The organism is Mycobacterium sp. (genome assembly GCF_965229105.1).
GTDB lineage: Bacteria > Actinomycetota > Actinomycetes > Mycobacteriales > Mycobacteriaceae > Mycobacterium.
The window spans coordinates 1,531,522-1,644,113 of the sequence record NZ_OZ245858.1; the positions used below are offsets into that span (position 1 = coordinate 1,531,522).

110 protein-coding genes, 4 tRNA genes and 1 riboswitch (2 of these 115 only partly in view) are annotated in these 112,592 nt (G+C 65.1%); of the genes, 73 read left to right on the forward strand and 41 right to left on the reverse strand.

Annotated features, from left to right (window positions below; genetic code table 11):
* From pstC to ADBZ9O_RS07420, 4 genes are all read left to right on the forward strand, one after another.
* Positions 1-988, forward strand: partial view of a phosphate ABC transporter permease subunit PstC gene (pstC, locus tag ADBZ9O_RS07405; RefSeq protein ID WP_526529827.1) — the 3' portion only. 62 nt of this gene lie to the left of the window's left edge; only the last 988 of its 1,050 coding nucleotides appear in the window; its start codon lies beyond the left edge, outside the window; its stop codon occupies positions 986-988.
* A gap of 3 nt (positions 989-991) precedes the next feature.
* Entirely contained in the window at positions 992-1,906 is a 915-nt protein-coding gene (pstA, locus tag ADBZ9O_RS07410; protein ID WP_526532935.1) for a phosphate ABC transporter permease PstA, read from the forward strand.
* A gap of 9 nt (positions 1,907-1,915) precedes the next feature.
* Entirely contained in the window at positions 1,916-2,692 is a 777-nt protein-coding gene (gene pstB, locus ADBZ9O_RS07415) for a phosphate ABC transporter ATP-binding protein PstB (protein ID WP_526529829.1), read from the forward strand.
* Positions 2,693-2,817: 125 nt separating this feature from the next.
* On the forward strand, positions 2,818-4,263 hold the full coding sequence (locus ADBZ9O_RS07420) for an amino acid permease (RefSeq protein WP_526529831.1): 1,446 nt from the start codon (positions 2,818-2,820) through the stop codon (positions 4,261-4,263).
* Positions 4,264-4,331: 68 nt separating this feature from the next.
* Here ADBZ9O_RS07420 and phoU read toward each other — a convergent pair whose 3' ends face one another.
* The 4 genes from phoU to ADBZ9O_RS07440 all read right to left on the reverse strand — a co-directional run bounded on the left by phoU (position 4,332) and on the right by ADBZ9O_RS07440 (position 9,605).
* Positions 4,332-5,003 carry a phosphate signaling complex protein PhoU gene (gene phoU / locus ADBZ9O_RS07425; protein WP_526529833.1) on the reverse strand — a complete coding sequence of 224 codons (672 nt, stop codon included), beginning with the start codon at positions 5,001-5,003 and terminating at the stop codon, positions 4,332-4,334.
* Positions 5,004-5,076: 73 nt separating this feature from the next.
* Positions 5,077-7,194, reverse strand: coding sequence for an LCP family protein (locus tag ADBZ9O_RS07430; protein WP_526529835.1), 2,118 nt, complete (start codon positions 7,192-7,194; stop codon positions 5,077-5,079).
* 225 nt (positions 7,195-7,419) lie between these two features.
* Entirely contained in the window at positions 7,420-8,553 is a 1,134-nt protein-coding gene (dusB, locus tag ADBZ9O_RS07435; RefSeq protein ID WP_526532937.1) for a tRNA dihydrouridine synthase DusB, read from the reverse strand.
* A 44-nt stretch (positions 8,554-8,597) separates the two neighbouring features.
* Positions 8,598-9,605 (reverse strand): acyl-ACP desaturase, encoded by a 1,008-nt coding sequence (locus ADBZ9O_RS07440; protein ID WP_526529837.1) that lies wholly within the window; start codon positions 9,603-9,605, stop codon positions 8,598-8,600.
* Positions 9,606-9,801: 196 nt separating this feature from the next.
* Here ADBZ9O_RS07440 and ADBZ9O_RS07445 point away from each other — a divergent pair, with 196 nt between their 5' ends.
* Entirely contained in the window at positions 9,802-10,266 is a 465-nt protein-coding gene (locus tag ADBZ9O_RS07445; protein ID WP_526529839.1) for a hypothetical protein, read from the forward strand.
* A gap of 28 nt (positions 10,267-10,294) precedes the next feature.
* Here ADBZ9O_RS07445 and ADBZ9O_RS07450 read toward each other — a convergent pair whose 3' ends face one another.
* Entirely contained in the window at positions 10,295-10,888 is a 594-nt protein-coding gene (locus ADBZ9O_RS07450; RefSeq protein ID WP_526529841.1) for a TetR/AcrR family transcriptional regulator, read from the reverse strand.
* 69 nt (positions 10,889-10,957) lie between these two features.
* Between ADBZ9O_RS07450 and ADBZ9O_RS07455 the strand changes: the two genes are divergently transcribed.
* The 3 genes from ADBZ9O_RS07455 (at position 10,958) to ADBZ9O_RS07465 (ending at position 13,280) form a co-directional block, all read left to right on the forward strand.
* A complete protein-coding gene (locus ADBZ9O_RS07455) occupies positions 10,958-11,974 on the forward strand; it encodes an oxygenase MpaB family protein (protein WP_526529843.1) in 1,017 nt (338 codons plus the stop codon).
* Between the two features lie 82 nt (positions 11,975-12,056).
* Positions 12,057-12,179 carry a hypothetical protein gene (locus tag ADBZ9O_RS07460; RefSeq protein ID WP_526529845.1) on the forward strand — a complete coding sequence of 41 codons (123 nt, stop codon included), beginning with the start codon at positions 12,057-12,059 and terminating at the stop codon, positions 12,177-12,179.
* 36 nt (positions 12,180-12,215) lie between these two features.
* A complete protein-coding gene (locus tag ADBZ9O_RS07465) occupies positions 12,216-13,280 on the forward strand; it encodes a serine/threonine-protein kinase (protein WP_526529847.1) in 1,065 nt (354 codons plus the stop codon).
* Here ADBZ9O_RS07465 and ADBZ9O_RS07470 read toward each other — a convergent pair.
* Together ADBZ9O_RS07470 and ADBZ9O_RS07475 are read right to left on the reverse strand one after the other, a co-directional pair.
* Positions 13,277-13,996 carry an alpha/beta fold hydrolase gene (locus ADBZ9O_RS07470; RefSeq protein ID WP_526529849.1) on the reverse strand — a complete coding sequence of 240 codons (720 nt, stop codon included), beginning with the start codon at positions 13,994-13,996 and terminating at the stop codon, positions 13,277-13,279. The two genes, ADBZ9O_RS07465 and ADBZ9O_RS07470, sit on opposite strands and share 4 nt — an antisense overlap.
* A gap of 19 nt (positions 13,997-14,015) precedes the next feature.
* A complete protein-coding gene (locus ADBZ9O_RS07475; RefSeq protein ID WP_526529851.1) occupies positions 14,016-14,243 on the reverse strand; it encodes a hypothetical protein in 228 nt (75 codons plus the stop codon).
* A gap of 328 nt (positions 14,244-14,571) precedes the next feature.
* Between ADBZ9O_RS07475 and ADBZ9O_RS07480 the strand changes: the two genes are divergently transcribed.
* On the forward strand, positions 14,572-16,920 hold the full coding sequence (locus tag ADBZ9O_RS07480) for a putative bifunctional diguanylate cyclase/phosphodiesterase (protein WP_526529853.1): 2,349 nt from the start codon (positions 14,572-14,574) through the stop codon (positions 16,918-16,920).
* A gap of 14 nt (positions 16,921-16,934) precedes the next feature.
* On the opposite strand, the gene ADBZ9O_RS07485 is transcribed toward ADBZ9O_RS07480, so the two are convergent.
* A tRNA-Lys gene (locus ADBZ9O_RS07485) sits at positions 16,935-17,010 on the reverse strand.
* A 144-nt stretch (positions 17,011-17,154) separates the two neighbouring features.
* On the opposite strand from ADBZ9O_RS07485, the gene ADBZ9O_RS07490 reads away from it, so the two are divergent.
* The 4 genes from ADBZ9O_RS07490 (at position 17,155) to ADBZ9O_RS07505 (ending at position 18,917) form a co-directional block, all read left to right on the forward strand.
* Positions 17,155-17,227 (forward strand) — tRNA-Glu (locus tag ADBZ9O_RS07490).
* 60 nt (positions 17,228-17,287) lie between these two features.
* Positions 17,288-17,364: transfer RNA gene (locus tag ADBZ9O_RS07495), tRNA-Asp, on the forward strand.
* 45 nt (positions 17,365-17,409) lie between these two features.
* Positions 17,410-17,483: transfer RNA gene (locus ADBZ9O_RS07500), tRNA-Phe, on the forward strand.
* 93 nt (positions 17,484-17,576) lie between these two features.
* On the forward strand, positions 17,577-18,917 hold the full coding sequence (locus ADBZ9O_RS07505) for a threonine/serine exporter family protein (protein WP_526529855.1): 1,341 nt from the start codon (positions 17,577-17,579) through the stop codon (positions 18,915-18,917).
* Positions 18,918-18,931: 14 nt separating this feature from the next.
* Here ADBZ9O_RS07505 and ADBZ9O_RS07510 read toward each other — a convergent pair whose 3' ends face one another.
* Complete coding sequence (locus tag ADBZ9O_RS07510; RefSeq protein WP_526529857.1) at positions 18,932-19,405, reverse strand: hypothetical protein; 474 nt, start codon at positions 19,403-19,405, stop codon at positions 18,932-18,934.
* Between the two features lie 208 nt (positions 19,406-19,613).
* Between ADBZ9O_RS07510 and ADBZ9O_RS07515 the strand changes: the two genes are divergently transcribed.
* Entirely contained in the window at positions 19,614-21,062 is a 1,449-nt protein-coding gene (locus tag ADBZ9O_RS07515; protein WP_526529859.1) for an alpha/beta hydrolase, read from the forward strand.
* 141 nt (positions 21,063-21,203) lie between these two features.
* Positions 21,204-21,842: a DUF305 domain-containing protein gene (locus ADBZ9O_RS07520; protein WP_526532939.1), complete on the forward strand. Its 639-nt coding sequence runs from the start codon at positions 21,204-21,206 to the stop codon at positions 21,840-21,842.
* On the opposite strand, the gene ADBZ9O_RS07525 is transcribed toward ADBZ9O_RS07520, so the two are convergent.
* From ADBZ9O_RS07525 to ADBZ9O_RS07540, 4 genes are read right to left on the reverse strand one after another with little or no spacing between them, the layout of a single operon-like run.
* Positions 21,839-22,984, reverse strand: coding sequence for a sensor histidine kinase (locus ADBZ9O_RS07525; RefSeq protein WP_526529861.1), 1,146 nt, complete (start codon positions 22,982-22,984; stop codon positions 21,839-21,841). The two genes, ADBZ9O_RS07520 and ADBZ9O_RS07525, sit on opposite strands and share 4 nt — an antisense overlap.
* Entirely contained in the window at positions 22,981-23,712 is a 732-nt protein-coding gene (locus ADBZ9O_RS07530; RefSeq protein WP_526529863.1) for a response regulator, read from the reverse strand. The genes ADBZ9O_RS07525 and ADBZ9O_RS07530 overlap by 4 nt, the downstream gene beginning before the upstream one ends.
* A 52-nt stretch (positions 23,713-23,764) precedes the next feature.
* Positions 23,765-24,895 carry an ABC transporter ATP-binding protein gene (locus ADBZ9O_RS07535; protein WP_526529865.1) on the reverse strand — a complete coding sequence of 377 codons (1,131 nt, stop codon included), beginning with the start codon at positions 24,893-24,895 and terminating at the stop codon, positions 23,765-23,767.
* 10 nt (positions 24,896-24,905) lie between these two features.
* Positions 24,906-26,609: an ABC transporter permease subunit gene (locus ADBZ9O_RS07540; RefSeq protein ID WP_526529867.1), complete on the reverse strand. Its 1,704-nt coding sequence runs from the start codon at positions 26,607-26,609 to the stop codon at positions 24,906-24,908.
* A gap of 180 nt (positions 26,610-26,789) precedes the next feature.
* On the opposite strand from ADBZ9O_RS07540, the gene ADBZ9O_RS07545 reads away from it, so the two are divergent.
* From ADBZ9O_RS07545 to ADBZ9O_RS07575, 7 genes are all read left to right on the forward strand, one after another.
* On the forward strand, positions 26,790-27,917 hold the full coding sequence (locus ADBZ9O_RS07545) for an extracellular solute-binding protein (protein WP_526529869.1): 1,128 nt from the start codon (positions 26,790-26,792) through the stop codon (positions 27,915-27,917).
* A gap of 24 nt (positions 27,918-27,941) precedes the next feature.
* Positions 27,942-29,291, forward strand: a complete 1,350-nt coding sequence (locus ADBZ9O_RS07550) for a flavin monoamine oxidase family protein (protein ID WP_526529871.1) — start codon at positions 27,942-27,944, stop codon at positions 29,289-29,291.
* Positions 29,292-29,339: 48 nt separating this feature from the next.
* Positions 29,340-30,098 carry a FadR/GntR family transcriptional regulator gene (locus ADBZ9O_RS07555; RefSeq protein ID WP_526529873.1) on the forward strand — a complete coding sequence of 253 codons (759 nt, stop codon included), beginning with the start codon at positions 29,340-29,342 and terminating at the stop codon, positions 30,096-30,098.
* Positions 30,095-30,814, forward strand: a complete 720-nt coding sequence (locus tag ADBZ9O_RS07560) for a cache domain-containing protein (protein WP_526529875.1) — start codon at positions 30,095-30,097, stop codon at positions 30,812-30,814. The genes ADBZ9O_RS07555 and ADBZ9O_RS07560 overlap by 4 nt, the downstream gene beginning before the upstream one ends.
* A gap of 228 nt (positions 30,815-31,042) precedes the next feature.
* A complete protein-coding gene (locus tag ADBZ9O_RS07565; RefSeq protein ID WP_526529877.1) occupies positions 31,043-32,221 on the forward strand; it encodes an NAD(P)/FAD-dependent oxidoreductase in 1,179 nt (392 codons plus the stop codon).
* A gap of 16 nt (positions 32,222-32,237) precedes the next feature.
* Complete coding sequence (locus tag ADBZ9O_RS07570) at positions 32,238-33,809, forward strand: aldehyde dehydrogenase family protein (protein WP_526529879.1); 1,572 nt, start codon at positions 32,238-32,240, stop codon at positions 33,807-33,809.
* Positions 33,796-34,956: an aspartate aminotransferase family protein gene (locus tag ADBZ9O_RS07575; RefSeq protein WP_526529881.1), complete on the forward strand. Its 1,161-nt coding sequence runs from the start codon at positions 33,796-33,798 to the stop codon at positions 34,954-34,956. The genes ADBZ9O_RS07570 and ADBZ9O_RS07575 overlap by 14 nt, the downstream gene beginning before the upstream one ends.
* Before the next feature lie 13 nt (positions 34,957-34,969).
* Here the strand turns inward: ADBZ9O_RS07575 and ADBZ9O_RS07580 are convergent, their stop codons facing one another.
* Both ADBZ9O_RS07580 and ADBZ9O_RS07585 read right to left on the reverse strand, forming a co-directional pair.
* A complete protein-coding gene (locus ADBZ9O_RS07580; RefSeq protein ID WP_526529883.1) occupies positions 34,970-35,536 on the reverse strand; it encodes a hypothetical protein in 567 nt (188 codons plus the stop codon).
* A 28-nt stretch (positions 35,537-35,564) separates the two neighbouring features.
* Complete coding sequence (locus ADBZ9O_RS07585; RefSeq protein WP_526529885.1) at positions 35,565-37,358, reverse strand: DUF7159 family protein; 1,794 nt, start codon at positions 37,356-37,358, stop codon at positions 35,565-35,567.
* 195 nt (positions 37,359-37,553) lie between these two features.
* Between ADBZ9O_RS07585 and ADBZ9O_RS07590 the strand changes: the two genes are divergently transcribed.
* Together ADBZ9O_RS07590 and ADBZ9O_RS07595 are read left to right on the forward strand one after the other, a co-directional pair.
* The gene (locus ADBZ9O_RS07590; RefSeq protein WP_526529887.1) at positions 37,554-39,263 is read left to right on the forward strand and encodes a DUF7937 domain-containing protein; all 1,710 of its coding nucleotides are present in this window, start codon (positions 37,554-37,556) and stop codon (positions 39,261-39,263) included.
* Positions 39,264-39,281: 18 nt separating this feature from the next.
* A complete protein-coding gene (locus ADBZ9O_RS07595; protein ID WP_526529889.1) occupies positions 39,282-40,076 on the forward strand; it encodes a bestrophin-like domain in 795 nt (264 codons plus the stop codon).
* 19 nt (positions 40,077-40,095) lie between these two features.
* Here the strand turns inward: ADBZ9O_RS07595 and ADBZ9O_RS07600 are convergent, their stop codons facing one another.
* The gene (locus tag ADBZ9O_RS07600) at positions 40,096-41,004 is read right to left on the reverse strand and encodes a cation diffusion facilitator family transporter (protein WP_526529891.1); all 909 of its coding nucleotides are present in this window, start codon (positions 41,002-41,004) and stop codon (positions 40,096-40,098) included.
* A gap of 214 nt (positions 41,005-41,218) precedes the next feature.
* Between ADBZ9O_RS07600 and ADBZ9O_RS07605 the strand changes: the two genes are divergently transcribed.
* Positions 41,219-41,611: a nuclear transport factor 2 family protein gene (locus tag ADBZ9O_RS07605; RefSeq protein WP_526529893.1), complete on the forward strand. Its 393-nt coding sequence runs from the start codon at positions 41,219-41,221 to the stop codon at positions 41,609-41,611.
* A gap of 53 nt (positions 41,612-41,664) precedes the next feature.
* Positions 41,665-41,964, forward strand: a complete 300-nt coding sequence (locus tag ADBZ9O_RS07610; RefSeq protein ID WP_526529895.1) for a hypothetical protein — start codon at positions 41,665-41,667, stop codon at positions 41,962-41,964.
* Here the strand turns inward: ADBZ9O_RS07610 and ADBZ9O_RS07615 are convergent.
* A complete protein-coding gene (locus ADBZ9O_RS07615) occupies positions 41,961-42,314 on the reverse strand; it encodes a UBP-type zinc finger domain-containing protein (RefSeq protein ID WP_526529897.1) in 354 nt (117 codons plus the stop codon). The genes ADBZ9O_RS07610 and ADBZ9O_RS07615 overlap by 4 nt on opposite strands.
* Positions 42,315-42,383: 69 nt before the next feature.
* Here ADBZ9O_RS07615 and ADBZ9O_RS07620 point away from each other — a divergent pair, with 69 nt between their 5' ends.
* The 4 genes from ADBZ9O_RS07620 to ADBZ9O_RS07635 all read left to right on the forward strand — a co-directional run bounded on the left by ADBZ9O_RS07620 (position 42,384) and on the right by ADBZ9O_RS07635 (position 46,681).
* Positions 42,384-42,824, forward strand: a complete 441-nt coding sequence (locus ADBZ9O_RS07620) for an SRPBCC family protein (RefSeq protein ID WP_526529899.1) — start codon at positions 42,384-42,386, stop codon at positions 42,822-42,824.
* Between the two features lie 14 nt (positions 42,825-42,838).
* Positions 42,839-43,918, forward strand: a complete 1,080-nt coding sequence (locus tag ADBZ9O_RS07625) for a CaiB/BaiF CoA transferase family protein (RefSeq protein WP_526529901.1) — start codon at positions 42,839-42,841, stop codon at positions 43,916-43,918.
* A gap of 3 nt (positions 43,919-43,921) precedes the next feature.
* Entirely contained in the window at positions 43,922-45,640 is a 1,719-nt protein-coding gene (locus ADBZ9O_RS07630) for a DUF3556 domain-containing protein (RefSeq protein ID WP_526529903.1), read from the forward strand.
* A 126-nt stretch (positions 45,641-45,766) separates the two neighbouring features.
* Positions 45,767-46,681 carry a TIGR03564 family F420-dependent LLM class oxidoreductase gene (locus ADBZ9O_RS07635; protein WP_526529905.1) on the forward strand — a complete coding sequence of 305 codons (915 nt, stop codon included), beginning with the start codon at positions 45,767-45,769 and terminating at the stop codon, positions 46,679-46,681.
* Between the two features lie 17 nt (positions 46,682-46,698).
* Here the strand turns inward: ADBZ9O_RS07635 and ADBZ9O_RS07640 are convergent, their stop codons facing one another.
* On the reverse strand, positions 46,699-47,868 hold the full coding sequence (locus ADBZ9O_RS07640; protein WP_526529907.1) for a pyridoxal phosphate-dependent aminotransferase: 1,170 nt from the start codon (positions 47,866-47,868) through the stop codon (positions 46,699-46,701).
* Positions 47,869-47,927: 59 nt separating this feature from the next.
* On the opposite strand from ADBZ9O_RS07640, the gene ADBZ9O_RS07645 reads away from it, so the two are divergent.
* From ADBZ9O_RS07645 to ADBZ9O_RS07655, 3 genes are all read left to right on the forward strand, one after another.
* Positions 47,928-49,034 carry an alkene reductase gene (locus tag ADBZ9O_RS07645; protein WP_526529909.1) on the forward strand — a complete coding sequence of 369 codons (1,107 nt, stop codon included), beginning with the start codon at positions 47,928-47,930 and terminating at the stop codon, positions 49,032-49,034.
* 128 nt (positions 49,035-49,162) lie between these two features.
* Complete coding sequence (locus tag ADBZ9O_RS07650) at positions 49,163-50,374, forward strand: acetyl-CoA C-acetyltransferase (protein WP_526529911.1); 1,212 nt, start codon at positions 49,163-49,165, stop codon at positions 50,372-50,374.
* 4 nt (positions 50,375-50,378) lie between these two features.
* The gene (locus tag ADBZ9O_RS07655; RefSeq protein ID WP_526529913.1) at positions 50,379-52,526 is read left to right on the forward strand and encodes a 3-hydroxyacyl-CoA dehydrogenase NAD-binding domain-containing protein; all 2,148 of its coding nucleotides are present in this window, start codon (positions 50,379-50,381) and stop codon (positions 52,524-52,526) included.
* 46 nt (positions 52,527-52,572) lie between these two features.
* On the opposite strand, the gene ADBZ9O_RS07660 is transcribed toward ADBZ9O_RS07655, so the two are convergent.
* Positions 52,573-53,790, reverse strand: coding sequence for an FAD-dependent oxidoreductase (locus ADBZ9O_RS07660; RefSeq protein ID WP_526529915.1), 1,218 nt, complete (start codon positions 53,788-53,790; stop codon positions 52,573-52,575).
* A 71-nt stretch (positions 53,791-53,861) separates the two neighbouring features.
* Here ADBZ9O_RS07660 and ADBZ9O_RS07665 point away from each other — a divergent pair, with 71 nt between their 5' ends.
* Both ADBZ9O_RS07665 and ADBZ9O_RS07670 read left to right on the forward strand, forming a co-directional pair.
* Complete coding sequence (locus tag ADBZ9O_RS07665) at positions 53,862-54,413, forward strand: TetR/AcrR family transcriptional regulator (RefSeq protein WP_526529917.1); 552 nt, start codon at positions 53,862-53,864, stop codon at positions 54,411-54,413.
* Entirely contained in the window at positions 54,410-55,936 is a 1,527-nt protein-coding gene (locus ADBZ9O_RS07670; protein WP_526529919.1) for a class I adenylate-forming enzyme family protein, read from the forward strand. The genes ADBZ9O_RS07665 and ADBZ9O_RS07670 overlap by 4 nt, the downstream gene beginning before the upstream one ends.
* Here the strand turns inward: ADBZ9O_RS07670 and ADBZ9O_RS07675 are convergent.
* The gene (locus tag ADBZ9O_RS07675) at positions 55,900-56,325 is read right to left on the reverse strand and encodes a pyridoxamine 5'-phosphate oxidase family protein (protein ID WP_526529922.1); all 426 of its coding nucleotides are present in this window, start codon (positions 56,323-56,325) and stop codon (positions 55,900-55,902) included. The two genes, ADBZ9O_RS07670 and ADBZ9O_RS07675, sit on opposite strands and share 37 nt — an antisense overlap.
* A gap of 39 nt (positions 56,326-56,364) precedes the next feature.
* Here ADBZ9O_RS07675 and ADBZ9O_RS07680 point away from each other — a divergent pair, with 39 nt between their 5' ends.
* Complete coding sequence (locus ADBZ9O_RS07680; RefSeq protein WP_526529924.1) at positions 56,365-57,360, forward strand: LLM class F420-dependent oxidoreductase; 996 nt, start codon at positions 56,365-56,367, stop codon at positions 57,358-57,360.
* Here ADBZ9O_RS07680 and ADBZ9O_RS07685 read toward each other — a convergent pair.
* Positions 57,349-58,062, reverse strand: coding sequence for an SDR family NAD(P)-dependent oxidoreductase (locus tag ADBZ9O_RS07685; RefSeq protein ID WP_526529926.1), 714 nt, complete (start codon positions 58,060-58,062; stop codon positions 57,349-57,351). The two genes, ADBZ9O_RS07680 and ADBZ9O_RS07685, sit on opposite strands and share 12 nt — an antisense overlap.
* An 81-nt stretch (positions 58,063-58,143) precedes the next feature.
* Here ADBZ9O_RS07685 and ADBZ9O_RS07690 point away from each other — a divergent pair, with 81 nt between their 5' ends.
* From ADBZ9O_RS07690 to ADBZ9O_RS07705, 4 genes are all read left to right on the forward strand, one after another.
* The gene (locus ADBZ9O_RS07690; protein ID WP_526529928.1) at positions 58,144-59,097 is read left to right on the forward strand and encodes an RNA polymerase subunit sigma-70; all 954 of its coding nucleotides are present in this window, start codon (positions 58,144-58,146) and stop codon (positions 59,095-59,097) included.
* 78 nt (positions 59,098-59,175) lie between these two features.
* On the forward strand, positions 59,176-59,613 hold the full coding sequence (locus ADBZ9O_RS07695; RefSeq protein WP_526529930.1) for a Zn-ribbon domain-containing OB-fold protein: 438 nt from the start codon (positions 59,176-59,178) through the stop codon (positions 59,611-59,613).
* Between the two features lie 11 nt (positions 59,614-59,624).
* Positions 59,625-60,770: a thiolase family protein gene (locus ADBZ9O_RS07700; protein WP_526529932.1), complete on the forward strand. Its 1,146-nt coding sequence runs from the start codon at positions 59,625-59,627 to the stop codon at positions 60,768-60,770.
* Positions 60,771-60,807: 37 nt separating this feature from the next.
* Positions 60,808-61,278 carry a VOC family protein gene (locus ADBZ9O_RS07705; protein WP_526529934.1) on the forward strand — a complete coding sequence of 157 codons (471 nt, stop codon included), beginning with the start codon at positions 60,808-60,810 and terminating at the stop codon, positions 61,276-61,278.
* A 9-nt stretch (positions 61,279-61,287) separates the two neighbouring features.
* Here ADBZ9O_RS07705 and ADBZ9O_RS07710 read toward each other — a convergent pair whose 3' ends face one another.
* The 3 genes from ADBZ9O_RS07710 to ADBZ9O_RS07720 form a co-directional block, all read right to left on the reverse strand.
* Positions 61,288-63,027: a PE-PPE domain-containing protein gene (locus tag ADBZ9O_RS07710; RefSeq protein WP_526529936.1), complete on the reverse strand. Its 1,740-nt coding sequence runs from the start codon at positions 63,025-63,027 to the stop codon at positions 61,288-61,290.
* Positions 63,028-63,109: 82 nt separating this feature from the next.
* Positions 63,110-64,759, reverse strand: a complete 1,650-nt coding sequence (locus tag ADBZ9O_RS07715; protein ID WP_526529938.1) for a DNA repair helicase XPB — start codon at positions 64,757-64,759, stop codon at positions 63,110-63,112.
* A gap of 119 nt (positions 64,760-64,878) precedes the next feature.
* Entirely contained in the window at positions 64,879-67,167 is a 2,289-nt protein-coding gene (locus tag ADBZ9O_RS07720; RefSeq protein ID WP_526529940.1) for a helicase-associated domain-containing protein, read from the reverse strand.
* A 56-nt stretch (positions 67,168-67,223) separates the two neighbouring features.
* Here ADBZ9O_RS07720 and ADBZ9O_RS07725 point away from each other — a divergent pair, with 56 nt between their 5' ends.
* The 4 genes from ADBZ9O_RS07725 (at position 67,224) to ADBZ9O_RS07740 (ending at position 68,822) form a co-directional block, all read left to right on the forward strand.
* Entirely contained in the window at positions 67,224-67,436 is a 213-nt protein-coding gene (locus ADBZ9O_RS07725; protein WP_526529942.1) for a hypothetical protein, read from the forward strand.
* A 62-nt stretch (positions 67,437-67,498) separates the two neighbouring features.
* Complete coding sequence (moaC, locus tag ADBZ9O_RS07730; protein ID WP_526529944.1) at positions 67,499-67,924, forward strand: cyclic pyranopterin monophosphate synthase MoaC; 426 nt, start codon at positions 67,499-67,501, stop codon at positions 67,922-67,924.
* Positions 67,921-68,400: a MogA/MoaB family molybdenum cofactor biosynthesis protein gene (locus ADBZ9O_RS07735; RefSeq protein ID WP_526529946.1), complete on the forward strand. Its 480-nt coding sequence runs from the start codon at positions 67,921-67,923 to the stop codon at positions 68,398-68,400. Before moaC ends, ADBZ9O_RS07735 begins: the two co-directional genes overlap by 4 nt.
* On the forward strand, positions 68,397-68,822 hold the full coding sequence (locus ADBZ9O_RS07740; RefSeq protein WP_526529948.1) for a molybdenum cofactor biosynthesis protein MoaE: 426 nt from the start codon (positions 68,397-68,399) through the stop codon (positions 68,820-68,822). Before ADBZ9O_RS07735 ends, ADBZ9O_RS07740 begins: the two co-directional genes overlap by 4 nt.
* An 89-nt stretch (positions 68,823-68,911) precedes the next feature.
* On the opposite strand, the gene ADBZ9O_RS07745 is transcribed toward ADBZ9O_RS07740, so the two are convergent.
* From ADBZ9O_RS07745 to ADBZ9O_RS07760, 4 genes are all read right to left on the reverse strand, one after another.
* Positions 68,912-70,285 (reverse strand): transglycosylase family protein, encoded by a 1,374-nt coding sequence (locus ADBZ9O_RS07745; RefSeq protein WP_526529950.1) that lies wholly within the window; start codon positions 70,283-70,285, stop codon positions 68,912-68,914.
* Between the two features lie 10 nt (positions 70,286-70,295).
* Positions 70,296-70,518: riboswitch (cyclic di-AMP (ydaO/yuaA leader) on the reverse strand.
* A gap of 222 nt (positions 70,519-70,740) precedes the next feature.
* Entirely contained in the window at positions 70,741-71,016 is a 276-nt protein-coding gene (locus tag ADBZ9O_RS07750) for a MoaD/ThiS family protein (RefSeq protein ID WP_526529952.1), read from the reverse strand.
* Position 71,017: 1 nt separating this feature from the next.
* Positions 71,018-72,082, reverse strand: a complete 1,065-nt coding sequence (gene moaA, locus ADBZ9O_RS07755) for a GTP 3',8-cyclase MoaA (protein ID WP_526529954.1) — start codon at positions 72,080-72,082, stop codon at positions 71,018-71,020.
* Positions 72,079-72,450, reverse strand: coding sequence for a YccF domain-containing protein (locus tag ADBZ9O_RS07760; protein ID WP_526529956.1), 372 nt, complete (start codon positions 72,448-72,450; stop codon positions 72,079-72,081). Before ADBZ9O_RS07760 ends, moaA begins: the two co-directional genes overlap by 4 nt.
* A gap of 166 nt (positions 72,451-72,616) precedes the next feature.
* On the opposite strand from ADBZ9O_RS07760, the gene ADBZ9O_RS07765 reads away from it, so the two are divergent.
* Genes ADBZ9O_RS07765 through ADBZ9O_RS07780 form a run of 4 tightly spaced genes read left to right on the forward strand, consistent with a single transcriptional unit; the run spans position 72,617 to position 75,913 of the window.
* Complete coding sequence (locus ADBZ9O_RS07765) at positions 72,617-73,033, forward strand: cold-shock protein (RefSeq protein ID WP_526529958.1); 417 nt, start codon at positions 72,617-72,619, stop codon at positions 73,031-73,033.
* Between the two features lie 8 nt (positions 73,034-73,041).
* Positions 73,042-74,091 (forward strand): LLM class flavin-dependent oxidoreductase, encoded by a 1,050-nt coding sequence (locus ADBZ9O_RS07770; protein WP_526529960.1) that lies wholly within the window; start codon positions 73,042-73,044, stop codon positions 74,089-74,091.
* Between the two features lie 35 nt (positions 74,092-74,126).
* A complete protein-coding gene (locus ADBZ9O_RS07775; protein ID WP_526529962.1) occupies positions 74,127-75,137 on the forward strand; it encodes a glutathione S-transferase family protein in 1,011 nt (336 codons plus the stop codon).
* 5 nt (positions 75,138-75,142) lie between these two features.
* The gene (locus tag ADBZ9O_RS07780; protein WP_526529964.1) at positions 75,143-75,913 is read left to right on the forward strand and encodes a deoxyribonuclease IV; all 771 of its coding nucleotides are present in this window, start codon (positions 75,143-75,145) and stop codon (positions 75,911-75,913) included.
* 14 nt (positions 75,914-75,927) lie between these two features.
* On the opposite strand, the gene ADBZ9O_RS07785 is transcribed toward ADBZ9O_RS07780, so the two are convergent.
* Together ADBZ9O_RS07785 and ADBZ9O_RS07790 are read right to left on the reverse strand one after the other, a co-directional pair.
* A complete protein-coding gene (locus tag ADBZ9O_RS07785; RefSeq protein WP_526529966.1) occupies positions 75,928-76,422 on the reverse strand; it encodes a DUF2771 family protein in 495 nt (164 codons plus the stop codon).
* On the reverse strand, positions 76,419-77,948 hold the full coding sequence (locus ADBZ9O_RS07790) for an MFS transporter (protein ID WP_526532941.1): 1,530 nt from the start codon (positions 77,946-77,948) through the stop codon (positions 76,419-76,421). The genes ADBZ9O_RS07785 and ADBZ9O_RS07790 overlap by 4 nt, the downstream gene beginning before the upstream one ends.
* A 133-nt stretch (positions 77,949-78,081) precedes the next feature.
* Between ADBZ9O_RS07790 and ADBZ9O_RS07795 the strand changes: the two genes are divergently transcribed.
* Positions 78,082-78,894: a DUF3027 domain-containing protein gene (locus ADBZ9O_RS07795; protein ID WP_526529968.1), complete on the forward strand. Its 813-nt coding sequence runs from the start codon at positions 78,082-78,084 to the stop codon at positions 78,892-78,894.
* 4 nt (positions 78,895-78,898) lie between these two features.
* Here ADBZ9O_RS07795 and ADBZ9O_RS07800 read toward each other — a convergent pair whose 3' ends face one another.
* Positions 78,899-79,159: a DUF2530 domain-containing protein gene (locus tag ADBZ9O_RS07800; RefSeq protein WP_526529970.1), complete on the reverse strand. Its 261-nt coding sequence runs from the start codon at positions 79,157-79,159 to the stop codon at positions 78,899-78,901.
* A 61-nt stretch (positions 79,160-79,220) separates the two neighbouring features.
* Between ADBZ9O_RS07800 and ADBZ9O_RS07805 the strand changes: the two genes are divergently transcribed.
* Genes ADBZ9O_RS07805 through ADBZ9O_RS07815 form a run of 3 tightly spaced genes read left to right on the forward strand, consistent with a single transcriptional unit; the run spans position 79,221 to position 80,751 of the window.
* The gene (locus ADBZ9O_RS07805) at positions 79,221-79,652 is read left to right on the forward strand and encodes an Rv0880 family HTH-type transcriptional regulator (RefSeq protein ID WP_526529972.1); all 432 of its coding nucleotides are present in this window, start codon (positions 79,221-79,223) and stop codon (positions 79,650-79,652) included.
* An 11-nt stretch (positions 79,653-79,663) separates the two neighbouring features.
* Positions 79,664-80,476, forward strand: coding sequence for a TrmH family RNA methyltransferase (locus ADBZ9O_RS07810; RefSeq protein ID WP_526532943.1), 813 nt, complete (start codon positions 79,664-79,666; stop codon positions 80,474-80,476).
* Positions 80,473-80,751: a DUF2537 domain-containing protein gene (locus ADBZ9O_RS07815; protein ID WP_526529974.1), complete on the forward strand. Its 279-nt coding sequence runs from the start codon at positions 80,473-80,475 to the stop codon at positions 80,749-80,751. Before ADBZ9O_RS07810 ends, ADBZ9O_RS07815 begins: the two co-directional genes overlap by 4 nt.
* A 35-nt stretch (positions 80,752-80,786) precedes the next feature.
* Here ADBZ9O_RS07815 and ADBZ9O_RS07820 read toward each other — a convergent pair whose 3' ends face one another.
* The 4 genes from ADBZ9O_RS07820 to map form a co-directional block, all read right to left on the reverse strand.
* On the reverse strand, positions 80,787-81,647 hold the full coding sequence (locus ADBZ9O_RS07820; protein ID WP_526529976.1) for a hypothetical protein: 861 nt from the start codon (positions 81,645-81,647) through the stop codon (positions 80,787-80,789).
* A gap of 126 nt (positions 81,648-81,773) precedes the next feature.
* Positions 81,774-82,565, reverse strand: a complete 792-nt coding sequence (sepH, locus tag ADBZ9O_RS07825; RefSeq protein WP_526529978.1) for a septation protein SepH — start codon at positions 82,563-82,565, stop codon at positions 81,774-81,776.
* A 65-nt stretch (positions 82,566-82,630) separates the two neighbouring features.
* Complete coding sequence (gene serC, locus ADBZ9O_RS07830; protein ID WP_526529980.1) at positions 82,631-83,749, reverse strand: phosphoserine transaminase; 1,119 nt, start codon at positions 83,747-83,749, stop codon at positions 82,631-82,633.
* Between the two features lie 9 nt (positions 83,750-83,758).
* Positions 83,759-84,523: a type I methionyl aminopeptidase gene (gene map, locus ADBZ9O_RS07835; RefSeq protein WP_526529982.1), complete on the reverse strand. Its 765-nt coding sequence runs from the start codon at positions 84,521-84,523 to the stop codon at positions 83,759-83,761.
* A gap of 114 nt (positions 84,524-84,637) precedes the next feature.
* Between map and ADBZ9O_RS07840 the strand changes: the two genes are divergently transcribed.
* Positions 84,638-85,654, forward strand: a complete 1,017-nt coding sequence (locus tag ADBZ9O_RS07840) for a diiron oxygenase (protein WP_526529984.1) — start codon at positions 84,638-84,640, stop codon at positions 85,652-85,654.
* Positions 85,655-85,661: 7 nt separating this feature from the next.
* Positions 85,662-87,329: an FAD-dependent oxidoreductase gene (locus tag ADBZ9O_RS07845; RefSeq protein WP_526529986.1), complete on the forward strand. Its 1,668-nt coding sequence runs from the start codon at positions 85,662-85,664 to the stop codon at positions 87,327-87,329.
* On the opposite strand, the gene ADBZ9O_RS07850 is transcribed toward ADBZ9O_RS07845, so the two are convergent.
* Positions 87,299-88,099 (reverse strand): ABC transporter ATP-binding protein, encoded by an 801-nt coding sequence (locus ADBZ9O_RS07850; protein WP_526529988.1) that lies wholly within the window; start codon positions 88,097-88,099, stop codon positions 87,299-87,301. The two genes, ADBZ9O_RS07845 and ADBZ9O_RS07850, sit on opposite strands and share 31 nt — an antisense overlap.
* Positions 88,096-88,548: a VOC family protein gene (locus ADBZ9O_RS07855; protein WP_526532945.1), complete on the reverse strand. Its 453-nt coding sequence runs from the start codon at positions 88,546-88,548 to the stop codon at positions 88,096-88,098. The genes ADBZ9O_RS07850 and ADBZ9O_RS07855 overlap by 4 nt, the downstream gene beginning before the upstream one ends.
* Before the next feature lie 193 nt (positions 88,549-88,741).
* Between ADBZ9O_RS07855 and ADBZ9O_RS07860 the strand changes: the two genes are divergently transcribed.
* Both ADBZ9O_RS07860 and ADBZ9O_RS07865 read left to right on the forward strand, forming a co-directional pair.
* Positions 88,742-89,188 (forward strand): MmpS family transport accessory protein, encoded by a 447-nt coding sequence (locus ADBZ9O_RS07860; RefSeq protein WP_526529990.1) that lies wholly within the window; start codon positions 88,742-88,744, stop codon positions 89,186-89,188.
* Positions 89,185-92,058 (forward strand): MMPL/RND family transporter, encoded by a 2,874-nt coding sequence (locus tag ADBZ9O_RS07865; RefSeq protein WP_526529992.1) that lies wholly within the window; start codon positions 89,185-89,187, stop codon positions 92,056-92,058. Before ADBZ9O_RS07860 ends, ADBZ9O_RS07865 begins: the two co-directional genes overlap by 4 nt.
* Here ADBZ9O_RS07865 and ADBZ9O_RS07870 read toward each other — a convergent pair.
* Both ADBZ9O_RS07870 and ADBZ9O_RS07875 read right to left on the reverse strand, forming a co-directional pair.
* Positions 92,010-92,510: a hypothetical protein gene (locus ADBZ9O_RS07870; protein WP_526529994.1), complete on the reverse strand. Its 501-nt coding sequence runs from the start codon at positions 92,508-92,510 to the stop codon at positions 92,010-92,012. The genes ADBZ9O_RS07865 and ADBZ9O_RS07870 overlap by 49 nt on opposite strands.
* 39 nt (positions 92,511-92,549) lie before the next feature.
* A complete protein-coding gene (locus ADBZ9O_RS07875) occupies positions 92,550-93,671 on the reverse strand; it encodes a citrate synthase (protein ID WP_526529995.1) in 1,122 nt (373 codons plus the stop codon).
* 87 nt (positions 93,672-93,758) lie between these two features.
* Between ADBZ9O_RS07875 and pdxH the strand changes: the two genes are divergently transcribed.
* The 7 genes from pdxH to ADBZ9O_RS07910 all read left to right on the forward strand — a co-directional run bounded on the left by pdxH (position 93,759) and on the right by ADBZ9O_RS07910 (position 100,355).
* On the forward strand, positions 93,759-94,385 hold the full coding sequence (gene pdxH, locus ADBZ9O_RS07880) for a pyridoxamine 5'-phosphate oxidase (protein ID WP_526532947.1): 627 nt from the start codon (positions 93,759-93,761) through the stop codon (positions 94,383-94,385).
* Positions 94,382-95,686, forward strand: a complete 1,305-nt coding sequence (locus tag ADBZ9O_RS07885) for an MFS transporter (RefSeq protein ID WP_526529996.1) — start codon at positions 94,382-94,384, stop codon at positions 95,684-95,686. The genes pdxH and ADBZ9O_RS07885 overlap by 4 nt, the downstream gene beginning before the upstream one ends.
* A 65-nt stretch (positions 95,687-95,751) precedes the next feature.
* Positions 95,752-96,393 carry a TetR/AcrR family transcriptional regulator gene (locus ADBZ9O_RS07890; RefSeq protein ID WP_526529997.1) on the forward strand — a complete coding sequence of 214 codons (642 nt, stop codon included), beginning with the start codon at positions 95,752-95,754 and terminating at the stop codon, positions 96,391-96,393.
* A 3-nt stretch (positions 96,394-96,396) separates the two neighbouring features.
* Positions 96,397-97,059 (forward strand): TetR/AcrR family transcriptional regulator, encoded by a 663-nt coding sequence (locus ADBZ9O_RS07895; RefSeq protein ID WP_526529998.1) that lies wholly within the window; start codon positions 96,397-96,399, stop codon positions 97,057-97,059.
* Positions 97,060-97,102: 43 nt separating this feature from the next.
* Complete coding sequence (locus ADBZ9O_RS07900) at positions 97,103-98,437, forward strand: citrate synthase (protein ID WP_526529999.1); 1,335 nt, start codon at positions 97,103-97,105, stop codon at positions 98,435-98,437.
* 36 nt (positions 98,438-98,473) lie between these two features.
* Positions 98,474-99,943 carry an MFS transporter gene (locus ADBZ9O_RS07905; RefSeq protein ID WP_526530000.1) on the forward strand — a complete coding sequence of 490 codons (1,470 nt, stop codon included), beginning with the start codon at positions 98,474-98,476 and terminating at the stop codon, positions 99,941-99,943.
* Positions 99,921-100,355, forward strand: a complete 435-nt coding sequence (locus ADBZ9O_RS07910; protein ID WP_526530002.1) for a MarR family winged helix-turn-helix transcriptional regulator — start codon at positions 99,921-99,923, stop codon at positions 100,353-100,355. Before ADBZ9O_RS07905 ends, ADBZ9O_RS07910 begins: the two co-directional genes overlap by 23 nt.
* 12 nt (positions 100,356-100,367) lie before the next feature.
* On the opposite strand, the gene ADBZ9O_RS07915 is transcribed toward ADBZ9O_RS07910, so the two are convergent.
* Positions 100,368-100,619, reverse strand: a complete 252-nt coding sequence (locus tag ADBZ9O_RS07915) for a DUF2630 family protein (protein WP_526530004.1) — start codon at positions 100,617-100,619, stop codon at positions 100,368-100,370.
* A 28-nt stretch (positions 100,620-100,647) separates the two neighbouring features.
* Here ADBZ9O_RS07915 and ADBZ9O_RS07920 point away from each other — a divergent pair, with 28 nt between their 5' ends.
* On the forward strand, positions 100,648-101,391 hold the full coding sequence (locus ADBZ9O_RS07920; protein WP_526530006.1) for an SDR family oxidoreductase: 744 nt from the start codon (positions 100,648-100,650) through the stop codon (positions 101,389-101,391).
* A gap of 25 nt (positions 101,392-101,416) precedes the next feature.
* On the forward strand, positions 101,417-101,779 hold the full coding sequence (locus tag ADBZ9O_RS07925; protein WP_526530008.1) for an FKBP-type peptidyl-prolyl cis-trans isomerase: 363 nt from the start codon (positions 101,417-101,419) through the stop codon (positions 101,777-101,779).
* 39 nt (positions 101,780-101,818) lie between these two features.
* Here the strand turns inward: ADBZ9O_RS07925 and prrA are convergent, their stop codons facing one another.
* Complete coding sequence (prrA, locus tag ADBZ9O_RS07930) at positions 101,819-102,520, reverse strand: two-component system response regulator PrrA (protein ID WP_526530010.1); 702 nt, start codon at positions 102,518-102,520, stop codon at positions 101,819-101,821.
* A gap of 101 nt (positions 102,521-102,621) precedes the next feature.
* On the opposite strand from prrA, the gene ADBZ9O_RS07935 reads away from it, so the two are divergent.
* The 8 genes from ADBZ9O_RS07935 to ADBZ9O_RS07970 all read left to right on the forward strand — a co-directional run.
* Positions 102,622-103,611 (forward strand): phospholipase D-like domain-containing protein, encoded by a 990-nt coding sequence (locus ADBZ9O_RS07935; RefSeq protein ID WP_526530012.1) that lies wholly within the window; start codon positions 102,622-102,624, stop codon positions 103,609-103,611.
* Positions 103,604-104,173 (forward strand): chromate transporter, encoded by a 570-nt coding sequence (locus tag ADBZ9O_RS07940; RefSeq protein ID WP_526530014.1) that lies wholly within the window; start codon positions 103,604-103,606, stop codon positions 104,171-104,173. The genes ADBZ9O_RS07935 and ADBZ9O_RS07940 overlap by 8 nt, the downstream gene beginning before the upstream one ends.
* Complete coding sequence (locus tag ADBZ9O_RS07945) at positions 104,170-104,715, forward strand: chromate transporter (protein WP_526530016.1); 546 nt, start codon at positions 104,170-104,172, stop codon at positions 104,713-104,715. Before ADBZ9O_RS07940 ends, ADBZ9O_RS07945 begins: the two co-directional genes overlap by 4 nt.
* A gap of 141 nt (positions 104,716-104,856) precedes the next feature.
* Positions 104,857-106,344 (forward strand): amino acid adenylation domain-containing protein, encoded by a 1,488-nt coding sequence (locus ADBZ9O_RS07950; RefSeq protein ID WP_526530018.1) that lies wholly within the window; start codon positions 104,857-104,859, stop codon positions 106,342-106,344.
* On the forward strand, positions 106,338-107,228 hold the full coding sequence (locus ADBZ9O_RS07955; protein WP_526530020.1) for an EamA family transporter: 891 nt from the start codon (positions 106,338-106,340) through the stop codon (positions 107,226-107,228). The genes ADBZ9O_RS07950 and ADBZ9O_RS07955 overlap by 7 nt, the downstream gene beginning before the upstream one ends.
* 59 nt (positions 107,229-107,287) lie before the next feature.
* Positions 107,288-109,174 (forward strand): ABC transporter ATP-binding protein, encoded by a 1,887-nt coding sequence (locus tag ADBZ9O_RS07960; protein WP_526530022.1) that lies wholly within the window; start codon positions 107,288-107,290, stop codon positions 109,172-109,174.
* Between the two features lie 67 nt (positions 109,175-109,241).
* The gene (locus ADBZ9O_RS07965) at positions 109,242-111,188 is read left to right on the forward strand and encodes an ABC transporter ATP-binding protein (RefSeq protein ID WP_526530024.1); all 1,947 of its coding nucleotides are present in this window, start codon (positions 109,242-109,244) and stop codon (positions 111,186-111,188) included.
* Positions 111,185-112,592, forward strand: partial view of an ABC transporter ATP-binding protein gene (locus ADBZ9O_RS07970; protein ID WP_526530026.1) — the 5' portion only. Its footprint extends 416 nt past the window's final position; the window shows 1,408 of its 1,824 coding nt (coding positions 1-1,408); its start codon is at positions 111,185-111,187; its stop codon lies beyond the right edge, outside the window. Before ADBZ9O_RS07965 ends, ADBZ9O_RS07970 begins: the two co-directional genes overlap by 4 nt.

A 112,592-nucleotide genomic window follows, 5' to 3' on the forward strand; every position in this document is an offset into this window, starting at 1 on the left:
GGGAGAAGCCTTGGCTCAACCGATCGGGGAACCGCCGCCCGTTTCCACCAATCCCAGTAGGAACACCAAAGTTCGTCTGGGGGACCGGGTTTTCCGCGGTTTGGCCGAAGGTTCGGGCATCCTCATCATCGCCCTGATCGCCGCCATCGGATTGTTCCTGCTGTGGCGGGCGGTGCCTGCACTGTCCCGCAACACCGAGAACTTCTTCCTGTACGGCGGGAACTGGGTCACCACCGACACCTCGGCGATGAAGTTCGGCATCTTCGACCTGCTTCAAGTCACGGTGTTCGTCTCACTGTTCGCTTTGGTATTGGCGATGCCGGTAGCGCTGGGTATCGCGATATTCCTCACGCAGTACGCACCGCGGCGGGTGGCAGGTCCACTCAGTTACATGGTGGACCTGCTAGCCGCGGTGCCGTCGATCATCTACGGCGTCTGGGGTATCTACGTGCTGGCGCCGGTGATCAAACCGCTGGCGGTGTGGCTCAACGAGAACATGAGTTGGTTCTTCCTGTTCGCCACGGGTAACGCGTCGGTGACCGGCGGCGGCACGATCTTCACTGCGGGAATCGTGCTGGCCGTGATGATCCTGCCGATCATCACCGCGGTCAGTCGTGAGGTGTTCATCCAGACACCACGCGGGCAGATCGAGGCCGCTCTGGCACTCGGCGCCACCCGATGGGAGGTGGTGAAGACCACCGTGCTGCCCTTCGGTCTGTCGGGCTACATCAGCGGCGCCATGCTCGGCCTCGGTCGTGCGCTCGGTGAGACCATCGCGCTTCTGATCATCCTGCGCGGCACCCAGAAGGCGTTCGGGTGGTCACTTTTCGACGCCGGCTACACATTCGCCAGCAAGATCGCTGCGGCGGCATCGGAGTTCAACGACGAGTACAAGGCGGGCGCCTATATCGCGGCCGGCCTGGTCCTGTTCATCCTGACGTTCGTGGTGAACTCGCTGGCCCGCGCCGCGGTCAGCCGGAAAGGCTAAATGATGACCTCGACGCTCGACAAGCCGGTCAAGTCGCTCACCTTCCAGGGCGTCAGCACCCGGCGCAAGATCACCAATAACCTTGCCACCGTTCTAGTTACGCTGTCGGTACTGGTCGCGCTGGTGCCGTTGATCTGGGTGTTGTACTCGGTGATCAGCAAGGGCATCGGTGTCGTCCTTGACTCCACCTGGTGGATGAATTCGCAGGCCGGGATGACCGCGTTCGCCCCCGGCGGCGGTGTCTACCACGCACTTGTCGGCACCCTGATGCAGGGTTTGGTGTGCGCCGTCATCTCGATCCCGATCGGTGTCTTCGTCGGCATCTACCTCGTGGAGTACGGCGGCGGCACCAGGATGGGCAAGATAACCACCTTCATGGTGGACATCCTGACCGGTGTGCCCTCCATCGTCGCAGCGCTTTTCATCTACGCGCTGTGGGTTGCCACCCTGGGCTTCCCGAGGTCCGGCTTCGCGGTATCACTGGCGTTGGTCTTGCTGATGATCCCGGTGATCGTGCGATCTACCGAGGAGATGCTGCGCATCGTCCCGATGGATCTACGGGAGGCCAGCTACGCACTCGGTGTGCCGAAGTGGAAAACCATTGCCCGCATTGTCATTCCGACGGCGCTGTCGGGCATCGTCACCGGCATCATGCTGGCGCTGGCCAGGGTGATGGGTGAGACTGCGCCGCTGCTGATCCTCGTCGGTTACGCCCAGGCGATGAACTTTGACATGTTCGGCGGATTCATGGGCTCGCTGCCCGGCATGATGTACGACCAGACATCGGCAGGCGCAGGCGCCAACCCGGTGCCGACCGATCGGCTGTGGGGTGCGGCGCTGACCCTGATCGTGCTGATCGCGGTCCTCAACATCGGCGCGCGGTTCGTCGCGAAATTCTTTGCCCCGAAAAAGATCTAGGAGCAACTCATGGCTAAACGGCTGGACCTCAAAGACGTCAACATCTACTACGGCTCCTTTCATGCGGTGGCGGACGTGTCGCTGGCGGTGCCGCCGCGCAGCGTGACAGCGTTCATCGGACCGTCGGGTTGCGGCAAGTCGACAGTCCTGCGGACGTTGAACCGCATGCACGAGGTCATCCCCGGTGCACGGGTCGAAGGCTCGGTGCTGCTCGACGGCGACGATATCTACGCCTCCGGAGTGGACCCGGTGGGGGTGCGCAAGACCATCGGGATGGTGTTCCAGCGGCCAAACCCGTTCCCCACCATGTCGATTCGCGACAACGTGGTGGCCGGACTGAAATTGCAGGGCGTGCGCAACCGTAAATCGCTCGACGAGACCGCGGAGCGCTCACTCAAGGGTGCCAACCTGTGGAACGAGGTAAAGGACCGGCTCGACAAGCCCGGTGGCGGCCTTTCCGGCGGCCAGCAGCAGCGGCTCTGTATCGCCAGGGCGATCGCCGTGCAGCCTGACGTGCTGTTGATGGATGAGCCGTGCTCGGCGCTTGACCCCATCTCCACCCTCGCGATCGAAGACCTGATCTCCGAACTCAAGCAGGACTTCACCATCGTGATCGTCACGCACAATATGCAACAGGCCGCCCGGGTCAGTGACCAGACCGCGTTCTTCAACCTGGAGGCCACCGGCAAGCCCGGCAAGCTGATCGAGGTGGACAACACCGAGACCATCTTCTCGAATCCAACCCAGAAGGCCACCGAGGACTACATTTCCGGCCGCTTCGGCTAAGGCGCTGCTTGCGGGTTCAGCGCCAACCCTTTTCCGCCACAATCAGCACGTAGCGATGCTCAGCACCATGGCACCGTTGCTGAATTGTGAAAGCCCGCACCTGGCGGGCCAGGAGAGGGTCAGCCATGACGGCGGAGAATCTGGCGGATCCCGCCAGCGCAGACAAAGAGTGTCTCGATTGTGGCTATGAACCGGAGCTGAAACGAACCCTTGGCGGGTTCGAAGTCTTCGCAATCTCTTTCGCGTTCATCTCGGTGGCGGTCGGCATCTTCGCCACCTACGGCGCTGTCTTGAGCAGCGCCGGACCCGCAGGCATCTGGCTGTGGATCGTGGCATCGGTCGGGCAGACGCTGGTGGCGCTGGTGGTCGCACAGTTCGCGGCGCGGATCGCGCTCAGCGGATCGTCCTATCAATGGGCGTCGCGATTGGCCAGTCCCAAGATCGGCTGGTTGTTCGGCTGGCTGACCTTCTGGTACCTGGCAATCGCCGTCGTGGCCATGGACAACGCATTGGCCAGCCAGGCGTTCATGCCGCTTGTCGGTATGGAGGAAAGCGAAGACACCGCGCGGATGATCACCGTGGCCATACTGGTCATCCAGGCCGTGCTGGTGATCGCCTCGACGCGCCTGCTCGGTTTGATCACCTCGGGCGCGGTGGGTATCGAATTGGGCATCGTGGTCGTGCTGGTGGTCGCACTGGCCGTGGTCATGGTATTCACCGGCAGCGGCGACGCCGCCAACCTGACCTCACGCGGGATCACCGTCACCGACCCCAACTACTTCGCCATCGGCGGCGGATTGACGGCAGGCATGATCATGGGGCTGACCACTCTGGTGGGCTTCGACTCCGCGGCGAACCTTGCCGAAGAAGCCAAGGATCCGTTCCGCAGCGTTCCGCGCGCGATCATCGCCTCGGTCGTTGCGGCAGCGCTGTTGGGGCTGATTTTCCTGATCGCACTCACCCTCGCCATCAAGGACATCCCCGCGGTGAGCAACAGCGCCTCGCCGGTAGCCGCCATCATCCGCAGTCAACTCGGGCCGGTCACCGAGCGAATTCTGTTGGCGGGCCTTGCTTTTGCGATGTTCGGTGCCGGAATGGTGGTGATGGCCGCGTGCTCGAGGCAGGTCTTCGCCATGGCCCGCGACCAGCGATTTCCAGCGCACGCTTTGATGCGACGAGTCCATCCCAAGACGCAGACGCCGGTTGCGGCGACGCTGCTGATTCTGGCTGTCGGTGTCGTCTTGATGCTCGCGCTACCCGGTGAAGCGCTGCTGCAGCTCATCATCGGCTCGACGATTCTGCCGGCACTGATCTACGGCGCCACAGTGATCCTCTATCTGGGGGTACGGAAGAACCTCGACCACAAGGAAGGCGGGTTCAGTCTGGGACGGTTCGAGGTGCCGGTCGCCGTTTCTGCCCTGATCTGGGTGGCCATCGCGTTGTTCGCGCTCGTCACTCCCGGTGACGCCTCCATCCCGGTCCTCATCGTCATCGGTCTCATCGTCGCCGGTGGCATCTATTTTGCGTACCTGATGATCGTCCATCGCGAGGTCCTCGACTCCGAACCGTAGGCACAGGACGACAAAAACCCCGCACGCCGAGCGTGCGGGGCTTTTTCTGGCCGACTGGTGTGTGGGTGTTACGTGCCGCTGTAGACGTCTTCGTCGTTCGTGGGGAACGCACCGGTGGTCTGGAAGATGACCCGTCGGGCGATCTCGACAGCGTGGTCGGCGAAACGCTCGTAGAACCGGCCCAGCAGCGTGACGTCGACCGCGGCGGCAACCCCGTGCTTCCATTCGCGGTCCATCAGGACGGTGAACAGATGCTGGTGCAGATCGTCCATCGCATCGTCTTCTTCACGGATGCGGGCCGCCTTCTCCGGATCACCGGACAGCAGCACCTCCTGCGCGCTATTGCCCAGTTCGACTGCCACCCGACCCATTTCGGCGAAGTAGCCGTTGACTTCCTCGGGTAGCGCGTGCTGCGGGTGCCGGCGGCGGGCGATCTTGGCGACGTGCAGCGCCAGCGCACCCATCCGGTCGATATCCGCAACGATCTGAATCGAGCTGACGATCGAGCGCAGGTCACCGGCAACCGGTGCCTGAAGCGCGAGCAGGACGAAGGCGTTCTCTTCCGCTTGCAGGCTCATCGCGTTGAGTTGTTCGTGATCGGTGATGACCTGTTCGGCCAGCACCAGATCTGCTTGCAGCAGAGCCTGGGTGGCACGCTCCATCGCCACCCCTGCTATGCCGCACATCTCGCCAAGCTTGGCCGACAATGCCGATAACTGCTCGTGGTAGGCGGTACGCATGGGCCCAAGACTACTTTGGCCACCCCGCGATCGTCACGGCGTACCGGGTGAACGAACGGTGAATGCCCGCCAGCTATTCGCAGGTGGTGTCCGCGCCGTTGGTGACGGTCAGGTCTTCGGGTAGGGCGGTCGGCTCGCTGCTACCACCGTGGGTGACGTGCACACTGACCGAGGAACCGCTGGGTGGGGCAGCGCTGACCGTATTGAAGTCGGGGCCGAGCACGACCTTCACCACATCACCCATCCCGCTGACCCGTTCGATCTGCGGGCTGCCGAACGCGGCGGCAACGGTGGCGGCGGCCTGCTCGTTACCGGCCGAGAACATCACCGTGGTCGAGGTGACTTCCTTCGGATAGTCATCGGGGGTGTCGACCTTGAAGCCTTGTTCCTCCAGCCCGCTGGCGGCGGTGGTGCCCAACCCGTCCTCACCCGTCGAATTCGACACGTGCACTGAGACATCGGCGGGCGTTGTGGTGACCGCGTTGACGAGCTCGCTGGTCACCGGACCCGGCGGCGGTGGCGAGACCTTCGTCGTCTCGGTGGCCGAGGCATCTGAGGATTTGTCGGTGGCCGGCAACATGGTGGCGTTCATATCGTTCTCGCCCGGCAGCGGATCGTCGTTGATGATGGCGTCGAACAACGCACGGATTCCGTCGGTGCGCGGTTCCTCGTTACCGTAACTGTCGGTGATTCCGGTGGTCGGAACCGTCACGAAGGTGATGCGACCCGCCGATATTCCTTGGAGGGACTGGCCAAGATCGACGAGGTCTTTCGTCCCGATGTTGTCGACAAAACTGTCGTTGATGAACATGTTGACCACGTTGTTCAGCTTCGACAGCGAGAAGAAGGTCTCCTTGGAGATCAGCGAACGCAGCAGCGAGGACAGGAACAACTGCTGACGTTTGATTCGGCCGTAGTCGCCGTTGAACTCGGTGGTGACCTGGCGGGCGCGCACGTAGTTCAGCGCGGTGTGCCCGTCGACCATCTGCCGTCCGGCATTGGCCAGGACAGTGCCGAGTTCGTAGTCCTCCAACGGCGTGGTGCTGCACACCTCGACACCGCCGAGGGCGTCGACCATCGTGGCGAATCCGGCGAAGTCCACCGCCATGAATCGGTTGATGGATAGGCCTGAAATTTTCTGGATGACTTTGACCAGGCATTTCGGCCCGCCGAACGCGTAGGCGGAGTTGAGTTTGGTTTCGGTGTAGACCTCGTCGGGACCGTAGGACTCGGTGTCCTCGTCGTAGAGCGGCCCGTATTTGCCGGTCTCGGGATCCCACGCTTCGCACTTCATCGGGGTGATGGCCAGATCGCGCGGGAAGGATACGGCCACCACCCGTTTGCGATCGGCGGGGATATTCACCAGCATCACGGTGTCGGAGCGGGCGCCGCCGGCGTCCTCGGTGTCACCGGCGCCCATATCGCTGTTCGCGCCGATCCGGCTGTCGACGCCGACGATCAGGAAGTTCTCATCACCGAACTGGGCGTTGGGGTCGACGATGTCACGCGAGTTGAGATCCAACGCGGCAACGGTGTTGAGGCTCTGGTTCTTCGACGACGTCCACCGCCAGGCTCCGCCGGTCAGGACAAGCGCCACGATGGCGACCAAGGCCACCAGTGAGCGCCCGGCAACCATCAGCGAACGACGCCGCCGCGGGTGGGACTTGCGTGGGGGTTCGCCGTCGCCACCGCCGGAGCCATCGTCACCGCCGGAGCCGTCGATTCGGGCCGGCAGCGCACGGTCGGAGATCGCGGGGAGCAGCGTGGTGTCGGCGATGGCACGACGACGTGCGAGTGCGGCCAGGTCGGGGATCTCGGAGGCATAGGCCGAGGGGGTGGGGACGGTCGGCGGGTCGCCCAGCTCCAGAGCGTCCGAGATTTCGGCATCGTCCTCTGGCCACTCGCGGGCCGGCTCCTGCTCTGGTTCCGGCGTTCGCGACGCGGGCCGCAGATTCGCCGGGACGTCGCCGGTGATCTTCGCGATCAGGTCGGCGACGGTGATGCCACCGGTGTGCTGGCCCTCGCTGGGGGCTGGCTCAGTCGGGGTGGGCGCAGGCGGGCGATCGGAAACATTCTGCCGCTCCCACGGCGCGGCGGCTGGTTCGGGCCGAGCAGGTTTGGTAAGCCACTGGTTGACACCGTCGGATCTTGGCGCGCGGGGGCCAGGAGTGGCGTTATCGCCGTCACTCATGTCCTAATCCGGCCTCCGGCTCTAGCGGGGTCTAACGCGCCTCGTTGCGCGAGCGTCGTTCTCTGGGTATGGCGTTGCGCTTACATCGCAGTCCGTCAGCGGACAGCGCAAGTGTTCCTATGTCTTTAGCAGGAGTGACCGCTGCTCCGCCACCGGGAGCGATACGACTCAGGTCCACAGGGTACTGAGACAACCTGAGAGATCTGGTGACGAGACCGTCTCGATTCAGCCACCGGAGTGCATAGCGTCAGCACCCGCAGGCACCGTGCAGTCGTCTGGATCGGCGAGCCAACCCTCCGGCAGGGACACCGACGACGGGGAACCCTGTCGCCCGCGCGGTCCGTTGGCTGCGGGCGGAAAGGGGACGTCGGGGTCGAGTCTGCTGAGCAACTGGTCGAGCTCGTCGAGCGTCTTGACCAGGGCAAGGGCCCGGCGCAGATCAGAGCCGACCGGGAAGCCGTGCAGGTACCACGCGACGTGCTTGCGGATATCGCGCATCCCTTTGTCTTCGCCGAAATGCGCGGCGAGCAGCTCGCCGTGCCGACGGATGATGTCGGCGACTTCACCCAGAGTCGGCGGGACAGGCGCGGGGCTGCCGTTGAAGGCCGCGGAAAGTTCGGCGAACAGCCAGGGCCGCCCCAGGCAGCCACGCCCGATGACGACTCCGTCACAGCCGGTGGTGGCCATCATTTCCCACGCGTCGCCGGCTTCGAAAATATCGCCGTTGCCGAGCACTGGAATGGTGCGAACATGGGCCTTGAGCTGGGCGATCTGGTCCCAGTCGGCGGCTCCCGAATAGCGTTGCGCCGCGGTTCTGGCGTGCAGCGCGACCGCCGCGGCGCCTTCCTGTTCGGCGATTCGGCCGGCGTCGAGATGGGTGTGATGCGTGTCGTCGATGCCCACGCGGAACTTGACCGTGACCGGAATATCGGTGCCTTCGGTCGCCTTGACCGCGGCGGCCACGATCTGGCCGAACAGCCGCCGCTTATAGGGCAGGGCGGCGCCGCCACCGCGGCGGGTGACCTTGGGCACGGGGCAGCCGAAGTTCATGTCGATGTGGTCGGCCAGGCCCTCGTCAGCGATCATTTTGGCCGCGGCAAACGTGGTATCCGGGTCGACGGTGTAGAGCTGCAAGGACCGTGGCGACTCCTGCGGAGCGAACGTGGTCATGTGCAGCGTGGATTCATGGCGCTCGACGAGCGCGCGGGCGGTGACCATTTCGCAGACGTAGAGGCCGCTGACGGTTCCGACCCGTTCCTGTTCCAATTCCCGGCACAGCACCCGGAATGCGACATTTGTCACACCGGCCATCGGCGCCAGCACCACGGGACTGGGCAGTGCGAACGGCCCGATCTGCAGAGCAGATCGGGCCGACTCGCGTCCTGGCCGTTCGGTGGTGTGGATCAGGAAGCCGCCGACGACGTCGTCACGAGAAGGTTCTTCATGGCCTTCTTCTCTGCCATCTTCTTCTCCCGTTCGAGACGACGCACCTTGGCGATCTCGAACTTCTGGCAGGTTTCCTCGAGCTCCTCGACCAACTTGCCGAGATCGTCGCGCAGCGCAGCGGCCTCGCCGGTGAAGTCTTCCCGCTCGAAGATGCGCCACTTCTTCAGAACCGGCATCACCACGTCGTCGAGGTGAATCCTGGGATCGTAGACACCGCCGACAGCGATGATCACTGCCTTACGGCGGAAATCGGGGACGGTGTATCCGGGCATCTTGAAGTTGCGCAGCACCCGGTGCAGCGACTTCATCGCCTGGTTGGGCGCAATGTCCAGGCCCGCTGCCGAGGTGTCCCGGTAGAAGATCATGTGCAGGTTCTCGTCGGCAGAGACCCTGGCCAGCAGTTGGTCGGCAACGGGTTCGTTGCACGCCTTGCCGGTGTTGCGGTGCGAAACGCGGGTCGCCAGCTCCTGGAACGTGACATAGATGACCGAGTCGAACAGGCTCTCGGCAAACATGTCGCCCTGCTGATTCTGGCCCGGGCTGAAGCCGCGGGTGACCTGCTCAAGCCGCAACACCTCGAGCTCGACGGGGTCGATGGCCCTGGTGACAATCAGGTAGTCACGCAGCGCGATGCCATGCCGGTTCTCCTCGGCGGTCCAGCGGTTGACCCACCATCCCCACGGATCGTCCATGGAGAAGTTCATGGCGATTTCGCGGTGATAGGACGGCAGGTTGTCCTCGGTGAGGAGGTTCTGCACCATCGCCGTCTGGGCGACCTCGGACAATTTCGACTGCGAGGGATCCCACTCCTGGCCACCGAGGGCATAGAAGTTCTTGCCATCCGACCAGGGGATGTAATCGTGCGGATTCCAGTCCTTGCGCATCTGCATATGTCGATTGATGTTCTGCTCGACAACCGGCGACAGTTCGCGCAAAAGCTGCACATCGGACAAGTCTTTCGACATGGTCCCTCCAGTTATCTGTATCCGTTGGTTGCACTCAATATATCTGTGTACCCCGGTACCATTCAAGTTGCCCCTCCGGCATGTCCGTGAGTAGTGCGGGGTCTGGCCAAGGCAGGTAATATCCGTCCGTCGGGTCGTCCTCTTATACCCGTTTAATATGTGTGGTCACTGAACTTTTACTGGAGGTCGGTCAGACGTGAAGAAGCTCTTCGTGCTCGGCGCAAGCGCGGTTGGTGCCGCCGGCGCGTCAATGGCCCTGTTCGGTACCGGTATCGCCTCTGCAGATAGCTACGCGGGCCAGTCGTACGCCGATGCGTCGTCGGCCGCCAGCGATGCGGGTCAAACCGTGACCATCGCCTCGCGGGTCGGATCGCTGCCGGATGACGAGTGCTCGGTGAGCCGCTCGCAGACCGCGCCCTTCCTCGGTTCCGATTTCGTGTCTCACGTATCGGGCGCGGTGCAGTTCTATCTGAACTGCACCGGCGCCTACGCCCAGGCCGGTGTCGCTGGCGCCTCGCTGGCCAGCCCGGAAGGGCGGGCCGCCAAGGCCGCCGCCGACGAGGCTGAGGCCGAGGCCGCTGCGCAGCAGAACGAGTCCGATGAGCTCCTGGCCGCCGGTAATGAGCCCGGTGCGACCACTCCCGACGTCGCAGGCGGCTAGTCAGAACTCGTGCAATTGAGCCGGATCGTCATGGGATGGCGGTCCGGCTCAATAGCATGCTGACGCAGTAGTCGATGAACTCTTCACGGCTGGCGTTCAATCGTCCGTCGAGATATGCGGTGAAGAGTGCTGTCAGCGCACCCAGCAGGCTGGTCGCGGCCATCCGTTGAGTGACCGGATCTGTCATCTCCGTGATCGCGGTCAGCGTGCGCTGGATCAGATCGATGAAATTCGGCATCCACTCCGCGCCTGAGCGGGTCAGTACCGGTTCCACCTGAGGGGCCAGCAGCAGCACCCGGCCGCGGACGGGGTCGTCGACCACGAGGGCGACAAAACCTTCTACCGCTTCACGCGCGGTCGTCGCCGACATCAGTGCATCCATCGCCCGTTGGCATACATCGTCATATACAGCCCTGACGTATTCGTCACGGTCAGTGAAGCTTTCGTAGAAATAGCGTTCGGTGAGATTCGCCTGGCGGCACACCGCCCTGACGGTGACAGCGGATCCCGTTGCGCTACCGAGAAGCTGGACTCCGGCATCGAGCAGGTCGCCCCGGCGCCGCGCTTGACGGTCCTCAAGCGGGACGCCTGACCAGCGACCGCGGCGTTGACCGGACGTCACATCACTCCTAGACTCAAGATCTGACAACGTGTGTAGTCAGTAAAGGTTTACCGATAGGACAATGTTCCAGTGACTCAAGATACGTCTGACGCAGCGCCGCTGACCAGTGGGGATTCCGTCGCGCCGGCTCAGGGCTGTCCGATGTCAGCGGCGGGTTACGAGGCGCCGCCGCAGCCGCTCGGGCCGGAATCGTTGACCTGGAAGTACTTCGGTGACTGGCGCGGGATGCTGCAGGGACCATGGGCGGGGTCGATGCAGAATATGCATCCGCAGCTCGGTGCGGCGGTCGAGGAGCATTCGATCTTCTTCACCGAACGCTGGCCCCGGCTGTTGCGGTCGCTGTATCCGATCGGCGGTGTGGTGTTCGACGGTGACCGGGCGCCGGCCACCGGGGCTGAGGTGCGCGACTATCACATCGATATCAAAGGTGTTGACGCCCAAGGCCGTCGGTATCACGCACTGAATCCCGATGTCTTCTACTGGGCGCATTCCACCTTCTTCGTCGGAACGCTGATCGTGGCCGACCGGCTGTGCCTCGGCGGCATCAGCGAAGCCGATAAGCGCCAACTGTTCGAAGAACATGTCGCCTGGTACCGGATGTACGGCATGAGCATGCGACCGGTCCCCGAGTCGTGGGAGGCGTTCCAGGCTTATTGGGAGCACATGTGCACCGAGGTGTTGGAGAACAACTGGGCCGCCCGCGAGGTCCTCAACCTCGATGAGCTACCGAAGCCGCCGTTCACCCCATGGATGCCCGACAGTCTCTGGGCGCTGCAGCGCCGGCTGATCGTCAAACCGTTATTCGTCTGGTTCACCGTCGGCCTCTACCACCCGGCGATCCGCAAGCTGATGGGTTACTCGTGGTCGGCGCGCGACGAATGGCTGCACCGACGCCTGGGCAACGTCGTGGGCCTGGTCTTCAGCCTGCTGCCGAAACGGGCCAGGATGCACCCCAGGGGCCGGACCGGCTGGGACCGGGCCACGGGACGGCTGCCCGCGGACGCGCCGCTGGTGCACACCCCGGCCCGCAACCTACCGCCGGTCGAACACCGCGATAACGGGATGCACTACAGCCCAACGGTTTGAGTGGGCCGTCCCGGCGAGTTGAACCAGCCAGTGAGCCACCGCGTGTTCTGATGGGGAGACCGTCGGACTGCGGGGTGAGGCAATGGCAATCGCATGGCTTATCGGTCCACCGCTTGCTGTCGCATACGCGATATTGATGTTGCGTGGCGCGACCATGCTGGCCCGGTCCTGGGAGCGCCGCCATCCCTACCGTGACGGCAGTTGACATTCATAACCTGACCGCACCGCTACGGTAGACATCATGTTCGTCACCGAACTGCTCGGCGGCCGCTATGAGTTGCGGGGCATCATCGGCCGTGGCGGCATGGCAGAAGTTCACGAAGGCTGGGATACCCATACCGGTCAGATCGTGGCAATCAAGTTGCTCTATCCCGGTTTTGACACCCATCCCGACTATTTGCGCCGCTTCTGGTCGGAGGCACAGTCGGCATCGGTGTTGCACCATCCCAACATCGTCACCGTCTACGGCAGCGGCGAACATCGCGGCGCGCCGTTCATCGTCATGGAGCGTCTTCCGGGCCGCAGCCTGGCCGACCTGATCATGCAGGGGCCGGTCGCGCCCGATTACGTCCGCAAGATGCTGTCTGACGTGCTGGCCGCCCTTTCCACTGCCCACGCCGCGGGCATCCTGCACCGCGATATCAAACCCGCCAATATTCTGTTCACCGCCGCCGGTGACGCCCAGGTCGCCGACTTCGGGCTGGCCAAGGGGCCGGACACGCACCGCACCGATACCGGTCAGATCATGGGCACGATGGCCTATATGAGTCCAGAGCGGCTCGCAGGCAGGCTCGCCACCGTCGAGGACGATCTGTATGCCGTCGGCGTTTGCGGCTACGAAGCGTTGACCGGGCGGCGGGCCTTTCCGGAGGAGAACCTGATGGCGCTGGCCAACGCCATCACCTCGAACCCGCCCGTTCCGGTCTCGATTCTGCGGCCCGATATCGATCCGCAGCTGTCGGCGATCGTCGACCGGGCGATGACTCATGAGGCACCTGCGAGGTTTCCCAGCGCCCAGGTGATGTGGGCTGAGTTGGCCAACGTCGGCGGTGACCCCGTGACGGGGCCGATCCCGGTGTATCGGCCGCGGCTGCCCCCGACCCCCGAGCGACCGGTGCTGCTGATGCCGCCGCCGGAGTTCCGGCAGCGTCGCACCGGGCGCCTGGTGCTGTTGGTCGGGCTGCTCGTCGCGCTGGTGGTCGGGGCGGTCGCGTTCGTCCTCGGCGCCGCCAGTCAACGGACCCCGCCGGATCCGGCGCCCGCCGTCATCAGTATCGCGCCGGCCGCGGTGACCGGCGGTAGCTAGCCTGCGAGCCCGTGCAGGAGGTCGGCGAGTTGGGCTGGGCGGGACAGAAACGGCGAGTGGTCGCCGGGCAGCTCGACGAGCGTGGCGTCGAGTCGGTCCCGGGCGACGGTCCGGGACCAGTCCGGGCTGACCATCTGGTCCTGCGCGCACACCACGTAGGTGCGATCGGTCGGCGGGAACCGCTCGAGTGCAAACGGTACCGAATACGGGTACAGCGCTTGCGGGCGTAGCCGTGCGAAGGCCTGTGCGGCGGTGTCGGCCTCGGCGTCACCGAAGAGCAGCTGCACGGTCAAGTCCTCATCGATCCAGGCATTGCGGCGCTGCTCGTCGGGTTTACTCAAGGCCTGCAACGACATCGGGTTGAGCATGTCGGTGGTCTCGCGCATCTGGTCGCGCAGGGCGCGGCCGATTTCGGGCACCAGAGCGCAGAGGTAAACCAGGTGTCGGACCGGCCGGCGGGCGGCGACCAGCGGGATGGTGTTCCCGCCCAAAGAGTGGCCCACGACGACCAGGTCGTCGTCATCGTCGGGTGCATGGGCAGCGTCAGCGAGTGCCGCGCAGACGACGTCGGCGTAATCGGAGAAGCTGGCCGACGGGTCATCACAAGGCAGATCGGGGGCGATCACGCGATGGCCGCGTTGCTCGAGCAGGGGGGTCAGCTTCTCCCAACACCATCCGCCGTGCCAGGCGCCGTGGACTAACGCGAAGGTGGTCACCTGATGAGCCTTGCATGGCTTAGCCGCGGTTCCACTGGTGGTGGTGATGAATCGAGGTGCCCGGCTGGGGCACGTTGCTCTGGTGCGGGAAGGCGGGGTGCTGGACTGGGCGGCTGATGGAGCTGCTGGGGCCGGTATTGGTGATGACGGTGTCGGCGTGGCCCACGGCGGCGGTGCCAAGGGCGATCATGATGGGGGCGGCGAGCAGGGCGGCGCCGGCGGCGATGCGGGCGTTGATGGCGTTCATGTGAATCTCCTTGTGCAAGTGGACTTTTAAGTTCCTTGGCCGCTGTGTTCCGGCGATGACTCAACTATGTCCCACTCATCTGCGTCGATCTGTCGGCCGACCGGCCCCTTCGTCGGATGAACCTCCTGTCCACTGATCGGAGGACAGGTTTTCGAGTTGAGCCCGATATCGATGCGGCGTCCGCGGACTGGCAGCACAGCAGCCGCCGACAACACCAACCCCGGCAACCCGCAGATTTGCTGAACTCGGCTCACGTCGTGCCCTATGGTGATCTAGGTCACTTTCGACCCTGCCGCCTCAGGTCAGGACCGATGTACCTGGGGGGTCGATGTCGTCAGCGAAGATCATGATCGCGTTGGGTGCCGCCGCGGCGGGCTTCTGTGTTTTCGCTGTCTGGATGGTCTCGGGCTGGGGTGGCGCAGGTATCGTCCGGGTCGTCAGCGACGTGGGTTTCCTCCTGGTTGAACTGTTCGCGATCACCTGCGCGGTACTGGCGGCGCGCTCGGCTCGTGGCCGACAACGGATGGCCTGGATTGCCTTGGCGGCCGGCCTCGTGGGGTATGCCGCAGGCGACGCAGTCTGGGCTTACTACGAGTTGTGGCGCGGGCTTGAGGCTGCGCCGTATCCGTCGATTGGCGATATCGGATATTTGCTGTACCCGGTGGGGGTCTGCGCGGCACTGCTGCTTTTTCCGATCGGCGCCCCGGGCCAGTCACAGGCTCGGCTGGTGCTAGACGGGGTCATCGTCGCGGGATCGCTTTTCGTGATCAGCTGGGTGTCCGGTCTCGATGAGGTTTTCGTCAGCGGAGACGAGACCGTGGTGGCCTTCGCTGTTTCGCTGGCCTATCCGATAGCCGATGTGGTGATGCTTTCGGTCGCGCTACTGGTGTTGACCAGAGCGCGGGCTGATCAGCGCGTATGGATGTCGCTGCTGACCCTCGGCATCACTCTGGCCGCAGTGGCCGATACCGCGTTCGTGTTTCTCAACGCCGATGACGGTTACGCCAGCGGCAATCTCATCGACGTGCCCTGGTTTGCTGGTCTCCTGCTGATTGCGATGGCCGCGTTGCTTGCGCCGCGGTCATCGGACGTCGATCTGCCGCCCTCGCGGGCCGCCGCACAATGGCCGCTCTGGCTGATCTACCCGCCAGTTGTGCTTGCCACCACCGCCACCGTGCTGTCCCTGGCGGCGGAGACCGGATCGGTCACCTTGTTGGTCGGAGCGTTCATCGTGATCAATGCCGTGCTGGGGCGGCAGTACCTGGTGATCGCCGACAACCGCCGACTGCTGGCCAAGGTGGCAGATCAGGCGTTTCGCGACCCGCTCACCGGGCTGGCGAATCGTGCGCTGTTTCAGGACCGGTTGACACACGCTGTGGCGTTGCAGATGCGGGATGCGCGGGAGGTGGCGGTGCTGTCACTGGACCTCGACGATTTCAAACTGGTCAACGACGCCCTCGGACATCCGGCCGGCGATGAGCTCCTGACCGCGATTGCCCAGCGGCTCCTTGCCAGTACCCAGACCGGTGACACGGTGGCCCGTCTCGGCGGCGACGAGTTCGCCATCCTCATCGAGGATGGTGCCGATGCGTCGGTGGTTCTCGCCCAGCGGGTGCTCGAGGCGTTCGACGAGCCGTTCGTCATCGACGGTCAGCCGTTGTTCATGCTCCCCAGCATCGGGCTGGCGTCCGGAGCGAATGCGGAGAGCCCGGAGGAGGCGGCCGTCGCCTTGCTCAAACAGGCTGATATTGCGATGTATTCGGCGAAACGAGAGCGCGCCGGTGTTGTGCGGATCTTCAGCGCGGACATGATTTTGATCGATATCGACGAACTTGATCTTCCGCGGGAGCCGCGCAGTGCTCAGCGCGGCGGAAGGTCGGCGGGGATGCAGCTACTCGCGCAGTTGCGCCGGGCGATCGCCGACGATGAGTTGACCCTCGTCTACCAACCGAAGTTCGCCGTGTCGACCGGGCAGATCGTCGGCGTCGAGGCGTTGGTTCGCTGGCCTCATCCCGAGCGGGGGCTGCTGATGCCGGACCAGTTCCTGCCTCTGGTCCGCCAACACGGACTCATGGGCGCGGTGACCGATCTGGTTCTACGTCGCGGGGTTGCGGACGCGGCCAGTTGGTACGCCGGGGGCTTCGGAGTCCAACTCGCGGTGAATCTGTTCCCGCCATCGCTGGCCGACGCCGCGCTGCCGCGTCAGATCGCCGGGATCCTCGCCGATTGGAAGCTGCCGCCCGAGTACTTCATGGTCGAGATCACCGAGGAGATTCTGGTCGGCAATGCGGACCGGGCGCGCGTCGTCCTCAACAGGCTGCGGGACTCTGGTGTCCGCATTGCACTCGACGACTTCGGGATCGGCTACTCGGCGCTGAGTTATCTGCGCGAGCTGCCGATCGACCAGCTCAAGCTCGACCGGCAGTTCATCGCGCCGATCCTGGTCGACGAGCGGGCGGCAGCGATCGTGCGGATGATCATCGAACTGGCCCACACCCTTGGCATGACTGTCGTGGCGGAGGGAATCGAAAATGCTGCGGCAGCTGCCAGAGTCGCAGAATACGGCTGCGACATCATCCAGGCCCATCTCTACAGCCCACCGGTGTCTGTCGAAGCGGTGGTGAAACTGCTGTCGGCCAAGAGTCTGGCGGGCGGGCCGCGCCAGCCGACAACCTGACGTGGACGTCTGCGTGGTGCCCCCACTAGGACTCGAACCTAGGACCTGCGGATTAAAAGTCCGTAGCTCTACCAACTGAGCTATAGGGGCAATGGAACTGGACCCGGACGAGGATACAGTGCCGCTCCCGCGACACCGGAACGGTGCTCGTTTGAGGATTCGGCATGCTGTGCCCTAAGCTATCCAAGCTCCCGGCGCGAAGCGTTGTGAGTACCCCGGAGTGATTCGGATTAGGCCCCCATCGTCTAGTGGCCTAGGACGCCGCCCTTTCACGGCGGTAGCACGGGTTCGAATCCCGTTGGGGGTACGCAACGCGGAAACGCGGAGCTGTAGTACAGATAGGCAAGCAGTACACGCAGGAAAGCAAGGCCCTGTGGCGCAGTTGGTTAGCGCGCCGCCCTGTCACGGCGGAGGTCGCGGGTTCGAGTCCCGTCAGGGTCGCCATTTTCGGCGAGGCACGTCTTCGGTTCTGTTCTGCCGGTGCCTTCCGGCCAGGTAGCTCAGTTGGTACGAGCGTCCGCCTGAAAAGCGGAAGGTCGCCGGTTCGATCCCGGCCCTGGCCACTCAGTATCACTGCAGCAGAGCTCAGCCGCATTCCGGCTCGCCTGGCCAAGCTCACAGCTGATGCCCAACTTGCGGACCCACAATCGGCGAGCATGTCCAATGAACGGCTATCGCGGGCAAGGCAGTTGGCCGAGGCGATGTGCAAGGAACCGCCGCGCGCACTTGCCGACGGTCACGTCCACACCGCCACTGAGGTGGCCGCCATGCTCCGTGCCCTCGGTATCGCTCTGGTGGAGGTCGAGCAGCCGACGCAGATGATCGCGGCGAGGCTGATGGCCGTCGCGCGGCGTTACACCGCGGAGGACGTGCGGGTGGTCGTGCTTCCGAGGGTGCTGTTCATTCAGGTGGGCACGGTGGGCTACGAGGTAGACGTGGCGACTCGTTCCACGACGCAACTGGACGTGGCCGGCCGTGTCGACGACATCGCCGAACTCGCGGCCGCGGGGGCGATTACCCCCGTCGACGCCATTGCCGAGTTGCAGGCTGCTCGATCGATGCGGCCTCGGTTCGGGCCGATGGTCGTCGTCATCGGCTACGCCATCACCACCGTCGGGTTCGGCATGCTGACCGATCCCAGCTGGCGGCTCCTGGCGGCGTATGCACTGCTGGGTGCGGTCGTCGGCATCGTCGAATTGCTCGGCCGACCGTTCCCCCGACTGGCTCCGGTACTCCCGACCGCCGCCGCCACGGTCGTCACCGCCCTGGCCACAGTCATTGGGCCTGCCGGGGGAGATAGCGGGCTCCTGCGACTCATCGGGCCCGCACTCATTGCCATCCTGCCGGGCATGGCGTTGACGCTCGGGGCCATGGAGCTGGCCGGCTCGTCAATCGTTGCCGGAGCGAGCCGACTGGTCTACGGCGTCGTTCAGTTGATGCTGATCGTGTTCGGGGTGTCGCTCGGACTGCACGTCCTGCCGCCCGGGCAGCCACACCCGACGGGAAGCCCCATCGGCGCCTGGTCGGCGGACGTCGCGATCATCGTCATCGCCATCGGTTTGTACATCCACCTCTCTGCACCGCGCGGTTCGTTGGCCTGGCTCATCGCTGCTGTCGGCTTGGCGCTCCTCGGGCAGAAGGTCGGCGGCCTGTTCCTGTCGCCGACGCATGCCGGAGCGGTCGCGGCGTTTCTGGTGGTCCCCTTCGCCGCGATGGCGGCGCGCATCAAGACCTCACCGCCGGCCTTGGTGATGATGCTCGCCGCCTTCTGGGCGCTCGCACCCAGCGCGGTGAGCTTTGAGTCCCTTGGCGAGGCCGTCAGCCTGGGAAGTGACGCGCTGCCCATTGTCAGCCGGTGCATCGCGGCCATCTTCTCGATCGCTCTGGGAACGCTCATCGGGTGGAGTGTGTTCAATCCGGCGTCCCGTGCCACGTCGACGACCATCGAGGAGATCGCCTTCACAGGCGGGCTGAGGCGGCAGACGTTCTTGTCGTGACGGTGGGTCGTGGATCAGATCGGGCCGGCCGCCGTGTCCGGAAGACCGCAGGCGCGGTTGAGCCCGGCGCGCGTCAGCGTGACGCGCGAGGCCACGGTGTCGTCAAACGTCCGGGCGGCCAGCGCAATGAGCTCGACACGCTTCGCGGTGATGTAGGAGTGGGCTGCTCGTGTCACCGGAGCGGGATCAGTCGCGGCGACGTGCGAAGCGAATAGGTCAAGAGCGTGGCTCACCACCGCGCCGTGATCACGAGCGTTCGTCCCGCCGGAGGGCGTATCCCAGTACCACCCTGGGGGCAGCGCGGACGCCGTGTCGATGCTGCGCTTGGCGGCAGGCCACGCCGCGCAGGTGGTGTTCGCCGAACCGAGGGAGGAGAAGAACAGTGGTGACGTCGACTCTCGGTGGGCCCCGCTGCACATGATCGTGTTTGTGCTGACTGCGGTGAAGGCCACCACTGCGGCGGCCGCCGCCAGTGTCGCCACGTTCATCGCGATACGCCTACGGCGCATGGGGCGGACCGGAGGGCGGCTATCGGGTCTCCTGGTCGACGGGCTTTCCCATCCCATGCGGCCCAAGTCTTCTGGATGGACCAGGCAGGCACATGTACCAGCGATGTGAATCGCCTGGCGATGCCGGCAGTTTCTGACGACGGTATGCCACAGCAACTTCGAAGGATCGGTTGATCAGGATGTGAGTATGACGCCGTCGATAACGGATGTCGCTACCTCCGTATGGGCGGACGGCACCTTCCGACACCATGTAGGTGGCCTGTCGTTGATTCACGGGTGGCTCCCGGCGATCACGCAGCTGGTGGCGGCGCTCCTGGTGGTCGGGTCAATGCGCCGTCGCTCGCCACGCTGGCGCGCCCGATGGCTGCCGTTGTCGGTAACGGCGGGAATCGGACTTTCGGTGTGGGCGCACTGGTACATCGCGTCAGTGGGGGTGGCCGGCGACCCGGCGCCGCGGAGACTGTGGATCTGGATTGGGCTGTCTGGTTTCACATTCGGTGCGCTGGTACTGGGCTGGAGCACTTCACAGTGGCCCCTCCGATTGGTGTCCATGGTGTCGGTGTTGGGTTGCGTGTCGAGCTCAGTGTTGGCGATCAACTCCTGGGTCGGATACTTCCCCTCAGTGCACAGCGCCTGGAATCAGCTGACCGCGGGCTCACTGCCGGACGAGGTCGACCGTGTCACGGTGACCGCGATGCAGCTGACCGGCACTCAGCCGAGCAAGGGTGTCGTCGTACCTGTGAGCATCAGCGCTGAGGCATCGCAGTTCACGCACCGCCAAGAACTGGTCTACCTCCCACCTGCCTGGTTCGCGAGCAACCCGCCCCCTCGGTTGCCTACGGTGATGATGATCGGTGCTGAACTGAACACCCCCGCGGACTGGCTGCGAGCCGGCAATGCGGTGACCACGGTCGATGACTTCGCCTCCGCGCACAGCGGTTTCGCCCCGGTGCTGGTGTTCGTCGATCCGACCGGGTCGTTTGACAACGACACCGAGTGCGTGAATGGCGGCCGCGGTAACGCTTCCGCCCATCTAACCAAAGATGTTGTTCCCTATATGATTTCGAACTTTGGTGTGAGTTCGAATCGGGTCAACTGGGGGATCCTGGGATGGTCGATGGGCGGTACCTGTGCGATCACCCTAACTGCCAGGCATCCAGAGGACTTCAGTGCTTTCGTGGACATCTCGGGGGACCTCGGCCCGAATTCGGGCACGAAGGCAGAGACCATCGACCGGTTGTTCGGCGGCGATGCCAACGCGTGGGCGGCATTCGATCCGACCACCGTCCTCGCTCGACACGGTCGCTATGCCGGGGTGTCGGGATGGTTCGATGTCGCCGGCGGCTCGGGGAACGCCAACGCGATGGCACCAGACCCGGCCGGCAATCCCGAAGGTCAGGACCTCGCCGCACATACGTTGTGCGCACTCGGCCGCGCAGAGGGCATTCGGTGCGTGGTCGTGACGCAACCGGGCAGGCACGACTGGCCCTTTGCCGCCACCGCCTTCGCCGATGCTCTGCCCTGGCTGGCGGGGCGTCTCGGTACCCCAGAAGTGCCTCGAGTGCCGTTGCCGGGGCTGGCGCCGGATTCCGCTGCCGCGATATCCGGAGGACACATCGAAGCAGCCGGACGGTAGCGCGAAAGTCCGCGAGGACGGTCGTCGTTCTTTATCGAATCTTCACAGAATGACCAATCGAGCCATACCCGCGATGCGCACGCTCGAAGTCAGGCCGCGTCATACATCGTCGGCCGTGATTCGAGGAAAGGGCTTGTTGTGATCAGTAGGAAGTCTCTGGCAGTCGCTGCGGCCAGCCTGGCGGTGCTGCTGACCGTCGGCGCCTGTAGCAGTACCGGCACTACCCAAGGGGCTCAGTCGTCGGCACCGGCGTCGTCTTCGGTGTCGTCCACCGAAGCCCACAATCAGGCCGACGCCATGTTTGCTCAGCACATGATCCCTCATCACCAGCAGGCCATCGAAATGAGTGACATGGTGCTGGGCAAACAGGGGATCGATCCGCGAGTGTTGGATCTGGCCAACCAGATCAAAGCGGCTCAGGCTCCTGAGATCGAGGAGATGCAGACCTGGCTGACGCAGTGGGGGATGCCGAAAATGCCGATGATGTCCGGGACCGGCGGGATGCCTGGCATGAACGGAATGCCTGGAATGGACGGAATGCCCGGGATGAGCGGAATGATGTCCGAGGAAGATATGACGGCACTGCAGAATGCTCAGGGAGTCGCCGCCACCAAGATGTACCTGACCCAGATGATCGAGCATCACCAGGGCGCAATCACCATGGCGCAGAACGAGATCGACGACGGTCAGTACCCCGCCACCATCACGTTGGCGCGCTCGATCGTCACCAGCCAGCAGCGGGAGATCGACACCATGAACAAGATCCTGGGGTCGCTTTAACCACCTGTGGCGTCAGAACGAACAGGCAACGTGATCGTGAAACTGCTACCCAGACCAGTACCGCGGCTGGATGCCGTGATGTGGCCGCCGTGGCCTTCAATGAGGGCTCTGGCGATAGCCAGCCCGATTCCGGCACCGCCGTGGCTGCGGTCTCGCGCCGCATCGACGCGGTAGAAGCGGTCGAACACGTGTGGCAGGTGCTCGGCGGCGATGCCATCACCGCTGTCGGTCACCGTGATCGTCAATTCGCTGACGCCGACCGCCGCGATCACGTCGACGCGGCCCCCCGGCGGAGTGTGCCTAAGGGCGTTGTCGAGAAGGTTGTCGATCACCTGGGCAAGGCGCAACGGGTCTGCCCACACCTGCGGCAACCGGTTCGCGACATCGAGGATCAGCTCGACGTCCTTGGCGGCGTATCGATCGGCGGCGGTGGACGCGGTGGCGGCGATCACGGCGTTGGGGTCGATCCACTTCGGTGCTATCGCGCCGGGACTTTCTTCGGCCGCAGCGAGCGCAGCGAAGTCCTCGGAGAAGCGCACCAACCGGCTGGCTTGATCGTTGAGCACGGCAATCGTCTCAGGGTCGAGCGCCTTGACCCCATCCTCGACGGCTTCGAGGTAGGCCATCAGTACCGAAACCGGTGTCCGGATCTCATGGGCGAGGTCACCGAAGAGTTGGCGCCGGGTGCTGTCGACCGATTCGAGCCGCTGCGCCATCCGATTGAACGCGCGAGATAAGTTCGCGAAATCTTCGCCCAGGCTCAGCGGTGACACGCGAATGTCGTAGCGGCCGTCAGCGACTGCGGTGGCAGCGGCGGCGACCTCGGTGATGGAACGCTGCAGCCGTCGGCTGAGATACCAGGTAACGAGCAGCGCGGTCAGCGCGGCGACCCCGACAGCGACGGCGATGGAGATGGCCGTGGCGTACCGGTAGGCCTGCTCGGCATGGAACTGTTCATTGGAGGAGTGGGCGAGCCCGGCACGGTGCAGATGTTCACGAAATAGTGGTGGGCCGACGATGGCAGCGACAATCGCTGTGGTCGCGCCGCTGGCGCAAAGCACCAGGGCTTGTGTCAGCAGTAGCCGCGCCCCGACGCCAGGACTGCGCCGCGACCCTCGGCGGGTGTGTGCCTCTTTCGTCATTGGCCGCTTCCCATTCGGTAGCCGACGCCGCGAACGGTGATCACATAGCGTGGATCAGCGGGGTCATCTGACAATTTGCGACGCAGGTGTCCGATATGAACGTCGACGAGATGCTCATTGCCTCCCCAGGAGTCTCCCCAGACTGCCTCGAGGAGTTGGGGTCGGCTCAACACCACCGCCGGCCGCGACGATAATGCGGCCAGGATGTCGAATTCGGTGCGGGTCAACAGGACTGGCGTGCCGTCGATGAAAACCTGTCGGCTCGCGACGTCGATGGACAACGGCCCGAACGTTCGCGGTGGTGGTTCTGTGGCAGCTGTCATCGGTGTTGCGACGGTGCGCGGCCGGCGCAGCATGGCCCGGATCCGCGCGACCAACTCGCGCGGGCTGAACGGTTTGGTGACGTAGTCGTCGGCTCCGACCGACAGGCCCACGACGGTGTCCAGCTCGCTATCTCGTGCCGTCAGCATCACCACATAGGCATCGGAGAAACCGCGAAGTTGGCGGCACACCTCAAGACCGTCGATGCCCGGCAGGGCGAGATCCAGGATGACCACATCCGGATCGATCTCACGGGCTTGCGACAATGCATCGGCGCCGTTGTGGGCAACGCTGACATCGAACTGCTCACGTCTGAGGTAGCTCGCCACGACTTCGGCAAGCGCCGCCTCATCGTCGACGACCAACGCTCGATAACCCGCGGGACGGGAGGCCGCTGAGGTATCCATGCCTCTATCGTGCCGCCCCGACGACGTGCGGGAACCCCCGCCGCGGAAACGGCTACCTGGGAATGACGAGCCCGTGCCTGCTCTCCCAGCCGAACTCCACGCTCTCTCCTTCATCACGAGGCTCTTCGCCGTCGTACAACAGTGCCGAGACCCGGCCGAACTCTGCGGACGAGATGACCACGCTGCGGCTGTTACCGAGGAACATCGATTCGGTGATGGTGCCGCTGCCCACGCGCTGAATACCTGGCCGCGGCGGCGTCGCACCAGGCGCCCAGACCCAGACGCGTTCGGGGCGAACGGCCACCATCGGCGCCTCGATCGATCCGTGTGCCGGCCCGCTGTATTCGGCGGCGAATCGGGCGCCGTCGGTGGCGACCTGCGCGGACCCCTCCGAGTGACTCTCGACGGTGACAGGCCACAGATTGACCTCGCCGACGAAGTTGGCGACAAAGGAGTCGCTGGGCCTGGTGTAGACCTCCTCGGGCGTGCCGACCTGCCGGATCTCCCCGTGGTTCATCACCACGACGCGATCCGACATCGTGAACGCCTCCTCCTGATCGTGGGTGACGTAGATCGTGGTGATCCCGGTTTCCTTCTGCACCCGCCGAATCTCGTGACCCAACTGCTGACGCAGCCGGCGGTCGAGCGCACCCAGCGGCTCATCGAGGAGAAGCACCTTGGGGACCGAAGAGATGGCGCGCCCGACGGCGACCCGCTGCTGCTGACCGCCGCTGAGTTGGTCGGGACGCCGTTTGGCCAGCGCCGTGAGTTCGACGAGCTCAAGAACTTCAGCGACGCGTGCTGAGGCCTGTTGTTGGGAAGTCTTGCGGACGTTGAGGGGAAAGCGGATGTTCTCCTCGGCAGTCAGATGGGGGAACAGCGCGTAATTCTGGAACACCAGCCCGATCTCCCGATTCTGGGGAGCGAGGTCGGTGACGTCGCGACCAGCGATGGTGATCGTGCCGGAGGTCGGCTCGATCAAACCGGCCAGGATGTGCAGAAGGGAACTCTTGCCCGAACCGCTGGGACCCAGCAGGGTGACGAATTCACCGGGACGCACGTCGAGGGAAACAGAGTCCAGGGCGGCGATGCCGGCGTACTCATGGTGCAGCTGACGAATCTCGATGTAGGCCGGTTCAGCCGTGGTGGTGATGGCGGGCGCGGTTTCGCTGTCGGTGGGCATAGGAACCTTTTCAGACGGAAGCGGATGTGGGCTGAGATCTGTTGCGCCGGCGCCCGCGGATCACCCGGACGATGCCGAAGGCCGCGCCCATGGCCAGGACGAGGAGCATGAGCAAGGCGCCGATGGCGGCGATGGCCGGACTCGAACCGCTCTTCAGTGACGAATAAAACAGGACCGGAAGGGTTTTGGTGAAACTCGTCTGAAACAACGCGACGACGGCTTCGTCCCAGGAGCTGATGAACGCCAGCAGTGCGGCGCCGGTGAGTGCAGGAACGATGGTCGGCAGGATGACTTTTCGAATCGCGTAGAGCCGGCTGGCGCCCATGGTCCACGCGGCCTTCTCCAGGCTGGGGTCGACATTGTTGAGCGCCGCCGCGACGACCAGGTAGGTAAAGGGAAGCGCGAGAACGGTTTCTGCCAGGACCAGGCCCCACCACGTGCCTAACAGGCCGATCCGGTTCTGTACGTCGAAGGTACCGATGGCCAGGAGAATGACGGGAACGATCACGGGTAGGTAGATGATGCTGACCAGCGTCGACTGCAGCCGTGGGCGGCTGTCGAGCGTGCGGATCCACCGCGCCACCATGACCGCGATCACCAGGCACAGCACCGCCACCGCAAGTCCCACCGTCACGCTCTTCTGCAGTGCGGCGGTCCAGGTCCGGTCGGTGAGCACCAGGTGGTACCAGTCCAGGGTGAAGCCCTTCGGCGGCCAGGTGATCGTGGCGTCGACCCCCCACGACAGCGGAAACACGAAGATGATGGGAGCGAACAGGAAAACCAGGACCGCGATGGTCACCGCCCAGAGCCCGACCTTGGTGGGGCCGAAGGGCATTGCTGCCTCCCGCGATACGCCCTTGGATCCGCTCAGTACCACGCCCGATCCGGCGGTCAGCCCGGTCATCCTGCCGGCGACCGCGAAGCCGATGAACGTCATGAGGAGCAGGAGCACTCCGAACGCGCTGGCCGGCCCCCATCGATAGTTCTGCACCTGTTGGGCGATATAGGTGGAGATGGTGACGTCCTGCGGGCCGCCGAGAATGGCGGGCGTCAGGAAGAACCCGGTGGCAATGATGAAGTTGAGCAGCAGCGCGCCAACGATGGACCCGCGGATCAGCGGTAGGTACACGGAGGTGAAGGCCTGCCAGCTCGAACAGCCGAGGGTTTTGGCGGCTCGGGTGAGGTTCGGATCGACCCCGCTCATCGCCGCGAAGAGGACCAGAATCATATACGGCAGTAGGTAATTGACCATGCCGATGATCGTCGCGGTGGAGTTGAAGAGCAGTTCTTGGCGGCCTATGCCGACCGCCGCAAGCACGCCGTTGACCGGTCCGTTGGAAGACAGAAGCTCCACGAAGGCGAATAGGCGTACGACGATCGATACCCAGAACGGCAACAGGATCATCATGAACAGCGCCGTGGACATCGACCTGCGCAGACGCGACATCAAATACGCGGTAGGGAAGGCCAGCGCGAAGGTGATGGCGGTGGAGAGGGCGGCGGTGAAGATGGTGTTGCCGATGACCTGGCGAAGCAGTTTGTCGGTGAACAGACTCGCGTAGTTGGACAGCGAGAAGTTGTCGAGACCGTATGACAGGGAGCCGTCGGCGCTGAGGCTGCGCAGCGCGATGCTAAGCAACGGCCAGCCGAAAAATGCCCCGTAGAGCACCGCCAGAGCGGTCAGCGACAGGACCGTGCCCAAGGACTTAGGCACGCGAAAACCCTTGTGCACCTGAGTAGGACGCGATTCTGCGGGACTACCCACACCTGGCGACGAGCCCGGTTCCGACACTTGGTCCGGGTGCGTAACGGTTCTCACAAACTTCCCCTTGACGACGCCGGAATAAAAGATACAGTTCAATCGTATTAAGTAACTTCGCCCAAAGGAGCAGCCGTGTCAAGTGGGAAATTCAGGCGGGTGACGGCCCTGTTCGCCGTCGCGACGTGTGGCGTGCTGGTTGCTGCTTGCGGCAATTCCGCAGCGCCCACCCAGGACGCGACCAAGTTTGACCCGGCAGTATTTCCCAAATCCACTTTCGGTGACCTATCTGGCTCCTTGACCTGGTATGACTCCTCGGGCGGTCTGACCACAGAGGCCAAGAACGACACTATCTGGAAGAACTTCACCTCCCTGACCGGCCTTCCGGTGCAGGCTGAGTACACCGATGGCACATCGACGAAGTTCCGCGCTGCCGCGGAGGCGGGCAACGTCCCGTGGAACCTCATCGAGTTCGGTACCGGTGGTGAGTACTTCCAGGCCGCTGATGCCGGTCTGCTCGCCGACCTCGACACCTCCGTGGTCCCCGTCGACAAACTCGACGGCGTCAGCGTGGACAAGCATGGGATCCGCGTCGAAGACAACGGTTCGGTGCTGGTCTGGAATACCAAGGCCCTCGGCGGCAAGACGCCGACGTCAAGCGCAGACCTGTTCAACACCAAGGACTTTCCGGGTAAGCGCTGTCTCTACAAATACCCGGTGAGCGCCGGAACCCTCGAGGTCGCTCTGCTGGCCGACGGTGTTCCCGCGGACAAGATGTACCCGCTGGATGTCGATCGTGCGTTGCGCAAGCTGGGCACCATCAAAAACGACACCGTGTGGTGGGACTCCGGTTCCACGGTGATCCAACTATTGAACAACGGCGAATGCGCCATGGGAATGGTGTGGACGGGCCGTGTCTATGACGCCATCACCCAGCAGCACCTACCGCTGGACTTCACGTGGAACGGTGGGCTCACAACCTCGGCGTACTTCGCGGTGCCCAAGGGCGCGCCGAATGCGAAGATCGGCCAGGCGGCTATCGCCATGTGGCTGCTGGATCGTCAGGGTCAGATCGACTTCGTCAACCGCACCACCTACACGACCGCGATCAAGGATCTCAGCGCGGCCGATTACCTCGAAGCGGTGCGGCCCTACGTCGTGTCCAAAGAGAACACCGCCAACACGGTGAGTGAAGACGCCAGGTTCTACGCCGAAAATCTCGACCCGGTGTCGAACGCCCTGGCCGCCTTTCAAGCTCAGTGACAACGAATTTCAGGTAGGAAAGTCATGTATCAGGTGGTGGAGTCGCCCAAAGGGCATTATGACGCGGTCATTCTGGGTGGTGGATTCGCCGGTGCGGCTGCGTCGCGTCGACTCACCCAGAACGGACTGCGGGTGCTGATCATCGAGGCGCGCGATCGACTATCCGGTCGGATGTGGTCGGAGCCGGACTTTTTCGACGGGCACATCGTGGAGTGGGGTGGGGCGTTCATGCTCGACCGCGACACCTATCCCTTGACGTGGGCCGAGATCGACAAGTTCGGGCTGGAATTGGAGTGGGGATCGCTGGAGCCCACCCAGTTGATCTGGGTGTCGGCGGGCGAACGCCGCACTGGCCCACTGCCGGTGCCGGTGGATGAGTTGGCCTCGTTCGAGCGGCTGGTGACCCGGATTTCTACGTTGGTGTCCCACATCGACCTGAATCGCCCGATCGAGGACCAGGACGTCACCGCCATCGACGTGCCCTGGCCCGAGCTACTCGCGGATCTGGAGTTGGGCCCGCACACGCTGGAGTTGATTCGCACCCATATCGTCACCCTGGCCGGTGACCCTTGGGAGGTACCTTCGGCCCTGCCGCTGCTGCACGCCATCGCCAAGAGCGGATCGATTTCTGCCGCAACATTTTTCGCCGCTCCGTACGACACCCCGATGGCTCGGACCCTGGGTCCGCAGCTCGCCGGTGGCACCGGTGCCCTCTATGAAGCGGTGGTGTCGGGCTCGGATGCCGATGTCCTGCTCGGTGCGACAGTCAGTGCGGTCAGCGATCACGGTGACGTGGTCTCGGTGATGACCAGTGCTGGCGAGGCGCGGGCGCGGGCAGCGGTGTGCGCCCTGCCGATCGGTGTGTTGAGTGAGGTGACGTTCAGCCCGGCGCTATCGCCGGAGCTGGCGTTGCTGGCCCGGCAAGGGGTGACTGGCCAGGCCGAGAAAGCCACCGTATTCGTCAGCAACTGCCCCGAACCCTTCTACGCGCATGGCATCCCGCCCGGTGGCGGCTTCGCCACCGCGTCGACCACCGTCCACGCCGGGGACCGCGCAATCGTCGTCGCATTCACGTCCGCCCCGGGGGTACTGGATCTCGATGACGTTGCCGCCGTGCAGGAATCGCTCCGGCACTATGTACCTGGCATCGTCGTGGAGTCGGTCGCCTGGCACGACTGGGCCCAGGATCCATTCGCTCGTGGAACCTGGTCCTATCTGCGCCCAGGCCAGACGACGATACGGCCGGCGGCGCGGCGGGCTCAGGGGCAACTCGCCTTCGCGGGCTCGGATTTCGACTCGCGACTGGGAGTGGAGGGCGCGCTGTACACCGGCGGATTGGCTGCCGATGAGGTCCTTGCGATGCTCGGCCGCTGACCGGGCAGTATGGACAGCTCAGGAACCGCGAGAGTTGGGTAGACACAGATGGCTGTACCGCAGACGTCCGACATCTTGCGGGAGGTGATATTCGCCCCCTTTGAATACGGTGGTCGGACGAAGGCGGTATTCGACCGACTGCGCAACGCGGTAGCGCTCGATGTTTTCAAAGATGGCGAGCAGCTACCGCCGGAGCCTGAGCTGGCCGCGCAGCTGGGTGTCTCGCCGGTGACGCTGCGTGAGGCGCTCGGATTGCTCCGGGAGGCCGGCCTGTTGGTGACGAAGCGGGGCCGCTCCGGCGGCAGTTTCGTACGGCGCTCCGCCTACGAACCGGTCAGCCATGGCCGCTCCCGGTTGTTGGAGATGTCGCTGGTGGATCTGCGTGATCTTTCCGACTGGCGGACGTCCGTCGGCGAGGCGTCTGCCGCGTTGGCTGCCGAGCGCGCTTCCGATGAGGAGGTCGAGGGGATGAGCCAACATGTCGAGAGCTTCGCGCAATCCCACGACGGACCGTCAGCTCGCCGAGCCGAGGGCCGACTCATGATCGCACTGGCGACCGCGTCCCAGTCGGTCCGACATACCAAGGCCGCTGTTGCCTGCGTCATCGATTACGGACCGCTGCTCTCCACGGCGTACCAGGTCGAGGAGTTGCGTAAATCGGTTGCCCAACAACACTCGTCGCTGTTGGAGGCGGTTCGGGACGGTCGACGTGACGACGCCGCGCGATCAATTCGCGAGGCCGGGATTACGGTGGCTCACGAATTAGCCAGGCAAGCGGTGGGCTCAAGTGGTGGGATGAAGCGATGAGCAACCGTGGCGCAGCCTTGGAGAAGGAAATTGCTCGGTTCGCTGCCATCGTGGCCAGCCACATCGACGAGGTGGTGGGTGTGCTCAGCGACGTCGCCGACAAGTCGCTGACCGATGGCGCTTCGACGTCAGCTGATGTCGACTACTTCCGCGAGGCAACACGTCATGTGTTGGTGCAGCGGGGAAGTGGCGATGTGTTGGCCGGGGCCGGCTACGCGGTGGCTTATCCAGACAATGACTGCGCTCCGGCGATGGTCTGGTGGGTCCATCGCGGCGGTCAGGTGGCCGAACGCTCGCACAGCGTGGATCCGGAGTCGGAGAGTTTCTATGACTACGCGTCGTTGCGCTGGTTTCGGCTGGCAGTCGAGAGCCGAAGTTCCACATTGTCAGGACCATTCATCGATACCTGGGGTTCCGACGACTACACGGTGACAGTATCGGTGCCCGTCCTTCGTTCACACGGCGCGTTGGGGGTTCTTGCGGCCGACGTCGACGTCCGGCGTTTCATCGACACCCTGACATCTGACCTACAAGGGATCGCCAGTCCGGTGGCGCTGCTCAACGAGTCCGACCGTGTCGTCGTGTCGACGGTGCCGCTGCTGAGCACCGGTCTGCCGGTGCGGGTGCGGGGACAACGTCACTCTGCAGCCGACCAGGTGCGGTTGCGGTTGCCGGTCCCGGGCTACAGCTGGTCGGTGGTGGCTTTCGCGGAATAAGCCGCGCGCCGATTGTTGGCGTGCGACTTTCCGCGAAAGATGCTTTTTAAGAGCCTCTTTCGTGCTGCGTAGGAGTGCGGCGGGCTGTTATTCGCATGTCTGCAGTCGCCCTTGTCTTTAAAACAACTCAACTATATGATTTGTGAGATGCCGGGATTCGGCGTTGCAGGTGGGCCTTTAGATGATGGCCCGCTGCCGGTCTTGATGCTGCATCTCCTTGGAGGCCTAATGGCGACGATTGCCTACGACGTCATCGTGATCGGGGGTGGTGTCCTCGGGTTGTCCACCGCCTTGGAGCTACTGAACCTCGGGGTCGGCCGGGTCGCTGTGATCGAGCGCAATCACCCCGGTGACGGTTCGTCGGGCCGGTCGGTGGGCATGGTCGAAAGCCAGTACTTCACACCGGCAGATATCGAAGCTCGCGTCTACGGTCGACGCTTCTACGATCTGATGGCTGCCGAACACGGTCTACGTTTCGTCGCGTGCGGCTATCTTCGGCTGGGCTCGTCCGAGGCCGACATCCGGGCGTTTGAGCAGAGTGTCGCCATCCAGGGTGAACTCGGTGTCACCGACCCCGAGGTCCTGACTGCGGCCGATATCGCCGACCGCTGGCCGCAGATTGTCACCTCCGACCGGATCGGCGGCCTTTTCGGTCCATCCGACGGACATATCGACGGTTACGAATACTGCACGATTGCCGCCCGACTGATCGCGCAGCGGGGCGGCACTGTCATCTCCAACTGCGAACTACTCGGCGGTGATCTCGACGCCGGTGGTGGGTGGCGCCTGGATACCTCCAAGGGCGCCATGCGGGCCGACACCGTGGTCAATGCCGCGGGGCCATGGGCCGGGCGCGTCGGAGATCTGCTCGGGGCGCCGGTGCCGCTGCACCCGCAGCTGCACGGCGCGGTCACCGTCGATCTGTCCACGCCGATGGATCCGCTGCTGCCGTTCGTCATGGACTACGTCCCCGACTCCGGCACCGACGGGGTCTACTTCCGATCGGAGCGCCCCGATCAGTTGATCGCCGGCTTGCACACCGATGAGGGTGTCCACGAACCGGTTTCGCCGGATCAGCCGCTTCGGCGAGTTGGCCAGGACGATATCGAACGGCTATCGGCGCTGATGGCCGAGCGCCTGCATATCGTGGATGACCTGTCCGTGAGTGGAAGCTGGCAGGGCATCTATCCCATGAGTCCCGACCACCGGCCCATCGTCGGTAGGCACCCGGACCAGCCTTCGGTGGTCTGCGCACTGGGCGCGGGCGGATCCGGAATCCAGTTGGCCCCGGCGATCGGGCGGGTGTCCGCCGAAGCCGCGGTCGACGCCGAGCCGACGTTCTCGTGGTCGCACTCCTGGGGGCCCGGTCGGGTGGTCCCCGGTTCCGCCGTCACCCCTGCCGTCTAGAAAAGGAAGGACAGTCATGACCTCGACTCTCAATTACGGAAGCACCTCGGTCGGAACCGAACTCGATCGAGAGTTCGAGTCTGCACTGCAGCAGGTGCGTGACCAGGTGCCCGGGCCGTTACCGCATGTGGTGGCGGGCGCGGTGTTTCCCACCGGGCCGGTGTTCGAACGGCGCGATCCGGCCGATCCGAGCCGGATCGTGTCTCGGGCCTACACCGCCACCGACACCGTCGTGGAGGATGCCGTCGCCGCAGCGCGTCGGGCGGCGCGCGCATGGCGCGCCCGGCCGTTCGGCGAACGGGTCGAGCTCCTGCGAAAAGCCAAGGCGCGCTTCGCCGCTAATATCGTTGTGCTCGCAGCGCTGATCGCTGCCGAGACCGGAAAGAACCGCGTCGAAGGCCTGGCCGAGGCGCAAGAGGCGATCGACCTCATCGAGCACTACTGCGCGCAGATGGAAGACAATGGCGGCTTCGTCACACCGATGCGGCCTACCGTCACCGACACCACGACGGATGTCCTGCGGCCCTACGGCACCTTCGCGATACTCGCGCCCTTCAACTTCCCGGTTGCCTTGGCCGTCAATATGACCGTCGCCGCGCTGGTGACCGGCAACACCGCTGTGCTCAAACCGTCGGATAAGACGCCACGCTCGACGGCGTTGGCCGCCCGTCTGCTCGACGCCGACCTACCCGACGGTGTGCTCAACGTGATCCATGGCGGCGCCGAGGCCGGACAACTCTTGGTTCGCTCTGGAATCGACGGCGTGGCCTTCACCGGTTCCGCACAGGTGGGCTGGGATATCGTGCGCTCGTTGACCAGTGGCCCATACGGGAAGCCGGTGCTGGCCGAAATGGGTGGCAACAATCCCGCGATTGTGATGGCCACCGCCGACCTCGATGACGCGGTGGAAGGCATCGTGCGGTCCGCATTCGGATTCTCTGGCCAGAAGTGCAGTGCGACAAGACGAGTCATCGTCGACCACCGGGTGCACGATGCGCTCGTCGCCAAGCTCAGCGATCGGATCAAACGCCTTGTCATCGGCGACCCGTCGACCGCCGATGCGTTCATCGGCCCGGTGATCGACGAAGCGATGGCGAATCGGGTGCAGTCGGCGCTCGACACCGCGCGCGCGGCCGGTGGCACGGTCATCAGTGCGGACTTACCCGACCTGCCGGGGCATTTCGTTGCACCGACTCTGCTCACGGGTCTGGCTCTGGGACATCGCCTTACGCGTGAGGAGTTGTTCGCGCCGGTGGTCACCATCACCGCGGTGGACGGCATTTCCGAGGCGATGACCGAAGCGAACGCTGTCGAGTACGGCCTGTCGGCGGGCATCTTCAGTGCGCTCGACGAGGAAACCGAAACCTTTCTCGACGAGATCCAGGCCGGCGTCGTGTACGTCAACCGGCGTGAGGGTGCCACCACGGGAGCCTGGCCGGGTCTGCAGTCGTTCTGCGGCTGGAAGGCGAGCGGATCGTCGGGCAAGGGCGGGTTGGGCCCTTGGTATCTGCAGGGTTTCATGCGGGAGCAGAGTCGCACCGTGAGCGTCGGTTCGGCGGCAGGTTCGCGGGGCGATGTCGAGCGCTGAGGACCTGTTCGGCCGTGCAGTGCAGGCCCTGCCGGGGGGCAACACCCGCTCGACGCTGTACGTCGCACCGCATCCGCCGTATGCCGTCTCAGGTGAGGGTGCGGTGGTGGTCGACTCGGCGGGGCACCGAACGATCGACTGCAACAACAACTACACGGCGTTGATTCACGGTCACGCCGATCGCGAAATTCTCTCCGCCGCAATCGAAGTGGCGGGGAAGGGAACAGCGTTCGGTCTGCCGACCGCCTACGAAGTCGAGATGGCTGAATGCTTGCAGGCCCGCACCGGATTGGCCAGATGGCGCTTCTGCAATTCGGGCACCGAGGCAGTCATGATGCTCATTCGTGGCGCCCGCGCCCATACCGGTCGCGATGTCATCGTGCGCTTCGATGGCAGCTATCACGGCACCTACGACGGGGTTGTTGCCCCGGACGCTCCCGGGGTGCCCGCGCAGATCATCGATGCCTCATTAGTACTGCCGCAGAACGATATTGACACCCTAGAGGCGACGATGGACCGTCACGGTCACCGCGTGGCGGCCGTGTTGCTGGACCTGATGCCCAACCGGGCCGGACTGCGACCTGTCTCCGACGAATTCGCCAGCGCAGCACAGCGGGTAACCGCCGAAACGGGGGCACTACTGGCCATCGACGAGGTGATCACGTTCCGCCTGGGGCTGGGAGGTTTGCACCGCTCGTATGGCCTTACGCCCGATATCATCTCGCTCGGCAAGATCATCGGTGGTGGCTTCCCCGTCGGTGCCGTCGGCGGTCGTGCTGACGTGCTCGACGCATTCAGCCCGCTGGGCGACGGACCGGTGTCGTGGGGCGGGACCTTCAGCGCCAATCCGGTCACGATGGCGGCCGGTCTGACGGCGATGCGTAAGTTCCCCGCCTCCGAGATCAGCTCGCTCAACGCCAAGGGCGATGCGCTGCGGGCGACGCTGCGCGCGGCGGGTCTCAATGTCAATGGCAGCGGCTCCTTGCTGAGGCTCGTCACCGACGACCCCACCGACACGTGGTGGCGGCTTTACCAAGCCGGGGTGCTCGCAGGGACAAATGGTCTACTGGCGCTGTCGACGGTCATGACCGACGAGCAGGTCGAGGACATCGCTGATCGCGTCATCGGGTCGTTGCCACGGCGGTGACGGCGGTGTGCTTTTAGAAGCTGAACGCCATGAAGTGGTACTGCCGGGAGTCGACCTCGAACACCGCCAGGGATTGCGCGCCGAGTTTGGCGGTAGTGGTGTGCACCGACCGGGGATTGTCGGCAGCGACAAACAGCACGCCGAGGTCGAAACGCTCCCGGTACGCCGCCTGGGTGGCCGCATTGAACGCGGAATAGACCCCGCGCCCTCGGGCGACCTCGTCTATGCAGACCGGTCCACGCAACGCGAAGCGCTGCTGCGCAATTGGCTTTCCGTTGAATTCCAGTGACTCGGCGAGCTCGAGCATCGCCTGGATGATCGGCGACGTGGCCACCTGCGATCGGCCGGGCGGATCGGTAACGGCAATGAACCCGACGACAGAATCGTCACCGCTCACCGCGACATGTAAACCCGAGGAGTCCACCGCCGCCGTAAACCACTCCTGCGACTGGAGATTGGAGATGAAGCCTTTGGTGCGTTCGTCCGGCGAGAGGTTACCCACGTAGTAGCGCTCTTCCAGTGCCATCATGGCGGGAATGTCGTGGCGATTGGCCAACCGGATCGCGACGTCAGATGTCATCGACATGTTCTTAGTCCTATCCGGCCGGTTACGGGCTGACCGGCACCGTCGTCATCGGCGCTTCGACGGAACCCCCACCACTGCTTGAGCTTCCACCGCCAGATCCTTCGCCGCCCGACGAACGGCTGCCACTGGAAGACTCGCCGCCACTGGAGGGCGATTGTGGTACCGCGGGAACCTCGGAGACGGGTGCCTGTTGGACCGGCGGTACCGACGCCGGCGCCTGCTCGACTGGCGGTATTGAGGCAGGCTCTGACGCCGGTGTCGACGGTGGCGGCTCAGGGGTGACCGTCGAAGGCGGCACGGTGGTCGTGGTGGGCGGTGCCGTTGTCGTGGTGGGCGGCGCTGACGTCGTCGTCGGGGGAGCGGTGGTGGTTGTCGGAGGCGTGGTGGTCGTCGGTGGTGTCGTCGTGGTCGTGGGTGGCGTGGTGGTGGTCGTCGGTGGTGTCGTCGTGGTGGTGGTGGGTGGCGTGGTGGTCGTGGTGGTGACGGGCGGTTGTGTAGTCGGGGTGGTCGGCCAGGTCGGCGGCGTCCACGGGTTGAGCGGCGGCAGGATGATGATCGGCGGAATCGAGATCCCCGGCACTTCGACCGGCGCCGGCGCCGGAGCTGGAACCACCGCGGGAAGTGGCGCAGGCGGTGCGGCGGGAACCTCGACCGGCCTGCTGTCGGTGTTGGGGCGGATGCTCGGTGCCGACGGAGCGGCCGGTGCGGGTGTCAACACTGCAACGGGTAGCGCTACAGGATCGGGTTCGTGCGGCACCGGCGGCAGATAGCGCCCCGGCACCGTGTCCGACTGCACGGCCGGGACCGGTTGGGCGCTCACATCGGCAGCGGGCCGCACGTGCACGGCCGCTGTGACGGCAAGTGTGGCGAAGCTGATCAGCAGGAATGCGGCCGCGCTGCCCATCAGGATCATCCGCGGTGGTGGCGGTGCTATCGCGGTGGTGTAGTCGCCGAACTCGTCCTGGTCGTACTCCTCGGGGACGAATTCGCTCAGCGGATCCATCGGCATCTCGGCGTATTCGGGCTCCATCGGCAACGGGCCGTCATCGGGTGCCTGTGAGTACGCCAATTCCGGACCCACCGCTGCGCCGGCCGCCGTTGCGGGCGCACTGGCGGGTGCCATCTGGGTGGCGTCGGCCCCACCGGGGAGCGCGGGTGCCATCTGGGTGGCTGCAGCAGCCGGTGCGAAGCCTGATCCGTCGACGGTCTGTGCCGCGCCCCGCGCGATCGCGTAGCCCGCGTCCGGCGGCACCTGCACCGGGGTCGTCGAACTGAGCTCGGCCGCAACCGAATCGAGGTCCAGGCGCTGACCGACCAGCAACACCCGCTGCGGAGCAGTTGCCGCGGGCACGCTCATCAGCGCTGTCGCACATGCGCCTGCCGCGCCGGAAGCGCCGATCGGCACCGATGCGAGCACCGAGGTGGACTCCGCGTCCTCGCCCACCACCGTCAGTGACACGGTGTTATCGGCGCCGAGCAGCAGGGCGGCGTCCGCTCCGGCGCTGCGGGCCAGTGCCCCGGCCGCTTCGGCCTCGGAGACCACCTCGACGTTCTCAACTCCGGCGCCAAGCACCTGCAGGCGCAGGGCGTCGCCGGCAACGGCGTCGGGCAGGCAGAGTCGCGTGGCCGCCACTCGACTTCCGGACTCCGTCACCGCGCGGTAGGTGCCGACAATGGTGTCGGCCAGGTCGGTGGTTGCGTCATCGGGAAGGTCCAGCGCGTACTCGTCCAGCACCTCGCCGCCGCTGGCCGGCGCTCCGATCAACGCCAGTCGAGCCACCCGTCCGGTGACCGACACCCCCAGGACTACATCCATTCGCCTGCCACCCATCCGCTTTCTTGCTTGAGCCTCCCCGACGTCCAGGCCTGCAATAATCGACGCCCCCAAGCTACTCCACAGGGTGGACAGCTCCGGGTTGTCGATCCCGCCTGCTTGTGCGTCGCAGCAAAAGTGACCACGCTGGGTCCGCACGACCTCGCGACGAGTTCACCCACAGAAAGGAATCGGCACGTGAGCGACCAGCGTTACGACGCGTCCGCCACCGTCGGGGTGCCGACGACCGCAGCCCCTGTCGCTGCCCGGTCCGCTCGCGTCGGTTTTGTGCCCGTCCGCGCCAATAAGGTGCGTGACGGTCTGGCGGTCGTGCTGCTCGTGGCGGCCGTGCTGCTGCCGTGGAACATCGTGTTCGGGCTCGGCATCCCCGGCAGCAACGCGCGGGTGTTCGGGGTCCTTGCCGTCGTGACGCTGTTGGCCATCGCCGCCGCGCTGGTCCCGCACGTCGGCCCGTTCCGGTTGAGCGCCCCGCAGGCCGATATCCGGCGGACCAGCCGCATCCGGCTGCTGCTCACGCTCGCCTACCTCATCGTCGTGCTCGGATTCGCCGGTTATCACCTCGCGCACACCGTCGGAAACGGCGGCACCGGAGCTGTCCCACCCGGTGCCGGACCGGGGATGTTCTTAGGTGTCGCCGGCGCGTTGCTGGCAGCGCAGCCACCGATCACCTCGATCACCATTGAGGACAACGGTTTTCGCCGCTGGTATGCCGTGGTGCGGGTCATCGGCGTGGTATCGATTGCGCTCGCGACGCTGTCGGTGGCCTTCAACATCTACTGGCGACTGCGGTACCTGTTCGTCACCCAGGCCGGTTTCGGCGGCCACGATATCGCCGTCATCGTCACCACGCTGCTCTACGGCGCGGAGGCGATGATCGCGCTGGTCATCGGCTCGCGGTGGCTGACCGAGAAAACCGCCGCCGCCCGCCTGGCCACCACCGCACTCGGCGCCTCGGGGGCCATCGCATGCACGCTGGTCTGGATCGCCGGAATCGGCAGGGATATCGACGCATTCCACGGCATCGCCCAGAACACCTCCACCGCCGCCGTCGGCTACGAGGGCTATCTGGCCTGGGCCGCCGCGGCCGCGATCGTCGCTCCGACGACGCTCTACGCCGTCTTCCTGATCAAGCCGCCGACCATCGGCGCCTACCGTGTCGCCGCGCAGAAGTGTTTGACGCTCATCGCTTTCTGGTCGTTCGCCGCCGCCGGACTGCGCGTGGTCGACTACCTGATCGCGCTGTCGCTTGACCTGCCCCGTGCGCTCTATGACAGCGCCGCGATGACCGGATTCAGCCTCGTCACCGGTGCCATCGCGCTGTGGCTGCATCGTCAACTTGCCAAAGGGGTGGCCTCGGCAACGGTCGCCGCCGCGTTCAGCGCGGTGCTGTTCGTGTTCACCGTCGCCGACCTGGCCATCGGTGTCGCGCTCGCGCCTCGCTACGCCGCAGCCCCGCCCGACGCGATCTACGGCAACAACCTGGCGCAGCAGATCACCAGCACATTCGACGTCGTCGTGTGCGTGCTGAGCCTGACGGTGCTGGCTGCCCTGCTGTTCACCGGTCCGCTGGCCGGCTATCTGCTGCGCCGGGCCGCCAAGCCGGCCGCGCCGCCTGTCGTACCGTCCGCCGTCACATCGTCTGCTGTTACCGCAGTAGTGCCGTCGTCTGACTCGGCACCGCCGACCATCGTCCGCCAACCCAGGCCAGCGGCGGCACCGAAAATTGTTCGCCTCAAAGACGATTCGACGACGGTGCTGCCCGCGCCGGCGACCACCGAATTTCAGACGCCGACGGCCGCGCTGCGGATCCAGCGTCGCTCCGAGTGGGCGGCGCCCGACGCCACCACCAGGACTCCGGCGCCCGGTACCGAAGACCACGGACGCTGACACGGTAGGGGCGGGGAGATGTCTCGTTGGTTGGTGAGCGATCTGCCGTCGTGGCTGCTGTTCGTCGGACTCATCGTCGTCGTGGTGGGTGCAGCATTGCTCATCGTGATGGTTGTCCGGCGGCGGTTTCCCGGGCTGCGGGGGGACGAGCGCAGCGAGGTGACGCAGTTCGCCTTCATGTTCATCGGCTTCGTGTATGCGTTTTTCGTAGGTTTCGTCGTCAGCGCGATGTGGGGCCAGATCAATGCCGCCGACGACGAGATGCGCACCGAGGGAGCGACTGCGGTGCAGATGGCCAGGGACCTCACCGTGTTCGACCAGGCCGACGGTGAGCGGGTCCGGCAGTCTCTGCTGGAGTATCAAAGAGCCGCGCTGCAAGAGTGGCCGCAAGCCGCGAACGGCCATTCCCTGCCTGCGGCCGATAGCGCACTGCAGCGGGTGTACCTCGCATATGGTCAGGTCCAAGCCGGCACCGATACCCAAAAGACTTTCCTGGCAACCTCTTTCGATTCTCTACGCCAAATCAGTCAGCTGCGCACCGAACGGATTCTCCGAGCCGGGATCGATGTCGGCCCGTCACTATCGCTGTGGACCGTCTTCCTGCTGACCAGCGCGTTGGTGATCAGCTGCGTCGTCATCTACGGGGTGAAGAAACCCGGCATTCACTACGCGTTGGTCGCGACCGTGGGCGTACTGGTGGCCGCGAACATCTTCCTGGTGCTGGAACTCACCCACCCGTACGTCGGCGAAGCCGCCACATCGCCGGAGCCGCTGCGCGCGGCCGTTTCGGCCCTGTCACAACCCTCGGCGTAGCCGCGCGACCGCTGGGCGGTTATTTGTCCTCGAAATCCGGGTCCGACACCGTCAGCAGGGCGTCCATCACGTAGGGATTCGTCTCCAATTCCCGTTCCAGCGTCCGCAATCGACGCGCCACATGGGACTCGGCGTCATCGCCGACCAGATCGACGCTGGCGACCAGAAAGATCTGCTTGGGACCGATGTACTCCAAGCGCAGGAACCGCACCGAGGCGACATCGTCGAGCTGTTGCAGCCGGGCGACCGCGGCGTCGTGCAGCGCGGGTGAGCCGGGTTCACCGGTGAGGTATCGCCGGTTGCGGTCGATCAGGATGACCGCGACAACAGCGAGCAGCACACCGACCAGGATTGAGCCGATCGCATCCCAGGCCGCATTACCGGTCAGCTGATGTAGCCCGATGCCGGCCAAGGCGACGACGAGACCGATCAGCGCGGCACTGTCTTCGGCGAAGACCGCCCTGGTGGTCGGATCCGAGGTGTCCAGCGCGTACTCCAGCAGGTCACGATCGAACTGATCGGCCTCGCCGCGGAGTTGACGGACCGCTTGCAGCAGAGACGAGCCCTCCAGCACGAAAGCGATCCCCAACACCACGTACGCGACCAGATAGTTTTCGTGCCCGCCCGGCTCGTGCAGCAGTTCAGAGATGCCGTGCCAGATCGATACCGCGGCGCCGACGACGAATAACCCGACAGCTGCCAACAACGACCAGACATAAGCTTCGCGCCCGTAGCCCATCGGGCGGTTGGCGTCGGCCGGGCGGGAACTCCTGCGATTGGCAATGAGCAGGAAAATCTGGTTGCCGGTATCGGCCCACGAATGGGAGGCCTCCGCGACCATCGAGGCCGAGCCGGAGATCATGGCGGCCACCGTCTTGGCGATCGCAACGCACAGGTTGGCGGCGAAGGCGATGACGACGGTGCGCACACTTTCGCCACCGGGCTTAGGAGGCGTCGGACTCTCCTGCTGGCCCCTCCGGGGTGGCGCCGCCCTCGTCGGACCAGTCGGACCCTTCGTCGGCACCTTTGGCCGGGTCACTGTCTACATCGTTTGGTGTGTCGGTGTTGTCTTTTTTCACCGCGCACGACTACCCCGAAACTGTCACTCTCACTCAGTTCGGCCTCCGATACCGTGTGACGCTATGACTACCTTTCGTGCCGCCGTCGAAGCCGGTGACTTTGACGCCCTGCCCGCCCTGTGCTCCGAGAACGTCGTCTTCCGCAGTCCCATCGCGCATAAGCCCTATGTCGGCAGGGACCAGCTCGGGGTGATTCTGCGCGCGGTGTCGCGGGTTTTCGAAGACCTGCACTATGTGCGTGAGATCGGTGGCACCGACGCGCCGGATCACGCCCTGGTTTTCGTGGCGAAGGTGGGCGAGCTGGAGATCAACGGCTGCGATTTCCTGCATTACGGACCGGACGGTTTGATCGACGAGTTCACCGTGATGCTGCGCCCCCTCAAAGCGGTCAAGGCGTTTGAAGAGAAGATGGGCGCCGAGTTCGCGCGTGCGATGGCCGAAGCTGGTACGCCGTAGACGGGTAGTCGACTACGCGTGAACGCGCCGGCCGCCGGACCCACGATCGGGTCATGGCCAAGATCGGTAACGACTTGATGATCGTTCACGTAGAGCAGCGCCCGGACACCACCTGGCTGTTCACCATCTGCTACACCGCGCACTTCTCCGACAGCGATATCGGCAAGCGGTTCGACGATTCGGTGCGCGTCGGCGCCGCCAACAGCGGTGGCTACATCGAGCCGGTGACGTTCACTGCCAGCAGCGCCAGGGTGTTCCGCAAAAAGCGAATCGTGGTGCGCGACGGTGCATTTGGTAAGGACACCCGGACCAGTGCACTCTGTGTGTCGGTCCGGCTGCACGGACCTGACTAGCCAGCGCCCTGCTGAAGTTGCTCGTACCAGTCGGCGGGCACCCGGCCCCTCGGGCCCGGCACGGTCTCGTCAACGGGCCGGCAGTCTGGTGGGGCAAGCTCGGGTCCCTCGTAGTAATCGTTGGCCTCGAAATCCCAAAACCAGTCCTCGCCAGGTTCGAAGGACTGGATGATCGGGTGGCCGGTGGCCTTCCAGTGCGCGGTGGCGTGCTTCATCAACGAGTCGTCGCAGCAGCCGATATGCCCGCACGCCGCGCAGCGGCGCAGGTGCACCCACCAGCCGCCGCTCGCGTCGCATTCCACACATCCTGTGCCACTGGGGACCGCAGTCGGGTCGACATTCGCGCTCATGACTGCTGAGACTACTTGCGTCTCTCAAAGTCGTCCCAGCCTCAGATCGGACTCGTTAAGGTTCCGGCCATGGCAACCAGTGATTCCCGCGACGTGGTCATCGAAGCAACCCCGGCCGAGATCCTCGATGTGATCGCCGATGTCGAGTCGACCCCGAGGTGGTCCCCGCAGTATCAGAAAGCCGAGATCCTGGAGAGCTACCCCGATGGTCGGCCAAAGCAGGTCAAGATGACGGTCAAGGCCGCGGGCCTGACCGATGTGCAGGTCATCGAGTACACCTGGGCCGATAACAGTGTGTCGTGGACCTTGGTGTCCTCGGGCCAGCTCAAGGCGCAGGATGCGGGCTACACGCTGACGCCGGACGGCGAAAAGACGCGAGTGAAGTTCGATATGACGATCGACCTGTCGATTCCGATGCCCGGGTTCCTGCTCAAGCGCACGCTCAAGGGCGGAATGGAAACCGCCACCGACGGTTTGCGCAAACAGGTGCTGAAGATAAAGAAGGGCTGACTACTGTTCCGCCCGTGACTAATTCGGGCCCCTTGGCCGGTGTGAAGGTGATCGAGCTCGGCGGTATCGGTCCGGGCCCGCATGCCGCGATGATTCTTGCCGACCTGGGTGCCGACGTCGTGCGTGTCCGCAGGCCGGGCGGGTGGGTGATGCCCGCCGAGGACGTCGACCTGTCGCACCGCGGCAAGCGGATCGTTGAACTCGATGTCAAGAATTCCCCGCAGCTGCTGCTGGACCTGGTGGCCAAAGCCGATGTACTGCTCGACTGCTTCCGGCCGGGCACCTGTGAGCGGCTCGGCATCGGACCTGAGCAGTGCGCGGCGGCCAACCCGCGGCTGATCTTCGCGCGAATCACCGGCTGGGGTCAGGACGGGCCGCTGGCCATGACGGCGGGCCACGACATCAATTACCTGTCGCAGACCGGCGCGCTGAATGCGATCGGGTACCGGGACCGCCCGCCGATCGCGCCGTTGAACCTCGTCGCCGATTACGGCGGCGGATCGATGTTGGTGGTGCTCGGCATCGTGGCTGCGCTCTACGAGCGAGCGCAGTCCGGTCAGGGGCAGGTGATCGATGCCGCCATGGTCGACGGTGTCAGCATCCTGGCGCAGATGATGTGGACGATGAAGGCCACCGGCTCGTTGCGCGACGACCGTGAGTCGTTCCTGCTCGACGGCGGCGCGCCCTACTACCGGACCTACGAGACCGCCGACGGTGGGTATATGGCCGTCGGAGCCATAGAACCGCAGTTCTTCGCCCTGCTGCTGAGCGGACTGGGCCTGACGGTCGAGGATGTACCGGGCCAGTACGAGCGGGATCGCTACGACGAGATGCGCGCGATCTTCACGCAGCGATTCGCCGGGCAGACCCGGGCGCACTGGACCGCCGTCTTCGCCGGTACCGACGCCTGCGTGACGCCGGTGCTGACCTGGAGCGAGGCTGCGCACGATGAGCACCTGCGAGCGCGCGCGACCCTGATCGACGCTGGCGGGGTGACCCAGGCTGCACCGGCCCCGCGGTTCTCCCGCACCCCGGCAGGACCCGTCGGGACACCACCGCGTCAGACCACGTCGCTCGACGATATCGATTGGTAGATAATGGGATTCACTACGCCGAACCTGCCTGCCGTCGACCCGGCGACCTTCGTCACGCAGCCACTGATGGACCGGATCAAAATCCTGGTGCTCAAATGGGTCGATTACGGCTACGGGGTACCGCGCATGGTGCACCTGATCTACCTGGTCAAGCTTGTCGTGTTCTACGCCATCGGCGGTGTCTCGATCGCCAATGCGACCTCGGGTCTGCCTGCCTTCTGGCATGTTTCGCTGTGGTGGGATCAGCCGATCGTCTACCAGAAGCTCATCCTGTGGACGGTACTGCTGGAACTGCTCGGACTCGGTGGTTCATGGGGGCCGCTGGCCGGCAAGACCAAACCGATGACCGGTGGTTTCCGATTCTGGGCCAGGCCCAACACTATTCGGCTCCGGCCGTGGCGACGGGTACCGCTGACCGCGGGAAATCGCCGGACCTGGTTCGATATCGCGCTCTATGGGGTGCTGGCCGCCGTGGTGGTGGCGGCCATGGTGTCACCACCTGACGGCAGCGGGCTGGTCATCCCGGTGCTGCTCATCGCCCCCATGGTGCTGTTGGTGCTGCTTGGGCTCCGCGATAAGACTGTTTTCCTGGCGGCCCGCGGCGAGCAGTACCTACCTGCACTGTTCTTCTTTGCGGTACTGCCGCTGCCCGATATGGTCATCGCGCTGAAGATCCTGATCGTCACCGTCTGGTTCTGGGCGGGTGTGTCGAAGTTCGGGCCGCACTTCACCAGTGTCATCCCGCCGATGGTCAGCAACAGCCCGGCGATGCCGTTGAAGTGGCTCAAGCGCGCGCACTACCGCAACTTTCCCGATGACGTCCGTCCGTCGCACCTGGCGACGTTCATGGCCCACGGCCCCGGCACCGTCGTCGAGATCATTTCGCCACTGGCGCTGCTGTTTTCGCCGTGGCCATGGCTGACTTATATCGCGGTGGCGATCATGGTCGGTTTCCATCTGTTCATCATTTCGACGTTCCCGTTGGCGGTGCCCTCGGAGTGGAATGCGCTTTTCGCCTATTCGGTGGTGTTTCTCTTTCTGGGGTTCCCGAACTGGCAGGGCCACGCGATCTGGGATGTGTCCTCGCCGTGGCTGGCGGTCGTGCTGGTGGCGGCACTGAGCTTCTTCCCGGTGCTGGGCAATCTGCGCCCGGATCTGGTGTCGTTCCTGCCCGCCATGCGTCAATACGCAGGCAACTGGGCCTCGGCGGTATGGGCGTTTGCACCCGGCGCCGAGGCGAAGCTGAACCGGGTGACCCGCTCGGCGGGCAACGTGGTGGATCAACTGATCGACTACGGGTACACCCCGTTGGACGCCGAGTTGTTCGCGCAGCAGATCCTGGGCTGGCGGTCCATGCACAGCCAGGGCCGCGGTCTGTTCTCGGTGCTGATCAAGAACCTGCCCGATATCGACCGGCGCGATGTCCGCGAGGGCGAGATCGTGTGTAACACGTTGGTGGGGTTCAACTTCGGTGACGGTCACCTGCACAACGAGGACCTCATCAGCGCGGTGCAGGATGAAGCGCAGTTCGAACCCGGTGAACTGGTGGTGGTCTGGGTCGAATCCCAGCCCATCCACCGCAGAGTGCAGCACTACAAGGTCATCGACGCTGCGTTGGGTGTCATCGAACGCGGCACCTGGCGGGTCGCGGATCTGGTCAAGGAGCAGCCGTGGCTGCCCAACGGCCCGATTCCGTTGAACGTCACCTGGCGGCGTCAGTAAGGCCCAAACTCACCTTTGGGCCGCAAAGTGCGAGTACGGTCCGGCAAAACGTCGATCTCGGCGGCGGTATTCAATCACCGTGATTGAGCCGGAATAGCTCTGCCCGGTCGATGGGTTGGCCCAGGTATGTCTCACGGAGTAGTACTCACCCCTGACCGCGCCGCCGCCAACCTCGTTGATAACGCGATCGAGCAGGCCACGGCGGCGTACGACGCCGGTGTCCGGCAGGTCTGGCTGGCGCAACGCGTTGATTACGACGCGATCGCCCTGTCCGGCCTGATCGGGGCGGCCGTCCCCGGGTTGGGGGTCGGCACGTCGGTGGTGCCGATCAACCCGCGCCACCCGCTGATCATCGCTGCGGCCGCCCAGACCGCTCAGGCGGCGTCGCACGGTAATTTCAGTCTCGGCCTTGGACTGGGCGCGCCGTCGGTCGAAGCTGCGGCCTTCGGCATCTCGGTCGAGAAACCCGTGCGCAGGCTGCGCGAGTACCTGACGGTGCTGCGGTCGATCTTCGACGACGGGGTGGCGAACTTCCAGGGCGAGGAGGTGACGGCGCATCCGGAGTGGCCGGTGGACGTCCCCGGTGGCGCAGCGGTACCGCTCTACGTGGCCGCGATGGGCCCGCAGGCGCTGCGGGTCACCGGTGAGCTCGCCGATGGCACATTGCCGTACCTGGCAGGCCCGCGCACCATCTCCGAATTCATCGTCCCGACCATCGCCAAGGCGGCGGCCGCGGTGGGTCGTCGGCAGCCGCGGGTGATCGCGATAGTCCCTGTCGTGATCGACGACGACGCCGATGCCGCCCGCGCTCATGCGGCGCAGGAGTTGGCGTTCTACGCGACCATCCCGTCCTATCAGGCGGTGATCGCCAAAGAAGGTGTCGACGGTGTCGCCGACCTGGCGGCCGTCGGGTCCGTCGATGTGGTGTCACGCCGGCTGCAGGCATACCTCGATGCGGGCGCGACGGATGTGGTCCCGACGCTGCTGCGAAGCGATCCGACTGAGCTGCAACAGCTTTGGCAGATTGCGGCCAGCCTGTAGCGTCAGCCCGTCAAGACTCAGCCCTTCACAACGGCGAGCCGCCGGATCGCCTCGTCCATGGTGTCGTCGCGCTTGCAGAACGCAAAGCGCACCAAGTGATTCCACGCCCCAATGTGGGGTGAGTCGGGATCGCAGAACGCCGACATCGGGATCGCCGCCACTCCGGCGCGTTCCGGCAGCTCCGCGCAGAAGGCGGTGCTGTCGGTATAGCCGAGCGGGCGCGGGTCGGCGATCAGAAAGTACGTCCCGAAGCTGTCGTGCACGTCGAACCCGTACTGCGTCAGTGCCGTGCTGAGCTTGTCCCGTTTGGCTTGCAGGCCCTCGCACAGCGCGCTCACCCAGAAATCTTCGGTGTTGAGCGCGTGGGCGATCGCCGGCTGAAACGGCGCGCCGCCGACGTAGGTCAGATACTGTTTGGCCGCCCGCACACCGGCGATGAGTTCTGGTGCGCCACAAGCCCAACCGATTTTCCAGCCGGTGCAGTTGAACATCTTGGCGGCACTGGAAATCGTCACGGTGCGCTGCGCCATCCCCGGCAGGCCGGCCAATGGCAGATGCTTGCGGTCGTCGAACACCAGATGCTCGTAGACCTCGTCGGTGATCACCAGCAGGTCGTGGCGGATCGCGATATCGGCGATCACCTGCAGTTCGGCTGCGCTGAGCACCATGCCCGTCGGATTGTGCGGAGAGTTGATGATCAGCGCCTTGGTCAGCGGGGTGACCGCGGCACGGAGGGCACCACCGTCGAGGGCGAAACCCCGACCGTCGGGCACCAACGGCACCGCCACGCGGTGACAGCCGGCCATCGCGATCACCGGGGAGTACGAATCATAAAAGGGTTCGATGACCAAGACCTCGGAGCCGGGCTCGACCAGTCCGAGCACCGCTGAAGCAATGGCCTCGGTGGCGCCCGCGGTCACCAGCACCTCGGTATCAGGGTTGTACGCCACCCCGAAATGGCGCAGTCGCTGCGCGGCGATGGCTTCCCGCAACGGAGCTATGCCCAGCCCGGGCGGGTACTGGTTCACCCCGGAGGCGATGGCATCCTGCGCGACCTTGAGCATCGAGGCCGGGCCGTCCTCATCGGGGAAGCCCTGGCCCAGGTTGACCGCACCGATCCGGGCGGCCAACGCCGACATCTCGGCGAACACAGTGACCGCGAACGGGCGCAGTCTCGACACCGTCATAGGGGTTGAGCGTAGTGAGCCCGGGGAATGAATGGCGGCTGCCCGGCGCTGAGTGCGGCGTGACCTTCAAACTTGGCGAAACAGCGGCTCTTCTGCAGCCCGTTCAGGTTGGCGATACGTCCGCCGACAACCGGCTCTTCATGGCGCCCCTGACCCGATCGCGGGCCCAGGCCGATGGCACGCCGTCGGATCTGGCCGCCGAGTACTACGCCCAGCGCGCCGCCGCAGGAATCATCATCACCGAGGCCACCTCGGTATCGGCGAGCGCCGGTGGCGCCTACCTGAATACCCCGGGCATCTACACCGACGGCCACGAACAGAAATGGGCCGAGATCGCCAGCGCGGTGCACGCCGAGGGCGGCAAGATCTTCGTGCAGCTGTGGCATGTCGGCCGAATGGCCCACCCGGCGATCAGCGGTGGCGAATCGGTGGCGCCGTCGGCGATCGCCGCCCAGGTCACCACCCACACACCCTCGGGTAAGCAGTCGCTGCCGGTGCCCCGCGCACTGGAGACCGCCGAGATCGGCGCGATCGTGGCCGATTTCCGCGCCGCGGCCAGACGAGCGGTCGACGCCGGGATGGACGGGGTGGAGATCCACGGCGCCAACGGTTACCTGCTGCACCAGTTCGCCTCCGATGTGGTCAACCGACGCACCGACGCCTACGGCGGGTCGCCGCAGAACCGGGCCCGGCTGACCGCCGAGGTGGTCGAGGCCGTCGTCGCCGAGATCGGCGCCGGACGGGTGGGACTGCGGATCTCGCCGGGAAACGGCGCCGGCGACGTGCACGAAGTGGATGCCGTCGGTGTCTACGAGGCGCTGCTGGACCGGATCGCGCCGTTGGGCATCGCCTACCTGCATGTGCTGATGAACCCCGCTGACCCGGCGTTCGGGGAGATCCGCGGGCTGTGGTCAGGCACTTTCGTGCTGAACACCGGCCGTGAGATCGACACCGACTTCTGCCAGCTGGAGAGCTTCGTCGATATGGGTGCGATCAGCGCCGCTGCGGTCGGTCGGGCGTACCTCGCCAACCCTGATCTACTCGACCGGTTACTTCTGGGCGCCGAGCTCAACGAGCCGGATGTGGCGACCTTCTACGCGCCCGGCCCGAACGGCTATATCGATTACCCGACGCTGACCGGAGCATCCGAATCCCAGTCGGTCTGACCCCTGCATGCTGCGGCGCCCTCCCAACCAACAGGTTGGGAGGGCGCTTTGCTAGGATTTCTGCTCAGAGGACTACCGTCGTTCGACGGACCCGTAAACAATCTGAACAGGACCTGGAGACCACAGACATGTCCGAAGAAGCTTTCATCTACGAGGCGATTCGCACGCCTCGCGGCAAGCAGCGCAATGGTGCACTCAACGAGGTCAAGCCGATCAATCTCGTCGTCGGCCTGATCAACGAGCTGCGCAGCAGGCACCCCGACCTGGACGAGAGCCTGATCAGCGACGTCATCCTCGGCTGCGTCTCGCCGGTCGGTGACCAGGGTGGCGATATCGCCCGCACCGCCGTGCTGGCCGCGGGCCTGCCCGACACCACCGGTGGAGTGCAGCTCAACCGGTTCTGCGCATCCGGCCTTGAGGCCGTCAACACCGCCGCGCAGAAGGTGCGCTCGGGCTGGGACGATCTGGTCCTGGCCGGCGGCGTCGAATCGATGAGCCGCGTCCCGATGGGTTCCGACGGCGGCGCGATGTTCAGCGACGTGGTCGTGACCTATGACAACTACATTGCCCCCCAAGGCATCGGTGCCGATCTGATCGCCACCATCGAAGGCTTCTCCCGCGAAGACGTCGACGCCTACGCGGCCCGCTCACAGGAGCGCGCCGCCGCGGCATGGTCGGGCGGTTACTTCGCCAAGTCTGTTGTGCCCGTTCGTGATCAGAACGGCCTGCTGATCCTCGACCATGACGAGCACATGCGTCCCGAGTCCACCGTGGAAAGCCTCGGCAAGCTGCGCACCGCATTCGACGGGATCGGCTCGATGGGCGGCTTCGACGATGTGGCGCTGCAGAAGTACCACTGGGTCGAGAAGATCAACCACGTTCACACCGGCGGTAACAGCTCGGGCATCGTCGACGGGGCCGCCCTGGTGCTGGTCGGTTCTGAGGCAGCGGGCAAGTCCCAGGGGCTGACCCCGCGGGCCCGGGTCGTCGCGACGGCCACCAGCGGTGCGGACGCGACCATCATGCTGACCGGCCCCACCCCGGCCACCCGCAAGGTGCTCGATCGCGCCGGCCTGACGGTCGACGATATCGACCTGTTCGAACTGAACGAGGCCTTCGCCTCGGTGGTGTTGAAGTTCCAGAAGGACCTCAACATCCCGGACGAGAAGCTGAACGTCAACGGTGGCGCCATCGCGATGGGCCACCCACTGGGCGCCACCGGCGCCATGATCACCGGAACCATGGTCGACGAGCTTGAGCGCCGCGGCGCCAAGCGTGCCCTCATCACGCTCTGTATCGGCGGCGGCATGGGTGTGGCCACCATCATCGAGAGGGTCTAAGACAATGGCTGAGAACACAATCCAGTGGGACAAGGATGCCGACGGCATCGTCACGCTGACACTGGACGACCCGACCGGGTCGGCGAACGTGATGAACGAGCACTACACCGAGTCGATGAACAAGGCCGTCGAACGCCTTGTCGCCGAAAAGGATTCGATCACCGGTGTCGTCATCACCAGTGCGAAGAAGACCTTCTTCGCCGGCGGTGACCTCAAGTCGATGATCCACCTCGGCCCGGAGAACGCCGGCGACGCCTTTAGCACGGTCGAAACCGTCAAGAAGGCCCTGCGCACGCTGGAGACCTTCGGCAAGCCCGTCGTCGCGGCCATCAACGGCGCCGCGCTCGGTGGCGGCCTGGAGATCGCGCTGGCCACCCACCACCGCATCGCCGCTGACGCCAAGGGCAGTGTCCTTGGCCTGCCAGAGGTTTCGCTTGGCCTGCTGCCTGGCGGCGGCGGCGTCACCCGCACCGTGCGCATGCTCGGTATCCAGAACGCATTCATGACCGTGCTGAGCCAGGGCACCCGGTTCAAGCCGGCCAAGGCCAAGGAGATCGGCCTGGTCGACGAGGTTCTGCCCACCGTCGAAGAGCTGGTCCCGGCCGCCAAGGCGTGGATCAAGGCCAACCCCGAGGCTCATGAGCAGCCCTGGGACAAGAAGGGTTACAAGATGCCGGGCGGCACCCCGTCCACCCCGGCACTCGCGGCCATCCTCCCGTCGTTCCCGGCGCTGCTGCGCAAACAGCTCAAGGGCGCCAATATGCCTGCGCCCAAGGCGATTCTGGCCGCAGCCATCGAGGGCGCGCAGGTGGATTTCGACACCGCCAGCCGCATCGAGAGCCGGTACTTCACCGAGCTGGTCACCGGCCAGGTCGCGAAGAACATGATCCAGGCGTTCTTCTTCGATATGCAGTTCATCAGCTCGGGCGGTTCGCGGCCCGAGGGTATCGGCAAGACCCCGATCACCAAGATCGGTGTGCTCGGCGCCGGCATGATGGGCGCGGGTATCGCCTATGTCTCGGCCAAGGCCGGCTTTGACGTCGTGCTCAAGGACGTCACCATCGAGGCCGCCGAGAAGGGTAAGAACTACTCGGAGAAGATCGAGGCCAAGGCGCTCGAGCGCGGCAAGACCACCAAGGAGCGCAGCGACGCGCTGCTGGCTCGGATCACGCCGTCGGCAGATCCGGCCGATTTCAAGGGTGTCGATTTCGTCATCGAGGCCGTCTTCGAGAGCCAGGAACTCAAGCACACGGTGTTCCAGGAGATCGAGGACATCGTCGAGCCGAACGCGCTGCTGGGTTCCAACACCTCGACGCTGCCGATCACCGGTTTGGCGACCGGCGTGAAGCGCCAAGAGGATTTCATCGGAATCCACTTCTTCTCACCGGTCGACAAGATGCCACTGGTCGAGATCATCAAGGGCGAGAAGACGTCTGACGAAGCGCTGGCCCGGGTGTTCGATTACACCCTGGCCATCGGCAAGACCCCGATCGTGGTCAACGACAGCCGCGGCTTCTTCACCAGCCGCGTCATCGGCACGTTCGTCAATGAGGCGCTGGCCATGCTGGGTGAGGGTGTCGAGCCCGCCAGCATCGAGCACGCAGGCGGAATGGCCGGTTACCCGGCGGCACCGCTGCAGCTCTCCGACGAGCTCAACCTCGAACTGATGCACAAGATCGCGGTCGCATCGCGCAAGGGCATCGAAGATGCAGGTGGCACCTACGAGGCGCATCCCGCCGAGGCGGTTGTCGAGAAGATGATCGAGCTCGGCCGTCCTTCACGCCTGAAGGGCGCCGGCTTCTACGAGTACACCGACGGTAAGCGCACCCAGCTGTGGCCGGGTCTGCGGGAGACCTTCTCTTCGGGTGCGTCGACGCCGCCGATCCAGGACATGATCGACCGCATGCTGTTCGCCGAGGCACTGGAAACCCAGAAGTGCCTCGACGAGGGTGTGCTGATGACCACGGCGGATGCCAACATCGGCTCCATCCTCGGCATCGGCTTCCCGCCGTGGACCGGTGGCTCGGCGCAGTTCATCGTCGGCTATGAGGGCCCCGCCGGTATCGGCAAGGCAGCCTTCGTGGCCCGCGCCAAGGAATTGGCCGCCCGCTACGGCGACCGCTTCCTGCCGCCGGCGTCGCTGGAAAGCTAGTCCTCTCCAGCGCGACCAGACACAAACGTCCCCTGAATCCGCGGATTTAGGGGATGTTTGTGTCTGCTCGGCGAGGGAAATCCGGCAGCGGCATCGTGTCGTAGAGCCGGATCCCCTTGGCGTTGAGCCGGGCCAGCGCCTGTGTCGCCCCCAGCGGTAGGGCGGAGATCGTACGCCCGACGCCGACGAGAACCCGTACTCGCCAACGACTTCCGGGCACGATCGTCTTGGCGTTGAATCGCGCGAGGGCGCGGCTGCCGACCACCGATGGCAGCATCATGCGCTCGTACTCGACGAACGCCGCGGTGTGATCGCCATCGGCGCTGGCCAGGGCGGCAGCCAGCACGTAGGCGCCGTAGACGGCCAGGCTGGTGCTGCCGCCCACGGCGGGTCCTGGGCAGTAACCCGCATCGCCGACCAGCGTCACCCGGCCCCGCGACCAACTCGTGGACTCCAGTTGGGTGATGGCGTCGAAGTAGAACGTGGGCGTCCGGTCCAGTTCCGCCAGCCAGGAATCCACCTCGGGTGCCGCGCCGGTGAATGCCGCACGCAACTGGTCGCGCTGGCGGGGTTCGTCGCGGTGGTCGAAATCCAGCGCAGAATCCGGGCGGAAGATGAACACCGCACGGGCGTCCTCGAGGTGATCGGCGGTGTACAGCATGGCCACCCGGTTCGGCTCGAGGTAGGTGTTCATCACGCCCTCGCGGGCAAGGGCTTTCGGCACCGACATCACCGAGAGGTAGCTGCCGAGGAAGCGCTCGGTGACGGTGTCGCCGAAGACGAGCTGACGCACCCCGGAGTGCAGTCCATCGGCCCCGACGACGATGTCGAAGTGCCTGGGTCCGCCGTGCTGGAAGGTGACGTCACCGCCGTCGGCAATGGCCGTGATCTGATCGCCGAAGATGTACTCCACGTCGTCACGTCCGGCGTTGTAGTAGATCTCGCTGAGGTCGTCGCGCATGATCTCGACATGGCGATCGGACATGGTCCGCTCCAGCTTGAGATAGTCGATATGCACGGGCTTGGTCGACCACGGTCGGTGGGCGGTCATCACCGTCGTGCCCGTCGCGCGTGCCTCGATCTGGGGCAGCACACCCATCTGCTCGGAAATCTCCATCGCGGGCCGGAACAGGTCGATGGCGTGCCCGCCGGTCTTACGTAGCGCCGGGGCGCGCTCGACCACGGTGACGTCGAAGCCGCGACGGGCCAGCCAATAGGCCAGCACGGGTCCGGCGATGCTGGCGCCGGAAATGAGAACTCGCATGATCTAGCTCCTTACTTAACGGTCGGTAAGTACCGTAGCTTACTTAACGATCGGTCAGCTAGGGTGGCTACGTGGTCCAGTCCTCCAAGCCCGCGTCCGACACCCGCCAGCGCATCCAGGACGTGGCCAGGGAGTTGTTCACCGAGAAAGGCGTGCAACGCACCAGCCTGCAAGACATTGCGGCGCGCCTCGGCATCACCAAACCGGCGCTCTATTATCACTTCAGTTCACGCGAAGAGCTGGTCCGCAGCATCCTGCAGCCCCTCATCGACGATGGCGAGAAGTACGTCGCCGAGCAGGAAGCCCGTGGCGACGCCTCACCGCGCGAACTGCTGGAAGGTTCCTTCGACTTCCATTACCGCCATCGTGCGGATCTGGTCCTCGTCATCGCCGAGCTGACGACGCTGGCCGACCTCGGACTGATCGATGCAATGCTGGCCTGGCGGGAACGGTTGGTGCACATGGTATTCGGGCCCTCGCCGACACTCTCGCAGGCAGCCAGGGGGGTGATTGCGTTCGGCGGTTTGCAGGACTGCTGTCTGCAGTTTCCCGATATCGCCCACGACGAGTTGCGGGCGGTCGTCGTCGAAGGTGCGCTGGCCGCGATGGGATTGACCACGTGAGCGAGGGCGATGGCGAGGGCAAAGCCATCGCCTCCGCACTGGCCGCCAGCCTGGTCGGCTACAGGAGTGCGGCGTGTATCGAGTTCGAGCAACGCTGGTACACCGGCGACGAGATCACCCGCCGCATCGATGGAATGGTCCGCGCGCTCGACGATGCCGGGGTTGCCTGCGATGCGGCGATAGGCCTGGTGGTTCGTAATCGGCTGCCCCACGCCGCCGCCATCGTCGGGTTGATCGCGGCGGGTCGACCGCTGGTGATGATCTATTCATTCCAGTCGGCTGAGGCGATCGCCCGTGATGTCGCCGCGCTGGGTCTGGCCGCCGTCATCGCCGATGCTGATGATTGGACGGTGCCGGTGGTCGATGCCGCCAGGCGGACAGGCACTGCGGGAGTGGCTATTTCGTTGTCAGAACCGGATGCGCGGGCGGTGCCTGGCCTTGAGCGCACCGGGGGTGTGCGGTCCGCCCTCGACGGGGTGGCCGGCCTGCACATCCTGACCAGTGGCACCACCGGACCACCGAAACGCGTGCACATTCCGATGGCCGTCCTGCAGCACATGGTGGTCAGCGTCAACAGCGGTGAGAAAGTGGCGCCGGATGAGCCGCCGGGACTGGCGTACTGGCCATTCGGCAATATCGGTGTCTGCCAACTGATTGCGGCGGTCTACGTCGGTAGCCGGATCGTGCTGCTGGAGAAGTTCACCGTGGCGGGGTGGGTACGCGCCGTGCGGACCCACGGCATCACCGGATCCGGTGTGCAGCCCGCCGTCGTCAGGATGCTGCTCGACGCCCCGGAGTCTGCGGTGTCCAAAGACGACCTGGCCTCGCTGCGGTACATCGTCAGCGCCTCGGGACCGCTGGAACCACACATCAGGGATGCGTTCGAGGCGCGCTTCGGAGTTCCGATCCTGCCCGCTTATGGCGCAACCGAATTCGCGGGATCGGTATGTGCGTGGACGCCGGAGCTGCACAGCCAGTTCGGTAAGGACAAGCGCGACAGTGTGGGTAGGCCGCTGCCGGGGATCGGGGTGCGGGTTGTCGACGGCGATACCGGTGCCGAGGTCGCCACCGGGGCAGTGGGTTTCCTGGAGGCGCATAACCCGGTGCTCGGTCCGGACTGGCTGCGCACCACCGATCTGGCGTCGGTGGATATCGACGGGTTCGTGACGCTGCACGGCCGCGGCGACGGTGCGATCAATCGCGGTGGTTTCAAGATCCTGCCCGAGACGGTGCGACGGGTCCTGCTGACACATCCCGCGGTTCGCGACGCCGCGGTGGTCGGCGTGCCCGATGTCCGCCTCGGTGAGGTGCCGTTCGCCGCGGTGGACACCGTGCCGGGGTCGGCTGTCCCGTCGGAATCGGAGCTGCTGGAGCTGGTGCGCGGTGCGTTGCCGAAACACTCTGTGCCGGTGGCAGTTGCGGTGGTCGGCGAGCTACCGCGCAACCCGTCGCTGAAGGTCAGCCTGCTCGAGGTGAAAGCCCTCTATCAGAACCCGCCGAGGTCCGCCGACAACCAGTTCTGAGGCTGCATGTAGATGGCGACGCTCCCACCGTGCTCGGCCTTGGCGAACTCAAGGTACCTATCGGCGGCCGCGCCGCTGAGGTAACGACGGGTCATCTCCTCAAGCTGGGCGTCGGTGCCGGGCTCGATGCGGCTGACCGCACCGTCGACAGCGACGTAGCGCACGGTCGGATCTTCCCGCTCGACCATCAGCGAGAAGTACCCCGTCGCCTCGATCAGTCGGGCCTTGCGCGATCCCGGTGCGGTCAGGATCCACGGTTCGCCGCCGGGGGTGTACTGATACCAGATCGGCACGGTCAACGGGCCACGGCTGTCCCCGGCGGACACTGATAAGGCAGCGACCCGGGATTCGGCCAGAAACTGTTCGCGTTCGTCTTGGGAAAGGGCCATCCTGCCAGGCTAGCTTTTGCGGCCGCTACAGTCGGAAAGATGCGCTTCGGACTCTTCATCCCGCAAGGCTGGCGACTCGATCTGGTCGGTATCGACCCGGCGGAGCACTGGGCGGTGATGCGCGATCTCGCCACCTATGTCGACGATGGCAATATCTGGGACTCGCTGTGGGTCTATGACCATTTCCATACCGTGCCGACGCCCACCGATGAGGCCACGCATGAGGCCTGGTCTTTGATGGCGGCGTATGCGGCGACCACGTCGCGGATCAAGCTCGGGCAGATGTGCACCGCGATGAGTTACCGCAATCCCGCCTACCTGGCCAAAGTTGCCGCCACCACCGACATCATCTCCGGTGGCCGTGTTCAGATGGGGATCGGCGGCGGTTGGTATGAGCATGAATGGCGCGCATATGGCTACGGGTTCCCGTCGGCGGGTGAGCGGCTGGCCCGCCTCGATGAGGGCGTCCAGATCATGCGCGACGCCTGGCGGGACGGCAAGGTCACCTTCCAGGGGAAGCATTACCAGGTTGATGGCGCCATCGTCGCACCAAAACCATTGCAGGAAAACGGAATTCCACTCTGGATAGCCGGCGGTGGCGAGAAGGTGACGCTCAAGATCGCGGCCAAGTACGCCCAGTACACCAATTTCACGTCCGAGCCGGAGGGCTTCGCGCACAAATCGCAGCTGCTGGCCCAACACTGTCGCGACGTCGGCACCGATTTCGACGCGATCGTCCGCTCGGCGAATATCAATCCCGTGCTTGGCACCTCGGACGCCGACGTCAAGGACCGGCTGGCCCGGATCCGCGGCCGGCTGGCGCCGATCGTCGGCGACGGTGCCGCCGACGCCATGATCGGGTCGATGAGCGGCCCGGAGTCCGGCGCGGGCACCCCCGAGCAGGTGATCGGCACTCTGGAGCGTCTACGTGAGCTCGGCTGCGAATACGTCATCTGCTACTTCCCCGAGGCGGCCTATGACCGCTCGGGTATTGAGCTCTTCGAGCGTGAGGTCATCCCCGCGCTACAGGGGTGACAGACCGGCTGCGCTCAACAAATAGGCTTCCTCCCCATCACCGTGCCCATGCTCTGCTCCAGTAGCAAGAGCGCGCACACCCGCTGCGACCTGTTCGACCGTCAGCTCGGGTTGTAGTCCGTTGACGAAGAGGTTCACGTCGACCCCGGCGCGTTCGGCGTAGGCGGCAACCGCGGCTTTCCCCAGCTCGGTCGCCGGGGTCAGCCGGGGGAGCACCGAGACGAATCGGATCCCCAGCCCCGCCCGCTGGGATTCCGTCTGCGCATACGCGGCCACGGTCCTGACCGTCGCCTTCGCACCCGCATAGCCACCGGAGAGCGGTGACCCTTTCAACGCGGCGCCGCTGGAGAAGACGATCACCGTACTGCCCGGTGACAACGGCCGTCGCAGGGCGTGGCCGATCCAGTGAAAGGCTTGGGCCACATCGACATTCCAGTTCTGGCTGAAACTCTCCCAGGTGTGTTCCTGCAGCGGGGCCATCCGAGGCTGTGCGCCCGCGCAGAGCACAAGCAGATCGGGGTGATGCTCGTCGATCAGGCGCACCGCAGTCGACGGGTCGGCGACATCGGCCGACACCTCCGCACCCGTGCGGGCGACGCCGACGACGTGCGCGCCCGCGGCGGTCAGGTCCGAGGCGATGGCCCGGCCGAATCCGCGGCCGGCTCCGGTGACAATGGCAGTTCGGTCATCAAGTGGTTGCATAGTGGTTCAGATCCGCCCGAACCCGCGAATTCGTCGGCCCGGCACCGATGAATATCTGCTGCGGGATGGATCTGTATCTTTATGCACGCGCACACCGAGGACTTCATCGAACAGGCGGCGCCCTACCGCGCCGAGTTGATCGCCCACTGCTATCGCATGCTGGGCTCGGTGCACGACGCGGAGGACCTCGTGCAGGAAACGTACCTGCGCGCGTGGCGCGGCTATCAGGAGTTCGAACAGCGCGCCGCCCTGCGGACCTGGCTCTACCGGATCGCGACCAATGCGTGCCTGCGCGCACTGGAGAATCGCGCTCGCCGGGTTCTGCCTGCCGGACTCGGTGACGCATCGGCGGACCCGGAAGTCGATCTGGACGGGGCGGTCGGTGAGTACCTGTGGCTCGAGCCGCTACCGGATACGCGCACGCCGGAATCCCACTACACAGCGAAGGAAAGCGTCCGCCTTGCCGTCGCTACCGCGCTACAGGAACTGCCCGTGCGGCAACGGGCTGTGCTGATCTTGCGAGATGTCGTGCAGTTCAGTGCAATCGAGGTCGCCGAACTCTTGGAGACAACGCCAACCGCGGTGCACAGCGCCTTGGCGCGGGCCCGTGCCCACCTGGCCGAGGTGGCGCCGGTCGATCAGGATGCGATCACCCCCGGGGACGCGGCGGCCCAGCAGTTGCTGGATCGCTACTGTGCCGCCTTTGAGGACGGTGACGTGGCGGCACTGACGGCACTGCTCAGCGAGGAGGTCCGCCTGGAGATGCCTCCCCATGATGTGTGGTTCAGTGGCCCCAGTGCCGTCGCACGGTTCCTGTCCACCCGCGCCTACAGCACGCCTGGGGACACCGTGATGGTCTCGACGGCCGCCAACGGGCAACCGGCGGTGGCGGATTACCGCCGAGGTGACGACGGCACGCTGCACGCTCACGCGATTCACGTCCTCACCGCATCTGCCGACGGCATCCGCGCGATCACCGTGTTCCTCGATGCCGCACTCTTTCCTGCCTTCGGGTTGCCGGCCAGGCGGGTATGAGAATGACATTTCCGCAAATGGTAACTGTATTGTACGATTCCGAAAGCGCATTATTGGACGGCTTGCGGAGGTTGCTCGATGCAAAAGGCACTTGCCCCGGAAATCTCGACCTGGCCGGAGGACAATCCCCAGCTGATCGGAAGTCAGTGTGGCGCTTGCCATGCCACCGTCTTCCCGGTACAGACGCATTGCCCGAAGTGCAGCAAGGCGCAGATGTCGGATCTGGGTCTGCCGCGCCGCGGCACCCTGGTGGCATGGACCACCCAGGGTTTTCCGCCCGGGGCGCCCTACATCGGGCCGACCGGTAAGGATTTCGTCCCGTTCGGCGTCGGCCTGGTCCAGCTCGGTCTGGGGGAAGAGGCCGTGGTCCGCGTCGAGGGCAGGCTCACCGAGAACGATCCGGAGAAGCTGCAGTTCGGCATGGATGTCGAGCTGACCATGATCCCGTTCGCCACCGACGCCTCCGACCCCGAGAACCCGGTGGAGATCATCACATTCGCGTTCAAGCCGGTCTAGGAGCACCAACTATGAGCAACGACGTCGCCATCATCGGTGTTGGCCTGCATCCCTTCGGCCGCTTCGACAAGACCGCCATGCAGATGGGTGCCGATGCCATCCAGCTGGCGCTCCAGGACGCGAAACTGGAGTGGAAGGACGTCCAGTTCGGGTTCGGCGGCAGCTACGAGGTGTCCAATCCTGACGCAGTGACCCGACTGGTCGGGCTCACCGGTATCACCTTCACCAACGTGTTCAACGCCTGCGCCACCGCGGCCAGCGCCATCCAGCAGACCGCGGACACCATCCGGCTCGGCAAGTACGACATCGGCATCGCGATCGGTCTGGACAAGCATCCGCGCGGTGCGTTCACCGACGATCCGGCCAAGCTGGCCCTGCCGCAGTGGTACGCCGAGAACGGCCAGTTCGTCACCACCAAATTCTTCGGTATCAAGGCCAACCACTACCTGCACAAGCACGGTATTTCCGAGCAGACGCTGGCTCGGGTGGCCAACAAGAACTTTCGCAACGGGGTGCTGAACCCGAATGCCTTCCGGCGCAAGGAAATATCGGTCGACGAGATCATGGCGTCACCGGTGCTGAACTACCCGCTGCGGCAATTCATGTTCTGCGCCCCCGACGAGGGTGCGGCCGCGGTCATCATGTGCCGCGCCGATATCGCACACAAGTACACCGATAAGCCGGTCTATGTCCGGGCCTCGGAGATTCGCACCAGGACCTTCGGCGCCTACGAGGTACACGGCACCTCTGCGCCGCTGGACGAGGATCCGTCGCCGACGGTGTTTGCGGCCAGGGCGGCCTACGAGGCCGCTGGTATCGGGCCCGAGGACATCGACGTCGCGCAACTGCAGGACACCGACGCGGGCGCCGAAGTGATCCACATGGCCGAAACCGGGCTATGCGCTGACGGTGAGCAGGAGAAGCTGCTCGCTGACGGTGCCACCGAAATCCACGGGTCGATTCCGGTCAACACCGACGGCGGGCTGATTGCCAACGGCGAACCTATCGGCGCGTCCGGTCTGCGGCAGATGCACGAGTTGGTGCGCCAGCTTCGCGGCGAGGCCGGCGAGCGTCAGGTGCCGGGCAACCCGCGGGTGGGCCTGGCCCAGGTGTACGGCGCGCCGGGCACCGCCTCGGCCACCATTTTGTCGCTGTAACCGATGACTTCGGGCCGTCCCCGAAGTCACAACGGGTATGACGACGACAATTACGCCCTGCCTGTGGTTCGACAACAACCTCGAAGAGGCTGCGCAGTTTTACTGTTCGGTGTTTCCGAACTCGACCATCGAGGAGTACGCCCGCTACACCGACGCCGGCCCGGGTAAGCCGGGCGACGTCGCCTACGGGATCTTCGTGCTCGATGGAAACCGGTTCCTCGGCATCAACGGCGGTGCCGAGTTCCCGTTCTCGGAAGCGGTGTCTTTCGAAGTGCGCTGTGCTGATCAAGCGGAGGTCGACCACTACTGGACGAAACTCGGTGACGGCGGGCAGGAATCACAGTGCGGCTGGCTCAAGGACCGGTTCGGCCTGAGTTGGCAGATCGTGCCCGAGCGGCTCTACGAACTCCTGGAAGATCCCGCCACGGTCGTGGCCGCCACCACCGCGATGCTCGGCATGCGCAAGATCGTGGTGGCGGACTTAGATGGTGCAGTGGCGACCGGCTAGCTCAACCGGCTACGCACCGTCGCCCGCATTGATGACTCCTTCGACCGCTTGGCCCAGGACGAGAAGTTCGATCAGGCCGGCCGTGGTGATCAACCCGACGTCGGCGGCGATCGGCAACCCGATGGCGTTGACCAGACCGCCGACGATATCGCCGTCGAGCACCTGCGCAACGCCGCTGAGGAATAGCGTCAGGTTGTAGGCGGGCAACATCGTCACCAGCGAATTGATGATGTCGGCTGTCGGCAGCAGCGCCGCGTATGCCGCAGACGCCGCGTTCGAGATGGTGTAGGCGATCGTCATCGGCAACTGCACCAGGTCCGCGACCACATGGTCGAGGCTGGGCAACGAAAACGCTGACAGCTCATGCACTATCGACCCGCCCGGCCCGAAGTCGCCGACGAAATCACTGATGCCCTGTTGTGCCCCGGCGACGAGAAGCTGCGCAACTTCGCCCCAGTCGACGTCCGGGATCACGCCGAACGTCGTCTGCTCATTGGCGTATCCCTCGTTGGACCAGCCGTATTTCGGATCGCCGTAGCCGAGGTTGACCAGAACCCGCAGGGCCGGCTGCAACAGGTCGGCGAGCGGAGTGCCGATCAGCGGGATGGCCCGCAGGGGCTCCAGCAGCGGCAGATTCGCGGTGGGGATTACGTAGTAGTGCTGCGTCGGCGACGACGTCGGCAACTCGATGGCCTGGCCGCCCTGCGAGACCGGGGTCACCTGGTCCTCGGTCAGTTCCGCGTACTGGGTGTGCACGAAGACGATGCCCAGCCCAGCGTTGAGGTCCGCCAGGAAGTTCAGCGGATAGCGCGGGAAGTCGGCGAACCCGTCGTATTCCAGTGTGTAGTTCGTCGTGGGGAAGGCATCGGCTGGCGTTGCGCCGTAGAAGGGGATACCGAGCGCCGGCAGGCTCATTCCCGGGAACCGGGACAGCAGACCACCATTGGGGTTCATCTCGTTGCCGACCAGGATGAACGACAGCGGCGCCGACGGATCTAGATCCGCCATCGCCAATGAGGCGATGATGGCGCTCTGGGAGTAACCGAAGACCGTGACCGCATTTCCTGCGTTGAGCTGCTTTTGAATTTCGGTGCCGAGGATCGTCAGCCCTTGGTCCACGGAGGTGTTCAGTGGCAGGCTCTTGACGCCGGTGATGGGGTAAAGACCTTCCGGCGTGTCCAACCCCTCCGGGATGGTGCCGACCGGGCTGTTTGGCGCAACGTAGAGCGCGAAAACCCTTGCCAGATAGTCCGCCGTGACGATCGGCACGCCGCTGGGGCTCATGATCACCGCGCTGCTCTGCGTCACGGCGGCCGGGACGGCTGCCTGCACAAGCGGTGCAGCGGCGCTGGCCGAGGCGGATTCGCGACGGGTGAACGCGAGCAGCGATAGTTCCACCGGCGACTCGGCAGGTGAGATCGGGCCGTCGTCGGCGGCCGGCGCTGACGTCGTGGCGGAGACCGTGGTGGTCGCCACCGTGCGGGAGGTGACCTGATTGGCGGGCCCGGCTCGAAATTGATTCGCCGAGCGGGCGCCCGCGACCACCGAGCGGGGACGCTCGGAGCGGGCGGAACTCGACGAGCTCACATGCTTGCTCGGCCCCGCCGAATGCGAAACGGTCGACCCACCGGCAGATCCCTCTGGGCTGGCACTGTCGGCCCAGGCCGTGGCGCCGCCGAACATCGCGGCGCCCACTCCGAGGGCAACTGCCAGCCCACCGACCCGACCGATATAGCTCGTTGAGCTCACGAACCCCTCCTCGCGACAGCCGTTATTGACTGCGGCGAAGATTAGCGCCTAGTGGATCGCTCCGCTGGGAGTTGCGCGTTTGCTAGATTGCCGGGCCCAGCAGGTCGTCGGCATCCTTGATGATGTAGCCGTAGCCCTGTTCGGCCAGGAAGCGCTGCCGGTGCGCGGCGTACTCGGCGTCGAGGCTGTCGCGGGCGACCACGCTGTAGAACACCGCGCCGCCGCCGTCTGCCTTGGGCCGCAGCAACCGGCCCAGCCGTTGCGCTTCCTCTTGGCGGGACCCGAAGGTGCCCGAAACCTGCACTGCCACCGAGGCTTCCGGTAGATCGATGGAGAAGTTCGCCACCTTCGACACCACCAGTGTGCGGATCTCACCACGCCGGAACTGATCGTAGAGTTCTTCGCGCTCAGCGGTTTTCGTCGAACCCTGGATGATCGGCGCATTCAGCTCGGCGCCGAGTTCGTCGAGCTGATCGAGATAGGCACCGATCACCAGTGTGGGCTCATTGGGGTGGCGTTCCAGGATCGACTTCACCACCGCGATCTTGGAATGCGCTGTGGAGCACAGCTTGTAGCGTTCCTCAGGCTCGGCGGTGGCATAGATCATCCGCTCGTTCTCGGTGAGCGTGACGCGGACCTCGATGCATTCGGCCGGGGCAATCCAGCCTTGGGCCTCGATATCTTTCCACGGGGCGTCATAGCGTTTGGGCCCGATCAGCGAGAACACGTCACCTTCACGCCCGTCCTCGCGGATCAGGGTGGCGGTCAGACCGAGACGCCGACGTGACTGCAGGTCAGCGGTCATGCGAAACACCGGCGCGGGCAGCAGGTGCACCTCGTCGTAGATGATCAGACCCCAGTCGCGGCTGTCGAAGAGCTCCAGATGTTTGTACTCGCCCTTGGTGCGGCGGGTGATCACTTGATACGTCGCGATGGTGACCGGTCGGATCTCTTTGCGCTCACCGGAGTACTCGCCGATCTCCTCTTCGGTCAGCGAGGTCCGTGCGATCAACTCCCGCTTCCACTGCCGGCCTGCGACGGTGTTGGTGACCAGAATCAGCGTGGTGGCTCCGGCCTTGGCCATCGCCGCGGCGCCGACCATGGTCTTGCCCGCCCCGCAGGGCAGCACCACAACGCCCGAGCCGCCGGCCCAGAATGAATCCGCCGCCATCTGCTGGTAGTCGCGCAGTTCCCAGTTGTCCTGTTGCAGGCTGATCGGGTGCGCCTCGCCGTTGACATAGCCGGCCAGGTCTTCAGCGGGCCAGCCGATCTTGAGCAGCATCTGCTTGATATGGCCGCGCTCGCTGGCGTGGACGATGACCGTGTCGTCGTCGATGCGGGCCCCCAGCATCGGGGCGATTTTCTTGTGCCGCAACACCTCGGCGAGGACGGCCCGGTCCAGACTGACCAGGATCAACCCGTGTACCGGGCTCTTGACCAGCTGCAGCCTGCCGTAGCGGCCCATGGTGTCGACGATGTCGACCAATAGCGGCTGCGGTACGGCGTAGCGGGAGAAGCTCACCAGCGCATCGACGACCTGTTCGGCGTCGTGACCGGCCGCGCGCGCGTTCCACAGGGCCAACGGGGTGATGCGGTAGGTGTGAATGTGCTCCGGGGCGCGCTCAAGTTCGGCGAACGGCGCGATGGCAGCACGCGCCTCCGCGGCCTGCTCGTGGTCGACCTCGAGCAGCACGGTCTTATCGGACTGGACAATCAAGGGTCCGTCAGTCATAAGTGTTCATTATCCTTCGTCGGCCGACATCTCTGGCGCCACTCCTCCTCATCGTTCTCGGGCCTTCGCCCGATTCCTCAGCGGGTCTCGTTCCTCGTCCCGCATCGTCATCGGGCGCCTCACTCTGCGTCGTCATCGGCGCGCACCACGGATGTCACGCGGTGGATGGCGAAATCTCGTACGCGGCCAGAGGCCGGATCGAAGGCCAGTAGTTGACCGCCCCTGACGTTGACGGGGGAGACCACGCGCTGGGTGGCTACTCCGGCGGCGTCGATATAACCGATTACCACCGAGGTCTGTTCCAACGCGGCCTGCTGCAGCAGGGTGACGGCCCGCGCCGGGTCCACCCGGCCTGTGCCGTTGGCGTTGAACGGCATGGCGACGACCTTGCGCAGCAGCGAGACGACAGCGGCCAAGGTGTCCCGATTCGGTGTGCTGGGCGCCGGGCGGTACACGCGGCGGTGCAGGGGCGTCGGCACCCGGGCGCCGCGAGCCTGGATATCGACGATCGCACCGGCGGAATCCTCCGCGGCCGGTGCGAAGCCCGCGCCACGCAGGGCGGTGAGCACATCGGCGATCGGCGCCTGGGAGACCGCCACGGTCGGTGCCAGCAGCCGAAGATCGAGCCGCTGCGTGGCGGGGGCGGCGATGGCCTGGGTCAGCAGCGCCGGATCTTCGCACCGCACAAATGATGTCGCCATCCCCACCCGCAACTGACCGTGCCTACGGGCGACATCGTCGATGAGATACGTCAGGCCCTGCGGTACCGGAGTCTTGGAGTGTTTGGTGAAGAAGGCGTGCAATGCCGTCGCGCTCCTGCCGCTATCGAGCGCACGCCGGATGGACTGTTCGCTTACCCGGTAAACCATTGCCGCGCCCGCTGATTCGACATCGGCGACATGTGCCAGCTCGTCGGCCAGGTCTCGCTCGAGGGGGCCGGGAACGACCACGGTCAGGTCGGCCTGGACCAGGAAGTGGTCGATGGGAGCGGGCAGCGCCTTGGCCATCGTGGTGACCGCGGCGTCGGCATCCTCGGTCAGCAGTGCGCGAGCCGGATTACTGATCGCCCCGCGGCCCACCACGCCCAGTGCGTGCGCCTCCTCCAGTAAGTGGGCAACGGGTTCGGGCTGCAGCCGCGCCGTCCACCTCGGGCGCCGCCAGATCATCGCCCGCGATGCCTCTGCCGCGTCAACGCCGACCCCGCGCGGCAGGTCGGTCAGAATGGTCAGCAACAGCCGGCGATCCAACGGTGCCGCCGTGGAATACAGCGAATCTGACAGTGCCGCATAGGGTTTACCGTCGGGCCCGCGGTGCCCGATCAGGCTCGGCCGCGCAGGCAGGTCCAGCCAGGTGCTCGCCAGCAGCTGCCAGCGATCCGCGGCGGAGGTGTCGGCGAACCGGTCGGCGGCAATGGTCGGCGCCCAGTACGGTCCCGGGCCGTCATCGGGTTCGGGATCGGGTACGCCGCTGGTGATCAACCCTGCCGCAGAGGCGATTTCGAGAACCAGGCCCAGGCGCTGTTCGGTGATTCCCGTCAGCTTGGTCAACCGCTTGACGTCGCGGACGCCGATCCCGCCGCTGCGTAACTCGGGAACCGGTGTGGTGCCGAGTGTTTCGAAGACGACGTCGAAATCACGCAACAGGTCGATGACCGCGCCGGCAGCGGCCGCATCGACGTCGGCGGCTTTGACGGCTTTTCCGCCTTTGGCAGCTCCGGTGGCTGGCTGGGGCGCGATCAGGAGGCTGGGACCGGGTTCCTCACCGCGCAGCACCTGGCCCACCTGGCGCGGCAAGATGACCGTGTCCTCGTCGACCTGGCGCAGCAGTCCGGCTGCCAGCAGCCGCGGCACCGGGCGATCAGCCGGGGTACCTGGCGCGGCGTCACGGGTGCGGCCGACGGGCGAGCCCTGTAGCAGTCGCTCCAGCAGCTCACGCTGTGGTTCATCGAGGTGGTCGAGCTGTTCGGAGATCTCGGCGGGCGTGCGGGCCGGATCCTCCAGGATCACCTGGCCGGGGTACCAGGGCAGCCCGCCGCTGGCCTCCGCAGCCACCCGCATCCTGGCCTCGCCCCACGCCAACGCCCGATCCCGCAGATCGTCCAGCGCGACCAGGACCGCGGATTCGGGTGCGCGCTCCCCGATCAGCTCGATCAGCTTGGTGACGGGCACCTCGGTGGTGTCGGCGTGCAGTACCAAGAGCGCATCGAGCACCGCCAACCTCAAGAAATCGAGCTCATCGGTGGCCGCCCTGACCGACTGGCGGGCCTGTGCGCGTGCTGCCAGCGCGGCGATACTGCCTGGCGGTGGCTGCGCGAGGTCAGGGCGCAGCTCGAGGAGGCGAATCAGCCGCTCGTCGGGCAGATCGGCCAGCCAGGCGCCCAGGGGGACGCCTGAGGTGTGTTCGGTCATTGCTGACCAGCGTAAAGCAGGTTCTCCTACGCGCCAGCGGGTCATAACCTGTCAGAATGTCTTCCGTGTCCGACAATGCTGACTCCAAACCGCACAAGACCAGGTACGTAGACAATGGTTGGCCCGGCGGCGGTGGTCCTGATGACCACCCCGTGAGCGAGCTTGCCGCCGATCGCACGGGTGCGCTGTCGCCGTTCGGTGACGTGACGTTCCCGCTGCCTGCCTCAGAACTGCCGTACGTGCACCCCGTCACGGTCGTCAACAGGTAGTAGTGGTCAGGGGCCGGGGTACGTCCCCGCTGTCGCACGTCGATGAGCGGGGCGCGGCCCATATGGTCGACGTCAGCGATAAAGACGTCACCAAACGCACCGCGATCGCGTCAGGCACGGTGCACACCAGTGCCGAAATCGTCGGCCTGATCTCCTCGGGCGGTCTGCCCAAGGGCGACGCGCTGGCCACTGCGCGGGTGGCAGGAATTCTCGCCGCCAAACGCACCAGTGATCTGATTCCGCTCTGCCATCACCTCGCGCTGACCGGTGTCGATATCGATTTCGAGATCGGCGCCGACGCCATCGGGATCACCGCAACCGTGCGCACGACGGACCGGACCGGGGTGGAGATGGAGGCGCTGACCGCCGTCAGTGTCGCTGGCCTGACGATCTACGACATGATCAAAGCTGTGGACGCCGGTGCCACCATCGACGACATCAGGTTGCTCAACAAAGTCGGCGGACGCAGCGGCACCTGGTCCCGATGACGCGGACCGGTCGGGTCATCATTGCTTCCACCCGCGCTGCCGTGGGCGTCTACGAGGACCGCTGCGGACCGATCATCGTCGAATGGCTTGTGCAACAGGGCTTTCTGGATTCGCTTCTGGTGGTGGTGTCCGACGGGGAGCCGGTCGGGCTGGCGCTGCGGACGGCGGTGACTGAGGCCGTCGACCTCGTCATCACCTCCGGCGGTACCGGTATCTCGCCCACCGATGCCACCCCGGAGCAGACCGCGGCAGTGTTGGACTACCAGATACCGGGTCTTGCCGATGCCATCCGCCGTTCGGGACTGCCCAAGGTGCCGACGTCGATACTGTCGCGGGGAATCGCCGGGGTGGCAGGCCGGACACTGATCGTGAACCTGCCCGGTTCGCCCGGCGGGGTGCGTGACGGTCTGGCCGTACTCGGCGATGTCGTGCACCACGCCATGGATCAGCTCGCGGGAAAGGACCACCACCGATGACGATCGTCCTGCGCGCGGCGCTGTCGGAGCACCCGATTCTGTTGAGCGACCACGAGGACCTGGTCGCCCACGAGGCCGCGGGCGCGGTGGTGGGCTTCGCCGGCGTGGTCCGCGACCATGACGGTGGACGCCAGGTGGTGCGGCTGGAGTATTCGGCGCACCCCCTGGCCGCCACGACCCTCGCCGAGATCGTCGCCGAGGTGGCGGCAGCAGCCACCGGAGTGCGGGCGATCGCGGCCAGCCACCGGATCGGGCCGCTGCAGATTGGCGATGCCGCTCTGGTGGCCGCTGTGGCGGCCGATCACCGGGGGGCCGCGTTCGAGACCTGCGCGCGGCTTGTAGACGCCGTGAAGGCGCGGCTACCGGTGTGGAAGCACCAGTTCTTTGTCGATGGCACCGACGAGTGGGTCAACTCGGCCTGACGCCGTGGTCCACTAACGCCGAAATCGGCGCCCACGTTGTGACGGTCGAGATTTCACCACGTGGACGCCGATCTGGACGTCGTGTTCTCTCAGGGAATCGGTGCAGGTGCCGGCGGCAGCAGTGGATCGGCCGGCGGCGGGGGCGCCAGCGGCGCATTCGGGTCGATCGGAGTGTTCGGGTCGATCGGACCCATCTGACCCGGATCCTGAGCATTCATCGGGCGCTGTGCCAGGGCGAGCAGCGCGTCGTTACCGCTGACTTCCTGAGTCTGCACCGCGTGCCACAGGTCCTTGAGGTAGGTCAGGTTCGGCCGGGAATCGGGATCGATCGGCGTCTCGGTGGTTCCCGGCGGGAGGTTCTCCGGGCTCGGCAGATGCGGAACGGCGGCGGGGACCGCAGGCACATCGCCGGTCGCCACCTGGTTGGCGGCGTCCAGCGCGGGACCGGGCAGCGCGACAGCGTTCAGCGGTGCCAGGGAATCCGGGGCGGGTGCCGGAGCCGGCGCGGGTGCGGGTGCGGGTGTCGGGAGCAGCGGATCATCCGACGGTGCGGGCAGCGGTGCCTGCGGTGCGGTGTGCAGCGCCCACTCCTGGGGCTGCGGTGCAGCGGCCGGATCGGCGAGGGTCCAGTCGGCGGCGTCGACAGCTACGGGCGCGTCGACCGGTGCCGGGACGTCCAACGGGGCTGGAGCCGGGGCTTCCAGCGAGGCGTCGACCGCGATCGGGGCATCTGGTGCGGGAGCGTCCGGTGCCGGTGCGTCGATCGGGGCAGGAGCCTCGAAAGCGACATCGACGAACGGCGGGGGTACGTCGACCGGTGGGGGCAGTTCTTCAGGCGCAGGCGGCAAGACCTCGGGGGCCGGCGGCAGCACATCGGCCGGCGGCGGCAGCGGGAGATCCTGAGGTGCGGGCGGCAGTTCTTCCGGGGCCGGCGGCAGCACATCGGCCGGCGGCAGGGGGAGGTCTTCTGGGGCCGGCGGCAGGACATCGGGCGCCGGGGGCAGTGGGGCGTCGAACGCTACGGCCTGGACGTTGATGCCCTGGTCGTCGATCGGCGCGTCCAGAGGCGCGGGCTCGTCGACGACGTTGCGTGGGGTGGCGCCGGAGAGGCCACGTCCGCAGACAGGCCATGCACCACGGCCCTGAGTCGCCAGCACGCGCTCGGCGACGGCGATCTGTTCTTCTTTACTGGCCATCTGGGCGGACGGGGCGTATTCGCCACCGCCGTGGCCCGACCAGGTGCCCTGCGAGAATTGCAAGCCGCCGTGGTAACCGTTTCCGGTGTTGATGGCCCAGTTGCCACCAGATTCACAACTGGCGACCTGGTCCCATTCCCCGTCAGTGGCGGCGCCGGCCTGACCGGCGAGCGCGAGACCGCTCCCACCGATGACTGCGCCGGTGAAGGCGATTTTGGCTACTTGCTTGGCCGAGGAAGTGGGCTTGCGATGCCGTCCACTGCTCATATGTTCGGTGATGTCCTCTCTGTATGCGCCTACGAGGTCAGCTGTCGGGTTCGGGCTGGAGAGGTTGCCCGGCCTGCGTCGTATCCAGGGGTTTTCCTTGGAAAACGACGTCGGCTTCACCCCAAGGAACCGTTAAGTTCCAGGTCGATCCGGTGGACCGTTGGGTCCCCCGCCTCCATCCGTGTTTTATGTCGGTCCCCTGCTCAATGGATGGAGCTAGGCGCTAAGAGTGAGGGGAGGGCCTGCCGCTGGGAATTGCTCGGTCGACTTGGGAGTTGACGGTAACGGCTGAAGACAGGGACGTCACCTTTTGCCCGACACGGCGATTCAGGCTCTGGCAAATCTTAATAGGACTCTAAAACGCCAAGCCGGGAGCACGTTTTCCCAGGAGTTCACGGCGCACCGCCAGCTGGTGGCCAGCTCGTTACCATTCCGTTATGTGACGCAAATCACGATCATCCCCCGGCGAATGGGGGTAACACGTCGAGCGTATGGCGGGTGGTGAGCAGAAGCTCATGGTCGCGAACGGCGAATTCGTCACAGAGATAAGAGCATCGGGCCAAAACGCGGGCCAGCTCGGCATTGCGTTGACCGAGTTCGTGCACCAGCGCGCCGACGCTCGTCGGGGCAGGCAGCGTCAGCACCTCATCCTCGGTTCCCGCGGCCGCCCGTGCCGCGGCGAAGTAGCGCACAGTCACCACGACGGCGGTGTCGGTCTGGACGTCGGTCACCTCAGCCGCCGATCGCACTCATCGGGCGGTCGGGCTGGACGAAGTCAGGATCGTTGATGCCGTGGCCGGCGGCCTTGCTCCACATCGCGGCGCGCCACGCCATTTCGAGCGCATCATCGTCGGCGCCGCCGCGAAGTAATCCACGCAGGTCGGTCTCACTTGTCGCGAACAGACAGTTGCGTACCTGACCGTCGGCGGTCAGGCGGGTCCGGTCGCAGGCGCCGCAGAACGCCTTGGAGACCGAGGCGATGACACCGACGGTGCCCGGTCCGCCGTCGACTAACCACAGCTGTGCCGGGGCCGAGCCACGGGGCCGGGGATCGGGCCGCAGGTCGAAATGCGCGCGCAGCGTCGCCAGCACGTCGTCTCCGGTCAGCGATTCGCCGCGGCGCCATTGATGGCCGGCATCCAGGGGCATCTGTTCGATGACGCGAAGGTGATAGCCCTCGTCCAGGCAGAACCGCAGCAGCGCCACCACGTCAGCTCGGCCCGTCACCGGATCGAGCACGGCGTTGACCTTCACCGGCCCGAGCCCCGCCTGCTTGGCACCGGCCAGGCCGACGATGACGTCATCGAGCCGATCGCGCCGCGTGATGGCCGCGAAGTGGGCGGCGTCCACGGTGTCCAGCGAGACGTTGACCCGGTTGAGGCCTGCGGTGGCCAGCGCCGTCGCCCGTCGCGCGAGGCCGAGGCCATTAGTCGTCATCGCGATCTCTGGCCGTGGCCGCAGGGCTGCCGCGGCCGAGATGATCTCTTCGAGGTTGCGGGCGAGCAGTGGTTCGCCGCCGGTGAATCGGATGTTGGTGATACCGAGCCGGGTGACAGCGATGTGTAGCAGTCGGCTCAGCTCGGCAGGTTGCAGCACCTGCTCTGTGGGCATCCAGTCCAGGCCCTCGGCGGGCATGCAGTAGGTGCAGCGCAGATTGCAGCGATCAGTCAGCGACACCCGCAGATCGGTGGCGACGCGGCCGAAGGTGTCGATCAGCGGCCCCTCGGAAGGCGGCGCAGTGACGGCAGCGGACACCGATCGGTGTACTGACGGCAGACCGAGCGCGGTCACTGTCATGCAGGCACGATCTCCTTCCCCAGTGGCACCAGCGACACCGGGATCATCTTCAGGTTCGCGATGGCGAGCGGAATACCGATGATCGTGACAGCCATCGCCACGGCGGTCACGACGTGGCCGATGGCCAGCCAGATACCGAACAGGATCACCCAGATGACATTGCCGACGAGCGCGGCTGGACGGGTACCCGGTTTGTCGACGATCGTGCGCCCGAACGGCCACAGTGCGTAGGCGGCGATCCGCAGCGCGGCGAAACCGAACGGAATGGTGATGATCAGGACGAAGCAGATCAGTGCGGCTAGCAGGTAGCCCAGGGCCAGCCAGAGTCCACCGAAGATCAACCAGATGACGTTCAGGACGAGTCGCATGCTTCCCTCCAGAGGTGCGACCAGCTTAGCGAGAGAAACGTGGATGCTGGTCGGGGCGCCATCCGAGTAGGATCAGCGTTCATCGCGTCCTGCGTAGGCGGGGCGCTGCTTAATGTTGCCATGTCATCAATCGCAGTTTTCCGTCAGACAAGCAGGTGAGAGACCAGTGCCGACCGGCAAGGTGAAGTGGTACGACGTCGAGAAGGGTTTCGGCTTCCTATCCCAAGAGGAAGGCGAGGACGTTTACGTCCGCTCGTCGGCGTTGCCCGCAGGCGTGGAAGGTCTCAAGGCCGGCCAGAAGGTGGAGTTCGGGGTGGCCGCAGGCCGCCGGGGTCCGCAGGCGCTGAGCCTGAAGCTGATTGATCCGCCGCCGACGCTGGCCCGCGCGCCCCGTCGTGAGCCTGCCGCTGCAGCGGAACACAAGCACACCCCCGATGAACTGCACGGCATGGTCGAGGACATGATCACGCTGCTCGAAGGCACGGTTCAGGTCGACCTCCGCAAGGGGAAGTATCCCGACCGCAAGGTCGCCCGTCGGGTGTCCGAAGTGGTCAAGGCCGTCGCACGCGAGCTCGACGCCTAGCTCCTGTCGTGGTGGCCAACGGTGTGCGGCGCACCGAGTTCTATCTGCGTTCCTATCCGATCGTCGACGGCATTGAAGAGCACGCTGCCGCGGTCGAAGCCGACGGCTGGGACGGGTTGCTGTTCACCGATACGCAGAACTTGAGCATGGATGTTTTCGCGGCGCTGTATCTCGCTGCAAGGGCCACGTCGCGTCTGATGCTCGGAACCGCGGTCACCAATCTGACCTCCCGGCATCCGGCCGTGGTGGCCTCTGCCTTTGCCACGCTTCATCACGTTTCCGGCGGCCGAGCCAGCTTGGGGATCGGCCGAGGCGATAGTGCTCTGGAGCTGATCGGTGTCACGCCGCCTTCGGCGTCGCAATTCGAAAAGCAGCTTGCGCATTTGCAGGACTACCTGCGCGGTGCGCCAGTGTCGTTGGACGGCTTCGAAAGTCGGATCACCTGGCTCCCCCTGGGCGACGAATCGAAGGTCCCGGTGGACGTCTTCTGCTCCGGTCCGCGGGTCACTGGAATCGGCGCCCGGCTCGGAGACCGTGTGACGCTCACTGTCGGCGCCGACCTCGAACGGCTGCGGCGGTCTGTGCACGCAGTACGGCAGGCACGGCAGGAGGCTGGGCTTGACCCCGAGAACTTCGACGTCGGCGCTTTCGTCGTCGTCGGGGCGGGGACTGATCGGGATTCGCTCGACGAACTGGTGCGAGGCAATGCGAGCGTATCGGCGCACTTTCAGCGCAACGTGGTGTCGTCGATGCCTGCGGTTGAGGCGGCCGCTGTCGAGGACGTGACGAACCGGTACGACTACTACCACCACGGATTGGAACATGCAGACCAGTCGGAATCGCTGACCTCGGACTTCTTGAGCCGGTTCTGCATCGTCGGTACGCCGGACGACGTCATCGAACGACTGCGCGGGTTGATCGACGTCGGGCTATCGCACGTGGTGATCGTCGGCGGGTCCCGCGATATCGACCCGGCGATCCGGGAACGCTCGGACCGGATCATCGCCCGGGAGGTCCTACCGGCTGTCAAATCTCATTCGGCCGTCACGAAGCGGTAAGCGCCCGCCCTCAGCCCCGCAGATACCCTCTAGCCATGGGTGCCTATGTCGCCGGTGGTGGCGAGTTCAACCGCGATACCAATTACATCCAGACCCGCATCACCGCCGACGGTCGAGACGGCTACCCGGTGGAGCCGGGCCGCTACCGGCTGATCGTCGCCCGCGCCTGTCCGTGGGCCAATCGGATGATCATCGTGCGACGGCTACTTGGGCTGGAAGATGTTCTCTCCATTGGCTTTTGCGGGCCCACCCACGATGAGCGAAGCTGGACGTTCGACCTCGATCCCGGCGGCATCGACCCGGTATTGAAAATCCCGCGGCTACAGGACGCGTACTTCGCCCGGTTCCCTGACTACCCGAAGGGCATCACGGTGCCCGCCATCGTCGAGGTGGCGACGGGTCAGGTGGTCACCAATGACTTCATGCAGATGACGCTGGACCTGTCCGGTGAATGGACGGCCTATCACCGCGACGGGGCGCCGCAGCTCTATCCCGAACCGCTGCGGGCCGAGATCGACGAGGTTGCCAAGCGGATCTACACCGAGATCAACAACGGTGTATACCGATGCGGGTTCGCGGGTTCGCAGGAGGCCTATGAGCACGCCTACGACCGGCTGTTCACGGCGCTGGACTGGGTCAGCGACCGGCTGTCGACCCAGCGCTACCTGGTCGGCGACACCATCACCGAGGCCGATGTCCGGCTGTTCACCACCCTGGCCCGCTTCGACCCCGTCTACCACGGGCATTTCAAATGCAACCGCACCAAACTCACCGAGATGCCGGTGCTGTGGGGTTACGCACGCGATCTGTTCCAGACGCCGGGGTTTGGCGACACGACCGACTTCGTGCAGATCAAAGCGCACTACTACATGGTGCATACCGACGTGAACCCGACCAGGATTGTGCCGAAGGGCCCCGAGCTGGCCAACTGGCTCACCCCGCATGGCCGGGAGTCCTTGGGCGGCAGGCCTTTTGGAGATGGCACCCCGCCGGGTCCTACTCCGCCGGGTGAGCAGGTGCCGCCCGGGCATGGGGCACTAATCTAGATCCCATGGCTCTCCTAGGTGCACACGTCGACTCCGAAGACCCACTGGCCGCCGCCGAGGCCAGCGGCGCGGAAGCCGTCCAATTCTTCATGGGCGACCCGCAGGGGTGGAAGAAACCACCGCCGCACCCGAAAGCCGATGAGCTGCGCGCGACCGATCTGACCATCTACATCCATGCGCCGTACCTGGTGAACCTGGCCAGCACGAACAACAAGATCCGGATCCCCAGCCGCAAGATCCTGGCGCAGCATGCCGACGCGGCGGCCGATATCGGGGCCAAGGGACTCATCGTGCACGGCGGGCACGTCACCGCCAAAGATGATCCCGCGGTCGGTGTGGAGAACTGGCGCAAGGCCTTCGAACGTCAAGAAGAGGCTGGCGGTTTTCCGCTACCGATCCTCATCGAGAACACCGCAGGCGGCGAAAATGCGATGGCCCGCAAGTTCGATCGCCTCGCCATGCTGTGGGATGCGGTCGGCCAGTACGAACCCGGTTTCGTGTTGGACACCTGCCACGCGTGGGCCGGTGGCGAAGAGCTCGCCGATATCGTCGATCGGGTGATGGCGATCACCGGACGGATCGATCTGGTGCATGCCAACAACTCCCGCGACGCCTTCGATTCAGGCGCCGATCGGCACGCCAACTTCGACTCGGGCACCTTCGATTCCGACCTGATCGCCAGTGTCTGCCGGGACGCGAAATCCGACGTCATCATCGAGACCCCGACCGACGGCCACGTCGCGGATCTGGAGTTCCTGCGCAAACAGCTGCGTTAGCGCGCCCTGGCGGGCTAGTTCCAGACCGTGCGCACCGACCATTCCGCGTGCGGCGCCTCAAAGAGTTCACCGTTCTGGTCGACAACCAGGGTCAGCAACTGCACCGTGAAACCCGTCATCCGTCCGCGGTGGGGGTCGACCGTCGGGATCGTCACGGCCAGCCGGGTATCCGGACGGAACGCGGTGACCGTCGTATCCTTCGGGTCCTCGTAGACCTGCATCAGCCGCCAGGGGGCAGCGCCGATGGCCTCAGGCACCGACAGTTGGACGGGATCGCGGTCGTTGACCACCAGTTGCCCCTGGGCCTGCGGTGTCTGACAGTCGTTGAGATTCAACACGTTGCAGTACAGAAACGGGCCGACGCGGGTGAGCTGGCCGCGGGTGTAGGCGCTGATCTCCATCTGCTGCGGCTGGTGGTCGCGCAGCATCAGCCACGCCACCACACCGCCACCGGTGGAGGCCAGGACGACCGCGACCGCCAGCACGACGGCGACAAGGCGACGATTCATTCTTGTTCCGCCATAACTGGCCGGTTGCCGCCGAGGCCGGGGATCAAAGAGTCGCCCCGGAAACTGACGATGGTTTGTGCCAGGCCGGGAATCAGCAGCGCGGTGATGGCGGTGAAGCCGATCCACAGCTCGGTGTAGACCAGCACCCCCAGCGCCCCGCCCATCACCCAGGCCAGCTGCAGGACCGATTCGGACCGCCCGAATGCCGATGCCCTGGACTCCTCGGGCAGATCGTCCTGCAGCGAGGCATCCAGCGACGCCTTGGCGATGGCCGAGGACCCCGATGTGACCAGGGCCGCGAACGCCGCCACGAACAGATTGCCGGTCAATGCGGTCAGCAGTGCTACCACCGCGACGGCAATCGTGCAGCGGACCACCAGTACCGATGGCCGACCCAGCCGCAGCCGCGCGGCGGTGAAGTTGCCTGCGAAATTGCCGATCCCGGCCGCCGCCCCGATCAACCCGAGGATGCCCAATTGCACCCAGCCGCTGGCGTCGTGCGCCTTGGCGACGAACGCCGGGTACAGAAACAGGAAACCGACCATGGCCTTGATGGTGCAGTTACCCCAGAGCGAGGTGATGATGTTGCGGCCCATCGGTTGTCGCAAGGTGTTGTGTGTCGGGCTGTTGTGGTCGTGGTAGCTCAGTGTGGTCGGCACCTCACCGGCGGTGACCTCCACCCAGGCGGGGATCTGCATGGCCAGCCAGGCCCCGACCAACGTCGCCGCAATCACCACGAACAGGGCGCCGGGCAGGTGAGCCGTCTTGGATAGTGAGTATTCGAAGCCGGCCGCGATACCGCCGCCGACGATGGTGCCGCCCAACAAGCCGAACACGGTCAGCCGCGAATTCACCCGCACGAGGTCGATGGTCGGGGGCATCACCCGCGGCGTGACCGCGCTGCGCAGCACCGAGAACGATTTGGACAACACCATCATGCCGAGCGCGCACGGGTAGAGCACCCAGGACGGGAAGCCGCCGGTGGCGCTGTCGTAGTTGGTGATCAGCACCAGGGCCAGGACGGTGCGCAGGAGGAATGACAGCGCCAGCGCCACCCGCCGACCGTGTTGAAGCTTGTCGAGCGCGGGACCGATCAGCGGGGCGATCACCGCGAACGGTGCGATGGTGATGAGCAGATACAGCGCGACCTTGCTCTTGCTCTCGCCCGAGGCCGCCGCGAAGAACAAGGTGTTCGCCAGTGCGACGGCCATCGCCGCGTCGACGGCGAAGTTGGCTATCACCGGCCAGGTCAGCGCTGTCAGACCGGATTTGTCGGCGCCGTCGGCGGTCGCCGCGCGGTGCACCAGCCCGTACATCTTCGAGCCCATTTCGCGACTGCGCTGCCGGGCGGCCCTGGTGACGGTGATTTTGTAGGCCGCCGCCGCGGCCTCAGCGGCGTCGTCGGACGGGTGGGCCCGGTGGTCGTGGTCTTCGTGCAGCGGCGGCAGATAACGGTTGGAGCTGGGGGTGGGTACCGATCGGCGCTGGCTGCGGTATCCCGGCTCGTCGCTGGGGTAATTCGCCATCCCGGGGTGCTCACCACCGGGGCGCTCATTCCGCCGCTCTGACACTCCGCCAATTGTTCCCTATCGGCTGCGCGCTGAGCGGGCAGGCGACCGGTGTGGCTGGCACGCGTCGTCTCAGGCAGTATGGAAGGCGATGGAAAGCATGACCGAATCCGCTGTTGCCACCGCCGAGGCGGTCTTCACCGATGCCGTGGACACCGCAAGGGCGGCAGTAAAAGAGTTCAGCGGTGACACCGTTGGCGACTACCTGGGGATGACGTTCGAGGACCCGACGGCGGCCACGCACCGGTTCCTGGCGAATCTTCCCGGGTATCAGGGCTGGCAGTGGGCGGTCGTCGTGGCCGCGTACCCCGGTGCCCAGCACGCCACGATCAGTGAGGTCGTGTTGGTGCCTGGCCCGACGGCGTTGCTGGCACCCCAGTGGGTCCCGTGGGAGGACCGGGTCAAACCCGGTGACCTCGGTCCCGGTGATCTGCTCGCGCCACCTGCTGACGATCCGCGACTGGTCCCCGGTTACACACTTTCCGGTGACCCCGAGATCGATGACGTCGCCCTCGAGCTCGGCCTCGGCAAGCGCCAGGTGATGAGCAGCTGGGGCCGTGACGATGCTGCCCAGCGCTGGCATGACGGGGATTTCGGACCTGAGTCGCCGATGGCCCGGTCCACCAAACGGGTCTGCCGCGACTGCGGGTTCTATCTGCCGCTGGCCGGTTCGCTCGGGGTGATGTTCGGCGTGTGCGGTAACGCGATGGCCGCCGACGGTCACGTCGTGGAATTCAGCTATGGATGCGGCGCGCATTCGGACACCCCAGTTCCGGCCGGGACCGGTTCGCCGCTCTATGAGCCTTTCGACGACGGTGTCCTTGACGTCGCGGTTATGGACTCAGCGGTTATGGACTCAGCGGTTATGGACTCAGCGGTTATGGACTCAGCGCAAGCCGAGTAACGAACTACTTGCGAGTTAGCCCGGTCTGCGCGCCCCGCGCGCCGCGTTGTGCCGCACTGCGTTGCCACAGGAAAATCGATGTGCCGAGCACGCCGACGGCCAGCCCTGCGATGCTGACCGGTCGCCAGCTCTCCAGTGCGGGCACGGTGAAGGCGACAATCGTGGCGATCAGCCAGGCCAGGGCGCCCGCTGCGATGACCGGCCACTGCTCCTGCAGGCGGGCAGGCAGTGGCGGCGGTTCGGGGGGCGAATTATCGGAAAACATTGCTATCCAAAGTAACCGATCAACCGGCAGCTGTCGTGTTCCTTGTCGTATTGTTTGCGGTGTGAAAGATATGGACATCCGGCTTGCCAGCGATTTGTCACTGGCGGTTGTCCGACTTGCCCGGCAGTTGCGGTTTCGTCGCCCAGAATCGCCTGTCTCGCTGTCACAATTGTCGGCATTGTCGACGTTGCACAAGGAAGGCGCGATGACCCCTGGTGCACTGGCCGTGCGGGAACGGGTCCGCCCGCCATCGATGACCCGGGTGGTTGCTGCGCTGGCCGATCGGGGCCTGGTCGCGCGCACCGCGCACCCGGTGGACGGCAGGCAGGTGCTGGTGTCGGTCTCGGATGCCGGTGTCGACCTGGTGGAGTCCGAACGTCGCGCCAGCCAGGAGTGGCTCCGTCGTCGACTGGCCGCGTTGAATCAGGACGAGCGTGCCACTCTGCTGCGGGCCGCGGATCTGATGTCCAGCCTTGTCGATGAAAGCGCGTGAGTGCCCCGCCCTTGAGTACGAACGTCATCGACGTAGAAGACCCCGCCGACTCTCGGCTGGACGATTTCCGCGATCTCAACAGCGTCGACCGGCGGCCCGATCTGCCCTCGGGTAAGGGGCTGGTGATAGCCGAGGGTGTCTTCGTTGTGCAGCGCATGGTCGCGTCGCGATTCGCCCCGCACGCCATGCTGGGCACCGACCGTCGGCTCACCGAACTCGGGGATGCCGTCGGCGACGTGCCCTACTACCGGGCCACCGCCGAGGTGATGGCGGAGGTCATCGGTTTCCACCTCAATCGCGGGGTGCTCGCGGCCGCCAGGCGGCCACCGGAGCTTTCCGTGGCCGAGGTGTGTGAGGGCGCGCAGACGGTCGCGGTACTCGAAGGCGTCAACGATCACGAGAATCTGGGTTCGATCTTCCGCAACGCCGCCGGCCTCGGGGTCGACGCCGTCATCTTCGGGTTGGGCTGTGCCGATCCGCTGTATCGTCGTGCGGTCCGGGTGTCGATGGGGCACGCTCTTTTGGTGCCGTTTGCCAAGGCGCAGAACTGGCCTGCGGACCTTTATCGGTTGCGGGACAACAATTTTCGGTTACTGGCCATGACACCGCAGGTCGGTGCTGAGCCATTGCCTTCGGTGCTGGCCGGCCTGGTCGACGAGCGTGTCGCGATCATGGTGGGCGCCGAAGGGCCGGGTCTGTCCGAGCAGGCGCTGCGGGCCAGTGACGCCAAAGTGCGGATCCCGATGGCGAGGGGCACTGATTCGCTCAATGTCGCAACGGCTGCCGCACTGGCATTCTACGAGCGCGTTAGGCTCGCGCCGTGACCGAAGAGTCGACTCCATGGGGCACCGGGCTGACCGTCGCGGCATTTGCCGCCCTGATCACCGGGGCCGCGATCGTGGTGCTCAGCATGGGGTTGAGCCGGGTGCATCCGCTGCTGGTGGTCGGCCTGAATCTGGTCGCCGTCGGCGGGTTGGCGCCGACGGTCTGGGGTTGGCGGCACCGGCCTGTCATCCGCTGGTTCGTACTGGGATCGGGGGTCGGCGTCACCGTCGGCTGGCTGGCGCTGATCGGCCTGGCCGCGTCCGGGGTGCTGTAACGCCACCCCATCGATTCAGAACTGAGCGCGAAGAATCAGCCCGTGGATCGCGCTGAGTTCTGCCTCGATGACCACGCGCGCCTGGTTCGCTTGATGATGTCCGGCCGCCGGTTCCCCGCGACGACCCGGATCGTCCGCCAGCCGACGTCATGGACGTACTCGGACCGCTCGATGTCATTGGTGTAGGAGTCGCGATCGAGGCGATGATGTTCACCGTCGTATTCGGCGGCGACCATCACTTCCTCCCACCCCATGTCCAAGTAGTAACGCGGGTAGCCGTCGGGGCCGAGTACCGGAATCTGGGTTCGTGGGCGCGGAAATCCAGCGTCGATGTACAGCAGTCGCAGCCAGGTTTCCTTCGGCGACTGCGCTCCTTCGTCCACAAGATCAAGCACACCGGGGACCCGGCAGATTCCACTGAGATTGGGGTGGCGCGGCAGTAGTTCCAACACGTCATCCACCTTGAAGCGGGCGGCATTGGCGAGCGCGTCGAGACGAGCCACCGCCTGCCCCACGCTCCCGCGCCGGGCCAGGTCGAACGCCGTGCGCTGCAGTGTCGTCACCGGCAATGACCGCAGGATTCGGACCTCGTCGTCGAGCAGGGTCTCGTCGCGGCAGACGATTCCCCTGGGCGCCTTGTTGTTCGAATAGTTGAGTTCGATCGGTGTCCGCTCGTCGACCCAGCGGGCTCCGTGCAGTGCAGCGGCCGCGGAACCGGTCAAGACCGCTCGACGTCGCGACCAGAGCGCGGCGGCTACCGCCCGGTCGCCGATCGTGAGCGTGAGGTCGCGGGGGGCGTACACATCGGGAAAGATGCGCTGAAAGTGGGCTCGGAGTTGGTATTTGGTCACCTGGCCCGCGGCGACAGCTTCAGTACCGATGAATACGCGTTGCACCAGCAAGAGCGTTGCCGATACGCCGGGTTCCGGTATTCACCGATCCACAGCCCACCGAATCAGACGTCAGCGCGAAGAATCAGCCAATGGATCGCGCTGAGTTCTGCCTCGATGCCGTGCGAAGAGCTAGCGGTCGCCGCTGGAGCGGACCCCGAGCAGAACATCTTCCCAACCCGGTACGGCGGGCCTGCCACGCTTGGCGCGCGGCGCAGGCCGTTCGGGCGCGGTGACTGCCGGGGCCGGGGCCGGGGCTTCCCGCTCGACGACGACCGGATGCTCGACGGCGTCGAAGTCGAGTTGGGCCACCCGCGCGACGGGACGCAGGACGCGCTCGAAGTTGGGGTCGATCAATTCAGCAGCGGTGTCGTCGACAGCGCTGACGGTGCCGCCGTGGGCGCCGGGAGTGAAGCGGAAATGTGCCAGGTTGTCCGACTTACCCGCCTTCCATGCCAGCTGCACGGTCCAGCGGTTGTCCTCGTTGCGCCAGGCATCCCAATTCAGCACATCGGGATTCAGCCCCCGCGAGACCAGCGCGGTGGTGACCGTCTCCAGCAGGGTCAGGACTGAAGGCCCGTCGTGCAGGATCGGATGCGCCGCGGTGGCCAACTCTGCCGCCCTTGACCGCTCCAGCAGAACCGGATGCGCGAACCGCTCGATGCGGGTGATATCGGCGTCGGCCGATTCCGCGAGTTGCTCGACGGATGCTCCGGCCCGGATCCGGGCTTGGATTTCCTTGGGAGTCAGCACGTTGGCGACCTCGATATCAATTTGAATCTGGTTCAGCCGGGTCCGGTCGCCACGCACGGCGGCGCGCAGACGATCGTCGACTCGGAGCCGGAACTTCTGGGTCGGGTCATCCCCCTCGCAGAGGATGTGTCTGCCATCGACATCGAGCCCAACGACCTTGAGTACCGGCATGTGCCGGACCTTACTGCAGCACAGAGCGGGTTTAGGGGTGACACGCGGTGAATGTCACGGCGAGATTACAACCGCTGGACGACCCAGTCGACACATGCTGTCAACGCGCTGATGTCATCGGGTTCGACGGCCGGGAACATCGCGACGCGCAGCTGGTTGCGGCCGAGTTTGCGGTACGGCTCGGTGTCGACGATGCCATTGGCGCGCAGGGTCTTGGCGACCGCCGCGGCGTCGACGGATTCGGCGAAGTCGATGGTCCCGACGACCTGGGAACGCAGCGCAGGGTCGACGACGAACGGTGTCGCGTATTCCGAGGCTTCGGCCCAGGAGTACAGGCGCTGCGACGAATCGGCGGTGCGCTTGACGGCCCAGTCCAACCCGCCGTTGCCCAGCAGCCAGTCGAGTTGCTCGGCCATCAGCACCAGGGTGGCGATCGCCGGGGTGTTGTACGTCTGGTTCTTGAGGCTGTTCTCCACCGCGATCGGCAGGGACAGGAAGTCGGGCACCCAGCGCCCCGAAGCGGCAATGGCATCGACGCGGGCCAGCGCCGCCGGACTCATGATGGCGAACCACAGACCGCCGTCGCTGGCGAAGTTCTTCTGCGGGGCGAAGTAATAGGCATCGGCGTCGGTGATATCGACGGGCAGCCCGCCAGCACCCGAGGTGGCGTCGATGACGATGAGCTTGCCGTCGGAACCGGCGGGCCGGTGCACGGGCAGTGCGACACCGGTGGACGTCTCGTTATGGGCCCAGGCGATCAGGTCGACGGATGGATCCGATATCGGCTCCGGCGCGCTGCCTGCATCGGCCTTGACGATGATCGGATCGCCGACGAACGGGTTCTTGGCGACGCACGACGCGAACTTCGCGCTGAATTCGCCGAACGTCAGGTGTAGCGAGCGCGTGTCGACCAGACCGAAAGCGGCGGCATCCCAGAACGCCGTGGAACCGCCGTTGCCCAGGATGACCTCGTAGCCATCGGGCACCGAGAACAGCTCCCGCAGGCCGCTGCGCACCCGCCCGACCAGGTCTTTGACCGGCGCCTGCCGGTGCGAGGTGCCGAACAGGGCGGCCGCCGTCGTCGACAGCGCGGTCAGCTGTTCGGGGCGCACTTTGGACGGGCCGCAGCCGAACCGGCCGTCGGCGGGTTTGAGCGAATCGGGGATGGTCAGCTGGTCAGGCATGCCCCAAGCCTAAAGCGTCAACACCCGTGCTCCGTCGGTGGTCACTGCGACGGTGTGCTCGCTGTGTGCAGCGCGCGCGCCGGTGGCGGTGCGCAAGGTCCAGCCATCGGAGTCGTGCACGTAGTCATCGGTGCCGTCGGCGATCAGCATCGGCTCGATCGCGATCACCAACCCCGGCTTCAACTTCATCCCTTTCCCGCGCCGGCCCTCGTTGGGGACGTGCGGATCCTCGTGCATGGTGTGCCCGATGCCGTGCCCGCCGTGGTCGGCGAGCATGCCGTACCCGGCTCTGCGCGCCGAGTCGCCGATCGCGAACCCGATGTCGCCGAGGGTGTTTCCGGGGCGGACGGCGGCAATCCCGGCCGCCAATGCGGCTTCGGTGGCGGCGATCAGCGCCGCGTCGGCATCGCGCGGGGTGCCGACGATGAAGCTGCGGGCGGCATCACCGCACCAGCCGCCGAGAGTGGCGCCGAAGTCGACCGACACCAGGTCGCCGTCGACCAGCACCTGATCGGTGGGGATGCCGTGCACGACGGCATCGTTGACCGAGACGCACAGCACGGCGGGGAAGGGGGTGGGTGCCCAGTTGGGGTGATAGTTGAGAAACGGTGAGCCGGCCTTATGGCGCATCAACACCCCGGCGGCCACCCGGTCGAGGTCGGCAGTGGTGCGCCCGGGCGCGGCGTGCTCGACCACGGCGCGCAGCGCCTCGGCGACCACCGCGCCTGCCCTGGCCATGGCGTCGACCTCGGCGGTCGTCTTCAACTGGACCATGGGGAATCTTCTTTCCGATGGCGGACCGTCAGATTGGCCCTGGTATTTATCCGGTACCTGCGGTACCGTTTGGACAACAGATAGCTAAATGTAAACCTCAACAGGAGGCTTCACATGGCACGGACCGCAATGATCCGGCGCTGGCGGCGCAATATGGATGTCGCCGATGACCAGCAGTATGTCGACATGCTCACCACACTGTCCGAGGGCTCTGTGCGACGCAACTTCAATCCGTACACCGATATCGCCTGGGATTCGCCCGAGTTCGCCGTGATCGATAACGATCCCCGCTGGATCTTGCCTGCCACGGATCCGATCGGCCGGCACTCCTGGTATCGGTCGCAGTCGCAGGAGCGTCAGATCGAAATCGGGATGTGGCGCCAGGCCAATGTCGCGAAGGTGGGATTGCACTTCGAGTCGATCTTGATCCGCGGTCTGATGGAGTACGCCTTCTGGACACCCAACGGCTCACCGGAATACCGGTACTGCCTGCACGAGGCCGTCGAAGAGTGCAACCACACGATGATGTTCCAGGAGATGGTCAACCACATCGGGGCCGACGTGCCCGGTATGCCGCGACTTCTCAAGTGGATTCAGCCGGTCATCCCGCTGGTCGCCGGACCGCTGCCGATCCCGTTCTGGTTCGGCATCCTGGCGGGCGAGGAACCGATCGACCACACGCAGAAGAATGTGCTGCGCGAGGGCAAGGCGTTGCACCCGATCATGGAACGGGTGATGGCCATCCACGTCGCCGAGGAGGCTCGGCACATCTCGTTCGCACATGAGTATCTGCGCAAGCGGGTCCCGAATCTGCCTCGACGCAAACGGTTCTGGCTGTCGCTTTACGTGCCGATCGTCATGCGGGTGCTGTGCTCGGCCATCATCGTGCCGCCGCGCGCATTCTGGAAGGAATTCGACATCCCGCGCTCGGTGCGCAAGGACATCTTCTTCAAGTCACCGGAGTCGCGGCTGATGCTGCGCGATATGTTCGGTGATGTGCGGATGCTGGCTCACGACACCGGGCTGATGAATCCGGTCGCCAAGCTGATCTGGCGGATCTGCCGGATCAACGGTCGGCCCAGTCGGTTCCGCAGCGAGCCCGCGCGCCAGCATCTGGTCTCGGTAGCCTGAGGCCCGTATGCCTCATGTGATCACCCAGTCGTGTTGTAGCGACGGGTCCTGTGTCTACGCGTGCCCGGTGAACTGTATCCATCCCTCACCGGACGAGCCGGGTTTCGCGACGGCCGAAATGCTCTATATCGATCCCGTCGCCTGCGTGGATTGCGGGGCCTGTGTGAGCGCGTGCCCGGTCGGTGCCATTGCGCCGCAGTCGAAGCTCGAGCCTGCGCAGCTGCCGTTCGTCGAACTCAACGCCTCGTTCTATCCCAAGCGTGAGGGCAAGCTGCCGCCGACGTCGAAGCTGGCGCCGGTGATCCCCGCGCCGGTCATCCGGCACGCCGCCCGGCCGCTGACGGTGGCGATCGTCGGCTCGGGACCGGCCGCGATGTACGCCGCCGATGAGCTGCTGACCCAGTCCGGCGTCCACGTCAACATGTTCGAAAAGCTGCCCACGCCATACGGTTTGGTGCGGGCCGGCGTCGCACCTGATCACCAGAGCACCAAACAGGTGACGCAGCTGTTCGACGGGATCGCCGGTAGGCGCGGTTTCACGTTCTACCTGAATGTCGAAATCGGTGAACACCTGAGCCATGCCGATCTGCTGGCGCACCATCACGCCGTGGTGTACGCCGTCGGCGCTCCCAACGATCGTCGCCTCGACATCGACGGGATGGGCCTGCCGGGGACCGGCACGGCCACCGAGATCGTGGCCTGGTTCAACGGCCATCCTGATTACGCGACGCTCCCTGTCGATCTGAGCCAGGAGCGGGTCGTCATCATCGGCAACGGCAACGTGGCCCTCGATGTCGCCCGCATCCTGACCGCGAATCCAGATGACCTGGCCCGCACCGATATTGCCGATCATGCCCTGGCTGCCCTGCGGTCATCGAAGGTCCGCGAGGTCGTCATCGCCGCCAGGCGCGGCCCCGCGGACTCCGCGTTCACGTTGCCGGAGCTGATCGGGCTGACCTCGAAGGCCGAGGTGGTCCTCGACGCCGCGGACCATCAACTGGTGGCCCGCGATCTCGCCGATTGTGGTTCGGGGCAGGACAACCATCTGATCCGCGCCAAGCTGGAGATCCTGGCCACGCTGGGGGATGCCTCGGTGCCCGCGGCGCGGCCTCGCATCCGGTTGGCCTACCGGCTCACGCCGGGGCGCATCACCGGTGGGGACCGGGTGTCGTCGGTCGAGTTCACTCGCACCGGCACAGACGAGCTGATCACCCTCGGCACCGGCCTGGTCCTGACCTCAATCGGCTACCGCGGCAAGCCCATTCGCGATCTTCCCTTCGACGAGACCGCGGCTGTGGTACCCAACGAGGGGGGTCGGGTCCGGCCCGGCACCTACGTGGCGGGCTGGATCAAGCGTGGCCCGACCGGTTTCATCGGTACCAACAAATCCTGCGCGCTGGAAACCGTGCAGGGCCTGGTCGACGATTTCAACGCTCGCCTGCTCACCGACCCGGCGGCCGGGCCGAGCGCCCTGAGCCGACTGGTGGGCGAACGGCAACCGGCCGTCGTCGACGCCGTCGGCTGGCGGGCCATCAACGCTGCGGAGATCAGCAGGGGAGAGGCCGACGGCCGACCACGCGATAAGTTCACCGCCGTGCCGGACATGCTCGCCGCGGCGACCGGTGCGCCGAAACTGACTGTGCGTCAACGCCTGCTGACGGGTCTGCGCGGCTGAGCACGGGCTGACCAGCGGCCTTCGTCGAAACGGACCGCGATCGGATACTGGAATGCCGCAGAGATGTTCTCGGTGGTGAGCACCGACTCCACGGTCCCCTGTGCGACGATGGCGCCCTCGGCCAGCAGCAGGGCATGCGTAGTCGTGGTGGGCAGTTCTTCCAGATGGTGAGTCACCAGGATCGACGCCAGTTCGGGATGGCTGTCCACGAGCGAGTCGACGGTTTCCAGAAGTTGTTCGCGCGCAGCAACATCGAGTCCGGTCGACGGCTCGTCGAGTAGCAGCAGTCGCGGATTGCATACCAGCGCCCTGGCGATCAGCGCTCGGCCACGTTCGCCCTGGGATAGCGTCGGCCACCGATCGGCTGCGCGGCGAGCCAGCCCCAGCGCGTCGATCAGGGAGTCGACATGCTGCAGATCATCAGGGCTGGGCTGCCAGCGGTTGGGGATCTCGATGGTTCCGGTGATGCCGGTGGTGACCACTTCGCGCAAGGTCAGCGGCGTACGCAACGGATGGCGGGGGTTGACATGACCGATGGTCTTACGCAGCTGCTGTAGCTCCACCCTGCCCAGCTGTTCCCCCAGCACGTGCACGGTACCGGTGGTGGGATGTGTTTCAGCGCCGCACATTCCGAGGATGGTCGTCTTACCGGCCCCGTTCGGGCCGAGCAGGGCCCACTGCTCACCCTCGGCCACAGCGAAGCTGATGGGCGCCAAGATCTGCTTACCGTCGCGACGGAACGTGACGTCTCTGAGCTCTAAGACGGTCATTCCTGTTGACTCATGGCTTTCTGAATCTCCTCGAAGCTGACCTCCCGCACCGGCTGACCAAGGGACCAGTGATGGCCGAACGGATCCCGCACGATGCCGTAGCGATCACCCCAGAACTGGTCCTCCAGCGGCATGACCACCGTCGCGCCCGCATCGATGGCGCGCTGAAATGACGACTCGACATCGGTGACCGTGAGATGGATGGTGACCGGGGTGCCGCCGAGCGCTATCGGTGAGGAGGACTTGCCGTCGTTGTACTCAGGAAAATCGTCGGACATCAGCACGGTGGCGCCGTTGATCTGGATTGCGGCATGCATCAGCTTGCCGCCGGGACCTGGAATGCGTCCCAGCTCAACGGCATTGAAGGCCTTGACGTAGAAGTCGATGGCCGCGGCAGCATCGGCGATGGTCAGGTAGGGCGACAGGGCGGGTTCGACGACGATGGCCATGGGGTGCTCCTTGGTGGTGGATGGACGGTCTCCCCGGTACAGACCGCCGATGACGACGTTACTCATCGAGCCCAGGCCGATGTTGTGGTGTTCGGTCTCGTGTCGTACGGTCAACTTAGTTGATATCGACATTTCTGTGAAAGGCCATCCTCTCTCGTCCCGCGACTGTCGCCGCTCAATGAAAGGGTCACGGATGCAGCGGGTTTCACTCGGGCGCCGACTAGGCCAACGGTGGATGCTGCTGGTCGCGGTGGCGGTGATCGTGCTGGCCGGTTTTGCTGTGTATCGGCTGCATGGAATTTTTGCCTCCCGCGACGTGGTGTCCACGCCCAGCGGCTCCGATAACAACATCGTGCCGTTCAACCCCAAACACGTGGTCATCGAGGTCTTCGGCCCGCCGGGCACGGTGGCGACCATCACCTACACCGACGTCAACGCCCAGCCGCAGCGGGCCGACGCTGTGCCGCTGCCCTGGGCCTACGACACGACCACCACCCAGCCGTCGGTGTTCGTCAATGTGCAAGCCCAGGGCGACAGCGACTCGATCGGTTGCCGCATCAAGATCGATGACGTGGTCAAGGACGAGAGATCGGCGGATAACGTGAACGCCTTCACCTACTGCCTGGACAAATCCGGATGAGTCAGCGCATTCCGGAACTGATCCGGCGGTTTTCGGTCCTGATCGCGCTGTTCTGGCTGGGCCTTGCGGTGGTCACGAATGTTTTCGTGCCGCAGCTGGAGACCGTCGCCGAATCGCACAACGTCTCGCTGAGCCCGCAGGATTCGCCGTCACTGCTGGCCAGTAAACAGATCGGCAAGGTGTTCGGCGAGTTCGATTCCGACAGCTCGGCGATGATCGTGCTTGAGGGTGATCAGCCACTCGGTGCCGACGCCCACCACTACTACGACGACTTGGTGCAGAAGCTCTCCCAAGACACCAAGCATGTCGAGCACATTCAGAACTTCTGGGGGGATCCGCTGACGGCGGCCGGCTCACAGAGCGCCGACGGCAAATCGGCCCTGGTGCAGCTGTACCTGGCTGGTAACCAGGGGGAGTCGCTGGCGAACGAGTCAGTGGATTCGGTGCGCAACATCGTCAACGCGACAACGCCGCCCCCGGGTGTCAAGGCCTACGTGACCGGTGCCGCGCCCCTGGTCACCGACCAGTTCGAGGTGGGCCGTCACGGCACCTTGAAGACCACCCTGATCACTCTCGGGGTGATCGCGGTGATGCTGTTCTGGCTCTACCGGCGGCTCACCACGGTCTTTCTGGTGATCTTCACGGTGATGATCGAGTTGACGGCGTCTCGTGGCGTCGTCGCGGTGCTCGCGAACGCAGGCATCATCGAGTTGTCCACGTATTCGACCAATCTGCTGACGCTACTGGTCATCGCGGCCGGCACCGATTACGCGATTTTCCTTCTCGGTCGGTTTCACGAGGGGCGTCTGCTGGGTCAGGATCGCGTTTCGGCGTTCAACGCGATGTATCACGGCACCGCGCACATCATCCTGGGTTCGGGCCTGACGATCGCCGGCGCCGTGTTGTGCCTGACCTTCACCCGGTTGCCCTATTTTCAGAGCCTCGGTGTTCCCGCCGGTATCGGCGTCCTCGTCGCGGTGGTGGCAGCGCTGACGCTGGCGCCGGCCCTGCTGGTGATCGGTCGCCATTTCGGCCTGTTCGAACCGGCCCGACCGATGCGCACCCAGGGGTGGCGGCGGATCGGCACGGCCATCGTGCGTTGGCCCGGACCTGTTCTTGTGGTGACGATCGCCATCGCGCTGATCGGTCTGCTCGCCCTGCCCGCCTACAAGACGAGTTATGACGCCCGGCCCTATATGCCTGCCAGTGCCCCGGCCAATGTCGGTTACGCGGCCGCCGAACGACACTTTTCGCAGGCCCGGCTGAACCCAGAGCTGTTGATGGTGCAAGCCGACCACGATCTGCGCAATCCGACCGACATGATTCTGCTGGAGCGCGTGGCCAAGGCGGTGTTCCACACCGACGGTATCGCCCAGGTGCAGTCGATCACCCGTCCGCTGGGCACCCCCCTTGACCACACGTCGATACCGTTCCAGATCAGCGCGGGCAGCGCGTCGCAGATCAACAATCTGCCGTTCCAGCAGGCCCGTGGCGCCGATCTGCTCAAACAGGTGGATGTGATCAACAACTCGATAGATGTTCTGCGGCAGCAATATTCGCTGCAGCAACAGTCCGGCGCTGTGACCGATGAGCAGACCAAGGCATTCCAGAACACGGTCGCCACCGCCCAGGACCTGCGCAACAAGATTGCCAACTTCGATGACTTCTTCCGACCGCTGCGCAACTACTTCTACTGGGAGCCGCACTGTTTCGACATCCCGGTCTGTGCCGCACTGCGGTCACTGTTCGATGCACTCGACGGTATCGACGAGCTGACCGACCAACTGGCTGACGTCGCGGGCAGTATCGCCAAACTGGATGCGCTGCAACCGAAACTGCTGGCATTGATACCACCGCAGATCGCCAGCCAGGAGACCAACCGCGACCTGACGCTGACCAACTACGCCACCACCTCGGGTATCAACGACCAGGCGCAGGCGGCCCTGCAGAATTCCACCGCCCTTGGCCAGGCCTACGACGCGTCGAAAACCGACGACTCGTTCTATCTTCCGCCGGAAGCGTTCACCAACCCCGAGTTCCAGCGCGGTGAGAAGCTGTTCATGTCACCGGACGGCCATGCCGCCAGGATGATCATCACCCACGACGGTGATCCCGCTACGCCAGAGGGTATTTCGCATATCGACGCCATCAGACACTCCGCGCAGGAGGCGGTCAAAGGCACGCCCTTGGCCGGGTCCAAGATCTATATCGCCGGCACCGCGGCCACCTACAAAGACATCCAGGATGGCGCCAAATACGATCTGATGATCGCCGGGATCGCGGCACTGAGCCTGATACTGCTGGTGATGATGTTCATCACCAGGAGCATCGTCGCAGCGTTCGTCATCGTGGGCACCGTGGCGCTGTCATTGGGTGCCTCGTTCGGACTCTCGGTGCTGATCTGGCAGGACCTCTTCGGGATCGAGCTGTACTGGATCGTGTTGGCGCTGGCCGTGATTCTGCTGTTGGCCGTGGGATCGGATTACAACCTGCTGCTGATCTCCCGGTTCAAGGAGGAGATCGGCGCTGGAGTAAACACCGGGATCATCCGGGCGATGGCCGGCTCCGGCGCGGTGGTGACCGCGGCCGGGCTGGTGTTCGCGGCGACGATGGCGTCCTTCGTCTTCGCCGACTTGCGGATCCTCGGCCAGATCGGCACCACGATTGCACTGGGCTTGCTGTTCGACACGTTGATCGTGCGGTCGTTCATGACGCCGTCCATCGCGGCGCTGCTCGGGCGCTGGTTCTGGTGGCCGCTACGGGTGCGGCCCCGCCCCGCCAGCCAGATGCTGCAGCCCTACGGATCTCGCGCAGCGGTACGTCAGCTGCTGCTGTGGGAAGACGATGACCCTGCGGTCGCCAAGGAGTAGTCGGGTTCTGGCTCCGTGACGGGAACATCGCGCAGCCGGCCCTGCAGCCCCGCGACCTTACGCAGCTGAACCGCCATGTTGATCGACGTCAGCATGGGGATGCCGCCGATGAAGGTGCGAAACGACGGATTGCCGCCGTCGAGGTGAAGCATGAACAGGCAGCCGACGACGTAGAAGAGGCCGATGCAGAACAGCGTGGCCGGGATGGCGTACGCGAGCGGTGATCGGGCATCGGTGACCAGTTCGGTCGCGTAATCCACCTCGTCCCGCGACATCGGTTCGCGCTTGCGGAGTTTGGCCAGGACAGCCTTGTGGGCACCGACCTTCTCGCCCATCGGATGGGGTGTGCGATTCTCCAACCGGGTGATGTAGACGAAGACACAGGTGGCCAACGCCAACGCCGCCACCGCATCCAGGATCGCCAGATCGCCCCACGGAAGAAAATTCACCATGCAGGAAAAGCTACCTGAACTTAGTGAATCTATCTATATTTATTCGGTGACGACCTGACTCCAGCCCTCGACCGATTCGGGGCTGCGCGGACCGGGGCCGACATAGATGGCCGCCGGGCGGACCAATTTGCCGAGTCGCTTCTGCTCCATGATGTGCGCGCACCAGCCCGCGGTCCGACCGCAGGTGAACATCGCGGGCATCATCCTGGCGGGTACCTTGGCGAAGTCGAGGATGACCGCGGCCCAGAATTCGACGTTGGTCTCGATGGCGCGGTCGGGTCGACGTTCGCGAAGCTCGGTCAGCGCCGCCTGCTCCAAGGCCGCCGCCACCTCGTAGCGGGGCGCGTCGAGGCGCTTGGCGGTGGCCCGCAATACCCGCGCCCTCGGATCCTCCGCCTGGTAGACGCGGTGCCCGAATCCCATCAGTTTTTCCTTGCGATCCAGGATGCCCTTGACCAGTGCGCGGGCGTCGCCGGTGCGCTCGACGTCCTCGATCATCGGAAGGACCCGGGCCGGGGCACCTCCGTGCAGAGGCCCGCTCATGGCACCGACCGCACCGGATAGCGAGGCCGCCACGTCGGCGCCGGTGGACGCGATCACCCTGGCGGTGAAGGTCGAGGCGTTCATCCCGTGTTCGGCGGCTGAGACCCAGTAGGCGTTGATGGCTTCGACATGCCTGGGGTCTGGTTCGCCCTGCCAGCGGGTCATGAATCTGGCTGTCACCGTTGTGCATTCGTCGATGACGCGCTGCGGCACGGCCGGCTGGTAGATGCCGCGGGCGGACTGCGCCACGTATGACAATGCCATCGCCGATGACCGGGCCAACTGGTCGCGGGCGGTGTCGTCGTCGATATCAAGCAGCGGTGGAAAGCCCCAGATCGGCGCCAGCATCGCCAGGCCGGCCTGCACGTCCACCCGGACGTCACCGGTGTGGATCGGCAACGGGAACGGTTCGGCCGGCGGCAGGCCGCGGCCGAACTTCCCGTCGACCAGCAGCGCCCACACATCGCCGAAGGAGACGTGTTGAGCCACCAGATCCTCGATGTCCACGCCGCGGTAACGCAGCGCTCCACCGTCCTTATCGGGTTCGGCGATATCGGTGGTGAAAGCCACCACACCGGCGAGACCTTCGACGAAATCCTTGTGCACCGCGGAAGTCATGACCCGATTGTGACACCGGGTTTTTCGTCGTAGGCCAGGGGTACCGTTGGCCAGGTGGTTGACCCCGACAGCGCGCACCTCGCAGGCATGCGGGTCGAGTACGGCTCAGTGGAAAAAGACGGTACCGCGGACCTGTCTGCTGACTGGCTCGATCACGGCTGGCTTGCCCTGTTGCGCAAGTGGATTGGTGACGCAGAACACGCCGGCGTCGCCGAGCCCAATGCGATGGTGCTCGCCACAGTGCATGAGGGAAGACCGGCCGCCAGAACGGTGTTGTGCAAGAGCGTGGATGAGACAGGAATCACGTTCTTCACCAACTACGGCTCCGCCAAGGGGACTGACCTGGCTGTGACGCCGTATGCGTCGGCCACCTTCCCATGGTTCCTGCTCGGCAGGCAGGTGCATATCCGCGGCGCGGTCAGCAAGGTCAGTGCCGAGGCGACCGCCGAGTACTGGTCGTCACGGCCCCGCGGGTCACAGCTGGGCGCTTGGGCGTCGCACCAGTCGCAGACCATCGCGTCGCGCGCCGCGCTGATGGCCCAGTTGGCCGAGGTGACCGAACGCTTCGCGGAGACCGACCCGATCCCGGTGCCGCCGAACTGGGGTGGCTATCTGATCAGCCCCGACACCGTCGAGTTCTGGCAGGGACGGGAAAACCGGGTGCACAACCGCATTCGGGTGACGGGCGGGCGCGTCGAGCGCCTGCAACCGTGAGGCTGTTCGCCGACACCACCCCACTGAGGCAACCTGACTTCCGCCGGCTGTGGTGGGCCGGTATCCCCACGGTGATCGGCGCGAACCTCACGATTTTCGCGGTACCGGTGCAGCTGTATGTCCTGACGCAAAGTTCGGCATACGTCGGGTTGGCCGGGGTCTTCGCCCTGGTGCCCCTGGTGGTGTTCGGATTATGGGGCGGGGCACTGGCCGATGCGATGGACCGCCGGACCCTGCTGATCATCGCCTCCTGCGGACTGGCCGTGGCGTCGGTGTTCCTGTGGGTCCAGGCTGCGCTGGCGCTGAACAACGTGTGGGTGGTGCTCTGCCTGCTGGCGGTGCAACAGGCCTTCTTCGCGATCAACTCGCCCACCAGATCCGCGGCCATCCCGCGCATGCTGCCCGAGGATCAACTGCCTGCCGCCAACTCACTGAACATGACGGTGCAGCAATTCGGCGCGATCGTCGGTCCCCTGCTCGCCGGCCTGATGCTGAGCTTTGTCGACCTGTCGACGCTGTACCTGATCGACGCCATCACCTGTCTGATTCCGATCTGGGCGACGATCCGGCTGGCGAAGATGCCGCCTACCGCAACGTCCGAAGGCACTGCGCGCTGGGGTTTCGCCGCGGTTGTTGACGGCTTTCGCTACCTGGCCGGTAACACCGTCGTGCTGATGTCCTTCGTGGTCGACCTGATCGCGATGATTTTCGGCATGCCGCGCGCGCTGTTCCCGCAGATGGCGCACCAGAGCTTCGGCGGACCCGTCGGCGGCGGCACCATCATGGCGTTGCTGGCCGCGGCGATGTCCGTGGGTGCGGTCGCCGGTGGCGTGTTCTCCGGTTGGTTGCCCCGGATTCGACGCCAAGGTCTGGCCGTTGTCGTCGCGATCGTCGTCTGGGGCGTGGCGATGGCCGGTTTCGGCGTCGCCGCCGGTTTCGGCCACGGCCATGCCGGGGCGTTTTTATGGGCTGCGCTCGTCTTCCTGGCCGTCGGCGGGGCCGCAGATATGGTGTCGGCGGCGTTCCGGTCGACCATCCTGCAACAGGCCGCATCCGATGATCTGCGCGGACGGCTGCAGGGCGTTTTCATCGTCGTGGTCGCCGGTGGCCCCCGCGTCGCGGACGCGCTACACGGTGCTGCTGCAGCCGCCGTCGGCACCACGGTCGCTGCGGCCGGGGGCGGCGTTCTCGTCGTCGTCGGGGTGATGCTTGCTGCGGTGGCGGTCCCCGCGTTCGTCCGCTACCGCGTCAGCAGTCACGTCAGCGAACGACAAAGTTCGGCTACCGACAAATTATCGTGACTGCGAAATGCGCTTATCGGCAGTTAGCCGTGCGTCAACGCTGACGCGGACTACGATTCCTGACTGTGGTTGATCTAATTGGCGACGCCACCCCGGGACTGCGTGAACGCAAGAAGCAGCGGACGAGGGCAACTCTGATCGAAGCCGCAGTACGTCTTTGCTTGGAGCAGGGGTACGACAACACCACCGTCGAGCAGATCGCCGCCATCGCCGACGTCTCGCCACGAACGTTCAGTCGCTACTTCGCGACCAAGGACGCCGTGGTGATGACCCTGCTGGAAGATCTGGTCGAGGCCGTCGCTGCCGAGCTGGCGATGGTGCCGCACGACGTGCCGGTGCTCGAAGCCATGCGCTACGCCCATGTCACCGCACTGAGCAGGGTTCGCACGGGTGGTGTCCCCGGACTGACCCCCGACCGCGTCGTGCTGATGCTGCGCATCGTCAATTCGACTCCGAGGCTCAAGATTGCCGCTACCGAGTTCCGCCCGCATGCCACCACGGTGGCCCTCGCCGAGCGGCTCGGCGTCGACCTGTCCGATCGCAAGCTGCACCTCGTGCTGGCGGTCTGGTCGGCCATCATCGTGACCGCCTGCGGCGACCTTGTCGACAGCGTGGACGGTATCGAACTGGGCCCCGAGCTCATGGTCGAACGGATCGGGGTGGCCTTTGACCAGTTCACCTCGATGACCACCGACCTACCCCGCTAGCCGATGGCAGACGAGCGGCCAGGCCTGCGGGAACGCAAGAAGATCCGCACCAGGTCGACGCTGATCGATGTCGCGGTCGAGTTGTGCCAGCGCCAGGGTTACGACAAGACGACTGTCGAACAGATCGCGGCGGCCGCCGATGTGTCACCGCGTACGTTCAGCCGTTACTTCCCCACCAAGGAGTCGGTGATCGCTGCCGCCGCCGACGACATCGACGAGATCATCGCGCGGGAGCTGGCTGTCCAGGCAACCGATATCGCCGAGTTCGAGGCGCTGTTGCGCGCGCACCTGCGGGCCTTCGCGCCCCGCCCGGATGGTCCCTCGCCCGCGTTCGTCCGGATGGCCGTGATGATCCAGATCGTCAACGCCTCGCCGAGGTTGAACGAGTCCGCGTTCACCATCCGGCAGGACCTGCACGAGAACGCGTCGATTCGCGTGCTCGGCGAGCGGATGGGTTTGCCACCGCATGACCTTGCCGTGCGGCTGGTGGCCGATTCCTGGACGCTGCTGTTCGTCGCGGCTTTCCGCGGGATGGGCACACCGGGCGACGATCCGATCGAGGCCGAGATTCTCTGCGCTCGACTGACGGCCACGTTCGGGCTCTTCCGCCGGTTGTGGGCGCCGTGGCAGACCCACGGGCAACCCCCCGCAGGCGCGCCGCAGTGATAGCGACTACCTTCACTGAGTACAGACAGCGTGGTCGCTGCCAATGAGTGCAGAAGGGGTTCTTGTGGCCAGCAGCACATCCTCGGATTCATCTCCGGACACCGCCGCTCTTACCTACCCCGGTGGCGAGATCGATCTCGAGATCGTCCATGCAACAGAGGGTGCCGACGGTATTGCGCTCGGCCCGTTACTGGCGAAGACCGGTTACACGACGTTCGACAACGGGTTCGTCAACACCGCTTCCACCAAGTCCGCGATCACCTATATCGACGGCGATGCCGGCATCCTGCGCTACCGCGGGTACCCGATCGAGCAGCTCGCGGAGAAGTCCACGTTCATCGAGGTCAGCTACCTGCTGATCTACGGGGAACTGCCGACCACCGACCAGCTGGAAAAGTTCACCACCTCGATCCAGCGACACACCTTGCTGCACGAGGACCTCAAGCGTTTCTTCGACGGTTTCCCCCGCAACGCGCATCCCATGCCGGTGCTCTCCAGCGCCGCGAACGCCCTGAGCGCCTACTACCAGGACTCCCTTGACCCGTTCGATCCCGAACAGGTCGAGCTGTCGACGATCAGGCTGCTGGCCAAGATGCCGACCATCGCCGCGTACGCCTACAAGAAGTCCGTCGGGCAGCCGTTCCTCTATCCCGATAATTCGCTGACGCTGGTGGAGAACTTCCTGCGGATGACGTTCGGCTTCCCTGCCGAGCCCTACGAGGTCGACCCCGAGATCGTCAAAGCGCTCGACATGCTGCTGATCCTGCACGCCGATCACGAGCAGAACTGCTCGACATCGACTGTGCGGTTGGTCGGTTCATCGCAGGCCAACCTGTTCACCTCGATCTCCGGCGGGATCAACGCCCTGTGGGGTCCGCTGCACGGCGGCGCCAACCAGTCGGTGCTGGAGATGCTGGAGAAGATCCGTCAGTCCGATGGCGACGTCACCGAGTTCGTCCGCAAGGTGAAGAACCGCGAGGACGGCGTCAAGCTGATGGGCTTCGGACACCGCGTCTACAAGAATTACGATCCCCGGGCGCGGATCGTCAAGGAGCAGGCCGACAAGATCCTCGGCAAGCTCGGCGGCGACGACGATCTCCTCAACATCGCCAAGGCGCTGGAAGAGGCGGCGTTGACCGATGACTTCTTCATCGAACGCAAGCTCTACCCGAACGTCGACTTCTACACCGGCCTGATCTATCGCGCGATCGGCTTCCCGACCAGGATGTTCACCGTCCTGTTCGCGCTGGGCCGGCTCCCCGGTTGGATTGCGCATTGGCGGGAGATGCACGACGAGGGTGGCGGCAAGATCGGCCGTCCGCGTCAGATCTACACCGGCTATGGCGAGCGCGACTACATCACCATGGGCACCCGATAGTTGCCAAACCAACAGTTGTAGTTCCACAATGGTTGTGTGATTGAAACTGTCCGCGAGCTGACCCCTGGTCGCAAGGCCATCATTCTGACTTCGTGTTGTCTGAGCCTGCTGATCGTTTCGATGGACGCGACCATCGTCAACGTCGCGATCCCCACCATCCGGGCCGATCTGTCCGCCAGCCCCGAGCAACTGCAGTGGGTCATCGACATCTACACGCTGGTGCTCGCCTCGCTGCTGTTGCTCTCCGGGGCCACCGCTGATCGCTTCGGTCGCCGTCGGGTTTTCCAGATCGGTCTGACGATCTTCGCGGCCGGCTCATTGCTGTGCAGTCTGGCGCCGTCGATCGAGCTGTTGATCGGCGCGCGACTCCTGCAGGCCATCGGCGGGTCGATGCTCAACCCGGTGGCGATGTCGATCATCACCCAGGTCTTCACCGGTCGGGTCGAACGCGCGCGGGCCATCGGAATCTGGGGCGGCGTGGTCGGGATCTCGATGGCGCTCGGCCCGATCGTCGGTGGCACCCTGATCCAATTCATCGGCTGGCGTTCGGTGTTCTGGATCAACCTGCCGATCTGCGTGTTGGCGATGGTGCTGACCGCCGTGTTCGTGCCGGAGAGCAAATCGCTGACGATGCGCAATATCGATCCGATCGGTCAGCTGCTCGGGATGGGATTTCTGTTCGGCATCGTCTTCGTGTTGATCGAAGGGCGCGGTCTCGGCTGGACCAGTCCCGTCACGTTGGGCGTCCTGGTTGCTGCGTTGCTGGCGTTCGTCGCCTTCCTGCGCTATGAATCCCGCCGTACGGATCCGTTCATCGACCTTCGCTTCTTCCGTAGCATCCCGTTCGCCTCGGCGACGGTCACCGCGGTGTGTGCCTTCGCCTCGTGGGGTGCGTTCCTGTTCATGATGTCGCTGTATCTGCAGGGTTTCCGGGGTTTCTCGGCGCTGCACACCGGCCTGCTGTATCTGCCGATTGCCGTTGGTGCACTGATCTTTTCGCCGTTGTCCGGGCGGATGGTCGGCCGGTTCGGCGCGCGTCCCTCACTACTGACGGCGGGGGTGCTGATCACCGCGGCCACCATCATGCTGGCGTTCCTGTCCGCCCACACCCCGGTATGGGCGCTGATCGGTATCTTCGCGGTCTTCGGTATCGGATTCAGCGTCGTCAATGCGCCGATCACCAATGCGGCGGTCAGTGGCATGCCGACGGACCGGGCCGGGGCCGCCTCGGCGATCGCCTCGACCAGCAGGCAGATCGGGGTGAGTCTTGGTGTGGCACTCTGTGGTTCGATCGCCGCATCGGCGCTCGCCGATACCAGGGTGGATTTCGCTGCCGCGGCCCGACCGCTGTGGCTGGTCTGCGCCGTGTTGGGCCTGGTGATCTTCGCGCTTGGTATCTTCGCTACGTCCGCGCGGGCCATCCAGTCCGCGGAACGGTTGGCGCCGTTGATCGCCGGGCCGGCGCACGGGGTCGGGAGGGCTCATGAACCGCAACGAGCAGGCTGAGAACCTTTTGGCAGATGAGGTCTGGCGGGATCTGCTGCGGTTCGTCTTCGACAACCGGGACAGCTGGCGCCGGGCAGTGGTCGACCAGTCCGGCCTACCGTTCAGCCGGATCCGTATCCTCAGACGTCTTGCGAAAAGCCCACTTACGGTCAAAGAGGTGGCTCACAACGCCACCATGGACGCGCCCGCCGCCACCGTTGCGGTCAACGATCTGGAGGAGCGGGGCTTGGTGGTGCGGGAGATCGACCCGTCGAACCGGCGGTGCAAACTGGTCTCGCTGACCGAGGCCGGTCGCGCCGCGGTGGCCGGTATCGACTCCGCAGACGATCCTGCGCCCGACGGGTTGGCCGCGCTGGACGACGATGACCTGGTGGCGTTGCGGGCGATCCTGGACAAGATCACCCGCGGCTGAGTGCGGGGGCAGTCAGCTCAGGTATCCCTCGACTTCGTCGGCCGGTCGCACGCTCGCCTCGCTGGGGTCGCCACCGGTCTCGCGTAGTGCGCGACGCTGCCGCAGAAGATCCCAGCACTGATCGAGGGCGACCTCGATGGTGCGCAGGCGCGCATGCTCCTCGGATTCGGTGATCTCGTGCTTCTGCAGCTTTTCCCGCAGCTCCTTCTCCTCGCTGACGAGGTCATGGATGCGTGCCAGGGTGTCGCCGTCTTGTTCTGCCATTGCTCCAGTGTGCCAGTAGCCTGCCCAGGTGAAGGCAACCCGCAGTGCGATTGTCACAGGAAGTTCCAGCGGTATCGGTCTGGCCGTGGTCCAGATGCTCCGCGAAGAGGGCTACGGGGTCACGATGGTGGCTAGGCGTGCCGAAAAGCTTTCAGCGGCAGAAGAATTGGTGTCCGCCCAACCCGGACCGGCAGTACATGCCCTCTCGGGCTCGGTGGCCGATGAGACCTTCCTCGACGAGGTGGTCGAGTTTCATCGCGCGACTTTCGGCTCCCTCGACCTACTGATGAACAACGCGGGTATCGCCGAGCGCCTGCCTGTGGGCGATATCACCGCCGACTTGCTCGACGAGCAGTACGCGGTCAACACCCGTGCGGTGATCCTGCTGACCAGCAAGAGCCTGCCGCTACTGCAGGCTGCCATTGCCGCGCGCGGCACGGCTCAGGTCGTCAACACCTCGTCCAATGCCGGTAAGCGCGGTGAGGCGAACCTGTCCACCTACTCGGCCACCAAAGCCGCCGTGCTCGGGTTCACCGAGGCGTTGCATCAGGAATTGTCGACATCGGGGATCAAGGCCACCGCCATTTGTCCCGGGCTCGTCGACACCCCGATGGCCGATGACACCCGTGATGTGGTCTCGCCCGAAGAGATGATTTCGCCGCGCGATATCGCCGAGGCGGTGCGGATGACGACCAGGCTGTCGCGGTCGTGCACGGTGCCGGAGATCATCATGCTGCGGCCGACGGATTGGCTACTACCGCCCGATGCCTGAGCGGGCCGTGTATAGGGTGGCTGACGTGACTTCCAAACCTGAAATCGACTTTCCCGAAGGTCCGGCTCCCGCGGATCTCGTCATCGAAGACGTGGTGATCGGTGACGGCGCCGAAGCGGTACCCGGCGGCACCGTCGAGGTGCATTACGTCGGCGTCGAGTACGACACCGGCGACGAGTTCGACAGCTCCTGGGATCGCAAACAGTCCATCGAGTTCCCGCTGCGCGGTCTCATCCAGGGCTGGCAGGACGGGATCCCCGGGATGAAGGTCGGCGGACGCCGGAAGCTGACGATTCCACCGGAGTCGGCCTACGGACCCGCCGGTGGCGGCCACCGACTCTCGGGTAAGACCCTGATCTTTGTCATCGATCTACTCGGGGTCCGCTAGCCAGGTCGGCAAAGCCGCTGCCCCGCTGGGCAATTGCGGCTATTGAGTGCGCAACACGAAGCCGACGCCGCGCACTGTGTGCAGCAGTCGGGGGGCGCCGCCGGCCTCCAGCTTGCGGCGTAGATAGCCGATGAACACATCGACGACGTTGGTATCGGCGGCGAAGTCGTAACCCCAGACCAGCTCGAGCAACTGGGCACGCGACAGCACTGCGGTCTTGTGTTCGGCGAGCACGGCCAGCAGGTCGAATTCGCGTTTGGTCAGATCGACGTCGACACCGTTGACCCTGGCCCGTCGACCCGGGATGTCCACTTCCAACGGGCCGACCGCGATCGTCTCCGAGGACAGCGTGGCCGTTGAACCGCGGCGGCGCAGCAGTGCGCGCACCCGTGCCACCAGCTCGGCAAGGACGAACGGTTTGACCAGATAATCGTCGGCGCCGGCCTCCAGGCCGGCCACCCGGTCATCGACGCTGCTGCGCGCGCTCAGCACACACACCGGGACGTCATTGTCCATCGCCCGCAACGCCGTCACGACACTGACGCCGTCGAGGATCGGCATGTTGATATCGAGGATGATCGCGTCGGGCCGGGTCTCGGTGGCACTGCGCAGCGCCTCCGCGCCGTCGACCGCGGTCGACACCTCGAATCCAGACAACCGCAGCCCGCGCTCCAGTGATGCGAGTACGTCGGCATCGTCGTCCACCACGAGCACCCGGGGTGAGGCCATACCACTGTCCATCCCGCCATCTTGCCTGATGAACGACCGTGGGCGCGGTAGGCGCGGAGAGTTCATCTGATCGCGAAGCGTCAACTTTGCGGCGATGCTAATGTTCGGCTCTTATGGTTCCGTTGGCATCTCACGTGATCGTCGAGCCTGATGATGGCTTAGATCCGGTATTGGATTTCATCGCTTCGGCGCAGAAGTCTCTGCTGATAAAGCAGTTCACGTTCACCGAACAGTGTTTCATCGACGCCGTCATCGACCGGAAGAATGCCGGCGTCGACGTGCGGGTGATGCTCAACGCCAAACGATCTGGCGGCGACCGCGCCAACGACGACACCTTCGAACAATTCGTCAATGCCGGTATTGCCGTGCAGTGGTCCAGCCCGAAGTTCTACGTGACGCACGAGAAATCCATCGTCGTCGACGGGGAAGCCGCACTGGTGGCCACGTTCAACATGTGTCTCAAATACTTCACCGCGACGCGCGATTACGGCGTGATCACCTACGAACCAGTCCACGTAGAGCAGATCGTCGATGTATTCAATGCCGACTGGGAGCATCGGGACTGGACACCGCCGGCCTTCGAGGGGCTGCTGTGGAGCAATTCCAATTCGCGCCTTCACATGGCGCGATTCATCGATTCCGCCCAGCACCGGTTGGATATCCAGCACCCGAAGTATGTCGACGCTGTCATCCTGGACCATATCGCCGCGGCCGCGGATCGCGGCGTGAAGGTGCATGTGCTCTGCGGTGGTAAGCACGGCATCAGTGAATGGGACATTCTCGACACGTTCGCGTCCTTGCGCACACTGCGCCGATTTGGTGTGAAGGTGCATAAGCAGAAGAACCTTCGGGTGCACGCGAAGCTGCTGATCGTCGATGAGGAGCGGGCGCTGGTCGGCTCCATGAACATCGATCGCAGTGCCTTCGACCTGCGCCGTGAACTGGGCGTCACGGTCACCGAACCCGAAGTCGTCGCACGGTTGAAGCGCGCCTTCGATTACGACTGGGAGCTCTCCCACCATTACGAACCGCCGGATCCGCTCGACCCCGCCAAGCACGTAGAGGACGATTTTCCGCACGACGCGGAACTCATGCATGAGTGAGGCTGATCAGCCCGCGCAGGTTTCGCTGGTCGAACTCGCATGGACGTTCAATCACATCGCTCTCGCTTCGTTCGGCGGCGGGCTGTCGGCCTGGTCACGCGAAGTGGTTGTGGTGGAGAAGAAGTGGATGCAAGACGCGGAATTTCTGTCCGCCATGACGATGTGCCGAATTATGCCAGGGGCCAATCAGGTGAACATGGCCGTTTTCGTCGGCTCCAAAATGCGTGGCCTACCCGGTGTGTGCGCCGCCCTTGTCGGGCTCTGTTTGATGCCAATGGTTTTCGTGCTGGTGATGGCATTTCTGTATTTCCGATTCAAGGAGATTCCGGCAGTCAAGGGCATCCTGCATGGCGCGTCCGCCGCAGCCGTCGCGCTCACCCTTGCCATGGTGATCAAAACCGGTAAGCAGGCACTGACCGGTCTGATCCCGGTGGCGCTGTTCGGGGCGGCCTTCGTTCTGAACGGGCTGGTGCGATTGCCGCTGCTGGAAACGCTGGCGATCCTGGCGCCACTGAGCCTGATCTGGGCGTGGCCGCGCAAGACGAAACAACAGTCCGCGTGAGCACCTATCTGCAACTGATCTCGTTGTTCGGCATGCTGTCGCTATTGTCGATCGGCGGCGGAAACGCGGTGCTCCCAGAGATGCATATGCGGGCAGTGCATGGCCAGCACTGGCTGACGGATTCGCAGTTCGCCGATGTCTTTTCGATCTCCCAGACCGCGCCGGGACCGAGCATCCTGATCGTCACGATGATCGGCTACGCCGCCGGGCTGCACGTCGACGGCATTCCGACCGCGATCCTCGGCGGGGTGATCGCCACCGTCGCGATGATCGTCCCGGCCGCTTCGTTGATGTACGTCGTCACGCTGTTCTGGCAGAAGGCGCAGAGATCCAAGTGGCGGATCGCGGTCGAGAAGGGATTCGCGCCGCTGACGGTGGGTCTGATCCTGGCCACGTCACTGGTGATGAGCAGGGCTGCCGACCACGACTGGCGGGCCTATCTACTGACGGCCATCTGCACACTGATCTTCGTTCGCAGCAAGATCAATCCATTGATCATCGTCGGGCTTGCCGGGCTTATCGGTTACTTCGGAATCGTTTAGCAAATTACCTGCGGTAATGAGACGCCGTTATTTCGCGGGAATGAGTTGTCCTGCCTCCCAGCATGTTCCGCTAATTGAGCGTTTATTGGTTATTCTTCAGCTCATCCGATAAAGCGCTGCTTCTGCTGAGAAGGCCATTACGTGCTGATTCACGATTTGTTCACCGAAGCGGCGCGACGGACACCGAATACGGTCGCTGTCGTCGATGACGTCACCGCATATACCTACCGTGAACTCGACGAGCTGACGAACACGCTGGCGGCCCAGTTGCAGGGGGCAGGTATTGGACCGGAATCGGTGGTGGGCTGCTGGTCGCACACCTCGGTAGCGACTGTGGTGCAGGTGCTGTCGGTGCTCAAAGCGGGCGGCGCCTACCTGCTACTCGATCCGCACCTGCCCGAGGAGCGACTGCGCTATCTGGTTGATGACGCCGACCCGGTGTGCATTCTGGGGGACAGCCAGCCTCCCGGTACGGTCATCGGCGCTCGCAGCGTGCTGCCGATGGACGACGACACTGCCGGGGGTGCCCCCGTCGTCGCCACAGTGGCGCCCGAGAATCTCGCCTACATCGCATACACCTCGGGTTCGACCGGTCGTCCCAAGGGCGTCCTTGTCACCCACGCTGCGGTGGCCAATCACGCGGAGGCGTTCCGCGCGCAGTTCGATCTGCGACCCGGTGACCGACTGCCGTTGATGGCGCCGGTCGCTTTCGATATGGCGACCGAAGAGATGCTGCCGCCATTGATCTCGGGTTGCACCCTGTTGGACGCGCCTCACCGGTCGCCGACGATGCAGGAGTTCACTGACGACGTCCTGACAAGCGGATACACGATCCTCAACATTCCAGCGCCGCTCTGGCACCAGTGGACGACGCATCTGCGCGATACCGACAGTGCTGTGCCGCCGGCGCTGCGCCTGGTCATCGTGGGTAGCGACAAGATCTACACCAGCAAATTGCAGGAGTGGCAATCGCTGCGGGGAGCGGAGGCGGTGTGGTGGGTGGCCGCATACGGGGTGACCGAGGCAACCGTCACCTCGCTGCTGTATTTGACTGCGGCACAGGATGATTTGCGCGATGAGCTGCTGGTACCGATCGGGACACCACTGGCCAACGTGACCGCCTACGTCGTCGACGGTGAGCTGTATATCGGTGGGGCGGGGCTGGCCCGCGGCTACCGCGGGCTGCCGGGAAAAACTGCCGAGCGCTTCATTCGCGACCCGTTCGGCGCCGCCGACGGTGCCCGGTGTTATCGCACGGGTGATCTCGTGCGGCAGCGCGCCGATGGTGCCGCCGTCTGGCTCGGCAGGCGGGATTCGCAGATCAAGATCAACGGGCTGCGCATCGAACCCGCCGAGATCGAGGCGGTGATGCACGAGTACCCGTCGGTCAACGAGGCGATCGTGGTTTTCGCGCCGTCGACGGTCGTCGGTGATGCCGGAGTGCTGGTCGGCTATGTCGAGGCCAAGGCCGAACTGCAGATCGACATCGGTGCACTCTCGACGTTCCTGCGCGCCCGCCTGCACCCGCTGATGGTGCCCGACCGGATCGTCGTGCTCGATGTGATCCCATTGAACGCCAACGGAAAGCTCGACCGTAAAACGCTGGAAAACCAGACCGCGCGGTGTTGATCTTCCTGATCGGCGCCGGGGCCGCGGTGTGTCTTGGGGTCGCCGACTTCTTCGGCGCCCGCGCATCCAAGACCGGGGGACCGATCACTGCGGCGTTCTGTGTGCAGGTGGTGGGCACGCTGGGGTACTGCGTGTGGTTCGTGTTCGACTGGTTTGTGTTGGACAACGGGGGCGTCGCGGCCATATCGACCAGGACGTGGGCGTATGCCCTCGGTGGGGCATTGCTCGTTGGCGCCGGAATGTGCACGCTCTATCTGGCTTTCGAACGGGGGCCGGTAAGCCTGGCAAGTCCGCTCAGCGCCGCCTATCCGCTGGTCACCACCGCGGTCGGGGTGTTGTTCTTCCATGCCGCGCTGACCGCCGCCGAATGTGTCGCGGTCGTGGTGATCGTGCTCGGGATCATGGCGGCGTCGGGGTTGTTCGGTGTCGAGCGCACGGAACGCCGGGTCACTGCCGGTCCGCGATTGGCGCTACTCACCACTGTGCTGTGGGGTGTCGCCTATCCGCTCTTGGGCGAGGCAGTCGCGGCATCGGACTGGAAGGTCGTCACCCTGATCCAGTTGGTCGCGATGGTGCCGGTCCTCGCGGTGATGCTCGTCATTCGCCGGAAGTCCGAAGCGTTGACCTCCACGCTGGTGGGTCGGTGTCTGCGGACCCCGGCGGTCGTCGCCGCTGGGGTTTTGCAGATGCTGGCCGTACTGGCGATCAATATCGGGTTCGGTCTGGATCAAGCGGCAGGCACCATGGTGGTGGCCACCTCGTCGGCGTATCCAGTGATCACGATGTTGCTGGCCCTGCGGCATTTCGATGAGCGTGCCGACACCGTGGCCCTCAGCGGTGCGGTGCTGACCGTGGCCGGGGTGCTGGTACTGCACTCTCTTTGATCGGCGACCCGCGGGATCAGATTGACCTCATTCTTTGTTGAGGTTTTACCGTGGGAGGAATGAGTCTAGAGACCGTAGCCAGGCACAGCCTGTACCGGCAGATCCGCGCAAGCGGCGGTGATGTGCGCTCGTTGGCCAACCGCGCGCTGCTCAGCCGGATCTGGACCTTCGCTGCCCGTCATCACCGCAAGCTGGCGGTGTTCGTCGCATTCAGCGTGGTCAGTGCCTTATTAGCGGTCGCGACACCGGTCCTGGCCGGCCGGGTGGTCGATCAGATCGTGCACGGCGGTGCGTCGGGCACCGTGGTGCTGATCGCCCTTGTCATCGCCGCGGTCGCCTTGGCAGAGACGGCGACGGCGCTGGTCACCCGCTGGTTGTCCGCGACGATCGGCGAGGGGTTGATCCTGGACCTGCGGACCGCGGTGTTCGACCATGTGCAGCGCATGCCGGTCGCGTTCTTCACCCGGACCAAGACCGGTGCGCTGGTCAGTCGGCTGGGCAACGACGTGATGGGCGCTCAGCGCGCGTTCAGCGACACCCTGTCCGGTGTGGTCTCCAACCTGGTCACCCTGACGTTGACGCTGGTGGTGATGCTCAGCATCTCCTGGCAGATCACGGTGTTGTCGCTGGTGTTGACCCCGCTGTTTTTGCTGCCCGCACGTCGGATCGGTCGCACGATGGCCGGGTTGAGCCGTGAGAGCGCCATCTACAACGCGACGATGAACGCGCAGATGACCGAACGTTTCTCGGCGCCGGGGGCCACCTTGGTCAAGCTGTTCGGCAACCCCGACCGGGAGTCCCGCGATTTCGCGGCCAGGGCCGACCGGGTCCGTGCCATCGGCGTGAAATCGTCGATGCTGCAATCGACGTTCCTGAACTCGCTGACGTTGATGTCGGCGTTGGCCCTGGCCCTGGTGTACGGCCTTGGCGGTGTGCTGGCCATCGGCGGCGAGCTGCAGGCGGGTGCCATCGTCTCGTTGGCGCTGCTGTTGACCCGGCTGTATGCGCCGCTGACCGCCCTGGCCAACGCGCATGTGGAGATCGCGACGGCACTGGTCAGCTTCGAGCGTGTCTTCGAGGTGCTCGACCTGGTCCCGCTGATCCGGGAGAAGCCCGACGCGGTGCCGGTGCCCGGCCACGGCACCCAGGTCGCGGTCGAATTCGACCAGGTGCGGTTTGGCTACCCGGCCGCCGACAAGGTGTCACTGGCGTCGCTTGAGGATGTCGCTGTCCTGGATGACCGTGGCGGAGACGAAGTGCTGCACGGTATTTCGTTCACCGCCCAACCTGGGCAGATGGTTGCGCTGGTGGGGTCATCGGGTGCGGGCAAGTCCACCATCGCCTCCCTGGTGGCCCGGCTTTACGACGTCGACGCCGGCAGCGTGCGCCTCGGCGGTGTGGACGTGCGGGACCTGACCGTCGACTCCTTGCGCGAGACTGTCGGGCTGGTCACCCAGGATGGCCATCTGTTCCACGAGTCGATCCGCGCCAATCTGCTTCTGGCCTCTCCCGAGGCGACCGACGACGATCTCTGGCAGGCCTTGCGCCGGGCCCGCCTCGACGACGTCGTCGCCGCGATGCCCGACGGACTCGACACCGTGGTGGGGGAGCGCGGCTACCGGCTTTCTGGTGGGCAGCGGCAGCGGTTGACCATCGCCAGGTTGTTATTGGGCCGGTCTCGGGTGGTTATCCTTGACGAGGCCACTGCGGCGTTGGATTCGACGTCGGAAGCGGCCGTACAGCAGGCGCTTTCAGAGGCGCTGGTGGGCCGAACATCGCTGGTCATCGCCCACCGCCTGTCGACAGTGCGGGCGGCGGATCTCATTTTGGTCGTCGAGGATGGCCGGATAGCCGAACGGGGTACCCACAAACAGCTCCTCGCCAGGGGCGGGCGCTATACGGAGTTGTACGAGACGCAGTTCGGCGCGCAGAAGGCGGTTGCCTGACCCGAAATTCGGTTGTTGGCGGCAGTGTCATAGGTGTGGGATAGACAAGAACATGATGGGTGGAGCGATGCGCACGCGAGAAGATCCGGAGATCCGGCGTGCGCCCGAACTGGCGCTGCGCTCCGAACCGGCCATTGCCCCGCCGCCAAGCACCATCCGATCGTCCTCGGACATCCTTCGTCTGCTGCCCTATCTGATGCCCTATCGGGTGCGGTGGATCGCGATGCTCATCGCGGCGCTGGTCAGCCTGGCCGCCACGGTGGCCATTCCCCTGATGACCAAGGCGGTCATCGACGGACCGGTGCGTCACCAGAATCAGCAGCAGCTGTGGTCGCTGGGGCTGGCGGCGATGGCACTTCTGGTCTCAGAAGCTGTGCTCTGGTTTGTCAGGCGTTGGCTGGTCGCTCGGGCCACCATGGGTGTCGAGGCCGATATCCGCAAGGACCTCTACGCCCGGCTGCAGATCCTGCCGATGTCCTTCCACGGCAAATGGCAGTCCGGCCAACTGCTCTCCCGGGTGATGAACGACCTGAGCACCATTCGGTCCTTCCTGTCCTTCGGGCTGTTGTTCCTGTTGCTCAACGTGATTCAGATCGTCGTCGTCACCGGCATCCTGCTGGCGATGTACTGGCCGCTGGGTGTCGTCGTGGTGGTGTCGATCGTCCCGATCACCGCAACCGTGTTGCACTTCCAGCGTCAGTTCACCACGCTGTCGCGGGCAGCGCAGGATCAGGCCGGCAACGTCGCCACCCATGTGGAAGAGCAGGCGCTCGGCCTTCGGGTGGTCAAAGCGTTCGGCCGCGAAGAGTATGCCTATGAGCGGTTCGATCAGCGCGCCACCGACCTGTTCGACACCGAGGTGCGCAAGGTCGGGGTGGCGGCCAAGTTCTGGACGCTGCTCGAAGTCATCCCCAGTGTCAGCCTCATCGTCGTGCTCGGTCTCGGCGCTTACGCGGCAGGCACCGGACTGGTCACCATGGGCACACTGGTCGCGTTCATCACCATGATGCTGTCGCTGGTCTGGCCCATCGCGTCGCTGGGCTACCTGTTATCGATGACGCAGGAGGCCATGACAGCGGCCAACCGGGTGGCCGAGATTTTCGACGCGCCCCGTGAGATCACCGACGGCCCCGTGCAACAGGTTCCGCGTGGCGGACGGCTGGAACTTGTCGATGTCGGATTCCGTTTTCCCGACAGTGACGAGTGGGCCTTGCGTCATGTCGACCTCACTGTCGAATCGGGCCAGACGCTGGCCCTGGTCGGGTCGACGGGGTCGGGCAAATCGGTTCTGGTGTCGTTGCTTTCGCGGCTCTACGACGTCACCGAGGGTGCGATCCTGATCGACGGGCGCGATATCCGCGAGCTGTCACTGCCCGCGCTGCGACACGCGGTGGCCAGCGCCTTCGAAGATCCGACGCTGTTCTCCATGTCGGTGGCCGAGAATCTGGCGCTGGGCCGATCTCCGGCAGACCCGGCAACCGACGACGAACTGGCACAGGCCATCGACGTCGCGGCGGCCGGTTTCGTCTACGACCTGCCCTTCGGCCTGGACACCCGGATCGGTGAGCAGGGCATGAGCCTCTCCGGCGGTCAGCGCCAACGCCTTTCGTTGGCCAGGGCGCTTCTTGCCGCGCCGTCGATCCTGGTCCTCGACGACACCCTCTCGGCGCTCGACGTGCATACCGAGGCCACGGTCACCGAGGCGCTGCGCCGCGTGCTGGCCTCGGTGACGGGAATCGTGGTGGCCAACCGCGCGTCGACGGTGCTGCTCGCCGACCGGGTGGCACTGCTGGAAGGTGGCACGATCACCCGTGTCGGCACACACGCCGAATTGCTCACCGATGCACCGGAATACCGCTACCTGCTGGCCGCCGATGACGAACTCGACGACGGAACCGAGCGTGACTGCGACTGGGAGCAGGACGAGGACCGCACCAGGCTCGATCACCTCTACCAGGAGCGCGACCGCGACGACGACCGCGACTTCGTCAGATCGGAGGCGGAGAGGCGATGACCACCACAGACTGGCGCGGCCGGGCCGTCGCGGGGGACGACGACGATCTGCCCATCGACGAATCAATCTCACGCAGCCGTGAGGCGCGGACCTTGTTGGGCAATCTGTTGCGCCCGTACGCCGCTGCCGTTGCGCTGTTGGCGATCGTCGTGGTCGTGGAGAACGCCGCACGTTTATCGGTGCCACTGCTGGTTCAGCGCGGTATCGACCACGGGATTCCGCCGATCGTCGACGGTGGTTCCATTCGTGAGCTTCTGATGATCGTCGGGTCGCTGTGTGCGGTGGTGCTGGTGCAGGCCGTCAGCCGGATGTTCTTTCTGCGCCGCTCGGGGAAGATCGGTCAAGAGGTCCTCCTTGAGTTGCGCCGCAGGATCTTTCGGCATTTCCAGCGTCTGGACGTGGCTTTTCATGATCGCTACACCTCTGGTCGGGTGGTGGCCCGGTCGACCAACGACGTCGAGGCCATCCAGGAGATGTTGGAGACCGGGTTCGACGGTCTGATCACCGCCATCCTGACGCTGGCCGGCACGTCGGTGCTGCTGGTCGTGCTCGATGTGAAGCTCGGCCTGATGTGTCTGTGCGCCTTCCCACTACTGGTGCTTCTGGTGTGGTGGTTCCGCACCCAGTCGTCGAAGACGTATCTGAAGGTGCGCGAGAGCGCGGCTCTGGTCATCGTCCAGTTCGTCGAGACAATGACCGGCATCAAGGCCGTGCAGGCCTACCGCCGCGAGCCGCGCAACCAGGAAATCTTCACCGACGTCGCCGACCAGTACAAGAACATCAACGAGCGCGCCTTCAAACTGCTGGCGGTGTTCATGCCGGGAGTCCGGCTGGTCGGCAACGTCACCACCGGCGGAGTCCTGCTCTATGGCGGCTACCGGGTGCTGCACGGCGAGATGACGCTCGGCACGCTGACGGCGTTCCTGCTGTACCTGCGCATCTTCTTCGAACCCATGCAGGAGATCTCCCAGTTCTTCAACACCTTCCAGTCCGCTGCCGCCGCGCTGGAGAAGATCGCCGGGGTGCTGGCCGAGGTACCCGGTATCCGAGACCCCGCGCAACCGGTCGAGCTGTCAGAAGTGAAGGGCGACATCGCGTTCAACGAGGTGACCTTCGCCTACGTGCCGAACCGGCCGGTCCTGCCAGACCTTTCGCTGACGGTGCCTGCGGGACAGACCGTCGCGCTGGTGGGCACGACCGGGGCCGGTAAGACCACCATCGCCAAACTCATCGCCCGCTTCTACGACCCGACGGCGGGATCGGTCACCCTCGACGGTGTCGACCTGAGGGACCTGGCGCAGAAGGACCTCCGTCGGCATGTGGTGATGGTGACCCAGGAGAACTTCATGTTCGAAGGGACGGTCGCCGAGAACATCCGGTTCGGCCGCCCCGACGCGGGCGACG

Bases quoted from the DNA above. Each gene is read 5' to 3' on its own strand.
- ADBZ9O_RS07775 (WP_526529962.1), top strand. From the start codon at position 74,127: ATGGGTGCCTATGTCGCCGGTGGTGGCGAGTTCAACCGCGATACCAAT.
- ADBZ9O_RS07505 (WP_526529855.1), top strand. From the start codon at position 17,577: ATGTCCAATGAACGGCTATCGCGGGCAAGGCAGTTGGCCGAGGCGATG.
- ADBZ9O_RS07960 (WP_526530022.1), top strand. From the start codon at position 107,288: ATGAGTCTAGAGACCGTAGCCAGGCACAGCCTGTACCGGCAGATCCGC.
- ADBZ9O_RS07800 (WP_526529970.1), bottom strand. From the start codon at position 79,159: ATGTTTTCCGATAATTCGCCCCCCGAACCGCCGCCACTGCCTGCCCGC.
- ADBZ9O_RS07780 (WP_526529964.1), top strand. From the start codon at position 75,143: ATGGCTCTCCTAGGTGCACACGTCGACTCCGAAGACCCACTGGCCGCC.
- ADBZ9O_RS07695 (WP_526529930.1), top strand. From the start codon at position 59,176: ATGCAAAAGGCACTTGCCCCGGAAATCTCGACCTGGCCGGAGGACAAT.
- ADBZ9O_RS07795 (WP_526529968.1), top strand. From the start codon at position 78,082: ATGGAAAGCATGACCGAATCCGCTGTTGCCACCGCCGAGGCGGTCTTC.
- ADBZ9O_RS07940 (WP_526530014.1), top strand. From the start codon at position 103,604: ATGAGTGAGGCTGATCAGCCCGCGCAGGTTTCGCTGGTCGAACTCGCA.
- ADBZ9O_RS07875 (WP_526529995.1), bottom strand. From the start codon at position 93,671: ATGACTTCCGCGGTGCACAAGGATTTCGTCGAAGGTCTCGCCGGTGTG.
- ADBZ9O_RS07865 (WP_526529992.1), top strand. From the start codon at position 89,185: ATGAGTCAGCGCATTCCGGAACTGATCCGGCGGTTTTCGGTCCTGATC.
- ADBZ9O_RS07630 (WP_526529903.1), top strand. From the start codon at position 43,922: ATGGGATTCACTACGCCGAACCTGCCTGCCGTCGACCCGGCGACCTTC.
- ADBZ9O_RS07475 (WP_526529851.1), bottom strand. From the start codon at position 14,243: ATGAACGCCATCAACGCCCGCATCGCCGCCGGCGCCGCCCTGCTCGCC.
- ADBZ9O_RS07575 (WP_526529881.1), top strand. From the start codon at position 33,796: ATGTCGAGCGCTGAGGACCTGTTCGGCCGTGCAGTGCAGGCCCTGCCG.
- ADBZ9O_RS07860 (WP_526529990.1), top strand. From the start codon at position 88,742: ATGCAGCGGGTTTCACTCGGGCGCCGACTAGGCCAACGGTGGATGCTG.
- ADBZ9O_RS07785 (WP_526529966.1), bottom strand. From the start codon at position 76,422: ATGAATCGTCGCCTTGTCGCCGTCGTGCTGGCGGTCGCGGTCGTCCTG.
- ADBZ9O_RS07685 (WP_526529926.1), bottom strand. From the start codon at position 58,062: ATGCAACCACTTGATGACCGAACTGCCATTGTCACCGGAGCCGGCCGC.
- phoU (WP_526529833.1), bottom strand. From the start codon at position 5,003: ATGCGTACCGCCTACCACGAGCAGTTATCGGCATTGTCGGCCAAGCTT.
- ADBZ9O_RS07915 (WP_526530004.1), bottom strand. From the start codon at position 100,619: ATGGCAGAACAAGACGGCGACACCCTGGCACGCATCCATGACCTCGTC.
- ADBZ9O_RS07565 (WP_526529877.1), top strand. From the start codon at position 31,043: ATGGCGACGATTGCCTACGACGTCATCGTGATCGGGGGTGGTGTCCTC.
- ADBZ9O_RS07635 (WP_526529905.1), top strand. From the start codon at position 45,767: ATGTCTCACGGAGTAGTACTCACCCCTGACCGCGCCGCCGCCAACCTC.
- ADBZ9O_RS07705 (WP_526529934.1), top strand. From the start codon at position 60,808: ATGACGACGACAATTACGCCCTGCCTGTGGTTCGACAACAACCTCGAA.
- moaA (WP_526529954.1), bottom strand. From the start codon at position 72,082: ATGACAGTGACCGCGCTCGGTCTGCCGTCAGTACACCGATCGGTGTCC.
- ADBZ9O_RS07440 (WP_526529837.1), bottom strand. From the start codon at position 9,605: ATGTCGAAAGACTTGTCCGATGTGCAGCTTTTGCGCGAACTGTCGCCG.
- ADBZ9O_RS07525 (WP_526529861.1), bottom strand. From the start codon at position 22,984: ATGACGAAAGAGGCACACACCCGCCGAGGGTCGCGGCGCAGTCCTGGC.
- ADBZ9O_RS07560 (WP_526529875.1), top strand. From the start codon at position 30,095: ATGAGCAACCGTGGCGCAGCCTTGGAGAAGGAAATTGCTCGGTTCGCT.
- pdxH (WP_526532947.1), top strand. From the start codon at position 93,759: ATGCGGGTCGAGTACGGCTCAGTGGAAAAAGACGGTACCGCGGACCTG.
- ADBZ9O_RS07850 (WP_526529988.1), bottom strand. From the start codon at position 88,099: ATGACCGTCTTAGAGCTCAGAGACGTCACGTTCCGTCGCGACGGTAAG.
- ADBZ9O_RS07535 (WP_526529865.1), bottom strand. From the start codon at position 24,895: ATGCCCACCGACAGCGAAACCGCGCCCGCCATCACCACCACGGCTGAA.
- sepH (WP_526529978.1), bottom strand. From the start codon at position 82,565: ATGCCGGTACTCAAGGTCGTTGGGCTCGATGTCGATGGCAGACACATC.
- ADBZ9O_RS07555 (WP_526529873.1), top strand. From the start codon at position 29,340: ATGGCTGTACCGCAGACGTCCGACATCTTGCGGGAGGTGATATTCGCC.
- ADBZ9O_RS07675 (WP_526529922.1), bottom strand. From the start codon at position 56,325: ATGGCCCTTTCCCAAGACGAACGCGAACAGTTTCTGGCCGAATCCCGG.
- ADBZ9O_RS07465 (WP_526529847.1), top strand. From the start codon at position 12,216: ATGTTCGTCACCGAACTGCTCGGCGGCCGCTATGAGTTGCGGGGCATC.
- ADBZ9O_RS07715 (WP_526529938.1), bottom strand. From the start codon at position 64,759: ATGACTGACGGACCCTTGATTGTCCAGTCCGATAAGACCGTGCTGCTC.
- ADBZ9O_RS07585 (WP_526529885.1), bottom strand. From the start codon at position 37,358: ATGGATGTAGTCCTGGGGGTGTCGGTCACCGGACGGGTGGCTCGACTG.
- ADBZ9O_RS07700 (WP_526529932.1), top strand. From the start codon at position 59,625: ATGAGCAACGACGTCGCCATCATCGGTGTTGGCCTGCATCCCTTCGGC.
- ADBZ9O_RS07735 (WP_526529946.1), top strand. From the start codon at position 67,921: ATGACGCGGACCGGTCGGGTCATCATTGCTTCCACCCGCGCTGCCGTG.
- ADBZ9O_RS07725 (WP_526529942.1), top strand. From the start codon at position 67,224: ATGTCTTCCGTGTCCGACAATGCTGACTCCAAACCGCACAAGACCAGG.
- prrA (WP_526530010.1), bottom strand. From the start codon at position 102,520: ATGGACAGTGGTATGGCCTCACCCCGGGTGCTCGTGGTGGACGACGAT.
- ADBZ9O_RS07660 (WP_526529915.1), bottom strand. From the start codon at position 53,790: ATGCGAGTTCTCATTTCCGGCGCCAGCATCGCCGGACCCGTGCTGGCC.
- ADBZ9O_RS07480 (WP_526529853.1), top strand. From the start codon at position 14,572: ATGTCGTCAGCGAAGATCATGATCGCGTTGGGTGCCGCCGCGGCGGGC.
- ADBZ9O_RS07840 (WP_526529984.1), top strand. From the start codon at position 84,638: ATGGCACGGACCGCAATGATCCGGCGCTGGCGGCGCAATATGGATGTC.
- serC (WP_526529980.1), bottom strand. From the start codon at position 83,749: ATGCCTGACCAGCTGACCATCCCCGATTCGCTCAAACCCGCCGACGGC.
- ADBZ9O_RS07720 (WP_526529940.1), bottom strand. From the start codon at position 67,167: ATGACCGAACACACCTCAGGCGTCCCCCTGGGCGCCTGGCTGGCCGAT.
- ADBZ9O_RS07570 (WP_526529879.1), top strand. From the start codon at position 32,238: ATGACCTCGACTCTCAATTACGGAAGCACCTCGGTCGGAACCGAACTC.
- pstB (WP_526529829.1), top strand. From the start codon at position 1,916: ATGGCTAAACGGCTGGACCTCAAAGACGTCAACATCTACTACGGCTCC.
- moaC (WP_526529944.1), top strand. From the start codon at position 67,499: ATGGTCGACGTCAGCGATAAAGACGTCACCAAACGCACCGCGATCGCG.
- ADBZ9O_RS07790 (WP_526532941.1), bottom strand. From the start codon at position 77,948: ATGGCGAATTACCCCAGCGACGAGCCGGGATACCGCAGCCAGCGCCGA.
- ADBZ9O_RS07935 (WP_526530012.1), top strand. From the start codon at position 102,622: ATGGTTCCGTTGGCATCTCACGTGATCGTCGAGCCTGATGATGGCTTA.
- ADBZ9O_RS07620 (WP_526529899.1), top strand. From the start codon at position 42,384: ATGGCAACCAGTGATTCCCGCGACGTGGTCATCGAAGCAACCCCGGCC.
- ADBZ9O_RS07680 (WP_526529924.1), top strand. From the start codon at position 56,365: ATGCGCTTCGGACTCTTCATCCCGCAAGGCTGGCGACTCGATCTGGTC.
- ADBZ9O_RS07965 (WP_526530024.1), top strand. From the start codon at position 109,242: ATGCGCACGCGAGAAGATCCGGAGATCCGGCGTGCGCCCGAACTGGCG.
- ADBZ9O_RS07690 (WP_526529928.1), top strand. From the start codon at position 58,144: ATGCACGCGCACACCGAGGACTTCATCGAACAGGCGGCGCCCTACCGC.
- ADBZ9O_RS07580 (WP_526529883.1), bottom strand. From the start codon at position 35,536: ATGACATCTGACGTCGCGATCCGGTTGGCCAATCGCCACGACATTCCC.
- ADBZ9O_RS07595 (WP_526529889.1), top strand. From the start codon at position 39,282: ATGTCTCGTTGGTTGGTGAGCGATCTGCCGTCGTGGCTGCTGTTCGTC.
- ADBZ9O_RS07740 (WP_526529948.1), top strand. From the start codon at position 68,397: ATGACGATCGTCCTGCGCGCGGCGCTGTCGGAGCACCCGATTCTGTTG.
- ADBZ9O_RS07510 (WP_526529857.1), bottom strand. From the start codon at position 19,405: ATGAACGTGGCGACACTGGCGGCGGCCGCCGCAGTGGTGGCCTTCACC.
- ADBZ9O_RS07845 (WP_526529986.1), top strand. From the start codon at position 85,662: ATGCCTCATGTGATCACCCAGTCGTGTTGTAGCGACGGGTCCTGTGTC.
- ADBZ9O_RS07855 (WP_526532945.1), bottom strand. From the start codon at position 88,548: ATGGCCATCGTCGTCGAACCCGCCCTGTCGCCCTACCTGACCATCGCC.
- ADBZ9O_RS07610 (WP_526529895.1), top strand. From the start codon at position 41,665: ATGGCCAAGATCGGTAACGACTTGATGATCGTTCACGTAGAGCAGCGC.
- ADBZ9O_RS07460 (WP_526529845.1), top strand. From the start codon at position 12,057: ATGGCAATCGCATGGCTTATCGGTCCACCGCTTGCTGTCGCATACGCG.
- ADBZ9O_RS07605 (WP_526529893.1), top strand. From the start codon at position 41,219: ATGACTACCTTTCGTGCCGCCGTCGAAGCCGGTGACTTTGACGCCCTG.
- ADBZ9O_RS07895 (WP_526529998.1), top strand. From the start codon at position 96,397: ATGGCAGACGAGCGGCCAGGCCTGCGGGAACGCAAGAAGATCCGCACC.
- ADBZ9O_RS07655 (WP_526529913.1), top strand. From the start codon at position 50,379: ATGGCTGAGAACACAATCCAGTGGGACAAGGATGCCGACGGCATCGTC.
- ADBZ9O_RS07760 (WP_526529956.1), bottom strand. From the start codon at position 72,450: ATGCGACTCGTCCTGAACGTCATCTGGTTGATCTTCGGTGGACTCTGG.
- ADBZ9O_RS07650 (WP_526529911.1), top strand. From the start codon at position 49,163: ATGTCCGAAGAAGCTTTCATCTACGAGGCGATTCGCACGCCTCGCGGC.
- map (WP_526529982.1), bottom strand. From the start codon at position 84,523: ATGGTCCAGTTGAAGACGACCGCCGAGGTCGACGCCATGGCCAGGGCA.
- ADBZ9O_RS07910 (WP_526530002.1), top strand. From the start codon at position 99,921: ATGAACCGCAACGAGCAGGCTGAGAACCTTTTGGCAGATGAGGTCTGG.
- ADBZ9O_RS07900 (WP_526529999.1), top strand. From the start codon at position 97,103: ATGAGTGCAGAAGGGGTTCTTGTGGCCAGCAGCACATCCTCGGATTCA.
- ADBZ9O_RS07430 (WP_526529835.1), bottom strand. From the start codon at position 7,194: ATGAGTGACGGCGATAACGCCACTCCTGGCCCCCGCGCGCCAAGATCC.
- pstA (WP_526532935.1), top strand. From the start codon at position 992: ATGACCTCGACGCTCGACAAGCCGGTCAAGTCGCTCACCTTCCAGGGC.
- ADBZ9O_RS07745 (WP_526529950.1), bottom strand. From the start codon at position 70,285: ATGAGCAGTGGACGGCATCGCAAGCCCACTTCCTCGGCCAAGCAAGTA.
- ADBZ9O_RS07530 (WP_526529863.1), bottom strand. From the start codon at position 23,712: ATGGATACCTCAGCGGCCTCCCGTCCCGCGGGTTATCGAGCGTTGGTC.
- ADBZ9O_RS07640 (WP_526529907.1), bottom strand. From the start codon at position 47,868: ATGACGGTGTCGAGACTGCGCCCGTTCGCGGTCACTGTGTTCGCCGAG.
- ADBZ9O_RS07615 (WP_526529897.1), bottom strand. From the start codon at position 42,314: ATGAGCGCGAATGTCGACCCGACTGCGGTCCCCAGTGGCACAGGATGT.
- ADBZ9O_RS07420 (WP_526529831.1), top strand. From the start codon at position 2,818: ATGACGGCGGAGAATCTGGCGGATCCCGCCAGCGCAGACAAAGAGTGT.
- ADBZ9O_RS07870 (WP_526529994.1), bottom strand. From the start codon at position 92,510: ATGGTGAATTTTCTTCCGTGGGGCGATCTGGCGATCCTGGATGCGGTG.
- ADBZ9O_RS07515 (WP_526529859.1), top strand. From the start codon at position 19,614: ATGACGCCGTCGATAACGGATGTCGCTACCTCCGTATGGGCGGACGGC.
- ADBZ9O_RS07550 (WP_526529871.1), top strand. From the start codon at position 27,942: ATGTATCAGGTGGTGGAGTCGCCCAAAGGGCATTATGACGCGGTCATT.